Source organism: Methanosarcina sp. UBA289 (assembly GCA_002496565.1).
Classification (GTDB): Archaea; Halobacteriota; Methanosarcinia; order Methanosarcinales; family Methanosarcinaceae; genus Methanosarcina.
Genome location: DAKJ01000015.1, coordinates 106624 through 208203 on the forward strand (window position 1 = coordinate 106624; position 101580 = coordinate 208203).

Genomic DNA, 101580 nt, shown 5'->3' on the forward strand with positions numbered 1-101580 from the left:
TGTTCTAAATGTGGTAATTGTACCCGTGGTGATCGGGCTTACAATCAATTATTTCTTTGAAAAACGGATAAGTGCAATTCGGGAAATCTTTCCGGCAATCTCAGCCGCAGCCATAGTAATTATTGTCGCCGTGATTATAGGGACAAATAGCGCAAACCTTGGAAAGAGCGGCCCGCTGGTACTGCTTGCAGTGATACTGCACAACGGGCTTGGCCTTGCAGGAGGCTACGGGATTTCAAAGTTCCTGCGGCTCAGCGAAACCGAAGCAAGGACTATTGCAATCGAGGTTGGAATGCAGAATTCCGGCCTGAGCGTGGCTCTTGCTGTAAAACATTTCACGGCCACAGCCGCGCTTCCAGGTGCGATTTTCAGTATCTGGCACAACCTGTCCGGAGCTTTCCTTGCAGGTCACTGGTCAAAACAAAGTGTATCTGATCCCGATATAAGTAAGAGACCCACAAAAAGTGGGTTATATAGTAAGAAATTGGGGTGAAATCCTTTAGATTTCACAAAAAGAGGTTGGGAAGCAGGAAAACCCGGTTTATCGCACAAGTTTCCCGGATTTTTCTTGTATTCATCTAACTTTCGCTTTTTCAGAGTTTTATAAAATTTAAAATAGTTCTCTGAAGCTTGAAGCAAAAGTATAGACTTTGACTATAATACAAAAAAAATCAGAAACGTTAAATGATTTAGTAAACCAACACTCGTATTTTATAGGAAAAATGCCCTGCTCAGGGCACTCCTTAATCCCACTTGAATCGAATATGAGTAGGACTAATATTAGTCCAGTAACTTCATGTTCAGTCAAGGTTACTTTTTTTACCTTTCAAATGAGTCCATTGTACAGATCCGACTGAATTACTTCTTTGTTCAGTCTATATTTCTTTGAAACTGATTTCACTAAATTTAAGAACCATTTGGGAGACTTAGGAGAAACATATACCTTTTCAATTAATGTATCTAGAGACACCGGAACATAAATTCCACTTGTTTTTTCTTTTTTTTCTCCGCTAGGAACGAAAACTATAGCTCTAATTTCATGCTCGTACTCAAAACTTCTTCTTTTATACACGAAAGGCTTGTATATTTTTAGTTCATTTCCCCAAGGTATCGAATCCTCATTATAATCTAGATACTCTACTTTTCCGATTACAACTTTGGGTTTAGCTTCAAAAAAGCATTCTTTTAAGTTCTTATAAGTTGTTTGAATTGCAATTCCTTTTTCAAGATCTGAATATAATTTCCACATAGCTGCAGATTCATAGTCATTCTCATGCCAGCCGCATATACAGAAGCTTCCTGAACCATGTAGACCCTTCGTTGATCTGTCAATTGGATTTTCTTTTCGGAGAAACTCCAACATAGACGAGTTTCCTGCAAAAGCCTTCGTAAGTGTTTCCATAGTCTGAATTCTGTTCGCATTTGGAAACTGTCCTTCGATTGGATCTTCAAATGTCCTAAAATCAGCAAAAAAAAGCGAGTTTGTATCCAGTATTGATACATATTTTGTAAAATCCATATATCTCCAAATTTTAGTTAATTCATTTTCTGGAGATTCAATAGTTTCAACTTTTTCGTACATCTGCATTCACATTGTCTTTTTAAGTTAAAAATACGAAACTTTTTCCATACTATGGCAGTCAAAATTAACTCTAATATATAAAAAATACTCGATTTTGTCTGAATATATGAGAAGTTACTCGATGAAGATTACCGGGAAGAAAAGTCAGGGAACTGGGATGTTGGTGGGATTGAAGAAAACAATTCGCTTAGTTTTCAGAGGAAACTATTAATTGATTTTCTGTATCATTTGTTAAACCTAAGAGTAAAGGTACTTTTGCTTATTTGTACTTATTATCAAAGAGTTTATTATTCATTTTCGAACTGAATTTATTTTTCATATAATTAGTTTAAAATAATTATGGAAATAATTGTACTTTATAGGGGAGTACTAGATCTTGTGGACTTGTTGCTGTATAACAAATTTACAGTTAAAAGGCTGATATTACCTAAACAGGGTTTTACGCAGTTAAACTGAAAAATCAATTGCATTAAAAGTCTAACTACAATGTGCAAATATGATCATAACGCCTGATCTGTATGATTTTGTACTCCAAACATATATTTCCTATTACAAGATCAAGGATTTCTATAGAGTTATAATGACCGTTTTTGTAACTGTACTTTAAAGATTGGAATCATAGGAGTTGAGGGGGCATGAATAAGAAGGGAGTAATAAGTCTGTTCGCTTTTGGTATCGTACTGGTTAACGCTCTAATCCTTGTAGCTTTTGGTTCTTCCGAAACCTCGGGGAGTAACGTGAGCACTTCGGAAAAGGAAAAAGATTTCGATCCCGGAAGCATGAATCTCTCAGTAAAACCCGGAGACGATTTCTACGAGTACGCTGAGGGAGCCTGGATAAAAAGCCACCCTGCGCCCCCGGATAAGTCCCGATACGGAGAGTTTGCAATAGTAGAGGACAGGACCTACGAGCATATCAAAGGAATAGTAGAGAATGCAGCCGGCAACACTTCTGCTCCTGAGGGAAACCTCGAGCAAAAAATCGGCATGTTCTACAGCACGGGAATGGATAATGCCACTCTGGAAAAGCAGCGTTTGGCCCCTATAGAGAACGAACTGAAACTGATAGACAGTATTTCCAATGTCTCTGATCTCCAGATCGTTTCGACGCAAATGATGGAGCATGGCATAGATCCTTTCTTTTCAATGTATGCTGCACCCGACAAGAAAAACAGCAAGATTATGATCGCTACCCTTACTCAGGGGGGTCTAGGTCTCCCAGATAGGGATTTCTATTTCAGGCAGGACAATGAATCTATCAAGATTAGAGAGCAGTACCTGACTCACGTTACCAGGATGTTCGTCTTACTCGGCGATAGCCCAGAAATCGCTGAGAATAATGCCAGGATCGTAATGAGGATAGAGACCAGGCTGGCCAATGCATCCTTTACCAATGTTGATAACCACGATGAAGTCAAAACGTATAATAAGATGAGCCTTGAGGAGTTTCAGGCCTTTGCCCCAGGCATCAACTGGTCTTGTCTCTTTTACTCTCTAGGTCATCCGGATGTAGCTGAGGTCAACGTCAGAAATTCTTCTTTTTTTAAAGAGCTAAGCATTGCCCTTCAGGACGAGAGCATAGCTGATTGGAAGACCTTTCTTCGCTGGAAGCTAATTTTAGGCACGTCTCCTTACCTCAGCTCTGACGTAGAGGAGGAACACTTTGATTTTTATGGGAGAATACTCAATGGCCAGCAGGAGATGAAGCCCCGCTGGAAGAGAGTTATTGAAGCGGAAAATGAGGCTTTAGGCGAGGCTGTAGGCCGTGTCTATGTGGACAGATATTTTGATTCCGATTCCAGGGCCAGGATGCAGGATATGGTATTCAACCTCAAAAAGGCTTTCAGGGAGAATATTCAAAACCTGACATGGATGGAACCTGAAACCAAAAAAGAAGCTCTCAAGAAGCTTGACGTTCTGGATGTACAGGTAGGCTATCCAGATGAATGGCTGAACTACTCAGAGCTTGAAGTTAAGAACGATTCATATGTCATGAATGCTCTCAGGGCTTCTAAATTCAAATTCCATCACGGTCCCAGCGGTCTGGACAGAGTCGGCCAACCTGTAAATCGTAAGCTCTGGGAAATGAACCCCCAGGAGACTAACGCCTATGCAGAATATAATAAGGTCATTGTAGTATTCCCGGCAGGTATTCTTCAGCCGCCTTTCTTTAACAAGGATGCCGATGATGCAGTTAACTATGGTGCCATAGGCGCTATTATAGGCCACGAGATGACTCATCATTTCGATAGCCAGGGAAGGAAATTCGATGCCAGTGGAAATTTGACGGACTGGTGGACGTCAAAAGATACTGATAACTTCAACAAAAGCACGGAGGTTCTGGTGGACGAGTACAACGGGTTCCAGGTCCTTCCAGGTCTGTACGTCAACGGCAACTTGACTCTGCCTGAGAACGTAGCAGATTTCGGCGGATTGACCACGGCCTACCACGCCTATAAGCTCTCATTGAAAGAGGAGCCGGAAGTGATTGATGGATTCACCGGAGATCAGAGATTCTTTTTAAGCTTCACCCAGGTATGGAGGGAATCGGATACAAACGAATCTTTGAGGACGCTAGCACTGACCGATACTCACGCGCCCTCCAAGTTCAGGGTCAATGGCGTAGTCTTCAACGTGCCTGAGTTTTACAAGGCGTTCCCGAGCGTAAAACCTTCGGATAAACTCTACAGATCAGAAATTAAGAGGCCGGTGATCTGGTAAATTGGCCCCAAAAAGCCTTTTTTGTTCCTGATGTCAAAATACAGCATTCGTGAAAAGTCATGAACCCTTAACGACAATACTTGCTGGCAGCTCTACTCTGCTTTGAGGTTACGCAATGAACCTGATGATCCGGAAAAAAATCGCCTACTCAGTCTATCTATAGAGGAAAATGGTTGCCAACTAAGAAATATCCCGGCAGGGGATACTGCCGGATGGGTAGCTCACTCTCCGTATCTTATTTTTCCAGAACTATACGGTTTTCAGATCCGGGAGTTAGAGGAGAGAAAGCAGCAAGGTAATTGACAAAGGTATCCAAATCTGAAGATCCTACCTTTCTATCGGTCCCTGTCTTCATTACAGAGAAATTATCGCCTCCATCGGCCAGGAAGCCATTCACTGTTACACGGTAAGAGCTGCTCGGGTCTATAGAGGTTCCATTGATTTTTATACTGGAGATATTGACCTTTTCGCCCGTGGGGGCGCTTTCGTTCCAGGTATAACTGAAGCCCTTTGAGACCTGCAATATTCGCTTACTTCCAGGGGACGGATTGTCGAACTGCTGTTCCAGCAAAGCGTCGATCTGAGTGCCATTTAAGGTCATTGTGACCAGGTTGTTTCCAAAAGGCTGGACACTGAAGGCCTCGCCATAAGTGACCTGACCGGGCAGTTCCCCACCGCTGAGTTGATCATATACCAAGTCTGCGCGAATGCCTCCCGGATTCATAAAAGCTACCACAGCACCGCCATCTTCTGGGTTAGAGGTAGCATAGAGTTGAGCATCGGCTATAACATCGCCAAGAGCAGATTCACCGGAATTAATGGCTGCCCTTGTGATATTGCCCGCGATGTTACCAATCACCTTGTTCGCACGGGGCGCAACCAGAGATTTGTATTTCTCGATCAGCTCGCTTACTTCGGAATCTTCAGGAACGTCTCTCGACACTATGACATTTCTCGACCTTCCCTCGATCACATCACAGGTCTTGTTGCTTATCACCAGATCAATATCTGTGAGTACATTACCTGCTGAACCTGCTTCTGTCACCGGGCGGCCATCAATAACTGCATTGTAGGCCTGATGGGTGTGGCCAGTGACGAAAACATCTACTTCATCGTCGGTGGCTTTGATGACATCCACAATCGGGCCGCTCATATTCAGGCTCTCGTTATATAATCCTTCCTGGGAGCCGCCATCGTGGATGATCACCACTATGGTTTCTACGCCCTTATCTTTCAGTTTTTCGACCTGTTCATTAATGGTCTCGGCCTCATCCAGGAACCTGAGCCCTTCCACTCCTGAGGGAGTCACTTTAGACGGCGTGTCTTTCAGGGAAATTCCGATGAACCCTATGGGTACTCCTTGGACGTAGGTAATGTTGTAGGCAGGGAATATTGTGTCGTTAGTGCTTTCATCGACCATATTCGCAGCCAGAAATTGAAATTGTGCTCCTTCAAAGGAAGAGTTTCTCAGGTTTCCGCCCGTCGGGTCAGAGTCGCCATTTTGAATGCGTATGAGCTCGTCTATCCCCTTGTCCAGCTCGTGGTTGCCCACAGCTGAGAAATCTAATTCCATCATATTGAGAGCCTTTATTGTTGGCTCATCGTGGAATAGGGATGAAAGAAGCGGGCTAGCACCCATAGAGTCTCCAGCCGAGACCACAAACGTATTGGGGTTCTCAGAACTGAGTTCCTTTATGTGGGTAGCCAGATACTGCATGCCTCCGGCATCGACGCGAATGGGATCTCCGGTCTCGTTATAGCCTTTAACCACCTTGCCGGCTGATGGCTCAAGCTGGCCGTGAAGATCATTAACGGCCAGGATCTGGACTTCTAATGTATCTTCTTGCGTATCTTCTAATGCACCCTTCTCAGGTTCTGAAGCCTCCAAGCAGCCAAGTGAAGCCAGAGAAACAAGTATCATCAGGCATAACTGAAGGGCAAGGTGCCTATTGAATTTATTTATCAAATAATTGTACTTTTTTAACAATACCCATCCCTCTTTAAGCGCTAAAATTTGAGTGATCTCAAAACAGTCTTTTAAATTTCCTTGATGCCGTTTTTATATAATCAGGATTTGAGCGATTGAGCCGCTTAATTACAATTGTATTATCTTTAACTTGTACCTCAAATGTGTAAATCCTGACAATATAAATTTTTGGATATCTTTGTATTTTAAAATATTTATATGTGAAACTATTTAAATGTGATATTGTTTTAATGTGATATTGTTTATCTGTGAATGATTGTAAGCCTTCATAGTTAGCTACCTTTTTCTGAGAACCTTTGAAAAAAAGAGTATTTGCTGATAGGAAATCCTATATTCAAATTTCTTAAAAATGTTGACAATGACTCTGTATACTAACAAATTATGCATATAAAAACGGAAAACAGTATAATCTTACTTCATATCTTGCTTCAGAATTTAGTTTTTAGAATTATATCGAATTATTTTACGGGTATCAGGAAATAAAAAAAGAATTATAAGTTTTGACCTCGTTAGAGTAGATATTAACGTCTTCCACTCCGCTTGATTCTTGTAGTGGTTGTTTTTACTTTCGGTTTTGTTTTGTCTCTGGCATCTGGACTTACTGACTTTTTATTTGTCGTATCGGTTGGGTCTTTTGCGTCAACCTTTTTAGAGAGGTCGGAAGCATCCGTTTTTTTTGTAGTGTCAGGGGTCATGTAAGTTTTTGCAGTCTGGATACCTGGTGTTATGTACCTGTTTATGAGATTTGACCAGAATAACATTGACCAGAAACTAGGATGTCCGCTCTGGCTACTATTATATGAAGGTGTTGTTGTATTGTTATTGTCTTGTGCGGTTTGCTCCTGTCCTATACAACCGCTAAATCCGCTGGTAATCAGCATTACAACTAATAAAAAACTTATTTTTTTCATTAAAAAGCCTCTGTTAAAACGCATCTTATTATTGATAAGAGTGTTGTCGGAGTGTTGAATTTCATTGATCTATAACGGGTTAATCTCTGGGGCATCTGTTTCCAAATTGGCAATTGATATTTCTGAGAGTTTTGGGAGTTTCAGGCACTTTATTCTTTTGTATTGATTCGTTCATTTGAACTATTTTGTTCATTATAAAGTTATCAGCTTGAAGTTCTGTATTTTCTCTTTAAGCTTTATATTTACGCTTTTTTGAAAATATATTGTAAATATTACTTATTTTTGATCCGGATATTAAAAAGATGCTACTGGATGTTTTGTAAAAGGATATCCAGAAAGGTTGCTATAACTCGATTTTCAGATCTTAAAGTGCAAAAAAACAAGCTTAATAATTAGAAAATCAGCAACACCTTATTCATCCTTATACTTATTTTGCCCAAATCCTTTTATTAACCAGTATAAAGTCAAAATAACTATTACCCCTATCCCCAAGATTTCAGGAACGGAAGAGCGTGAGAGATGAAATGTAAAAGATTTTTCTAACATTTTTATTAAATATTCTATTCCAGTGGAATCAATGTGGGTTCTGGGAAACTCCAGTCCGAGGAGTGGCCAGAGTAAAGTCTTGGGACTTGCCCACATATGATCTTCCAGAAGGTGGAAGAAGGAGCCTGAAGCAAGGGAGAGAACCTTGATATCACTCTTATTTATATCGCTTTTCTTTTTGTATATGTATAAACCAGCTAAAAATAATGATAAAGAGAACAACAGGGTATGAGCTATAATGCGTCCACTTGAAAAGGTAGAAGCAAAGATAATCATTCCTATAGGTTTGTCTATTAAGTCGGGCAAGAGAGCTCCAACGGCTAAGTATTTTGGATCTATAATAGTTCTCAGCCGAGGTATGAAAATCCCAAGTCCGAAGAATATTCCCAGTGTAACCCCTATGTGCCCAAAAAGAAGCATCGTAAAATAAGAACACTGTAGTTATATATAAATATAGTCCACCTCTTTTTAAAATTTTAAAATGTCATTGTGCTTATTTAAAGACATTCTTTTATTGTATAGATTGATAGTTTAGTGGACTCATAATATAAAAAATAAAAAAAGGTTAAATTTTATAGTCGTAATTTATTATTTTTTTTCTGTACATTAGATATTTTGTAAGTTAAATGATTTATACAAAACTTCTCAATATCAGCTCCAAGAGGCTGAAATAACCCAAATAAAACTATCAGATTATTTATCTCAGGTTAATAATTCATTGGTGCTCCCTTGTTAATTAGTTGATATTTTAATACACCTGTAATTTAGCAATTTTGTTAAAGTCCATTTACTCCTAGTTATTCCATATTTTTTTGCAGGTGTGTTTTTCTCAATACTTCCATTTTCCTTTTCTTTCTTTAATCCCATGTGATCTCTACAAAAGTTAAAATGAGTGCAGTAAAGTCTCATTTGATTGTAGAGAAACCTGATTTTCTTTGAGAATCCTATCGTTTTTCTTGAAACTCTGTTATTATCTTGTCTAAAAGTTAGATTTTGTCTCTCAAGTAAACTCGTTGATATTTCACTTTGATCTATATTTTCACCAAAAATAACTCTTTTTTCTACTTTTTGGAGCTTCTTTCCCTTCTTGTTTTTGACAACCTGAGCATATTTCAAATTTTCATCAGGTATTATTGCTGGTTTCTTAGGTCTTCCTTTCTTTCCTGTTCTAGGAAACTCCATCCATTCTCCGTATTTTTTCAGAAAAGCTTCTGCATAGAATTTTAATCCATCTGTAACGAAAAGAGGTTTTGAATCTGAAAGATGTTTATCTGTAGTTTTTATCAATTCATCTGCTACATACTGTTTTCTTGGTCCCAATATAAAATCAATAATTAACCTGAACTCAGGAGCAAAGCTTACCCACATCCAGGTCCCCTCATCTTCATTTTCTGTTCTTGGCGCAACTTTTTTTCGACTATTACCCACAATTCATCCATTTCAACTTTTGAAATGTTGAGGTCTTTCATCAAATCTTCATTTACCTTCTCACATTGTTTCGCTGCGCGAAACAACCAGTTACTAACTGTAGCTGGCTGAACTTCCAGTACATCAGCAATGGCTTGTATTGACATTCCTTTGATAGCCATCTTTAAGGCTAATATGATAACAGATTCGTCTTTTCGAACATTATCAAAGAAGGTATTAGTTCGATCATTGAATACTCTGCCGCATTCGCGGCAGATATATTTCCGAACTCTCTTGTTCTTGATTTGATAGGTACCGTTGCCTATGATATTTCCTTTTCCAGAAATACGTAGAATTTACATTCTTTATTAGGACAAAAAACGTCAGTAAACTTTGGTTTTGCTCCTCGTTTCCCCATTGTAATAATATATACCAAATCTAATATATAAAATCAACTAAATATAATAGGAGCACCAATTCATTATTTTTGAAGATTTTTATAGCCCCGTTTTATCGATTTTAAAATAAAAAACATTTCTGAAGCTAGTGTGTGTTTGAAAATAAAAGATTCAAAGAAGCAATTTTAAGTTTTGATGTATTGTCATAAAGTATACTTTATGAAAAGCGGAAATATCGACACGCGTTAATTCCTTACAATATTTACATAAATCTACTAAAATATTCTAATGTAGATAATTTTTTATATAATGGCATGATTTAGCCATTTGTTGTATGATTACAAGTTCAAAAACCGCTCTTCTTGTAGTCTACGATTTTTTTTCCTCCTTTTTTTTTGGGAATTAGTTCCTGGCTTAACAGGGTTATTCACGCTGGTTTGTAGAGATAATAATTTTCTGGACTGAAAGTATTGAAGGCAAACAGATATGAAATTTCAAGTAATAAAGTTATACAATTCACTATCAATAAACATAATCTACTGAATCTGAATTCAAAGAACCACTTATTTATTGCTTAATACTTTCACTCCGCTATATCACTCTATTAATAAAAAGTCTGCATTCTGCTGTGTGTATTGAAAAACTGGGTAGTATGAATCCGAAAATCGTCATCTGTGGCAAAAGTGAAATCAACCTTCGGTAATTATCACTACTTATTTATAATAATGCATAGAATTATCTGGCTAAAATAATAGCCTGGTAATTGAATATAAATTTTAAACTTTTTCAAAAAAGTTTCGTAAATTCAGAAATTTCTATTAATTCTGGAGCTCTTAGATCTCAAACTTTAAAATTCAGACTTGATTCAAACTTTAAATTCTCATTTAACTGATTCAACTGGATAAAAACCCGAGAGAAGGAAAATGAAAAATATTATTATCAAAGGGGCACGGGAACACAACCTGAAAAACATCACGGTGGAACTCCCGCGGGACAAATTAATTGTTATTACAGGGGTATCAGGCTCAGGGAAATCTACCCTGGCTTTTGACACGATTTATGCCGAAGGGCAGCGGCGCTATGTGGAGTCTCTCTCGGCTTATGCGCGGCAGTTCCTCGGGATTATGAACAAGCCGGATGTTGACAGCATCGAAGGGTTATCTCCGGCAATTTCCATTGAGCAGAAAACAACCTCAAAAAATCCACGAAGTACGGTAGGGACAGTTACTGAAATTTATGATTACCTGAGACTGCTTTTTGCAAGAGTCGGTACGCCTTACTGTCCGACCCACAACATAAAGATCGAGTCTCAATCCCCTGAAAAGATTGCCGACAGCCTTAGCAGGGTATGTGAGGGTATGGTTACCATCCTCGCACCTGTAGTCCGCCAGAAGAAAGGAACATACCAGCACCTTTTCAGGGAACTAAATAGCGAAGGCTTCGCCCGGATGAGGGTAAACGGCGAGATCCACAGGACTGACGATGAGATTAACCTTGACCGTTACAAAAAACACGATATCGAAGTCGTTATTGACCGATTGGACCCCTCCGAAGACCGTTCCAGGCTCGTCGAAGCCTGTGAAAATGCCCTCCAGAAAGCAGACGGGCTCTTAATTGCGGTTGATTCGGACGGAAAAGATCACCTTTATTCCTCAAATATGGCCTGTCCGGTATGCGGCATGGCCTTCGAAGAACTCCAGCCCAGAATGTTTTCCTTCAACAGTCCTTTCGGGGCTTGTGAAGCCTGCAATGGGCTAGGGTTTAAGATGGAGTTTGACCCTGACCTGATTATTCCGAATAAAACCCTCTGTATTGCAGACGGCGCGGTCACCTTGTATAGAAATTATCTGGACAGTTATAGGAGCCAGCATCTAGCAGCTGTGGCAAAACACTTCGGTTTTGATATTTTTACCCCGATTGAAGCTCTCACAGCTGAGCAGTATAACGCTCTTATGTACGGTTCGGACGAAAGCATGCAGTTCAACATGAGCATGAAAAACGGGGACGTCTCCTGGTCTCACAAAGGCTCCTGGGAAGGGCTGATCCCGCAGTCCGAGAGGCTGTATGGTCAGACAAAATCCGACTACAGGCGGAAGGAGCTTGAAAAATTCATGCAGGTTAAGCCCTGCCCTAAATGCGAAGGCAAGCGCCTGAAGGAAAAAGTTCTTGCAGTAAAATTTGGCGGGAAATCCATTGTGGATATAGCCGATCTCTCAATTCTGGAATGCGTCCAGTTTTTCGAAAACGTAGAGCTCTCGGAAAAGGAAAGGGAGATCGCAAAGCAGGTCTTAAAGGAGATCCGATCCAGGCTCGTCTTCCTTGAGCATGTGGGGCTCGGTTATCTCACCCTTTCTCGCAGCTCAGGTACTCTCTCGGGCGGGGAAGCCCAGAGAATCCGGCTGGCTACCCAGATTGGCTCAAACCTCATGGGTGTGCTCTATGTGCTCGACGAACCCTCAATAGGGCTGCACCAAAGAGACAATGAGCGGCTTATCCAGACCCTCCAGACCCTGCGGGATCTTGGAAATACCCTGATAGTCGTGGAACACGATGAGGATACTATCCGAGCTGCAGACTATGTACTCGATGTAGGTCCAGGCGCAGGCGTGCATGGGGGTTATGTGGTAGCCGAAGGGACGCCTGAAGAAATAGAAAAGAACCCAGAGTCCTTGACAGGTCAATACCTCTCAGGAGTAAAGCAGATAAAACCGCCTGCCCTCCGCCGGCATAGTGATGCTTTTATCAGGCTTAAAGGGTGCAGGGCGAACAACCTGAAGAACATAGACGCGAATATTCCTATAGGGGTCATGACCGTGGTTACAGGCGTGTCTGGTTCCGGAAAGTCCACGCTAATTTATGATACTCTGTACAAAGCCTTGACGAAGAAGATAAATAAATCAAATGTAACACCAGGAGACTATGACGAGCTAGTTTTCGATTCCGAGATCGATAAGGTAATAGTTATTGACCAGAGCCCTATCGGCAGAACGCCTCGCTCGAACCCTGCCACCTACACCAAGGTCTTTGATGCCATAAGACAGGCTTTTGCCGAAACAAAGGAAGCAAAAATCCGGGGCTATAAAAACGGGCGTTTCTCTTTCAATGTAAAAGGAGGACGCTGTGAAGCCTGCCAGGGAGACGGGTTGATAAAAATCGAAATGAACTTCCTGTCTGATGTTTACATCGAATGTGAGGAATGCAAGGGCACACGCTACAACCGGGAAACCCTCGAAGTAAAATACAGGGGCAAGTCGATAGCTGAAGTCCTGGACATGACCATCGAAGAAGCTGCTGAACATTTCGAGAACATCCCTTCAATCAAAAGAAAACTCGATACTCTAATAAGAGTTGGGCTGGGCTATATCAAACTCGGCCAAAGCTCAACAACGCTTTCAGGTGGGGAAGCCCAGAGGATCAAGCTGACAAGGGAACTCTCCAAAAAGTGCACCGGAAAGACGATTTATCTCCTTGATGAACCCACAACCGGGCTTCACTTCCATGATGTCAAAAAACTCATATCAGTTCTCAACAGGCTTGTGGCAAAAGGAAACACTGTAGTTGTAATAGAGCACAACCTGGACGTAATAAAATCCGCAGACTATATCATCGACCTTGGTCCTGAAGGTGGAAACGCAGGCGGAGAAATTATTGCCGAAGGAACTCCAGAGGAAGTGTCCACGATTCAGGGAAGCTATACTGCCCGCTTCCTTGCTCCCAAACTTTCACAGTCATATCTCGATATGTCGGGAGAAGAGCCTATAGAAGCCGTTTTCGAAGAAGGGGAAGAATTTGAGGCTGATTATGAAGGTCTTGATGGCGATCTAAATGAGGATTCCGAAGACTTTGAAGAAGACTCGGAAGAAGCTTCCAGAGATTTCAAGCATAGCAAACACAGAACCGATAAAACTTTTGAAGAACAGTTGATCTAAGTTTATTTAAGCTACCTGAAAAACTTGAATATGAGGTTTAAAAATGATTGATCTGGAGGCTCTTCCTCACCTGCCTGGTTGTTACCTTTTCAAGAACGAAGAAGGAACCGTAATTTATGTAGGCAAGGCAAAAGACCTTAAAAAGCGGGTAAGCAGCTACTTCCAGAAACGAGATCATGACCCAAAAACCGCGAGTCTTGTACAAGTTGTTAGAAGCCTTGATTTTATTGTCACAAACACGGAAGTAGAGGCTTTCCTTCTGGAAAATACCCTCATCAAGAAACACTGGCCAAGGTACAATATTGTTTTAAAAGACTCAAAGCGGTATGCCTGCATTCATTTAACCGATGAAAAGTTTCCAAGGATCAGGATTACCCGGAAGAAAGTAGATAACGGAAGCTTTTTTGGGCCCTTTGTGTCGGCAAAGGAAAGAGATTACATTTTTGAGGTTGTAAGAAAGACTTTCCAGCTTCGGACCTGTAAACAGATGCCGAAACGGGCCTGCCTCAGATACCATATTGCTGCATGCAGTGGGCCCTGCATAGGTGCAATTTCCACGGAAGATTATGCCGATAAAGTGAAAAAAGCTGCCTCTGTCCTGAAAGGAAATAGCAAAGAACTCATCGAATCCATGGAAAAAGAAATGAGAGAGCTTGCATCGAGGCAGCAATTCGAGCAAGCCATGGCTCTGCGGGATGAGATTGCTGCCCTTGAGTATCTCCAGGAAAAGCAGAATATGGAGAGGCAGAAAAAGAATAACGAGGATATCCTGAACTATATTGTCAGGGATGACACCGTTTATCTCATGCTCTTCAAAGTCTACAAAGGTACGCTTGAGGACAAACAGGACTATGTCTTTCCCTTCGGGGAAAATTTCCTGGAAGAATTCCTGGTACAGTATTATTCCGAGAACGAGCCACCTGAAGAACTGATCCTGCCCGAGCCTCTTGAAGAGTCGCTTACTGATTTTCTTTCACATTTGAAGGGGGTAAAAGTCAAAGTTACGGTTCCGAAACAGGGAGAGAAAAAGGAACTCCTCGACCTTGCCCTGAAAAACGTTGAGATCGGTTTCTTCGGAGACCGGAAAAAGCTCGAAGTTCTTCAGAGTAAGCTTTCACTTCCGAAACTTCCGAATGTTATTGAATGTTTTGATATCTCCCATCTTTCTGGAACGTCAACGGTCGGCTCAATGGTGCAGTTCCGGGGGGGCAGGCCCGATAAGCACAATTACCGCCGCTTCAAGATCGAGAGCGTTGAGGGAATTGACGATTTCGCTTCCATTGCCGAGGTTGTACGCAGGCGTTATTCCCGCCTGCTTGAGGATAAACACGACCTGCCTGACCTTATTATTATAGATGGGGGTAAAGGGCAGCTTTCTTCAGCTTTCCAGGAACTTAGGAATCTCAAAATCAGGGTTCCTCTTATCTCTATAGCCAAACGGGAAGAAGAAATCTATGTTCCAGGAATTAAGTCTCCTCTCCCCATCAAAAAAGACGAGAAAGCCTCGCTTTTTGTCCAGGAGATCCGGGACGAAGCCCACAGATTTGCAATTTCTTATAACCGCCTGCTGAGGCAAAAGTCACTGATTCCTAAAATTCCTGATACCTAAAAATTGCTGATTCCTCAAATGATTGGTTCTTGAACTCCCTTTCTTAAAAATAATTAATCTCTAAAAACCACTGATCTCTTAAATGCCACTACTGCCGATTGTATCCACGATTTAAATTACCAAGGTTTAGGTCTTGATTCTATGAATTCTTCCGATCAAACATCACAGCCATCATCTCAAAAAATCTCCGAAACAATGCGAGATGCCCGATATTGGGATAGCCCACAGTTCAAGCTGGTTTCCGATTTTGAGCCAAAAGGTTCTCAGCCACAGGCAATTGGAGAGCTTGTAGACGGGTTGAAAAAAGGGGAGCAGTATCAGACCCTTCTTGGGGTAACAGGGTCAGGGAAGACCTATACTGTTGCAAATGTCATAAACCAGATCAAGAAACCGACCCTTGTTATTGCCCATAATAAAACCCTTGCAGCCCAGCTCTATAATGAGTTCAGGGAATTTTTCCCTGAAAATAGGGTGGAGTATTTTGTTTCCTATTATGATTACTATCAGCCTGAATCCTATCTTCCTGCCAAGGACCAGTATATCGAAAAAGATGCCCAGATTAACCCAAAGATCGAGCAAATGAGGCTTGCTGCTACTGCTTCCCTGATGTCACGCCAGGACGTTATTGTCGTGGCATCCGTATCCTGTATCTACGGGCTTGGCAATCCTGAGAATTTCCAGAAACTGGGGTTTGAATTAAAGGTTGGAGATAGGGTTCAGAGAAAAGAAATCCTGCAAAAGCTTGTTGAAATCCAGTTCGAGAGGAATGACCTTGAGCTTATGCCAGGGCGCTTTCGGGTAAAAGGAGATACTATTGATATTATTCCCGGGTACTTTGACGATATTATCCGGATTGAGCTCTTCGGAGACGAGATCGACCGGATTGCCGAAGTAGATAAACAGACAGGGCAGCGGACGGAAGATATGGATTATTTCTTTGTCTACCCTGCCAGGCATTATGTAATTCCTGAAGAGGAGCAGAAAAGTGCAATTCAGTCCATCCTCGAAGAGCTTGAGGAACGCCTTCCTGAGCTCGGGCTGCTCGAATCTCACAGGTTGAAACAGCGCACGATTTATGACATGGAAATGATCCAGGAAACCGGCAGTTGTAAGGGTATTGAAAATTATTCGCGGCATTTTGACCACAGGCAGCCAGGAGAACAGCCTTTCTGCCTGCTTGACTATTTCCCTGAGGATTTCCTGATGGTAATCGATGAGAGCCACCAGACTATCCCACAGCTTCACGGGATGTATAATGGAGACCGCTCAAGAAAGAAGAGCCTTATCGATTACGGGTTCAGGCTTCCCAGTGCCTACGATAACAGGCCTCTGAAGTTCGATGAATTCGAGAAGTATATGAAAAATGTAATTTTTGTCTCAGCAACCCCTGCTGATTACGAAAGGGAACACTCCGCTCAGATCGTGGAACAGATTATCCGCCCGACAGGGCTTGTTGATCCAGAAGTAGAAATTCGTCCTCTTGAAGGGCAGGTCAGGGATGTTATGCAGGAGGTCCGGAAAATTATAGAAAGAGGAGACCGTGCCCTTGTGACCACCCTGACAAAGAAGCTTGCGGAAGAACTTACTGAGTACCTTGCCAGGAACGAAATCAAAGCCCGCTACCTGCACTCGGACATCAAAACGATGGAACGGACTGAAATTATCCGCGAGCTCCGCCTTGGCAAGTTCGATGTCCTTGTAGGGATAAACCTGCTCAGGGAAGGGCTCGACATCCCGGAAGTGGGTTTCATTGGAATCCTGGATGCGGATAAAGAAGGTTTCCTTAGAAACTCAAAAAGCCTGATCCAGATCATAGGCCGCGCAGCCCGGAACGCCAGCTCGAAGGTTGTCCTGTATGCCGACAATATGACCGATTCCATCAAAACTGCCGTTACTGAGACCGAACGTCGCCGCTCCATGCAGATTGCCTATAATAAGGAACATGGCATCGTTCCGACAACTATCAGGAAACCCATCAGGGAAAAGGTCGTGGATATTACCGACACAAAACACATCCCGAAAACTGATATTCCCAATATGATTATAGAACTGGAGACCGAAATGAGAGAAGCTGCTGACAGACTGGACTTCGAGCGGGCAATCCAGGTAAGGGAAATGATAAAGAAGCTGGAGAAAGAGATCAAAGTAGCTTGAGAGAAAAGTGACTTAAGGGAAAAATATCCTGAGAGGAAATTAGCTTGAGGGGATTTACTAAATGTTACATCGAAAGTAAAAACGGATTTTAAACGGATTTTGCACAAAAATTGCTCAAGTTATTAGCGTTTAGTTAAGTCATCCAAAGCACCTTTATGAGAGAGGACATGATGTACTAGTGAGGCCGCAGCTGCAGCTACAAGCGGTTGGTGCTTTTTATGTTTATTCCCATCTCCCCAGTCACATATGCTCTTTACTAATATCCATGGCAATCCTACTTGTATAGAAGCCGTGGTAAGACCAGCTCCTTCCATTTCTCCTCCAACAGCTTGAGGATATTGCTTGAATAGGGAAGCTTTGAATTCAGGTTCGTCTATTAACTTTTCACCTGACAGGATAAGACCAATTTCTCGTCTTGCAGGAGTTCCATCAGGGAGAAGAAATTTCCATGTATCAACATTATTGAAACGATTAAGTAAAGTCAGATTGCTAGGAGTACTAGGTCCCCGGAATTGAATATTATTTTTACCAATTCGAGCAGGTTCATATGATATTATTTGAGAGGAAACGAGTACATCGCCAATCTTTTGCTTTGAGGAATTTTTACATTCTTATACAATGTACAACATAAAATAAAACCGAAAATAGAGAGCTAACCTACAACAAAGCGTCGCTTAGTGGGACTATAGGCGGCATTTTGAGTGGGACTATAGGCGGCATTTTGAAATCCCTGTACTTACCTCCAAACAAAATATAAACTATCTAAGCGTCGTGCTTCCATCACCGTCCACAAGCCGTGTCATTTCTTCAATGCGTTCCAACGGAAATGGCGGCGAAGCAGTTTCTGGTCTGGTATACGAAGTAGCGGCGTAAACCAATTATTATTTTACATCTTCTTCCCAATATAAAATACATATCCATAATACTGTTTGTATTTTGAATACAAGTCTGCCTCACGCTTCATAAATTCAATCATATCCTCAACGGTTTTATTTCCCGCATGTTTTTTCAAGAATTCCTCTTGCCTTGCTTTTTGCGGAATAAAATAATTGTCTATCCAACAATTTTCAGGCAGCGTAAATGCGGCAACAGGAATATAACCTGTTTTTTGCATGATGGAAATATTATGCCCTATTGTGCCAATTTCAGGAACTGCGTCCAACCACCACTTCTCAATTTCAGCGGGGCGTTCATCGGTAAACCATGACTCATATGTTACGGCAATATAACCATCTTTTTTGAGGAAGCTTTTCCAGTGATTCAAGCCTTTTTCAAAACCTATATTGGCAATAGCCCCCTCAGACCATATAAGATCAAATTCGTCATTCTGAAACGGCAAATTATCCATTGAACCGACAATACCTTTTACCCTGTTCTGCAGACCAAGTTTTCTGGCTGTTGCGTTAAGTTTATCAATCGAGCCGGCGTAAAGGTCAAGGGCGGTGATGGTTGCTTCTGTATTTTGTGCCAGAACCATTGTTTGAAAGCCTGTGCCGCAGCCTAAATCGGCAATTTTTGTTTTGTTTGAAAGATTTCCAATAAAACCTAATGCCCTGATGGTTTCTTCGGGACTGCCGGGTCCCTGCCGTTCAAGCTCTGTGAAAAATTCATTGATGAGGGCAAAATCAAATTCGTGGATTGTTATATCTTCCATTGTCATACTCCTTATCTTCTAATCATACCTTTGGCTTTTTCTGCCTTAACTATTTTTGCTATGTTTTTACGCTTACCATATGCAATACCTACCATAATAATTCCCCTAGGAGACCATTTTTTATACCCATCGTAGGTTGCAAGTATTGTGGATCCACTCCCCAAAGAACCCATCTCGCGTTTTGTTACAACAGTTTTGAATTTTCCAAACATTCCAATATAATAAGTTTCAATGCCAATATGATTCATGAGTACTTTTTTCTTTTTTGGTAGCTGTTTTAAAAGCTTCATTACCGATCCTTGCTTAGAGAGAGGCTGGACCCATAAAACTTCTCTAATTCCTATGAGTCTTCAAGGGGTACAGGTTCCTGCCTGGACTTTGAATCTACTGCCTGCGAAGATAATATATCTTCCTTTTTTACGGTAAACCTGAAGTAGCCAAGCCCTATCAGAAAGAGCGGATATATGACCTTCCAGGTAAATCCTAAGGCCAGAAAGCTCAAAGACAGAAGCGAAAGAACCGAAAAGATCCACTTCTGCCAGCCTATTTCTGTTTTCCAGTAAGCAATTATGATGAAGCCGCAAAGGAAAATAAAGTTCTGGTTTACAAGTAGCATCATAGACGTAATAGGAACCTTGAAAAAATAGCACCCTGTAATCAGGGAAACTGATAGGACATATAGAGTCACAAGGCTGGATAGTGGAATATTCCTTTTTGAGAGCTTTCCGAACACTTCAGGAAAAACACCTGTCCTGCCACCTGCATATATTAGACGGCTAGCAGTAAAGTTCCAGGAACATGCGTTTGCTGCAAGTACTACTATTATAATCCATATCAGAAAACTTCCGCCTGGAGTAAAAAGAACCAGACTGGAGAGACCGGCAGCTCCCTTAAGGGAAACTCCTGTAGCACTGGCTCCTACGCTTATCAGGGCAAGTAAAACATAGATGGCAGCGACCAGAACAAAGCTTAACCAGTATAGGCGGGGAACGTTTTTTTCGGGGTCTTTCATCTCTCCAAGGGAAAATGAAAGATTCTCCCAGCCCAGAAAAGCCCAGAAAAGCAAGGCCGTAACATTCCACACTATTTTTGGATCTACGTTTCCGTGGCCACTCAGAGCTTCTCCAGCAATACTCAGCCCGGAACCGAGAAAATCGAGGTTAAAGACAATAATCAGTCCTATAAGCAAAAAAAGTACAGCCAGGGCTAAGTAGTTGATCAGAGTGATAGCCCTTATCCCAAATAGGTTTGAAATTAACATCAGGCTTAAAAGAAGGATTGCACAAAAGGTTCCTCCCAATTCGGAAAGATTAAAAAACTGCCGCATATATTCACTGCCAATAAAAGCAATAGCAGGAAGTCCAAAAAGATAAGAACCGCTTACAAGATATGAGACCGAATACCTGCCCCAGTGACCAACTGCTTTTTCTGCGTAGCCGGCAAGCCCGGCTGCCGAAGGAAATTTAAGGCCAAGCCTGGAGCAGATCTGAATTCTCGGGATGGTAACGAAGGTTATAAGGAGCCATCCAAGGATTGCTTCATAGACATTCCCCACGCTGAGAGCCAGGCCGGGAAGTGCAAGGATTCCTGTGCCTATGAGCATGCAGATTGCAAGTCCTATACCTCTCTTTAAGGTAATTGTTTTTTCGAGATCGGTCATTTTATCTTTAAGCTCATTTTTATCTTTAGGGTGACTTTTAGATTGTATGATTACTTACATATAAGTAAGTGATAGTTTGGGAAAAATCAATCTTTCCAACCAAGATCGGATTTAATTAGATAAATCGATGTGACAAGCGTTTTTCTCCCCTTTATACTGGATAATTGCCTAGTACCTATTAAAATTCCGACTACTAATTCTGCCCGTTCATCTACAGAACCAGAGAAGTTAAACTCCCCTTGTTCCAGACCGGTTTTAAGAACTGTGGAAATCCAAACTAATATTTCATCCAGTAGTAATAGACCTTGTTTTTGAACCTTCTCTGGAAGTTCCTCAAAATCGAGGATTATCGAGCCTGGAGGGCAGATACATTTGCCTTCATCAAACTCCTTCAATGTGTAATCAAAATAGGATTGAAGCTGCTCACGGGCTGTGCCTCCAGACTCCACTACTTGAGCAAAATTTGCAGTTATTTTCTTTCTGCTGTCTTCGAGCAAAGCTGCAACGAGATCTTCTTTTTTGGGATAGTAATTATGAATTGCGGCATTTTTTATTCCCAGCTTCTGAGAAATATCCTTGTAACTAAATCCGTTATAACCCCTAGATTGTAGAAAAATACTTGCATAGTGAAGTATCTGTTGATTAGTCTGGTTCATACATTTCATAACCACATATGTGTCCGTTAAATAATTTAGTTGAATAGTGCTTACTATATAATAAATGGTTCATCGATTTATCGGATGAGAGAGCCTATTCGGGTTCCAAAAAGAAATTGGATGGATAGATAATTACAGAGTTACAGAAATCCTTGTCCCTGAATATCTCTAATTTATTTTTAGGCGATAAACTATAATAAAAAATTATAAAGTAAATGAAACAAAGATAGAGAGACAATAAGAGATAAGTAGTAAAAAATAATTAAATCATCTCTTATTGCATGTACAGTTTTTTTCTATATACTTCACATTATGATGCGCTGTTTTTTCAATGCCGAGTTCAGTGTCGGCTATAATAAGTTCAATAAAAGTTGTTTAAGGGGTAAGACTAATGATTAAACACATTTTTAGACTTCGTTGAATTCGATACTGAGACCACCTGCTTTTTTTACCAAAGATTTTGCAAGGAAACCGCTCTCCATTCTGCAGAGATTGAGTACTGCACAGGGTACAAGGCAATTTGCAGAACAATCTGCTTCATGCGCCCTATCAATGACATAATTGTTTTTAATATCCATAATTTCCATCATGGGAACTTCCATGTGGGAAATTTTCTTTACCTTTGCACATGGGGTTTCTATGTCAACAATAATTTTATTTCCTTTTTTGCTTCCACGTATCTTGTGAACAAAACCACAGAGATTAGAATTTACAGTAAATTCAGTCAACGTATCACCTTCAATTTTACTCATTAAGTTTCTAATTATTTAAATTTTCGAAATTTATCTGTTATTATACTAACGCTTACTTGCATATAAGTAAGTCTCGCTTATAACATGAAATAATCAGAAATTCCAAATTCAAAGAAGTATTCAAAATGCTTTGAAAATAGATAAAAGTAGAATTAAAAGCCCAAAGTCAATAAATTATCACGTAAGCAATCATAAAACGTTAACTTTTATGTTTCTTAAAAAAAGCATTTTGTCAAGCTAAAAAAAGTGTAATCATGCCCCATATAATGGAATTAGTGGAAAAACAAGAGTAATTGTGAAGGATGGGAAAGTCGTTGAAGTCGGTGAGCCTGAAGTTAAATGGTGCTCTATCTTTGCCAAGTTGCGTGGAATTCAGAAGATAAATTCGGAAGAAGTCAAGATGAACATGGAGTTTAGAATAAGCGATTTCGGGATGTTCACTGATAAACGCAAGCTGGAACTCAAGGATTTTGTATGGTTTGACGCTAGCGAAATTATGATGACGGGCCTGAAAAGAGGATTGCTTGACACAACAGTAACAGCCTGTGAAGGCGCAGGAACAGTAATTTCCAGTAATTCTATCCTTGTTCAGGGTATGTGAGGCAGGATGTCTGGCCTTATCGAAACCGAGCCGATTGGTGGAATCATCAACGGTATTTAGGAACACGGTGGAATTTGTTTTCCTGAACTTTGTTTACAAACTTCTTGATTTCCAGCAAGTTTTGTTTTAACTCTTCCCTTTCAGACCTCTTATGCCAGGCTGAGAAACAGATCTAGCCTTGATTGAGATTGATGAGCTGGAAAAAAGTTTCCATCTTTTCTCTAGGCTTTTAACTTCTTCTAGCTTCAGATATGCTCGCACACTGACACCTAATTAGTTCACATGCATGAATTCAGGATTTTCTTCAGGCCTTTCTCCACGAATAAAGATTCCCATATGAACGTATTTTCTAATTTCTTCGTTTGTAGAAGATCCGGACTGGTCGTGCCAGCGCTTTATGAACTCATCACGTGGAATATACCCTCTGCTGCCAAGTATTGAAGGGTCTTCCAGGTATACATTTTTATTATCAACGCCTATGACCACCATATAGTGACCGCTGTCATCTGTTTCCCAGGATTGGTTCTCCTCTTTCCAGGCCTGAGCTCCAACTATTACTGGAACGCCTTCCTCAATGGACTTTTTCAGATCATCCAGTGTTAAGTTTTCTCTAATCTCGACCCTGAACCCTTTTTTCTCTGCTCCCTGCACAAGGTCTTCGGGGTCAGCACCCTCATACGTAGTATTGAGGAACTCAATTAACTGGTCCTCTCTCAGATCTTCGCCACCCCAATAACTCATCACAGCTTGAAAGCATGCAACTCCACACGAATAGTTTGTGCTCTGACGCACATCAGGCACCTGTAACAAAATAGTCGTGCCGTTTTCAGGAATAACATCTTGAACTTTTTTCTCGCAGATGCCTGTAGACATTCCTGCAGAGATTAATACTACCAAACCAGCAAGACTTAGAAAAAATGCTGTTTTTCTTATATCCAACCTCTTAATATTGATTGTCATAAACTGTATCCCACCAAATTCAAGCTAAGAGGAAGAGCCCAGGTTTTTACTGAAGAATATAAAGCAGGTCTCTTCAAGTAAATATATAACTATTAATATATATTATGTGAAAAACTAAGTATTGAATATGTGAGAAAAAAGAATTAGAAACAGAATAGCTGATTAGATGTCCTGAATGATGATAGAAAGAAGGCTAAAAAGCCTTTCCAAGAAGCATAAACCGTATTTTGACAATATAAATAAACTTATCCCGGCATACTCCACTGCGAGCAATGAGAAATGTTTGCGCCAAAGCCTTCTTCGTTTATCTAATTCATACAGTGCCTCATACTTAGTTAAAAGCAGATCCTTACCTACTTTATCCTAAGAATCAGATAGCCCTTTAAAGTGTACCTTATAACAGTTTGAAACGATTATAATCCAACTTCTTAGTATCAAGTTCCTCCATTTGAATAGCAAGTTCATGAAATAGTTTCCAATATGGATTATCTTTTTCTAGGTCATAAGACAAGTTACTACTTCTCCAGCACTTAATTATATAGTATCCAAACATATAATGTATAACTTATTTTTTAATTAATTTAAAATTCATAGCAAATGAAAGTTCTTCGTAATAATTAAGAAGATCCATTCTGTCACAGCTTATAATTTTCCGCCATAAGATCTTACATGCTTCCAGGCTTTGTGATAATTGTCAAAAAGATCCTTATCTTCATATATCGCAGCATTGTCTCTTTTATATACCGCTCTATCATTTCCGATTGGACAGACCTTGATACATATACCACACGGCGAAATGTGACGCTTGTTTAATTCAGCGCTATAAGAGGAACAGGCTTTCTTATCTGTCAGTCCGCTGGGGTAATCTTCCTTATCAAGAGCATTCGATGGGCACATTTTTACACAACGCATACAGCGGGTGCAAAGTTCAGTCTCCAACATTGGATCTTGAGGAAGCTCAGCTGTGGACAGAATTGAGCCGAAACGGATCCTGGGACCGTACTCTGGTGTAAGGATCGTATTATTTACCCCAAAGGTTCCTAGTCCAGCGAGAAAAGCAGCATGCCTGTGAGAAAAGAAGGCAATGGGATTTTCGAGGAGTACCTGAATGCTTCCATATCCGTCTCTAGGTACGAAAATAGATGGATATCCTCTATCGGTCAGGAAGTTGGCAAGTCGATATGTGTATTGGTCTAATAAGGTGTTTACAGTCTTGTATAGTTCGCGGTAATATATTGAGGGAGATGTCTCCAACACCGGTAGAGGAACCGGCAAGCCGATAACTATCACTGATTTTGCTTCCGGATATATAGATTGAGGATAGAATTCTTCAGGTATCCACGGCAAAAAAGGAGGGTTATTCCATCTCTCAACACCGGCGATCCCAACCATGGGTATATCCATACTTTCGCATTTCTGCAGGAGGGCTTTTTTCAGATCTTTAGTCGTAGATTTATCCCTTCTTGGAAAAAACTCAATCTCTCATATTTGGAAAAAACTCAAATTCATATGTTTTATATTTAATTATATTATATATTTAACAATTATATATAATATTCAACGTAGAAGCGGTAAGCAACCTGAAGTTCTTCAAGCTCCCTAGATTCCAGTTCAAAATCAGGCTGACCGGTTTTGTAAACTACTTCACCTAAATTTTTGAAGGTAACCTCGCATTTTATATTTTCGGGAAGTTGAGCCTCAAAGCTACCACATTTGCTGCAAATCTCCAGGACAAGTTTTTCGATTTCTGCGGGACTGAAAAACTTTTCATTTTCAGGGCTGTAATTTACCTCAACTATCAATTCTTCTTTGCTCGTTAAATCCGCCCAGAACCCGGAAAGTTCAGTTCCTTCTATTCTGTAGTCCTGAAGTTCAAAACTTCTAGTGATCGTATTCTTGATTTTACCCTCGTCCATATGCTTAATTTTGGAAGTGGATATATATAAACTATCTTAAAAACAAAGCAGATTCTTTAGATATAACTGTTCTTTATTTCTGATTCGTAGGAATCTATAATTCTTTCATCTCAACAAATAAAGACAAGATCTACGACTTAAGGTACAAGTTGCCAGCACCTTCGATTATTCAAGTCTTAAGTTACTTCTTCCTGAGTTTCCATCCACCATACAGGCAGGCCAAACCGCCTAATAATCCAAAGCCTGGGGTAGAGTTATTTTTGCTCGATTCATTTCCACTTGAGTTACTACCATTATCAGATTTGGAATTATTAATATCATTATTACTGTTATTGTTTGAATTATTTAGCTCGATAACATTTTTTCCTCATATGATGGCAAGTTAGTCTCTTCAACGCTTATATTTTCAGTTGTATTTAAAGTCACCATTGTACTCGGATAAGTTTCATTAGAGGTTGCCTTTGTGCTTTGATCAGTTATGTTAGATTTTATAAAAGGTTCATTAGGTTTTATAATAGGCCCAATGACAACTCCAACAGGATAGTTCATAGTATATTTTCCTGTATTCACAGTCGCTGTAACTTTGTTTGTGGCTGTGTCAATTACAGAGACATTATCTTTGTAGTCACTGGAGTAACCGTTAGAGATCGCTACATATGCCTTTTTTCCATCTGGAGTGACTGCAACTCCCTTAGGAGCTGTTCCTACATACACTGTAGCTATAACTTTGTTTGTAACCGCATCAATTACAGAAACAGTGTTACCCTGTTCATCGTAGGAACCAGAGTTTGTCACATATATTTTGGTTCCATCAGGACTGACTGCAATATCACCAGGACCGTTTCCTACAGGTACACTTCCTGTAACATTGTTTGTAGCTGTGTCAATTACAGAAACATTGTTACTGCCTGAATTAATCACATAAACCTTATTTCCATCAGGGCTAACTGCAATATCAGTCGGATAGTCTCCTACAGATACAGCGGCTATAATTTTGTTTGTAGTTGCGTCAATTACAGAAGTAGTGTTATTGCGACTGTTCGTAGCATAGATTTTTTTCCCATCAGGGGAGAATGCAATGTCATAAGTGCTCAGCCCCATATTAATTGGGTCCATTACAGTGTTTGTGGATGTGCCAATTACTGTGTTAACTACAGAGACATTGTTGCTATTATCATCCACTCTACTGTAACGATTCGTCACATAAACCCTTGATCCTTTCGGGTTAACTGTAATTTTCCGAGGATAACTTCCTACGTCTACTACTGCATCAACCGTATTTGTCGCTGTGTCAATTATAGAGATAGTGGTGCTGATTCCTGATATATCCGTCACATATACCTTTGTTCCTGCAGGGCTGATTGCGGCTTCTCCAGCCCAGCCTTCTATAGGCACTACGGCTGTAAGATTGTCAGTTGCTGTGTCAATCACAAAAACAGTACCGGTGTCGATTCCTATACTCGTTACATATGCAAACGGAGCTGCACCTGCTACACTCACCAGTGTTAAAATCGCAAATGCCGTTATTCTCAGAGCTCTTATGAGAATATGTTGTCTACGCACTTTATTAGGCGTTGTCATAGATGAAAGTGGAATCGAAAAAGTGGCAATCTCTATTGTTGATGTAATTTTCCTTTTCATCTTTTATCCCTGAGTAATGATTGTCTTTAATGCTAGGGGTATTATCTGAAAATCTAAACTTAGGGCATTTTTAAAAACATTCCTTAAGTTAACTTAGCTTCAGGATAATAAAACATTCTAAAGAGGAATAATTTCAAGATAAAAGATAAAAATGGAAAAATCACATTATCCTTACATTAAGAACCTATGTGAAAAGTCATAATAGCATATCGAAAATGATATCAGTAAACAGTTATTTTCACTGCTACTGATAGACGCTTTAGTTCTTTCTTGTAGTTTAGATACCTATAGATTTATTAGTGGATGTGTGATTCTGAGTGATTTTCTGTTCGAGGGATGGATCGCCAATTTGAGTCGTGTTTCCCTGAGTTGTATTTTCTTGAGTCGTGTTTGTTCCACTCGATATAATCTTCAGAGTACCCTGCTTATTTGAAACAACCGGGGTATTGTTTTTACTGTTGTATGAAGTATAAGTTATTTGATTTGCTTCCGAACTGGGTTGATGCGGAGCTACATAAGTTGATTTCCTGATTTGAAGCTTTGTTGTAGTTTCAGATGTTGTTATATTTTCAATGTAATCACTTTCTATTACAGTATCGTTAGCTGTTTCAGTAACGTTTGATGTTTTAACAGGTGAAGACGTTGTAACTACTGTTGGAGCGGTTTGGTTTGAAACACTTGGAGTTTCATTTTCTGGATTTGTTGTCTTTTCAGCACAGCCGGCTGCAAAAACAATAGTAGCAATGAAAAGAAGCATTGCTATGATTTTCAAATTGTTTTTCATTAATAACACCGCTAAAATTCTTCTTTATTTTGAAAGCATAATTAATTCAGAAGTTTCGTACATAAGCTTGTTTATAATTTTGTTTCAAACTTGTTTCTAAGCTTGTTTCAGAGTTTCTTAAGCATGAGGGACATTATTCCGGGTTTTGAAGGTCTCATACTGCCGGGCGAGAACATATCATCCATACCTGAGCCCCCGAACATTTCCTCGTTGACACGCTTGTTTATTTCATCAAAAATCATCTTATAGGCAGCACAGTGCGGGTCAACGCCTTTTATTTCCCCGCCTGTGGGAACTATTGCATTGTACGGGCATCCGCCTCTGCAGTATTTGATATGGGCGCATTTGCCACATGCAGTATCCACATATTCTTTATACTGGTGCATTTTCTTCCAGGCTTCGGATTGAGCAAGGTCTGCCATGGTCGGGCGATCATAAACATTCCCCATCACATATTCGGGCATTCCAATAAAGCGATAGCAAGGATAGATGTTTCCTTCAGGGCCGACAGCAAAGGTATCTCCCATACAGTCAACATAAGTACAGACCGTGCCCCTGCCTGTAAATACGCATTTGCACAGGTGATCAATGTTCATAACGTCAATTTGGCCCAAGTTTTCCAGATATTTATCAAGAAGATAGATTAAGAGTTCCCCGTATTCCTCGGGAGAAAGCGTCCATTTCTCAGGGTTGTCACCTTTTAAAGAAGGCAGGCAGGGGTGCAGCTTGAGAGTTAAACCTTTTTCAAGGTAAAAATTGAAAATATCTTCCTTATATTTTACGGAATGAGATGTGAAAGTGGTAATGAACCTCACATCAAGCCCATGTTCCCTGGCAATTTCATAGCCTTTCATGGTTTTGTCGTAGTATCCTTTTCCCCTCTGAAGGTCATTAAGTTCTTTTGGACCGTCCAGGCTAGAGCCTATAGGAACTCCATATTCTGCAAAAATTTCAGCTATCTCTGGAGTCATTTTCCATAGGTTTGTCTGTATCGCAAAAGCTATTCTCCTGGGGCTCAAACCATCAACCAGGAGTGGCAGTGCTTCCCTATAAAATTCCGCCCCTGCCAGAAGCGGTTCTCCGCCGTGGAAGGTAAAAGTAACCGAATCTCCCCTGAATATTTTAAGCCATTCAACCACTTCTTTTATCGTTTCAATGCTCATTATCGGGGACTTTTCTTCGGAACTCCAGCAATAGCTGCAGTTAGCAGGACAACCAAGGGTCGGGATAAGCATCACATGAAAAGGCATATTTAAAGCACCCTTTTTTTAAGCTTCTTTAAATTATTAGTACTTTTCTAAGTTTTCCTGAGATAAATTAAGATCGAGGAACTCTCTAATTTATTATACACACTGTTTATATAATTCTTTAGACCTAGCATCCAGGGAATTTGTCTTTACTCTCCTTTGTAAATCAGGATTAATTATTGAGTTCCATTAACTCTGACATATAATACTATTTTAAAGCGTATGCTCAAATATCTTATAGAAAGTGAAGCTTAATTCAGTTAAGATTCGCCAGGGAAAATGGACCTGAAGTGGATTTAAATTATGAGTTTAAAAGTAAAATGCATGAGTCTAAAAGTAAGGTGTAAGCCTAAAGATAGACGAAAGAGTTGAAAATTAAAGGTGGATCTCTAAAAATCTCAGCGCAATTTTCGGAATTCGATTCCTTCAAACCTGCATGTTGAAATTCTTCTCTCGCGAAAAGCATACAGGAAGATTTTAAAAAGAGCGTAAAGCCTGAAGTAATAAGCAAGCAGGAAAGCAAGCAGGACAGGAGAACGAAGCCCGCTGATGTATATTATTTTCTTATCGTCCCTGACCGAATCGTCCAGGAACTTGACTATACCGTCAAAAGCTTCCCTTTCAAGTGTGCTTCCTCTAGGCAAGCGGGGTCCCAGCACCACCACATCTTCTTCCATACCATCTGCGCTTTCAGTTCCTTCTACAAAGCCGTAATTGAAAATTGTGGGCAGGGGGGAAAAGAAAGCTCTTTCATAGCCTTTTTCTGTCTTATTGTATTTCCAGAAACTATACTTTGGGGTCTCTATAATAATTTTCATGGGGAAATAAGCCTACCTGAAATAGGAAATAACCGTTTAAGGTTTCTTCCGGGTTTTATCTTTTTCCATACTTTTCTACACTTTCCCAAACAAAAAGCATATATTGAAATTCTTCTTAAAAGCGGAACTAAAATCTGGAACTATTATCTTAATGTTAAAATTTAATATTTAAAATCTGATATGCAGAGGTATTCTGAATGAGTTTTAGAAAGAGAGTGAGTTTGCGAGATGAGATGAAAGGAATAGTTGAAGAGCCCCTGCTTCAGATAGTTCCAAAACGTTTTGATTACATAGGGAATGTAGCCGTAATCTCGATTCCTCCGGAACTTTCAGCTTATAAAGAAGCTATTGCTTCGAAGCTGTTTTCCATGCGAGGCAACACGCGAGCTGTGCTTAATAAGGTGAGCAAACTTGAAGGTGAGCACAGGGTTGCGGATTTTGAGCTTCTTCTTGGGGAAACTACTGAGACCATTCACAGGGAAAATGGCTATATCTACAAGCTGGATGTCAAAAAAGTCTTTTTTAATCCCCGTCTGTACTCTGAGAGAAGGCGGATAGCCTCAAAAATTACCTCTGGTGAACACATTATAATTCCTTTCGCCGGAGTCGGCCCTTTTGTGCTTCCTGCCGCAGGAAAAGGAGCAAAGGTATACGCTATTGAAATAAATCCCGACGCCTGCGCTTGTCTGCGGGAAAATATTCGGATTAACAGGCTTGAAGGTCAAATAGCCGTTATCCAGGATGATTTTGAAAAAGTTTCCCATATGTTTAATTCTACAAAAGCCGGTGAAGTGCCAGCAAATAAGGCTTTTTCTGATCTGCCCGTATACCTGAGTCTTGAGGAAAATGAAAATGAAAGTTTTCAGTTTCCTGAAAATGGCTTTGACAGAGCTATTGTCCCAACTCCTTACGGTATGGATCACTTTCTTGGCGAAATCTCGAAACTTGTCAGGAAAGGAGGGTACATTCACTTCTACACTTTCAAAGCCGAGTCCCAGATACCGGAACTAATTAAGGATTATGAAAAAATGGGGCTTGGAGTGGAACTCTACAGGAGAGCCGGAAGCGTTGCCCCAGGCATCAGCAGGTGGGTTTTTGACCTTATTAAAAAATAGGTGTGAATAAAAAGTTGCAGAAATTTTGAGTTCCCAAATAGATAGAGATTTCAGTTATCAGCAAGCAGGGATTTTAATTCGTCAAGCAGGTAGAGATTTTTCAGTCCTCAAGCCCGATATGTTTTAGGAAATGATGATAGTGTTCAGGCGGCAGCCGCGAATAAAAGGCCCTGGTTACGACTTCACTCAGGGACGGGTGAATATCCATACCCCGCATTATTGGCTCAGGACTTCCTGATTCTGTATACATGAGAGGAATTATCTGGTGGATCAGGACTGAGGCTTGTGGGCCTATTATATGAGCTCCCAGAATTTTTCCTTCCTCCGCATCAAGGATCACCTTTACGAAATAATCCCTGATCTCCATGGCTGATCCTTTCGCAGTATCCTCAAAAAACTTGAGGCCTATGAGTATTCTCTCTTCCCCATACTTTTCAATGGCTCTCCGTTCTTTCATACCTACTCCGGCGATTTCAGGGTGGGAAAAAACGGCATGAGGTATGGCATGATAGTCCACCTTTACTTTTTCTTTCAGGATCGCATTGAGATACACTATCCCTGATTCGTAGTTTGCTACGTGCTTTAGCAGGTACTTTCCGTTTGCGTCCCCAAATGCCCAGATATTCGGCTGGGAGGTCTCAAGATACTCGTTCACCAGAATCCAGCCGTGGATGTTTGTTTTGATCCCGGCTCTTTCGGGGTGGAGAATATCGGTATTCGGAACTCGGCCTGTTGCCACGAGAATCTCGTCTACAGTGATTTTCACTTCCTGTTCCGAATTTCTTTCCTTTGCGGTAACCGTTTTCTGCCCGTTGCCTTCTTTTTGAATTTCTATGGCTTCATGGTTTGTAAGGATCTGCATGTATTCCGACATTTTCATACTAGCAAGTCTGGAGATCTCGGGTTCCTCCTGCGGAAGAAACCGGGAATTTCTCCCGATAACCGTGACCTCGGCTCCCATTGCTGAAAAAAAATGCCCGTATTCGGCTGCAATATAACCCCCTCCCAGGATAGCGAGCTTTTTTGGGCATTTTGTGAGTTTAAGTACAGTGTCGCTTGTAAGGTATCCTGCTTCTTCAAGGCCTTTTACAGGTGGAATCGCAGGTTTTGAGCCGGTACAGAGGAAGATTATTTCGGAGTGAAGGGTTTTTTCGTCGACTTTCAGGGTATAAGGCGCGATAAACTCTGCACTTTCATGATAGTAGTCAAGATAGGGGTTGTCGGCCAAACTCTCCTTTATCGCCTCTATATCTTCTCCTATTTTTCTGCGCATCCTTTCCATAATCGCAAGGAAATCGATGTTCTTTATTTCAAGTTTAATTCCAAAAGTAGATGCGGTTTCCAGTTCCCTTATAAGTTCTGCAGGATATAGCAGGATTTTTGAAGGAATACACCCTCTGGTAAGACAGATCCCGCCTGGTTCGTCTTTGTCGATGACAGCAATTCTAATTTTCGGGTTCGAGTCAATAATAGGATTTATATAGTTCATTGCAGAACCTGTACCTATTATAATAAGGTCGTAGTTTTCCATACTTTCTCCTCACCACCAATTATAGCACGCAGTTTGCCGGTTATTATACTAATCTATTCCTGGTTATATTTATGGATCCGGATTTTGTTAAGTATATTTTGAGAAAGTTTTGAAAAATAAACGTGAGGCAAAAGTTTTTACTCATTGGATAATTTCTAAAGGACTTAAAGGGTTTGTTTAAATTCTTCCCGGCTTCGATTGCTAAAACAAATATTTTTAAATTTTGATATGTATCTTTTAAATTGTCTCTGAAAGAAGAACAGCTATCTTTTTATAAAGACAATCCTATTCTATGTAGTTTCCCAGAATGAGTAAAAACAAAAGATGTTTACAATGAACAGAGCTGCCCGATCTTTAAAGAGGGGGGATTCCTACTCGAGAATTCCTGTAATGCATATCCTATATCTCTTGCTCATTCTTATAGCTCCCTTTGCAGGGGTGAATCTTCTTTTTCTCCTATCTATCATTCTTTTCTTGGGAATCAGGTTTTCAGGAAACTTCATTTCCTACAGCAGAGATGTTACCAGCCTTGCTTTTTCCCTAGTTCTAATGCTCTTTGTTTCCGTGATCTCGGGAGGCTCTTCTTACACCTATCCTTTCTACATAGTACTTGCCGCGTTTGCGATTGCGGCAGTAGGAAACCATAAAACCTCTTTTTCGGAAACAGATACCGCACCTGATTATAATTTGAGGCGGAGCAGAATCAAAAAGAGGAGTTTTTCAATATTCTGGAGTTCGGCTTTCCTGGCACTTCGGATTGCTGCCGCATTCTTTGCTGCAAGCTGGATTGTCTACTGGCAGGATCTTCCGGTCTCATATAATCTTATCTTCTTCATAGCTGTGATCGGGGCAGTTACAGGTTCTCTATTCGAGTCAATCCCCTCCAAAATAGATAAGAATATTTCCGTGCCGCTAGGCGCAGGCATGACGATGTGGATTTTTGAGGAGTTTAGATATTGGGTACCCCCTGAAAAAATGCTCGTAGCACTTTTATTTTCGTTTCTCTTGGGTGTGCTGGCTTACAGGGCGAAGATTGCAGATGTCTCTGCCCTCCTGAGTGCCGCTCTTCTGGGAGTCCTAATAATCGTTTTCAGCGGACTTTCTTGGTTCCTGCTTTTGCTCACGTTTTTTATCCTAGGAGGTGGGTTTACAAGATACAAGTACACGTACAAAGAATCCATAGGGATTGCACAGGCTAAAGACGGTATCAGGAGTTACGAAAATGTATTCTCAAACAGTACGGCAGCCCTTGCCCTTGCAGTAGCATATGGAGTTTTCCCGGAGTACGGCCTTCCGATCGTCTATGCTTATATGGGCACGGTTGCAACAGCTACTGGAGATACTCTGGCAAGTGAAATAGGAACAACGGCAAAAGGAAGGCCAAGAATGATAACAACTCTTAAACTTTCGGAACCTGGAGTCGACGGGGCTGTCTCGTTGCTTGGCGAACTCGCTGCAATCTTCGGTTCTGCAGTAATAGGAATCCTTGCATATTTATTAGGAGTATCGGACAATTTTATACTAACAGTCCTCATTACAACGGCAGGAGGATTTTTCGGGACAAATGTGGACAGCCTCCTTGGGGCTACACTTCAGAAAAGGGGAGTGCTTTCAAACAGCGGAGTCAATTTCGCGGCAACATTTACAGGGGCAGGAGTCTCAGCAGTTCTGTATTTAATTTTAACTTAATTGGATGTGTAACATGTTTTATAACTGATTTTTTCCTTAAATCTATTCAGAAGTTCTTAGACTCCTTCCATTGTTTTTCAGGCATTCTCAGCTTTTTATTTCTTTTTTCAAGTTTCTTAAATACTTTCTTAAGCTCTTACTCCATTTTTCGGTTCCTTTCACTTTTCCTCCGGTTCCTTATCCTTATAAGAAGCATCCATTTATATTTTCATGAACATATCCTTTAGGAACAGGGTTACTGCACCATTTCACTTCTTATTTATTCGATTCTTAATTTTCAAGCTTACAGGAAGATTCCCACATGACAGAAACCGAATACGAAGGCAAGAAGATCCTAATTGTAATCGCCCAAGAACAGTTCAGAGACGAGGAATGTTTTGTTCCAAAACAGATTTTTGAGGCTGCAGGAGTAAAAGTTACTGTTGCAGCCGAAGCTACGAAAACTGCAAAAGGGATGCTCGGAGGCACAACCAAGCCTGATATCAAGATCTCGGACGCCAGAGTTGACGACTACGATGCAATAGTAATCACAGGAGGCTCAGGTTCAAGAAAATACCTGTGGGATAACAAAGCTCTGCAGAAACTCTTAAAGGAAGCGGATGCCCAGAAAAAAGTAATCTCAGCAATCTGTATTTCCCCTGTGGTACTGGCAAGAACGGGTATCTTGAAGGGCAAAGAGAGCACAGTCTTCAAAAGCCCGGATACGGTCAGCGAACTTAAGGAACATGGAGCTGTCTATCTGGACAGGGAGGTGGTGATTTCGGGTAGGGTGGTCACAGGGCGAGATCCTGCAAGTGCTGAGGCTTTTGGAAAAGCCATACTTGAGGCCCTGAAAAAAGCTTAATTCTCATCAAAGATCCAAAATACAGATCTCCTTCATCGAAAAAGCAGATCTTCTTTACCGAAAAAGTTGTCTGAGAATTCGATCTCTCCGGTTATCGGGTGTGCTTATTATGACAGTGGAACTTGAAACCATACTGGCTTATCACCAGGAAAGTAAACACAACTTTAAAGCTTATGCTCCGGGTCCTCACCACTTGGATCTGCCTCTCAAGCCAGATCCCTTCCTTAATTATCATGGAACTCGACTTTTAAATCTGGAAATCTGGAGCGATGAGCAAATAAAAGCTGAGCTTTTTCCTGCCTATGAACAGGCTTTCTCACCGGAAAAACTAAAGCCGTTTGAGTTGAATGCGGAATCGATTTCCAGGCTCTTTTTTGACAGTTTTGCCATCTCTGCCTGGAAAATGGCAGGAGGTACAAAATGGCCTCTTCGTGTCAATCCCTCAAGCGGAAACCTTCATCCTGCCGAGGTTTACCTTCTCTCCGGCCCTGTTAAAGGGTTTCTGAAAAATCCGTCTGTCTTCCATTATGCTCCTTTGCTTCATGCCCTTGAACTAAGAGCCGAATTTCCTAGGAAAACCTGGGAGCTGCTAAGTTCGGGTTTTCCTGAAGGCACTTTTTTCGTAGGCCTTAGTTCAATTTTCTGGCGAGTTTCTTGGAAATACGGACTTAGAGCCTTTCGATATGCACAGCATGATCTGGGGCATGCAATTGCTGCGCTCACTTTTGCTGCTGCCGGGCTCGGCTGGAAAACAAGCCTTCTTGCTGACATGGGTTCAGAAGAAATTGCAGTGCTTCTTGGCATCTCCGAAGAGAAAGGCCCTGAAAAACAGGAGCCTGCCTGTCTGCTTGCGGTCTATCCGGCAGGAGAAACCTGTAACAGAGGCAGGATTCCTTCCAGCGCTATTCCTACTTTTAGGAATCTTTCCTGGGAAGGCGTTCCTAACAGTTTAAGCCCAGAGCATGTTGAATGGGTTGGTATCGAAAAGGCAGCCTCAGCAGCTCAAAAGAAGGGAACAGATTACTTTGAGAATAAAGAAGAAGCAGAAGAAAAAATGAAATCCGGAATGCAAGCCATCTCATCCCTGAAATCCAGCAGTTTTAAGAACCGGCCCGAACTCGAAACCGTGCCCCTACGCAGCGTTATCCGCGGAAGGAGAAGCGCTATTGAAATGGATAATAGCGCATACATGGAAAAAGAAATTTTCTATGCAATGCTGCAAAGAACCCTTCCGGAAAATAATCCGATTTTCAATACCCTTGCTTTTGGTTCCTTTACTCACCTGCTTCTGTTCGTAAACCGCGTAAAGGATCTTCTTCCTGGACTTTATATTTTCCTTCGCAAACCCGAGGAAAAAGAGAGATTTAAAGCTGCTATCAGGCCTGACTTTTTATGGGAAAAACCGAAAAATTGCCCTTCAGACCTTGAGTTTTACCTGCTGATGGAAGAAACCCTGCACTCTTTTGCAGCCCAGCTTTCCTGTGCCCAGCGAAAAGCTGCCGATGCCTGTTTTACTGCCTGCATGCTCTCGGAATTCAAAGAGCCTTTGAACAGATTCGGAGCCTGGATATATCCTTACCTTTTCTGGGAATGCGGAATTCTAGGACAACTTCTTTACCTTGAAGCCGAAGCAAATGGCCTCAGAGGCTGCGGGATTGGGTGTTTCTTCGATGATCCTTTGCATGACGCCATAGGGCTCAAAGGACTTGAGTTCCAGGACCTTTACCACTTCGCTGTGGGTTACCCACTTCCGGAGATAGGCGTTATAACGCTTCCTGCATACGAAGATTAATAAACGGATAAAAAGAGTAGAGACAAGAAATAAAATAAGTAAAAAGGGTATAAAGAACTAAAAAAGGAGTAAAAAGATTCTTTTGCAATTTTTACTCCTTTTTACTCCCTTTTCTATTTTTACTCCTTTTTACTCCCTTTTCTATTTTTATTCTTTTTTCTGTTTTTCGCTTTCTTTTTTCTTTCCTCTTCTCAGAGTTCTCCCTCGGACAACTCCGGGTTTGGAAGGCGGAACAGGCAGTTCACATCCTGATGGCAGTTCACATTCCACTACAATTCCCCGCAGCAACCTGCCAAGAATATCCGAGCCCGTAATAATTCTTTTCTCCTGGTCCCAGTAAAGGATAAGGTCCTGGTCAATTACATCGTCTTCAGGATATTGCGGATACACTTTGAATTGCCTAATTACTTTTTCAAGCCTGGTCTTAGGAGATCTCACAACGACCGGGAAATGGCAATAAGAAAGCGGAATGAATGGGCCCTTCTTGTAGACTGCATCTCTCAAGAAACCATCCGCATCAAGCACCATGACAGGCTCATCCTGAGGGTTGGTAATGACTACCCATTTTTTCCCGGAGGCTTCTATCTTTTGCAGAAAAGGATCGGTTGGTTCCCTTTTGAAAGAAGGAAATACCGGACGGTTATTTTCCACCGGGAGAGAGATTATGCTTCTCTGGTCTATTAGCGAGCCTTCGTCGGAAATGTTGACATCGTCTATGGAAAGAAAGTTCAGGGCTCCTATCCCTTCAAAAGCGCCGATATCGGACTTCCCAGACTCTATGTGCTTTTCAAGCATAATCCGCATAGACTGCTCCTTGAAGAGTTCGAGTTTTTCCCTGCCTAACCACCAGTCAAGAATAAGAGCTGTGGGCTTGGCTACTGGATAAAGCAGCATCTGGTAGAAGCGAACCAGAGGAGTTAGCTTTGCTCCGAGTGACAGGGCGTTTCGGGAAAAATATGCCTGGGGGACAATCTCTCCAAAACTGGTTATTACGAAAGTAGAGAAGAGGAAAGCTGCGGCCCCTGTCAGCACGGAACCTGTAAGCTGAGCAATTAGAACGTTTACAGCTATATTTCCCCAGAGTAGTGTCGTCAGCAGGAAGTTGGAATCCCGCCGGATTTGCAGAATCTTGAGAGCCTCTTTATTGTCTGCTTCTGCCTCAATCTCAAGCCTGAGTCTTCCAAGGCTGAAAAGCCCGATTGTCATACCTGAGAAAATAGCGGACTGCGTCAGGCAGAGTACAATTAATATCCAGATAATTATTTCATTCATTGTAAGTCTATAACCTCTATAATCTTCATACAGCCATAACTTAATGGCTTAGAGTTTAACAACTCATAATTTAATAATGGCTTAGAGTTTAACAACTCATAATTAAATGGCTTAATCCATCCTAGTTTTCATATAAACATAGAGTTACGACTTAATCCGTCAATTTATATATTTAACTTGATCGCCTTCATCTTCTAAGTTTGTTCTTATGATTTTCATTCTTTTAATTTTTGAAAGCTTAACCTTAAGCTGTAAATTTAATCTTAAATTACTTCTTCTGAACCATTAATTTCTTTTGAGCGCTATGCGATTTTAAACAGTACTGAAGGTAAAATTTGCGGGTAATCTTAATTCCGAAGCGTCCCTTTTTAATAATTATTCATTCTCATAGTTTAATTTATGTTCTCAAGTTTATTGTAAATATTTTCACAAAAGGCTTACTCGCAACCTTTCCGGGGGAGGCTTGACCACAAATTTTTTAGAAAAATTTGATCAAAACCAGAAACAAGTTGCACTAATGGCCGGCTAGTCAATCATAATTAGGAAAAGTATTATGAAGGAAATTGCCTCTGAAGTAATCTATCCTTCAAAGAAATCGATACGATTTTTCTGACACTGTGCAGACTACAGATAATGACCCTTCTAATTAGTGATATACATGGAAATAGAAAAAATTAACTCCGGACTCTCTACCAAAACCCCGGAAATCTGCCATACTCCTAATGCTCCTGTTGGTGGTATAGAGAAACAGATTGTGCTCTTCATTGCGATACTTTCGGGATTTCTTACTCCTTTTGATGGTTCGGCAGTAAATATTGCCTTGCCCGCAATTGGGAATGAATTTCATATGAACTCAATTTCCCTCTCGTGGGTTGCTACTGCATATCTCCTTTCATCAGCACTATTTCTTGTTCCTTTCGGAAAAATCGCTGACATTTATGGAAGGAAGAAGGTTTTTCTCTGTGGTATTGCGATCTTCAGCATTTCGTCTTTAATTATGACTATGGTTACTTCAACAGAACTGCTAATTGGACTACGAGTCGTCCAGGGTATCGGGAGTGCCATGATCTTTGGGACAAGTGTTGCTATCGTTACCTCTGTCTTCCCACCTGGTGAGCGTGGGAAAGCTCTTGGTATTTATATTACTGCAGTTTACATTGGGCTTTCTGTTGGTCCCCTACTTGGAGGTGCGATGACACAATATCTTGGCTGGAGGAGCATTTTCTTCGTAAATGTCCCTATAGGTATTACAGCAATTCTCCTAACCTTATGGAAGATTAAAGGTGAATGGGCTGAATGCAGAGGACAGAAGTTCGACCTGACAGGTTCAATCATATATAGTGTAGCGGTAGTTGCAGTCATGTACGGTTTTTCAGTTCTGCCGGACTTTAAAGGGGCTGCCTTATTAGCCGTGGGAATTATCGGGGTTATTGTTTTTGCTCTGTATGAGATGAGAATACCTTCTCCAGTTCTTGATATTTCGCTCCTGACAAACAATCGAATTTTTGCCTTTTCTAACTTATCTGCACTCATCAATTACAGTGCTACTTATGCAGTGACATTTCTTTTAAGCCTCGATCTCCAGTACACAAAAGGCTTCACGCCCGAAAATGCAGGGCTTATCCTAGTAGCACAGCCAGTTATTATGGCTATGGTTTCACCAATTGCCGGCCGGCTTTCTGACAAGATTGAACCACGGATTGTCGCATCTGCCGGAATGACATTTACTGCGCTTGGGCTCTTCCTTCTTATTTTCCTTACAGAAACAACTCCTATCTGGCACCTTATTATTACCCTGGTTATTCTTGGTATAGGCTTCGGACTTTTTTCGCCTCCTAACACGAATGCAATCATGAGCTCGGTCGATAAGAGATTCTACGGCGTCGCATCGGGAATGAACGGGACTATGCGGCTCCTTGGCCAGATGCTTTCGATGGGTATAGCAATGATGATCTTTGCGATAGTTATCGGCCCTGTGGAGATTACGCCTGAATATTATCCCCAGTTCGTTTTAAGCCTGCATTATGCTTTCATTCTGTTTACAGTGTTCTGCATTATTGGAATATTCGCATCCCTGGTAAGAGGGAAAAGGAGTCCTATAGTTCACGCCAATATATCTGAGAAAGGCAAAAAATAATACGTTAATCCTGTGTAATTCATTTAACCATTGCGTAACTAATTTAATCAAGGTGATAATCGTGAAAGTTCTTGGAATTAACGCAAGTCCGAGAGGAAATGAAAGTAATACCCTTCAACTGGTAAAGTCCGTGATCAAAGGCGCTGAGTCCGAAGGCGCGGATGTCGAGTTGATAGATCTCTATAAACTGCAAATAGAGTACTGCACAGGGTGCGGAGCCTGTTATGCTACAGGGGAGTGTCCCCAGATCGATGACTTTGAGGAACTTTTTGACAGAATCGTGAATTCCGATGGAATCGTTTTTGGTGCTCCTAATTATATTAACTCGGTTCCTGCGCCTATGAAAGCCTTCTTTGACCGGCTTTCAGATGTCGTTCACTGTCAGATGCTAGCCGGAAAGTTCGGATGCTCCGTATCCACGGCAGGAGGAAACAAAGCAGATGTTGTAGTAGACTACATGAACAGTGTGCTCACAAATATGGGCGTTACTGTTGTCGGAGGTCTTGGCGTCGTGATGGGGGGAGACCCGGCAGCACCTCAGCAGGCTGCGGGAACTGCCGAAGAACTTGGTAAGAATCTGGTAAAGTCGATTCGTGGCGAAATCACATATCCGGATCAGGAGGAACTCCACCGCCAGAACACAGAATATTTCTGTCAGCTTGTAAAATCTAATAAAGAAAAGTTTGCCCATGATTACGACTGGTATGTCCGGATGGGCTTGATAAAGTAAAATATAAGGCAGGAAATCTTCCTGCATCTCATTTTGTCTATATTTTCTTATAAGTAATTTACGGAACGTACAGTCTGCACTAGCTTCAATTTGCCGGCGAGATCAGGAAAAAATGTGATTTTGAGGTAAAGTACTCATAGGCGTACTGCCATAACTTTATTGTGATCGGGGGTTAACCGAATGGATGTATCTACTCTGGATAAGGAGAAAGGAGCTCACATCTCTGGAATTGACAGGGGTAAAGTTGTAATGTATGGCCTTAGCACCTGTGTATGGTGCAAAAAGACAAAGAAACTACTTACCGATCTTGGCGTAGATTTCGACTTTATATACGTGGATAAGCTTGAAGAAGATGAAGAGGGCCAGGTTGTTGAGGAAATCAGACGCTTCAATCCTTCAACTTCTTTCCCGACAACTGTTATAAACGGAGAGAAGGCAATTGTGGGTTTTAAGGAAAAAGAAATCCGCGAAGCTCTGGGGTTTTAAACATAAATTTAGACTAAATGAAATAGTCTTTGATAAAACTTTTTTGGAAAAGTTTTGTTTAAGGGGGAGTTGGGTTGAAAGAAGATGAAGCCGCCGAAGAAGACATAAGTGACGAATTGGTGGACAAAGTCTACAGGCGTTTGAATGACCAGGTTGAGAAATCAGGGTATCACCTCAACCCTGACGTTGAGTTCACAAAGGAACTTGTACGAGGGCTGCTCGCCAATGAACGGCGGTACGGCTACTGGTCCTGTCCTTGCAGGCTTTCGGCCAATAATCTTGAAGAGGACCTGGACATTGTATGTCCCTGCTACTATAGAGATCCCGACCTTAACGATTACGGAGCTTGTTACTGTGCACTTTATGTTTCGGACGAGGTTATCCGGGGAGAAAGAATAGTCGAATCGATTCCTGAAAGGCGCCCTCCAAAAGCCCAGAGGGACGCCGAAAGAGAAGAAGAAAAGAAAAGAACCGAGATGATGGAGAGTATGGAGTTTACAGGGAAACTTTCAAAACCGGTATGGAGATGTAAAGTTTGTGGATATCTCTGTGCTATGGACGAACCACCTGGAGTTTGTCCTATATGTAAAGCGAGAAAGGAAAGATTTGAGCGGTTTATGTAATTTTCAGTAAATGAAATTTCAGTAAATTTTCCTTTACTATTCCAATTTTATATTTCTTTTCATTTTTGCTTTTTAATTTTTATCCTTTTCTTTAGCATATACTTTCATTCTACTGTTATTTCATACGGTTGTTCAGTGTTTATCATGAAGTAATAGTTTCCAGACCATTTATTATAGGAACTCTCATCAATAACATTTTGCAACTACATTTTTGAGTGATCCATCTGAATTGTAGACATAAATTTGAAAATTCATAGCGCTCCATATTGACCAAGTTGAGTATTCCAAGATATCTTCCATTCTTTGGACGGAAATTATTCTTCATATATCTTTTTTAATTGAAGCCTGATATTTGAGATTTTGTTACTACATGATATTATATTTGCTTCCATGTCTTGCTGTTTAATCGTACATATCATTTGTTTGCCTGAATCACGGTTCATATTGTTATTTTGTATATAATGACGATTCATTTCTGCTTTAAATAGATCAGTATAAAACTGGTATATGTTAGATGACAAATTATAATCAAACTTACTGATATCGTGTTTAAATGTGAAATAAATGTCAGTTGGTAGATATAAGGGATCTATTGGAACGTATAACTGCTCCTCTGAAATGAATGAATTTGGCTGTCTCTTGGACCGTTGCTTAACGTATAATTCAGCATATTTTACAAGTTCTGAATTACTGAAGCTTTCAAAATTTATGTCCATTGCTTTTGCGATATTCTTTAATTCATTTAATTGTTGCTCTTTATTTAATTGATCTGTGGAACGATAAGTAAGATAGCTTCCTAATATTGAACCAAAAATCGCTCCAAAAAATCCTAATGTAGCATCGTTCATGAATGTGATAAATCATGTCTAAAGACTTAACTCTCGTTTTTTGTTCCATGAAGCAGGCAGGCTTCAAGGATATGCTTGGAGCAAATTATGCCAGCGCGAGAATATGCAGAAGTATCCATGAAAATAGGCTGCGACTCTGCCGGAAACAGGAGACAATCGATAACAGACAGACTCTAATTACAGATTTTCTCCATAACTATCGGCACTGAAACGACGCATAATTCGCCAACGGAGCGAATAAGTAGTTTGATGCTAGTATTTGATATGGTGATGGTATGCAGGAACTGACTATTGATAAAGCCAAAACAGCTCTTGTGGTCATAGACTTGCAAAAGGGGATAGTCGCACAGCCAACAAAGCCTTATCTTGCACAAGACGTTATAAAAAATGCCTCAAAGCTTGTAAACATATTTCGGAAACACGATATGCCCATATTTCTTGTGCATGTTATAATTACAAAAGAAACGATGCTCAATGTCTTAAGTGATGAGTCATTATTGAGTTCCTCAGCCCCGTCTCCTGACTGGTCTGAATTTGTGCCTGAAATGTCTCCTACTTCAAAGGATATTGTTATAGCCAAAAGGCAGTGGGGAGCCTTTTATGGGACAGATCTGGAACTCCAACTGCGGCGGCGTGGAATGAACACAATCGTACTCTGCGGAATTGCGACCGACTTTGGTGTTGAGAGTACAGCACGTTTTGCCTATGAGTATGGATTTCAACAGATCTTTGCCGAAGATGCCATTACTTCCAGCTCCGAGGAACAACACAAAGCAGCTGTAAACTTCATATTCAAAAGAATCGGCAGGGTACGAAAAACGGATGAAATCCTCAAAGCTCTCCAATAAGGTTAAAAAATATTTAATCTTGTTATCACAATATGGAACTAGCAAAGCAAATGCTACTTAAGAGATGGTTAGAAACTATGTACATCTCCTATGTAAGGTTGTACTACATCTTCTTGGAACATTAAGAGGAAACAACAACAAGGCCCCTTTCAAAATTTGGTTGCAGCCATTATGGTGAGGTTGCGAGATTTTCATAAACAGTCAACATATCTAAATCCTGCTGCCTTCATTTGTGAGTAAGCACTAAAGAATTATAGAGCTCATTATTTCCTGATTCACTGCTTCTTTTTGGATATTTTGCCTTTGATTCATCATCCATAGATTTACATTCTTATTCTGAAATTTTTGCAACGGAACCAAAGTTTCTTTTTGATTTATATAATATATTTATATAATAATATCTGTATCTTTTAGTAAGGATAACTATAGTTGGGAAATATGTGGTTGGTATATAAATGAATGCAGAAAAACTGAAAACTCAATTTTTGAATGTGAACGTTATATTATCTGAGAAACAGTAACTAGTCGTGGGTGTATGAGTAGATGGAAATAACAAACGACATAAAAAAGATAATTGTTATCTTAATAGTTATCTTGGTAATAGTCATGATGGCTGCAATGTTGGGACCGGTGTGGATGAGGTAATTGTGGCTGTCTTTCGTATTCTCTAATCAATAGCAATAAGATATGCGTTTAAATCTAAAGTCCAATGGTAACCTTTCACCACGTTAATAGCAAATCAAGACTGAAATAAATTACTCAATCCATTTGAGTCGCTTTTTACTTAACTCCCAACTGACTGATAGAATTCCACACTTGCAAAGCCCTTTCTTATTCCATAGGACTTACACACTCGATATAAAATCAAACACAAGAACCATCATTGGTTAAAATAACACTTTGGACATTTGATGGCTTAACGCTGATGTTTTTCGGTTCAAGTGTGTAAGTCTTATCCCAATAACTTCATTTTGGATTCCGTACCAGCTGACTGCTCTAAATATTCAATCTCCCTTTATCCTAGTTTTTCATGTTGATAATACGCTTACTAGAATAAGGTAGATGCAAAGCAATTTTACTCATCATGATTTCCTGGTTATCAACTTATATTAATTACAGAAACAGTATTGCTATCTGAATTCGTTACATATACCTTTGTTCCGTTTGGATTTACTGCAACTCCATAAGGATGGAGACCTACACCCACTGCAGTTGTAACATTGTTTGTTGCTGTGTCAATTACAGAAACAGTGTTGCTGCCGTAGTTTGCTACATATAAGTTTGTTCCCGAAGGGTTGACTGCAACTCCAATGGGATAGTATCCTACTTTCACTGTGGCTGCGATATTATTACTAGCTGTATCAATTACCGAGACATTATCGCTGCCGTAGTTCGTTACATATGCCTTTTTTCCATCAGGGCTTATTGCAACTCCATAAGGATTGTTTAATCCTGTTATTGCAGTTGTAACCGTGCTGTTTGCTGTGTCATATACTGAGATACTGTTGCTCCAATAGTTTGCCACATATAACTTTTTCCCATCAGGGCTTGCTGCCACTCCATATGGACTATTTCCTACAGGTATTCTGACTATAACAGTGTTATTTGCTGTGTCAATTACAGAAATATTGTTGCTTCCCCAATTAGTCACATATGCCTGTTTTCCATCAGGGCTTACTGCAATTGTATAAGGACTAGTTTCTACATTTACCGTAGCTGTAACATTATTTGTTGCTGTGTCAATCACGGATACGTTGTTGCTGCCCCCATTTGTCACGTATACCCTGGTTCCATTTGGATTAACTGCAATTCCTTCAGGACCAATTCCTGTATTTATATTGGCTGTAACATTGTTTGTGGCAGTATCAATCACAGAAACAGTGTTGTCATTGGAATTTGTCACATATACGTTTGTTCCGTTTGGGTTTACTGCAACTCCGTAAGGATGATTTCCTACAGGAACAGTAGCTATAACCATATTATTAAAATTTCTCAAATTAGAGACATTGGTTTCATTTATACCCATATGTGCAGGTGGTACAGTAGGTGAAACATCTTGCTCATCAGATGCCAATGTCACAGATGAAATTAGACTTAAAATCAGAACAGTGCCTACTAAAGTTAAAACCGTAGAGAGTAACATCTTTTTATTCATTTATTTTCCCCCTTATCCTTTATTTACACTTTAAATGTAGCGTAATCTACTAGTTACTGAAAATTTTATGGACAAATGACCTAATTTCTCTATATATAGAAAATATCGTTTTTATTTATCATTTCCCCTATTGATTATGATATAATCTTAGATTTTATAAGCTGAAAGGAATAATTATTTCTTATCATTCAGCGTATTAAAATATGCGATTAAATAACTGTTTTTTAATGCATAGGTTTTATTACAAAATCTATACATTACTCAACAGTTCCCTGTTATTTGCCGTTGAAGTTGGCTTAAAATAAGCTAAAATGTAATAGATCTTATGATAATCGCCATATCAAGTAGTTTTATGGAAATAAGAGGGAGCCCCTATAGCTGTGCTTGGGCAATGCCTGTAATAAGATTGGTGACTGGAGCCAAGCGTCGAAAAGCAAACCCCTTGCTTCCCTGTCAGCTTCCCACACGTTGCGGCCATGAACGCCGCAGCCTGTTCATATCTTGTTACAATCAGTTTAATTCTGGAAGTCCTCAGTGGATTCGAGCAGGTCAAGGTTTTCTTCGCCTGGAAGTCCGAAAATATATTCAAAGCCTTCTTCTTCAAGCTGGGCAACAAAAAGGATCCGAAGCTTTCATGAAAGCAGACTCTCAAGTGTAAATAAATTTCTGAGATTCTTCTTAATGAATTTTGGGTTCTTTTTCAATATAAAGCTTCAATCAGCCTCAGCTCTTGTAAGCCTCACTTATTGACCACAACCGTCTTTATGTTCACAAACTCTTTAAGCCCGTAATGTGAAAGTTCTCGTCCTATTCCGGATTTTTTTATTCCGCCAAAAGGTAGTCTCGGATCCGATTTAACCATTCCATTAATGGCTACAATTCCTGATTTTATCTTTTTTGCCAGCCTCTGAGCCCTTTCCAGATCTCCAGACCATATCTCGGCTCCTAACCCGAATTCTGTGGAGTTTGCGACTTTAATGGCTTCATCCTCATCTTTTACTGTAATCACCGGGGCAATAGGCCCGAAGACCTCTACATTGCAAACCCTCATGTCTGTGCTGGCTGCAGGGATGATGGTCGGCCTGAAAAAAAAGCCCTTATTGTGCTCTTCTCCATAAACTTGAGGTTCTGCACCTTTCTTTTTTGCGTCTTTCAAGACTTTTTCAAGACTTTCTATAAACTCTTTCTTTGCAAGAGGTCCGATATCGGTTTCCTCATTCATAGGGTCACCGATTTTCAGTTCCTGCATTTCAATTTCAAATGCCTCGATAAAGTCCACAACAACATCCTCTAGGACAATAAATCGCTTAGCAGCACAACTCTGTCCGGTATTGAGAAAACGAGCCTTTACGGCAGTCTGCGCAGCCCTCTCTATATCAGCATCCTCAAGCACTATAAAAGGATCCGAACCCCCAAGTTCAAGTACGAAAGGCTTGATCAATCCCCCTGCAAGCTCCCCTATTTCCGAGCCAGCGACTATACTGCCGGTAAGCGAAACCCCATCTATCATTTCTTCTTCAATAGTTTCCATGGCAGTTTTTGAGTCAATTAACAGGGTATTAAATACGTTTTCTGGAAATCCAGCCTCAATAAATACTTTTTCGATCTCCAACGCTGATCTTGGAACATTTGAAGCGTGTTTAAGTACACAGACATTTCCTGCACATATTGTCGGCACTGCAAACCTGAAGACCTGCCAGAAGGGGAAATTCCAGGGCATAATCCCAAGAATTACTCCAAGAGGCTCAAAAGTTATGTAACTTTTCTCTGCCTCTGTATCCACAATCTCGTCTTTCAGGAATTCGGCTGCGTTTTCCGCGTAATAATCACAGATCCAGGCGCATTTTTCAATCTCGCCTCTTGACTGCCTGATAGGTTTTCCAATTTCCTTCGTAATAATTTCGGCATAAATCTCAGAATTCTGACGAAGGACTTTACCAGCCCTTGAAAAGTATTTTGTTCTTTCCTCAATAGACAATGAACTCCACCCGGAAAAAGCGGCTCTAGAGTTTTCAATTCTAGACTCACATTCCTCGAAAGAAAACGAGTCATATGTCCAGTTTACCTCCTCAGTATAAGGATTAATGGATTTTATTTTCACGACTTCCCCCCAAAAAGTCATAAAAGTCATTTAATAATATTGGAATTCCCTGTATTATAATTTAAGGAAACTAGGCAGAAGACAAAGACTCTCAATTTCAAATTAATTAAAAGATCCAGTATAAAACGAAAATCATAAAATTATATATTATGTTTCGTGGGTTTAAGAGAATACTTTCTGAACTATCAATGGAAATGAGATAAAACGATGCAGAATTTTTGATTTAAGGAGAATTATGTTCAGAATCTAGCAGCAATTATTATAAAATCTCAATATCAATTATAAAGCATCTATTATAAAACACATTATTTGAGTGGAGGAAAAATATGAGAAAAGCACTTATTATATTGATAGTTTTGTTCGGCGTATTCCTTGCAATAGGGTGTGCTGGTCAGAAAGGTGGGGCTCCAAATAAAACAGGAACTCCTGTAGAGGCTGTAACTGAGGTTAAGGTAGTAACTGGCGTTGAAGCTGTAACTCCGGTTCAGGAAGTCGTAGCTGTAACTGAAGTTATAAAAGAAACTCCTGTTACAGAAGTAACTCCAGCTATGGGAGTAAATAGGACTACTATACAAGGAAATAATACTACTGTAAATAGAACCACCATAAAAGGTAATAATACTACTGCAACTAGGACCACTGTAACCAAAGTAACTCCTTGAGACAATTACTATATTATTTAATGGTAAATCGGTACTAAATTGTCTCAAGGTAATTCAGTGTTCTATCTTTAATCCAAGTACTTTATTGTGTAATTTGCCTTCTATATGCTAATTTTTAGAAGCATAAGGTGGCAGCTGTGAATTTGTTTGGCAACTCGAATAAGAAACATATGAGTTAATCTTTGCCGGGAAGGTATTTCTATCAGTATTCTCTCGTATAATGTAGTGATAGAAATATTACAGCAAAGAAAATAGATATAAAAGTAAATGATATCAGATGCTTGAAAAATCAGTTATCTAAAATTCTTACTTTAACGAAAAAAGTCTTTAAAAACGATTTTATTTTTTCGATCATTCTATATCCTTTTTTCCTATCAGTGAGCTTAATTGTTTTTCTGGTTATCAAAACATTTGGTATATTTTTCAATCTCGTTTTTTGAAATTCTTCTTTTGTAGTTCTAATGAAGGTAAAACCGGAAGATTGAGAAGTGTATTGACTTAACTGAAGATCCCTGTTTTCAGAGATACTAGGGGTGTTATACGGCAGATCATAAGAAGAATTATGTTCAGAATCTAGCAGTAATTGTTATAAAACCTCAATATCAATTATAAAGCAACTATTATAAAACACATTATTTGAGTGGAGGGAAAATATGAGAAAAGCACTTGTCATATTGATAGTATTGTTCGGTGTATTCCTCGCAATAGGATGCGCCGGTCAGAAAGCTCCAAATGAGACCGCAACTCCAGTTAAAGGGGTAACTCCAGTTAAAGAGGTAACTCCAGTTGAAGAGGTAACTCCAGTTAAAGAAGTAACTCCAGTTACGGGAGTAGAAAATGTAACTGGGAAGAATGTAACAAATGTAACTGGAAAGGAGAATGTAACAAATGTATCTGGACAGAATATAACTATAAAGAAGAAACATGAACAAAAGACTCCAATCGAATTAGGAACTCCAACTGGGACACAAACTCCAGCTAGAAATGTTACAGGTACTACTGGTGAAGGTGGCGGAGTAGTCCATGTAACTCCTGGCAAAGGTAAATGAAGAAACTTTATCTAAAAACAATATGGGCAGAGTAATCCGGTAATTCTAATTGAGCCTGAATTATCCTTGGTAATAGGCAATGATCAGAATTCTGCCCATAGTATAAAACTTTTACAGTAAAGTTATGTATAATCTTTAAATGTAACGAAGCTAGCTGTGACGTTTTAGTTCTGTAGCAGAAAGACGAAAACACTAACAGAAAGGCAAAAGTATCTGACTCTAGTACAAAAATCCGTATTTGCTGAGAAGGCATATAGGAATTACCTGGAAATTTAGTTTCAAGGAGAGTATCTTTTAAAAATTATCTCTAATTTTTGAGAAAATTATCCTTTTCTTAGCCAGTTAAACTGTTAGGCTCTTCGCTATTTTGGGTGGGTTTAATATAATTGCCAAGTTGAAAAATGATCACTCCAAATGGATACAGATCCCTCAAAAAATTAGTTTTTAAGGATTATTAAACCTTATTTTCTCAATTAAATATATTATCAGTCCTTCCACAATTAAGGTACATTAGTTAAATGATCTATTTGCTATTTAGATGGTTTAGGTTCTTTAATTAATTGATTAAATATCATTTTTTCCTCGCTTTTATCATTGAATTTTGTATAAATGAAAATGATATCAGGCGCCTCAGACATAAATCAAAGAAATTGTGAGCAAATAATGGTTTTATATTGGTTATTTATCAATTTTAAAGAGTATTATCGGTTATTTTACTAAAAAATTAATTTTCAAAGTGTAACTTTGTTGGGAAAATTCTAAACGCATATCTATTACCCAAAATAAGCATTCTATATCCCTAGTTTTAACAATGATTTGGAAGGACCCTAAAATAGATAAGTATCGACTTTGAATCTGATTTTCCAAACAAATTCTTTTCTATGTGTAAAACGTTTTACAATTTTCTTAATCTTTTATTTTAAAAATAAATTTTTGGCGATATAATATCATAGTTTATCTAAAGAGGTGAATTATATAAATATAATTCTAAACTTATCTTTAAAAATCTGTGATTCTAGATTAAATCATAAAGGAACTATGTTTAGAACCTGGTGGGAACTATTATAATCTCAAGATATTAATTATAATGCACTTATTTTTGTGGGGGAAGACGAGTGAAAAGAGGACTTGTAATTTTCATAGTTTTACTTAGCATATTCCTGGCAATAGGATGTGCAGGAAATAAACCGGCAACTCCGGTTGAAACGCCTGCAGTAACTCCGGTTGAAACGCCTGTGGTTCCGGTTTCTAACACAACGCCTCAACCTGCAGCAGGTGAAGGAAAGATCGTCGAAGTTGATATCCAGAATTCTGCCTTTAACCCGGAGTCAGTAGAAATCCTGACAGGTGATACCGTAAGATGGGCGAACAAGGATTCAATTGCTCATACCGTGAGAGGGCCTACCTTTGATTCCAAGGTACTTGAGAATGGAGACACATACGAATTTCTGTTTACGGATGCCGGAACATATAATTATAACTGCTCAATCCATCCTTCTATGAAAGGAACTGTGGTAGTAATTGAGAGGAAGTGATAACGGTTTTGCTTAGGCAAAAAGCACTGAAGTTTGATATCTTAGAACCTATCGATATTGACACCGAAATTAGCCTTTAAATAACCTTTTTTATTTTTAAACTGATTCATATACAGTTTTTATAAACTTATTCATTGTTTTTTAACTTTTGCGAGTTTAATTTAATAAAGCAACTCCATAGAATTTTCCAAGAAAAAAGTAATATCATTGCTTTTGGGGTAATATAGTCACTTTTTACTTCAAAATCACTACTGGATGATCTCTTTTCTACTTAACAAAGCAAAACCTAAAAGAAAGATGAACTTAAAAGATTCAGGAAAGAATCTTTTGATATCGGTGACCTGGCTTCTGTAGCTTGCGAATTGAAGTATACCCGCGAGATAAAGCAAATCCTTGCAAGAGAATTTAATGCTCCATCAGAGGATTTTGTAAAATATTTCGGAAAACAGGTACATTCCGGGCCTTTTACTCAGAATGTCCGTGAAAAGTTCACAGGCATTACAAAGAATGCCCTATCCCAGTATATAAATGAAAAAATCAACGAGAGATTGAAATTTGCAATGTCTGAAGAACCTGCAGAAGTAATTGTAGATAAAAATGATGGGCAGGAAAATACCGAGATTGCAAAAGAAGCCAATGATATCACAACAACAGAAGAGGAGATAGAAGGATATTACATTGTAAAATCAATCCTTCACTCGACTGTTGATCCAAAAAGGATAGTTATGAGAGATAAAAAGAATTACTGTGGCATATTGCTGGATAATAACAATAGAAAGCCCATTTGCAGATTGCATTTTAATACAAGGCAGAAGTATCTTGAGCTGTTTGCCGATGAGGATAGAAAAGCTGAAAAAACTCCAATAAATGAGTTAAACGACATATATAACTATTCAGAAAATTTAATCGCTACAGTAAACAGTTATGAGAAAGAATTGATTAAATAAATAGCAAAAACATAGATTTGATTTAAATTTTTTACATTGAAATTACTCTTTCTTCCACTAAATTCTACTTTTTAATTTTGGCTCCTCAGATTTTTCAGGGATGGTAAGAAAAGAAAAAATGAGAATAGGAAGAGACAAAGATAGAAACGAAATTAAAGCCAGGAACGGGAATTCAGGTTTTTTCTAAATCCTGTTCGGACTTTCTAGCTTCGTACAGGTTCCAGGGACTCTGTCCCATATCCATAAATTCTTCAAGCTGCGACTCCACGAATTCTATCTTCTCAAAACACGCAATATGGAAAAATGCATCTCCTTCATTGACTAGTGGAAGGTTATTTTTTCCTATAATGATGCCGTTCTTCTCGGTTTTCACGGGAATTTCTCCTGCTTCGCTAAACGGATCAACAACAAATCCGATAATTTCTCCTTCCCTTACCCTGTCCCCAAGCTTTTTGTGCGGGTGGATAATCCCGCTTTTCGGAGCCCGGACCCAGACGCTTGAGCGCGAGATAACCGGTAAAATGCTTCTCCTTTTTCGTGAAGGAGGAACATGTAGCATTCCTAAGGATTCATAACTCGCCTGATCCCGCGCGCGCCCATTCTTGCCGCAAGAGCATCAAATCGAAGAGCTTTCCCGCCTTAGTAAACAAGCACAGGAATACCAAGGTTGCTTGCAGCTTCTCGTAGCGATCCATCCCGAAGTTTCGAATCCAGGACAACAGGCATCTAAAAAATAAATATCAAAATAAAAATGTAAGAATTTTGAAGAAAAAAGTAGAATTGTACAATAATAAGCTATTGGACAATAAATAGGCCGATTTATTTGAAAATTGATTACTGGATATCTCCCCCTACTTCGGCATATCTGGGATCGATTTCTACAGCTTTCCTATATGCTTCTTCAGCCTCTTCTTCCCGCCCTAGGAAACTCAGACAGACAGCTTTCCCAAACCATGAATCGGCAGCGTCAGGACTAAGCTTTAGTGCCTGCTCATAAACACCCAGAGCTTCTTCGAAGCGCTTAAGTTGTGCAAGCACGAAACCCAGACTGGAAAAAGCTTCCAAATACTCAGGGTCAAGCTGTGTAGCTTTCCTGTATGCTTCTGCGGCTTCCTCAAATCTCTGCATCTGGCTGAGGGTAAAGCCCTTATTATACCAGACATCGGCACTTTCTGCGTTGATTTCGATTGCTTTGTCAAAAGCTTTAATTGCCTCGTCGTATTTTTCGAGATTCTCGAGGTCTATCCCCATGTTGTTCCAGGCGTCATCGTTCTCAGGATCCAACTCCACAGCTTTTTGATATGCTTTCAGAGCCTGCCTGTAACTGCCAAGGCTGTCCAGATCCACGCCTTTATATTGCCAGGCTTCTACAAAATTAGGATCAATTTCGAGTGCCTTGTCGTACGCGATGATTGCTTCATCATAGTTGCCCATTTGCCCAAGAGCTATGCCTTTTCCTACCCAGGCCTCTTTATAGTCGGGATTCTCATCAAGGACTTTTTCATAGGCTTCGACAGCCGCTTCATAATTTCCCGCTTGGCTCAGGTTTAGGGCCTTTCCATACCATGCATTAGGATAATCTGGCCTGAGTTTAAGGGCTTTTTCATAGGCTTTAACAGCTTCGTCATACTTTCCAACCTGGGAAAAAGAAAAAGCCATATTATTCCATATATCTGGATCATCTGAATTGATTTTGACAGCTTTATTATAAAGCTCAAGAGCCTCCTCATATTTTCCAAGAGTTTCAAGGACTTGAGCTTTATTATTTAATAAATTTATATTCTCTGGATCTTTCTCAATTGCCTTATCAAAAGCTACAATTGCCTCATTAAGCTTGCCACTCCTGAGAAGGTCAAGTCCGTATTCATTAAGCCCGTATGCAAGGACTTCATCACTGATTTCGTTCTTTCCTACATCCCCCGAATCATTCAGAACATACATATCTTCGGAAACCGTCTCTTCTTCAGATTTTTCTTTCCCGCCTTCTTTTCTGAAGGATTTATCGTTTGCTTCGTCCGAATTCATATCAATATTTCCTGCTCTGGCTTTTATGGTAGACCCTGCGGATTCTTAAGTGTCCGCGTTCGGTATTTACTTAAATCCATTGTTCGTTTATAATCTATACATCTGTCCTTTATGGCTTTTATAGCCTCTCCCCGGAAAACCCTGAGAAAAGTTCCAGACTGGATAACAGGGAAGGAAGATGCAAAATTCACAAAGTTCAGAAAACCGGCAGGCTCGAAGAAATGGAAGAATTCGATAAAAACAGGAGCATAATTCAGACAGATCAAGAAAGAATTTATCCCGGAACCTTAAAGGCCATACTTTTTGATATGGATAACACTCTTTTTGATTTCATAGCCGCAAAAATGGAAGCTTTCAGGAAGATTTTATCGTTTATTGGGAGAGAAAAAGGAGATATTGCTGAAGAACCTTCGGAGCTTTTCAGGTATTTCCTGAGAGGGACCTATGGTTTTGAAGATTACGAAAATATTCGAGACTATATGCAGGATAGGAATCTTTTTACAGCTCAGGGATACAGGAAATGCTGTGAAATATATGAACAGGAAAAGCTGGAAAATCTCGAACTCTATCCAGCTGTAACGAATACGCTTGATAAGCTGAAAGGTCTGGGCTTAAAGCTTGCGATTATAACGGACGCTGATAAGCATCATGCTTTAGCAAGGCTTACAAAAGTCGGACTTCTTAATTACTTTGATCTTCTTGTAGCGGCGGATACAACAGGCACAAAGAAACCGGATCCAACACATTTCCTTTTTGCGCTTGAAGTTCTTGAAATAACTCCCGAGGAAACCCTGGTAGTGGGAGACAGTATCAAAAGGGATATAGTCCCTGCCCGAAAACTTGGATTGAAAACCGCTTATGCTTCCTACGGAGACTGGAGACCTGGAGAAGAAGCAGATCAGTGCTTTGATTTCAGGCTCAATAGTTTTTCTGACATGCTTGATATACCTGGTCTTCTCTGAGCAGCAAGCCTTTTCAAAAAATGCTTGATCGCAAACCTTTTCAAAAAAGGTTTGATCGAAAACTCCAACTAGTGGCGTGATTAACCGGCGCGACGGTTGCGTTTGAGTTTGAGACCCTTATCTCTAGCCCTATCCGGCATGATAAACCGGCACAATGGTTGTGCTTGACATATTGGACTCTGAAAAGGTATGCAGGTAAACCTGTAAGCTGTAAATCTATAAACCAGATAGATCAGGAAAAAAGAAGACTTTTGGATAAATGAAAAACTTTTGGCCGTCAGTACTGATAATTCCTATAAGAATTTTCGGCTAACGGCTTTTTCTGGCTCTGGATCTTTGACAGCAATGGAAAAACCTGAAATCTGGCTACTTAAAGGAGATCGGAATATATCGGGTTTATATCGACCGCTCTTTCGTAGGCCTCCATTGCCTTTTGGTGTTTCTTAATCCTGTCGTATACAATGCCTTTACCGATCCAGGCTTTTGTAAAACTTGGATTGATATCGATAGCTCTCTCAAAAGCTTGAAGTGCCTCTTTGTATTTTTCCAGATCTCTTAGGGCAATTCCCTTATTGTACCAGAATCGGGCATTGTCGGGGTTTGCTTTTATCTTTGTGTCAAAGACCTCCACGGCTTTTTCGGTATAAAGCTTTGCTTCATCGTGTTTTCCAAGCCAGCGGAGAGCTACACCCTTGTTATACAGGGCTTTACCATTCGCAGGGTTTAATTCAAGAGCTCTATTAAAAGCGCTAATGGCCTCTTCATAACTCTTTATCTTGCAGAGCCCCATACCTTTCTTGCACCATTCGCTTGCACTCATAGAGCTCATGTCGTAGTTCTTCTCATAAAGGCGGATAGCCTTCTCGAAATCATCCATAGCATCTTCGTATGCTTTCATTTCCCTCAGAGCCATTCCCCGCCTGTACCATACTTCAGGATCCTCAGGAGCAAGATATATAGCCCGATAGTATGCATCCAGAGCTTCCCTATACTGCATAAGGCCTATAAGCAGGTCACCTTTGGAGTACCACGTCTTCGCATCCGCAGGATTGATCTCAAGAGACCTGTTAAGGACATCAAGAGCTTCATCATATCTGTAAAGGCTTTTCAGAACCATCCCTTTGCTAAACAGGATTTTTGCATTGTCAGGGCTTATTTCCAGAGCTTTGTTATATGCATCCAGAGCTTCGGCAAATCGTCTAAGTTCATGGAGTGCAACACCTGTATTGTACCACTCGTTAGAAGTCATCACTCAACCACACCTTTTTTCGATCACGTTTTTCCACTGTTAATCACATCTACTCTAGCAATAATATATGCCTTCAGAGCGTTAAATCAATTTTGTACTTTAGCTCTGTATCAAAAATAAGGACATATCTACAGTTTCACGTCGTAGTTTACGTTTTGAAGACATATTTACAGTTACACACAATAAATTATGTATTTGCTCTTTTTTAAGGATTTTGAAAAATTCCTATACTTTGTTATTTTAAAAATAAAGTTTTCATAATTGATTTAAGGATTAGATAAAGTAAAACAAATTTATACCATATTTTTCAATTTCTCATTAATATTAATGAAATATATTTATCTTAGCCCCAAATTCTTCAGTCTTTCCTCTATTTATTCTGAATTTTTGCCCTGACATGGAGGAAATCAGTCTTTTAAATAAAATCTGAAAAATCCGATAAGTTCGACTTCGGTAAAAGTCTAGACTTCTTTCTTCTCGCGGCATGTCAAAAGTCTGATTATTATCTCTTCATATTGAAGAATTGAGGATCTCTCTTATCTAAAGAGACTTAAATCAGGGTCAGAGACTTAAATTAATACCGGATTTATCTCTTCATAGCTTCTCGTCTTCTTAAAGCCTATTCTAAAGATCTTTTTAAAATAATCTATACGGGTGTCCCGGGGATATAGGCAGACATATTTAATTAATTATTATATTTTAACAAAGATCGTGAAATAACGACAGGAATATTTAATAAGAAATTAAATAAATGATAGGCATCTGAGAATACTTCTGACCGCTTTCTAATATGCTGTAATGATAAAAAATTTCAAAGTGGTGCCCTAAACTTTTTAGGGCTATATTTCCATTTTGTAAAGCTTTAGAGTGGAAAAAAATTTTTCTGTTCTGAACCAACTTTGAAGTCAAATCTGAGTACGCTTTAGAATCATTCTCACTCTGGCTCGTATTTCCACTGGGTTAAAAGGCGTAGTAACATAATCATCGACTCCCGATTCAAAAGCCTTAACCCTGTTTTCCACTTCTCCTCTTTCACTTAGCACCATCACTGGGATCCACCAGTACCTTGAACTGGTTCTAAGCTGCTTGCATATTTTAAAATCTTCAAGATCTGCAAGTCCGGTATCCAGCAAGACAAGGTCGGGTTTTTCAGTTTTTACGGCTTCAAGTGCGGAAAAGCCACCAGGGATTTTAACAACGTTATAATTTTCAGCTTCAAGCGTCGCCTTAATATTGCAGGTAATGTTTCCATCACCCATAATCAAGATTTTCTGACGTGTATCATTTAGATTTGCAATTCGGATCTTTATCAATTCTTCCGGAACTGAAAGACTGGAAGCAATATCCCTTTCACTTATTTCAGGCTGTTCCTCAATTAATCTCAAAATTTCACAATCAAGATTTTTATTATTAACCACCCTCCATCACCATACAGTATAACATTTTCTTAGATCTTAAACATTTCTTATATTTTTTATAATATGCCATATTTTAAATTTAATACAGTTTATAGAGCATAGAGTTCTCTAAATATTCAGAAGATTTTTTATCAATCGCCGGATTGCCCAATCAGGAGATAAGTTTATAACCGTAAATAACAAGTTAATATTGGAAATATGAATCACTTACAGAGAACAGCCACCTCTGAGATGATATCAATGGATCCAATGGAAAAAATCTTCGGTAAAACCGCACAAATGACAGTACTTAAGAATCTGATCGAACACCAGAACGAATCAACTTACCTTTCGGGAATAGCTGAAGAAACTGGCCTGTCTCACTCTAGCGTATCAAGGGTTATTACTCCTTTGATTGCGTCGGGAATCGTCATAGAAAAACCCCTGGGAAAGCAAATCCGAACTTTCCAGTTGAACATGGATAATGAGGCAACAAGATTGATCATAGATTTCTACAATAAAATTAACCAGATGCTGGAATAAGCCTGAAAAAATAGAAGCGCGAAAAATGGAAAATAGGGACAGAATAATTTTACTGTTCCTTCTCTTAAATTTATGAACAATTAAACTTTAAGGCGATCTCAGTCAACTGGTCCAGGTTCGGATAATTTTTCAGGAGCCTGCTTCAGTCAACTTCAGTCAGAAGATGATGATTCTAATATTCTCATCTAATTAATATTTCACATCTAACTAATATTTCTCATCTAACCTCTTTTTTGAGGCTCTCTATGTATAGACTTGCAGTAGTAGCTGCGAGTGCGCCATCTCTAACGGCTGCCACAAGCTGCCAGATAGGTGTATCACGACAGTCTCCAGCAGCATAAATTCCTTTCTTTGAGGTTTCAAGGAAGTTATCCGTTTTGATAAAACCTTCTTTATTCTTTTCCACATCAATGATCTCAGTATTCGGACGAATACCTACGTAAATAAAAACACCGTCTGTAGCCAGTTCATGCTGCTCTTCATTTTTTAGATCCTTATAAATTACTTTTTCGACTCTTCTAATTCTTCCGCTGCTTCCTAGGATTTCCAGGATAGAGGCATTGAAAATGAACTCAATATTCGGAATTGCAAAAGCCCTATCCTGGAGGATTTTTGCAGCTCTCAATCGGTCTCTTCTGTGAATAAGATAGACCTTCCGGGCAATCTTAGAAAGGAGAATAGCATCATTAATAGCTGTATTTCCTCCTCCGGCTACTATAACGGTTTTGTTTCTAAAAAAAGGCCCGTCACATGTGGCACAATAGGAGACCCCTTTACTGAGGAACTCTTTTTCCCCTGGTATGTTCAAATGCTTCGGATTTGCGCCTGTAGCAATTATGACAGCTTTTGATTCAAGGTCTCCGTTATCCGTGGAAATTACCTTCTTTTCCCCCTCGTCGCGAATAGAGAGTACTTCGGTTATCTGTGTCTTTACCCCGGCTTCCTGAGCATGGAATCTATATTTTTCCATTAATTCAAGCCCTGAAATTGCTGGAAAGCCAGGATAATTTTCCACTACATCTGCAAGAGCAATCTGGCCGCTAATTTCACTTCTTTCAAGAACCAAAGTGTTAATTCCGAAACGTACGGCATAGATCCCGGCTGTGAGCCCTGCAGGCCCTCCTCCTATAATAATCAGGTCGTACATACTTACCTCCTGAATTCAGAAAAACAGTTAAAAACTAGATATTTTGGAATTAACTCAGCTAATAAGGGATATAGCATCGGCTTTTTTCGGAAGGCCTGTGAAAGCTACCTCCCCATCAATAATAGTTGTAGGAACTCCAACTATACCGTACTTATCTATCAGTGCCTGGCCCTCTGGAGTTTCCGCATCTACTTCTTCATATTCGAAGTCATACTCAGATTTCAAATCTTTCCAAAGTCGACGGGTTGCCGGACAGGCAGTACACCAGCTTGCGTGAATAAGCGTAACTTTAACCATGATAAAACCCCACTAAAAAATACAGTTGTAAGCTCATTCTATTATTAATTCCATAATATAAATAAGTTAAGCGTACCCGTAAATTCGGAAAATAAAGAGTTTTTATTGCTTGTATCTATCCAAGCAAAAAGCTTTAAACCCGCAGAGATCTTAAAGCGGGCTATGCTTACATTTATAGGTCTGGGTCTTTTTGATGAATATGACATTTCTTTAAAGGGACTTGAGGCTGTCAGGGAAGCTGACATGGTTTATGCTGAGTTCTATACATCCTGTCTCATGGGTACGAACCTTGAAAAAATGGAGAAGCTCTACGGAAAAAAAATTATTTTGCTTTCAAGAAAAGATGTGGAGCAGCATCCTGACTGGCTCAACGAGGCAAAAGACAGGAACCTTTGCTTCCTAACTGGTGGAGATACAATGGTCTCCACGACCCATGTAGATCTGCGCTTGAGGGCTCAAAAACTGGGAATTGAAACACGTCTGGTTCATGGAGCTTCTATTGCCTCAGCTGTTTCAGGACTCACAGGACTGCAGAACTACCGCTTTGGGAAATCCGCAAGTATTCCTCACCCCTATGAAAGCAGGAGAGGCACAAAAGTAATCTCAGAAACTCCTTATGACATTATAAAGCAAAACCTGGAACTGGGCCTGCATACTCTGGTGTTCTTGGATATAGATAAGGAAAAAGGCTACATGACTGTAAATACTGCACTTGAGCTTCTCCTCGAAGTCGAAGAAAAGAGGAAAGAAGGGGTTATGCATGGAGCTGCTGCAGTGGGAATAGCAAGGGCAGGCTCGGAAAACCCAGTTGTAAAAGCAGATTATGCAGAAAACCTGAAGGACTTCGATTTTGGAAAGCCTCTCCACATCCTTGTAATTCCCGGAAAACTGCATTTTCTTGAGGCTGAAGCGCTTGTGAAACTTGCTGGAGGCCCAATAGGGTTTATGAAAGAAGTGGATTAAAGAGAGAATAATATTTCTAAATCCCTTTTGGTGATCACGATGCCTGCCGATCTTAATGAAAAAGTCAAAAGATACGAGGATATGTTAAAGAGAGCACTCCAGAAAGCCAAATATTCCCCAATTGAGGGATCCCATATGTATACCGTTGCAAAGGATTATTATACAATGGCAGAAGCCTATTATAAAGATGGGGTGTATTTTCTGGAGAATAAAGACCCTGTAAATGCCCTTGCCTCCTTCAGTTATGGCCATGCCTGGCTCGATGCGGGAGCGAAGCTCGGTGTTTTTGCAGTAGATGACGAAACTCTTTTTACTATATAAAACAAGAATAAAAGAGAACAAATAAGAGAAAATCAAAAATGCCTGAACCCTGATACTAGGGTGAAAGCATAAATACCTCAATTGGAAGGATTAAATTTCAGAACTATAAATTAAAATCTTAACTGAAAATATAAAAGTGAATGTAGTACTATTCTATTGAAGCAGAAACAATTTATATACTTTATTCTATTCTTTAGATTCTGTAAAAACTTTCCCTATCGGGAAATCTCCTTGAAAAAGGAGTAGAACTAAATAATTATGGTGGACGATAATGAAAAACTTCCATGTAGTACTTGAAGCAGCTTGGTTGGTTAGAGATGTAAAGACGGCTGATGATGCTATAGGCGTCGCGATTTCAGAAGCTGGAAAACGCCTGAACCCTAAATTGGATTTTGTAGAGGTTGACGTGGGAACTACGTCTTGCCCGATATGTGGTGAACCTTTTAGCAGTGTTTTCATAGCAGCAAACACCGCTCTTGTAGGTCTTGTTTTTGAGATGAAGGTTTTTGATGCCGAGTCTGCCGAACATGCGGAAAGGATCGCAAAATCCGTTATAGGAAAATCCCTCAGGGACATTCCGTTGACAGTCGTTGAAGTGACCGAATTCGAAAGGTCAGCCGAGAAGAGCGAACAGCAGCAGAAAAGCAAAACAGGCAAATAACAGGTTTTTCTCAAAGCCTGTTAGGAACTGAATAAGGCATAATGCTGCGGCTAGTTATGCCTCTGGTTTTCTTCAGACATGACCTGAAAAGGTACATGGCTGAAAAGAGGCCCTCGGTGAGAAAAGATCAATTTTGGTTAATATAAGTCAGCAAAAAAGCAAGTTTTATCTCTCCTCCAGGCTTTGTTTTTAAAGTTGGATCCGGCGTAAAGATCCGGGCTTTTTTACAATCCACGAAAAAAGAGGATACTACATGGACAGAATAATTTCTATAGTAGGACATACTGCCCTTGATTACATTGTAGATGTTGAAAAAATCGCAGGAAAAAATGAATCGTCCCCTGTCATTGATTATGAAGAATATCCTGGCGGAGGGGCCGCCAATATTGCGGTTGCCATTGCAAAGCTTGGGGGGAAAAGCCAGCTGATTTCCCCTGTAGGCACGGATTTTGTAAGTTCAGGATATGAAAAACTGCTTACAGAAATGAATGTTGACCTCTCCCGCCTTTATAGAATTGAGGACCGGAAAATTTCCAAAGCATTTATTTTTACTGACAGAGACGATAACCAGGCAACCTATTTTTACTGGGGAGCCTCTTCAAAATTCAAAGAATTGGAGCCCGAACCTGCAGATTTTGTCCATCTTGCAACCGCTGATTCGGTGTATAACGCGAAGATAGCGCAAATTGCCAATTTCGTATCCTTTGACCCCGGTCAGGATCTTGTTACGTATTCAAAAGAAAACCTTGAACTCATACTCGCTCATACTGATATCCTTTTTGCGAACCGACATGAGATAAGGCGAGTTTCAGAGATGACCGGAAAGAGTTTCTCCGAGCTTAAGGCGATGATTAACACTATCGTGGTTACATACGATTCAGAAGGCAGCAGGATCTATACAGGTAATGAAGAATTCTTAATTCCTGTAATTCCTGTCAAAGCTGCAGATCCCACAGGAGCAGGAGATGCTTACAGGGCAGGTTTCCTCCTGGCTCTTACCAGAGGATACTCACTTTCCACATGCGGGAAAATAGGGTCTACAGTAGCTTCTTTTGCTGTACAGACACGGGGCTGCCAGACAGACCTTCCCACCTGGGAGGAAATGAAAGCCCGTTATGAAGCCAATTTTGGAAGGCTTGAGGAAGAGTGCTGAAATAGCTAATTACTAAGAAATCATGATCAAAAGTCAAAAAGTATATAAAATATTATAATGATCCACGCATTATAACCCGCTACGTACGAAAAAGATAGTAAAACAAAAAAGGGATGCAGATGAAACTCGCAGCACTGGTTTCCGGTGGCAAGGACTCGATTTTTGCCATATATAAAGCCCTCCAGGAAGGACATGAGGTTACCCACCTGATTAATATTATTCCTGCAAGGGACGATTCCTACATGTACCATTCCGTCAACCTCCACATGGTAGAATTAATCTCTGCCGCCTGTGAAATTCCATTGGTTCAGCAAGAGTCCAGCGGAATAAAAGAACTTGAACTGGATGACCTGACCCTTGCCCTCAAGAAAGTAGATGTAGACGGAGTAGCTGTAGGTGCAATTGAATCTCAGTACCAGGCAGGTAGAGTGAAGAAAATCTGCGATTCCCTGGGGCTTAAGGTCTATACCCCACTCTGGCACAGGGACCCTGAAGAATTGCTCAATGAGATGTCAAAAGTGCTCGATATCCGGATTGTCAGAGTCGCAGCCGACGGTCTTGACAAGTCCTGGTTGGGCCGCCCTATAAATGTAAATTCTATTGAACATCTTAAAGCCCTGAACAAGCGGTACATGGTCCACATGGCCGGAGAAGGCGGAGAATATGAAACTGTTGTGCTTGACGCTCCATTCTTTAAAAAACGAATTGAGATTGTGAAAAGTGAAACCGAGTGGCAGGGTGACACTGGTTCCTTAAAGATCCTGGAAGCAAAACTTGTCGACAAAAATTGATTCTCAAAAAATTTCCTGAGAAGTAGGTGAATTCCAGAGATTGGATTTCATTTATTTCATAATTTGAAGCTATATAATTCTTCAAATCAAATCTTTTTACTTTTTATTCTTTATTTTTTACTTTTGTCATTTATGCGTTTTCTCAAGTCTATTTTTTGCATTTTTTTAGCTTGAATCTGGATTTACCAATGTGAACCTGACTTAAAAGATCTTTTGTCAAAAATATAAGTGCTGCGAAAAATCCACATAAAATAGCAGTATATCTTCATTTTTATATATTATGCCGTATATTTATAAGTAGAGCATCTGAGAAAAATCTTATTCTGTTGTAAACCTCAGCCAATACTTTTTCCCCCAACTCCCCCCAACTCCCTTAACCTCCAAATACTCAGATGCTCTATCCCCAACGTTATTGTTTTTATTATCCAAGTGCTTTCAAGTACTTTCATTTGTTTGTCCTGTTATTCAAAGAATTTCGCTTCTATTTTTCCTATATACTGTGTTTAACAATACTTTTTGCAACTCAGCCTGATTCTGTTTGTTTCTTAACAGATCTTTCCAGCTGAAATAAAATGAATAACTAGAATAACTCTAGATCAAGTGGGTTAAACAGAGCTGAGCAAGGGTAAAAAAGGATTTTAATAATGTTGAGCAAAGATGAACAGGGTTAACTGGTTAAAGCTGGTTAAAATTGGTTAAAGCTGGTTAAAAAAGGTTAAAATGGGTTGAGCAAAACTGAACAGAGGTAAATATAGCCTTAATAATTGAAATAGTTTAAAAAAAGATTTTCGGAGTGAGCCGACTGAATTTCGTAAATCTATTATCACTATTTCAAGCCTGAAATGAAGGCCTTTAACTTTTAATAGGCTTCTCAAGGCTTAGTTGGTGTCAATTAAATCCAGTATTCTCAAAGCAAGATATGCACCGTTTGCTCCATTATCGATTCCAACACTTCCAACAGGCACTCCTGGAGGCATCTGGGCAATGGAGAGCAGAGCATCGAGTCCACCAAGCTTCGCGCTAACAGGAACTCCTACAACAGGTCTTTTTGTCCTTGAGGCTACAACCCCAGGAAGGGCTGCGGATAAACCTGCAATTGTAATAAAGACCTTTGCATCAGTGCTTGAGATGTAGCTTTCAAGTTCGTCAGGGTTCCTGTGAGCAGAGATAACCATCACTTCATAAGTGTATTTGCTCTTTTCAAGTACGGATATCGCACGGTTGGCGATAGGCCTATCGGATTCGGAACCCATAATTACTGAGATATCAACCATTTTTTAACTTCTCCTGAGCAGTCAGGGCAGGTTTCCCTTGCCACTCAACTCGTTTTGACGTTCAATACTCATCCTGATAAGAATCTCAAAAATAGCTTTTATAGATCCTAAATCAAGATTGAGCTCGGTTGCGGCATTTAAAGCTCTGTTAACTACAACCTCATTTTGTTTCTGGTCATTTATCAAAGTTCCATTTATTCTTTTTGATTCAAGTACTCTTTCAGCCAGATTTACTCTTCTATCAATGAGGGCAAGAATTTCCCTATCAATTTCTTCGATTTCTTTGCGGACAGACTCAAGCTCGCTCAATTGAACTCCTCGCTTTATAAAGATATTGCATCTCTGTTATTTATAGAGGTTTCTATAACCCTGCCTTCGATCCCACAGCTTTCCCAGGCCGATCTAAGCTCTTCAATCTGGTTTTCTTTGACAAGAGCAACATATGCTGGTCCCGACCCGGATAGGCTTACTCCTTTTACTCCACATTCCAGGGCTCGAAGAATGCATTCAGTATCAAAGCCAAGAGCGGCACAGTAGAGGAAACCATTTAAAGTCATCGCTTTTTCATATTCTCCTGCAAGTGCAAGTTCATATGCCATATCCACATAAGGAGCAATGAGCTTTGAACGTTTTACATTTGTCTGTGAGCTGAATACTCTCCTATTCGGCGCAAAAATTAGTACTTTTGAATTGTATTCTTCTCTTTTGAGCAATTTCAATTCCCGGTTATCAGTAATCACGACTCCGCCGAAAAAAGATGCACAAGCGTCATCAAAAGACCCTGTTATCGTTACTTTTGCTTCCTTTGCAGCTCTTACCCCAAGTTTTACAGCATCAAGAGGAGGCATAGATTCTTCAATAGCGTTTAAGGTTGCGAGTACAGTTGCATTGGCAGCTGCACTGCTACTCTTGAGTCCACCTGCAAGTGGGATATTGCTGCTTGTTTTTACTGTGCCTCCAAGTTCAATCCCGAAGTGTTCAAGCACAAGTTCAACACACCTTTCAATAAGAAAAGTATCTCCTTCAGGCATTCCCTCAATAGATCCGTGGATTTTTCTTTCGCGATCCGAGAGTTTTACCTCTGAATATGTTTTTAATCCAGTCCCAAATGCTGCACCTTTCCAGGTCGCAAATGCTGCGATAATGGTTCCTGCCCCAGACGCGCAGGCGTGCCCTTCGAGTATCATCAAGCTCAGAATGCGTTATTCTTTAATATTTTTTACTGCGTTTCTTCATATGAATAAAGTATCCTGAAACGCAGAGTTCTGTGGCAGATTCATAAAAAAGCAAGAATCCACAAATATAAATAGTAAAGTTGAATCAAGTATATAGAAAATGTACTTCTAAGTATAATTAAAAGTATTATCAAATTAGGAATAAATATTTCTAATTTTCAAATTTAGCAACCAAAAACGGGGAATCAATTATCGAGACCAGGAAAGTACAGCAAACAGGCGGATCTACTTACATTATTTCCCTTCCTAAGCAATGGGCTGAAAAAGTCGGAATCGAAACAGGCATGAGGGTTTCTATCCAAGCACAGCCTGACGGAAAACTACTGATAAACCCAATTCTCGAAGGAAGGATAATCAAAACTAAAAAAATTGATGTTACAGGCTGTAAAGTAAGAGAACTGGAGCGAGACATCGTTGCTGCATATCTTCACGGATATGATAGGATTGAACTCTCCTCAGAAAGAATACTTGCAGAACAAAAACAAACAATCCGGAGAGTTTGTTACAAACTCATAGGCTCAGAAATTACTGAAGAAAGCTCAAGCTGTGTGGTTATCCAGGATCTTCTTAATCCGAATGAACTTCCTATCAAAAAAGGCGTACAGAGGATGTTCCTCATTGCGAGATCAATGCAAAAGGATGCGGTAAGAGCCTGTAAAACTGTTGATCACGATCTTGCGCTTGACGTAAGTCAGAGAGATGACGAGGTTGATAGACTATATCTCCTGATTTCCAAGCAGTTTCGCTCTATTCTCTGCGGAGGTGGGATGCCTGACTCTTCAGAAACAAACATAGAGGAATACCATGAGTTTAGAATGGCGGCAAGTCCTCTGGAAAGGATAGCCGATCACGCACAGAAAATAGCAAATGTAGCCCCAAAGCTGCAATATCCTGTTAATGATAAAATGATGGAAGAGATCGAGGAACTCAACGATGCTTACATGGAACTGGTGAAGCAGTCAGTTGAAGCCCTCTTTGAAGCCGATACTTCTCTTGCCAATCAGGTAATAGATAGCGTTGACAACATGCGCACATGGGTAGAGGAACTGCATGCATCTATTTTAAAATTGGAGTCACATGAGACTATGATTTCACTCGGGAGTGTTGTAGAAAGTTTATCTAGAATAGGAGATCTTAGCTCTAATATAGCCGAAGTTGCTATAAACGCGGCAATCCGGGACAGATAGACAAAGCTTTACCGAAAAAATCAGAAACACTCCTCTGCCTGAAAGTATTATATTACTTTCAAGCAAAGTATCCTAAAAGTAATAAAAAAGTTAGATATATAGTTAGAATCTTAAATCCAAAATAAAAAGTTTACCTTTTAATGCTTTGAAATACCCAAAAGATATCTTCAAATTTATATAAGATATCCTGAAGCTTATATAAGATATTTTGAATATCTGAATGAAAATTAAGGTATAAGTATAAATGAGAATTGAGTGAGAAGATACCAGAAGATATCTTCACAAAAATCATTTATATTTTTAAGGTCGAATAAATAAAAATAGGAAAAGATATAAAGGAAAGTGCAGAACATCAGTGCACATATAAAAAATTAATACGAATAAAATCAGTTCGGGAGAGTTTAAAGTCTTCTGGATAGAAAGCTTTTTATTTTTAGATAAAAAGCCCTTTTATTAATGTGGTGAGGGAATCAGGCGATAAAAAGCAATTTATTTATATTCTGGTGTTATTTCCACGGAGGCGCTTTCTATTCTACCATAGAAAGGACTTGAAAACTTCATATTTATTCCGAGGTATACTGGAAAGGAAAAAGAACATCTACAATTTCCCCCAATCCACTCAGTGCGGTAAATAGAAGTTACTTATATTCATGGATCAAAAGATTAAAAAAATTTAAGTACCAACCCGTAAAGGAAAGCAATCCGAGAAATCCTTAGGTGCTATGCTTTTCCCAAAGGAGGGAAGCTATGAATATGATAAAACGATTTAAGGTAAGCTTTTCAAAAATATTTAACAAGCTCTTTAAGAAAAAAGGAGCATGTATAGGAATCTACGGTCCCCCCAATGCCGGTAAGACGACACTTAGCAATCGGATCCTTAAGGATTGGGTCGGAGCCGAAGAAACGATGGGTTCTGTTTCTCATATAGCTCATGAAACCCGGCATGCCAAAAGAAGGAACGCAATAAGTATTGAGACCAACGGGCATACAATCAGCCTTGATATCGTAGACACGCCCGGGCTTGCCACAAAGATCGATTTCCATGATTTCATGGAGCAGGGAATGAGTGATTCCGAATCCAAAAAACGATCCAAAGAAGCGACAGAAGGAGTAATTGAAGCTGTCAAATGGCTGGATGACCTTGATGGTGTCATACTTGTTATGGATTCCACCGAAAATCCCTATACTCAAGTCAACGTAACAGTAATAGGGAATATGGAAGCCAGAAACCTTCCGCTTCTTATCGTAGCAAACAAGGTGGATCTCCCTGAAGCTGACCCGGCCGTGATAAAGGAAGCCTTTCCCCAGCATCCCATGGTGCCAGTTTCGGCCCTTGAAGGGGTGGGAATGGATTCATTTTATGAAGCTCTGGCAAAGCAGTTCGGGTGATCTACATGCAGGGAATTCAGCTTGATTTGATATCCGAAGCCAGAATTTCTCAGATGGCTTCGATGGAAAAAGTCCGATACATAATCGATGAGGTACGAAAAGGTAAAATCCTGGTGCTTGAAAAGGGCTTGAACCCGATGGAGGAAGCAAAACTTATAGAAATGACAATGTCAGCGATCCAGCCTGATGTGTTTTCAGGCATCGAGATGCAAAGTTATCCTGCAAACACAGATGGTTCATTGTTGGGAAAAATTTTCAAAAAACAGAGCAGTAAGAGACTTACGGTAATAGGGCCTGCAAATCAGCTCAAAACCCTTAAGAAAGATCGGAATCTCATCAGTGCACTTGTCTCTGCAAGTAAGTAAACGAAGTGGAAGCAATGTGTGCCCAAAAGACCCAAGACGTGGAAGCTATAATTTACCCTCCCCAGTCCCTCGGCTCCTTTGAGATGGGCAGGAATGACGTCACTGTAATCTGCACTTACGGGAAAATCGCCGTGTGGTTTGGACGGAAAGTTCCTGATTATATTATAGCACAGATACTCATAGGAATTTCAAAAGTCGACCAATCTACGGTTCATGAGTTTGAAATAATTTGCAAGTTTGATGAGATCACGGAGTATGAGAGTAAAGGGTACACACTCGTGTCCTATGGAAAAACAGCCAGTGGTTATCGCGTAAATTATAGTATTCCCTTTTCCAATAAAAAAGCCCTTTTCCACTTATCAAAGTTTATACTTGAAGAGCTCCAAAAAGGAGAAACACGTAAGGACTTTTATTGGAACGGTAGTGACTGTGATATCCAGAGGCTCTATCATGAATTTAAGAGTAATATTGAGAACTGGGAATTGAAAGCTATTAATTATAAAACTGAATCGCAAACAAGCAGGTAAAAGCCTGGACTGCTGGCATTGCGGCAAGGTGAAAAGAAGGCTTCCGAAATTTGCCCTGAGATTCCGCAATGTAATTTTTAAGGAAAGAAGGCTTTGGTAAAGTATTTCAGGAGCATTTTCTATCATTGACATAATAGGTGAATAAATTTAATTAATTGATTATTATAATATCAAATATTACCAGGCACTTATTCAATATTTTTCGGAGAACTCATATGGAAAAAGTTCAGGTAAACGACTGCGAAGATGTATTATTATCAATGAAAATGATTGCAGCAAACCTCAATGAGATAATTGACAGACTTGACAGAGAGGCAATAAAGTCAATGATCCAAAAGATTCTGGAAGGAGAAAGAATCTTTGTGATGGGAGCCGGAAGGTCCGGGCTTGTTGCCAAAGCTTTTGCAATGAGGCTTATGCACCTCGGATTCAGCGTGTATGTAGTCGGCGAAACTACAACCCCTGCTGTTCGACCCCAAGATGTGGTGATTGCCATTTCCGGATCAGGAGAAACCCATTCTATAGCCGATCTCGGAAAAATCGTAAAGGATATTGGCTCAACCCTCATAACGGTCACCTCTAAAAAAGAATCCACACTCGGTAGAGTCTCGGATATTGCTATGATCCTTCCGAGCAAGACTAAAAACGATCCTGATGCAGACGGTTACCTTGAAAGAAATATGCGGGGAGGTTACAAAAATCTGCCTCCTCTGGGCACATCTTTCGAAATTACATCGCTTATTTTCCTTGACTCGATAATCTCTCAGCTTATTACGCTTACAGGCGCCTCGGAAGCCGAACTGAAATCGAGACACACGAACATCGAATAAAAGTCTTAATTGCTAGCAGGTATATTTAAAAACATTAATTTATAGGGATACAGGAGGGCTCAATTTGAAGGGAATAAAGTTTTCAGAGAATGTAGCCAGGATAGACACCTCAGGGATTAGGAAAATTTTCGAAGCCGCAGGCTCGGACGCTATTAACCTTGGGCTTGGACAGCCTGACTTTGACACCCCAGAGCATATCAAGGCCGCGGCAATAAAAGCTATAAACGAGGGCTTTACGGGTTATACGGTTGGTTCGGGTATTCCGGAGTTAAGAGAAGCCCTGAGTTCCAAGTTCAAGGAAGATAACGGGTTCTCTGTTTCCCCTGAGGAGATAATTGTCACCTCGGGAGCCTCGGAAGCTCTTGCCATTGCCCTTGCAGCTCTTCTAAACCACGGGGATGAAGTCCTTATTTCAAACCCTGGCTTCGTGTCTTACAATGCACTGACCGAAATTATGAGTGGCAAAGCCGTAGGTGTTCCACTCGCCGAAGACCTTACTATGAAGCCTGAGACCGTGCTTGAGAAAATTACTCCAAAGACCAGAGCCATAATCCTTAATTCCCCTTCAAATCCCACAGGTACAGTCGCAAGTAGGGCAGATATAAAAGCCCTGACCGAGATTGCAGACGACCACAATATAACTATTATTTCCGACGAAGTCTATGAATACTTCGTCTACGAAGGAGAACATGTCAGCCCTGCCAGCTATTCGGACAATGTGATTACTGTAAACGCTACCTCTAAGAGTTATGCCATGACCGGCTGGAGACTCGGGTACGTGGCAGCTAGAAAAGATTACATAGGCCAGATGCTTAAGGTGCACCAGTACTTCCAGGCCTGCTCCAACTCAATTGCTCAGAAAGCTGCTTATGCTGCAGTGACAGGGCCCAAAGATTCGGTCAACGCCATGCGAGAGGAGTTCAGAAAGCGCAGGGATGTGCTCGTAAAAGGTCTGAACGACCTAGGGATGGAATGTGCCCTTCCGAAAGGAGCTTTCTATGCTTTCCCTAAAGTCTCAAATTCTGCTGAGGCCGCCTCGAAATTGATCTCAAACGGCGTTATTGTCACTCCTGGCACAGCCTTCGGAAGCGAAGGGGACGGCTATATCAGAATTTCCTATGCGGCTTCAATGAAGGATATTGAAAAGGCCTTGGGCATCATGGAAAAAGTACTCTGAAAACGTATTCTGAGGCAATGCTGTAACAAAAATATTCTCATAGAATAGTTTAAAATCCCGGAAAAAATCTGGAGGATTTTCAGAGATTCCTATAAAAGGAATATTTTTCTTGGGGTTTTCTTTCTGACTTTTCTTTCTCTCGGGTTTCCTTCTGCAACTTTATAGAAATCTTTAATTCAATCTTTTTTACTGCTGGAACTACTGTTTTGACGATATCTCTTTCAATAATGTCTCTCTCGACAATATACCTCTTGACAATAATCTCTCAGGTTATAGGTTTTTGTCAAAAATTTATTTCAACCGCTGTTTACATTTTTCAATAGTTTCTCAGCACATCATTTCATTAGTTTCTATAGAAATAGGAATTATCTCAGTGGATTCATAGTCCACATGAGGAATATCACCGTAGCTTTTGTAGTATAAACGTATGTCTACAAGAGTACAACGATTTGGAATTTCAACTTTAATCGTATTTGTTATTTTTTATCCGTAGTCACTTAAATGTATACTCCCTTTTTTCCCAGGAAAGCTTTAAACTTAAAGGACGAGGCTGTAACAAATCACTTTTAGGTTCAAGGCTGTATGTTTCGTTTATTACTGATTTGTTATGTTGATCAAACACTTCAATTGTCGTTTCATGACCTTTTATATCATGGTTATGTATTACGAAAAATGGCGCTGTTGATCCTGTGAATATAAAAGGAATGATTATGGGAAGAAATTTGTAAATAAGTAAAACCATCATTAAAAAAATCCTATAATGATAAATTCTTTCCTTGCATTAATAGTCAATTAAACCATCTCTGCAAATTTATATTTCTACTAAATGCTAGAAATGTTTCCAAAAATTAATAAACTTATATTATAAAAAAATGCTTACACAAGTATCAATATGCTTAACGAATCCTTTTACAAAATTGAATATTGCCTTCACTTTATATACAATTTTGCACCATATAAAAATCTTAAATCGAAAGTTTTATAAAAACAATTTTAAATTAAATTCTTCTTCCACTTTCTGTCACAAAAAAGTAAAAGCATTAAAGTAAATGAAAGATAAATAAAAAGCTCAATTAGCTAATAAAGCAAATTAGGGAGAAAGAAAAAACAGTTTTTTGTATTATTGACGGAAAATATGACTCAGAAAGACTTTATTCATTTATCAGATATAAAATAATTGCTAATTCAGTAATTACAGTAAAAAAGAGAAGAACTTTAATTATTTAGAAAATGAGCAAGTTTCAGAATTATTTTTCCTGACCTCGAGTTTAATTGATTATTCAAAGTATGGAATTCTGAAAATTAATTTTTAGTTTTTGGAATTAGTTCCACAATAAAACTAATATAGGTGTGTAAATTAAGGCCAAAAGTATCACATTAATTAGTAAAATCGAAAGAGATAATTGTTATTAGTACATAATTTTTCTTTATAAAAAGAGAAAATTAAAGAATAAAATTCCATCTGGACATAGGCTCTTTCCTTCTATAAGAAAAGACCTGACACCGTGTAAGAATCTAAATTTCACCAGATATTATGTATCCGTCGGTCCTGAAAATTTAAGATCTCTTTATAAATATAGTCTCGGAAAAGATATGAACAAGAGAAATGTGCATAAGCTGTTTGTAAACAAAGGAATTTTTGCGCTAGCCTGCATTTTTTTGTTGCTGAGCCCTGCATCCGTTGCTTCAGCCGCGGTATCTGGAGGTCGGGTGACAGGCTTTTCCTACGGAACATATATAAGTACGGCCAGGATTTTTCTGACGGAAACCCAGATGCCTTCTCATTTTCTTGCCGAGAATCTCTCGCTTTCGCTGACAGGAACCCGAGACGGGAAAAACAAACACCTTGAGAAAATCAGCCCCTTCTTACTCCTGGCAGCAGGTATTCTTGCGGGTTTTAATCCCTGCCTTCTTGCGGTAATGGCTTTTCTTGCTTCAGTCACCCTTGTGAAGCACGGAAGAAGAAAGGAAATGCTCAAAATCACGCTCGGGTTTTCGGCAGGAATCTTTACTATGTACATGCTTGCCGGAATGAGCATCCTTAGTATTGTTAATCTTCTACCTGAAATACAGGAAAGTTTTATAGAAGCTTCAATCCTGATTATTGCCCTTCTCGGCTTCTGGCATATTTTTGATGCCTACTGGCTAAAAAAGCATGCTAGATCTACTTTCAGGACTCCCGAACCCTTAAAAAACTTTATGGGCAAAATGGACCAAAGCAATCTTCTATTACTGTCTTTCCTTTCTGGAAGCATGTTTTCCCTGGTCAAAGCGCCCTGCGTAGGAGCGATCTACCTCTCACTCCTGAGCATTCTGGCAACAAAAACCGATATTTTAAGGGGAACAACATATATGGGCGTTTATAACCTTGGATTATTGCTTCCCGTAATAGCTCTTGGTCTTCTCCTTGCCTTCGGACTCAGTCCGAATAGAGTAACTGAATTCAGGGAAAGATGGAGAGTGGAAATAAGGTTGACAACAGGATTTATACTGATTTCTGTTGCTCTGCTCATGCAGCTTGGAATTCTCTAACCTCAAAAGTTGATTATTAAACACAATATTTATATTTTTGAAATATTTTTTATAAATTCTTCTTCTTCTTCTTCTTATTATTATTATTATTCAATCTTTTCAAGTAAAAAGAAAACAATGTTTTGCTAACTCATAAAGTATTTTTTTAACCTCAAAAATCATCCTGCTCAGGAAACTGATCGTTAGTCATTTGAACCATCTATAATGGAGAGAAACTGGCTCTCCATTATAGATGGTTATATTAATGTCGGAATCATAATCACACATCTTGGGCAGACTTGCATCAGATTCTCATATTTTGTGTCAAAGTCTACCTAAAACTCATGCTTAAAACCAAATAATAGATAAATTGACTGGTTGCGCTTTAAACCCTTACTCCATTATCGGTTATCGTAATATCGCAGGTTCCGACAAAAATGGTATCGTGCATATCCACACCGTTTATGCTTTTTCTGGGCATATCGTTTATTTCCACGGTACGATCAGTTATATGGATTTTCTTGTTTCCTACGTAAAAAGTTCCTGTCACTGCAATATACTGGTCTTCTGTAATTCTAGCATTGAATATAACAGTACCGTCCTCTTTTCTTATCAGTGTGAGGCCGTTTCCTTTCTCGATTTCTCCCTGTGCATCAAAGTTTTCATTGATCTGGATAAACTCGTTTTTATCTATTTTTGCTATGAGTTCGGAGTTCTCACCCCGGATCTCGGTTGACAGAATCAAGCTTTCATCGCAGTTTTCAAGAGTGAATAAAGGCGTTCTGTCTCCATTATTCCTATCAGGCTGATATGACAACCTATATACCGGATCTGCATACACATTCGATCCCAGAATTAACATATAATCATCACGAGTCATACGGTTTTCTCCTGTATATTTTTTAATGTGTGAGAATGTCTACAAATTGTTCTTTGTAACTATATAAAATCTACTTTATATATACAAACAATTATTTTTCAGTTAATAAATCCTTCTTAATGATACAAAAGCTTCCTAATATTTATACAAGACAGTTTTTTATATTTTCCTTTCTATAAAGAAGATTAAACTAACAGTGAAAAAGAAAGTATATTGCTAGATTACAGACTTGATCTTCCCTGCAAGATGTTCGTCATTAAGTTTCAAAGAGCTGACATTTTTGATTTCTCTATTCCTATCGGAAAATTTGGGGAGATTTTGTAGGTTGATGCAGGCAAAATAGGTACAAATAAAATTAAAAAGAGATTCGAAATCTAAGAGAAAGCTAAAAAGCCAGTTCTTAATAAGTGAACAGTATCTCTTATCTGGTTTCTATATAACCCTTGAATAATCAGGTTTTGCCTGTTCCATCACAGTTGATGCAGTTATTAGCTCCATTTCCCAAGCAAAATAAACATTCTTCCCACTCCATTTCTCCTTCAACTTCTTTCCATTTCCCACCTTCGCCGTCACAATTCAAACACCTGTCTCTGCCACTACCGCCACAATTACGGCATATATCATTCATAATTGCACCCCCAAACTTTTTGCGTAAGTATTAGTGTATGATAAAATACACCTTAATTTGACTGGCAAGCCAGACACGTTAATAAACAGTTAAACTTTATCTCTACGGATTCTAATTTCTGCGTAAGCGTTGAAAAACTGTGATTATTTTTATAATAGATGCTCTATACTAAAACAGTTTTGAAACAATGTTTCTAATACCAGATTTCAAGTTCACACGATACTATTAAGTAAATCTATTACTTCATGAAAATCTATTGTTCCAGATTTCTTTGGAGACAAAAAATTACATTACTTTTAGAAAATGGTCCTTTCTATAGGAATTTACTATAACATTAAGTGCAAATCCATAACTTACGTAGCTTAATTAAAATTAAATCGAGTCAGGCGTGTAGAGCTAATAGACATACAGTCCGACAGGTCAGGAGAATCAAAGGTTCCAGCAGGATTAATTGAACTATCGGTACTTTAAGTTTAATTCAGCAAAACTGTGCCCAGTATCTGTGTGCTTTGACGTAACCTCCCCAGAGTACGAAATCATTCAATTCTTCAAAATCTACTTCTACTGAGTTTAAATATATCTTATTCTGAAAAGCTGAAAAATCCATCTCGTACTTTTTCTTCATCTCGGTTATTTTTTTGTCGTAATAATAGGTTTTTTGTTCAGCTTTGTTGTGCACAAACCCATGTAAAGCTTTTTGTTCTTCCTTGTATAATGCGATTTTAGCCCTACTATCTATAGACTCAAGGAGTTTTCCAGGCACTTTTACATGCTGATTGTATTCAACTATGTCTCCCACATTACCACCCATTCTTATTCTGTCCCTTCGGCTTTAAATTTATTTGTATACTTTCCAACTTTTTTAAGTGAAGCTTTCAGAAATTTAACAAATATAAATATAGATATCTGGAAATATCCCTTATTTTTACCAAACATCCACATATTTCATATACTGTTACATATTAAATTTATGTCTTTAAAAATTTATAAAGTTTATGGAGTAAATTGGAGGTAATTGGAAATCTGACACTTGGTTTAAATCAAGTAACGATATATTAATGACTAGAAACATCTCGTGATTCAGTATAAGAGAATGAATAATGTTAGCTCACGAGTAAAATCTACCAAAACAGGAATTGAAATTAATCTCTAAGATAAAATGTAGTCGGTAAGTATTCTTTTTATCTCAAATAAAGTCTAATTGGAAAGCTAAAATCCTTAATGAGAGATTACAATGCTAAATTTGAATTTTTATTTCAGTAACTTTAATAATAATCAAAATTTAAAGAGATAAAACTTATATCATTGTGGCTTATTGCTGTTATAGATGCTGTTGTAAATCCTATTATTATTAATAAAAACAATTATTATATACTTGAAATGGAGCAGTATCAAAAGCGAAACCCTATTCATGAAGTTGAAAAATTAAATCCTATAACTAAATTTATTAAAAAATGTGATCCCTATGCCTAGAAAATATGCTAACAAAACAACCCACTTTATTCTCCATGACGATGGTACATTCGATGTTTATATGAATAAAAAGTTCAAAGAATGTGGACTTTATGAGGAAACCCTAGATACTGTAATATTAAACTACTTCAAACACTCCTCGATATTCCAAAAGGAGGAAGGATGCTTAATTTCTGAAAATTGCAGAATTTGGATAGAGGACAGAATAATTAATGTGCCAGGTGGCATCCTAAATAACGGAGTGTTCATAGCTAATTGTGATGACGAGGTACTATCCTAAAAGATTGAAGTTTGTGCCATTGAGTGAAAACTGACGGAAATTATTTGGATTCGAAGGAATCCATTTCTCGGAATTTTTTGTCTAACTAGAACAAGAGAAACTTTCTATATAATCTCATATTTTTCTATTTTATATATCGCACATTTCAATTAGTAAACTCTAATTTGGAATTAAGTAATGAAACTCAGTATATACATTAAATATTATTCTCAGTCCTCATTCTGATTCAAAATCCAGATCCATTAAATCAAGAATTGGAACAAATGGAAAGACTTATTTTATCTGTAGCTATCATTATCTTTCGATGGATTCTGCGACTGCGATGGTAGATCTTTTGTGATTAAGCTGGAGTTGAACCTTATTTATTACACGTGGCCTTATTATGGGAGTATTATAAAGACTGTTTAAATAAATCCTCTTTGAGCAATAAGTATGACCGACAAGATCAACTATCTTGATGGACTACGCGGTATAGCTGCGATTAATGTTATGATAATGCACTTCTTCATCTTATTAGTCCCGGCAATAATCTATAGTGATCGGATGCCCTCACATTTTGGGGGCCTTGAACAGCTTTTTTCGAGTACACCCCTGGGATTAATTGGAGCCGGGAACTTTTCGGTCTGCATCTTCTTTGTTCTCAGTGGCTACGTATTAACCTATAAATATTTTAGAACGAAGGACAAAAAAATAATTATAAGCGGTGCTGTACGTCGATATATAAGATTGTTTGTTCCTGTATTCGCAGCGATTATTTTAGCATTCTTATTAGCATCAACCGGAGTATTTCATTATTATATTGAAACTGTAATGATTTCCGGAAATAATAATTATGCCAACTACTGGACCTTTACACCAGACATTGTCGACGCGGTTAAGCAGGCGATTTGGGGATCGTTTTTTGCAGGTGAAGATACCTATAATCCGGTTTTGTGGACAATGACAATAGAATTTTATGGGTCGATGCTTGTTTTCGCAATGGCCTTACTGTTCGGAGTACAACGTACCCGCTGGACATTCTACCTTGCAGCAGCCGTGCTTTTCTTCAATTCCTACTATTTTGCCTTTGTAATTGGAATGGTACTCGCCGACACTTTCAACAGTAAGACGTCGGTGTTTAAAACAGATAATAAAATAATATTGTCTATTCTACTGATTTCAGGGTTGTTTCTCGGATCATATCCTGTAGGCACTGTGACAAACGATTCGCTATATGGTTTCCTCAATAACGGCCTCTTCCAAACACCAAAGCTGACCTATCATATTCTGGGCGCCGGCATGATAATGTATGTTTTATTGAACAGCCGATGGCTACAAAACATTTTTTCTTCCTCAGTGCCGGTATTTCTCGGAAAAATATCTTACTCTCTGTATCTGATACATTTTCTAGTAATAAGCAGCTTCACCTGCGCACTGTTCCTCTTCCTTCATTCAGTATTTCAATATGGGACAGCTGTTTTAATTTCATGTTTCTTGTCTGTATTATTAATCATACCCTTGAGCTACCTGTTTTACAAGTATGTTGACATGGTGGGTGTAAGAATATCTAAGATCTTTTACAATCGGATGGTCGATCCGTTCATATCCAGCGGTACAAGGTATATAAAGCAAAAAACTATATCAAGCGCGATTTTTACAATATATGATAAATTACTCAAATAATTATTTTATTTTTCTTATATAATTACCTTAAATTATTTTTATTCAAATTAAATTGCTGATATTTCAAAATCATATATTGCTTTTTGATGGAATACCACGTGCTTATTAGCATGAGATTTACAAGGTTAATTTAAATCAGTAGTGAAGCAATAAACTATCTGTGCATACTAATTTTAGTAAGTTTTACTGTACTTGCCCTTAACATTTGACATTATGTATAATAAAAATATTAAATAAAAATTCTGTCAAAAGTATCATATATAAGGACTTTGATATCACATTTAGTAAGTATAGCAAATACTTGACATATTTCTCGGGGTTTATTTTTTGAAATCTTCCTTCTAACACGTGCAAATTTCTCGAGAAAAATTAGAAATTAGAAAGCATGGTGAGTATGAAAATATAATAGGGAAAAGAATTTGAGGTGTAAAATATGTTAAAAAATCGGCTTATAATAGCAGGTTTAATGATATGTTTAATCCTGGCAGCGGTTCCATCGGTCTTGAGTGCTGCATCTTCTCAAGATAAGGGAGTGGCTCTGGGCTCAGGCGGTCAGCAGTCAACAGCTCCAGCCACATTGGGAAAATCAATGTCCACAACAGCTGTGACCAGCAACGTAGCAACAGAGTACTGGCTTGAACTGAAGGCATATCCTGCCTCCAACGCGAGAGCTCTTTGGCTCTATGTAGGTAATGACTGGAGATATTTATCCAACCCATCCAGCAATATTGAAACTTCTGTACAAAATGCATTTGCTAACCCTGACGAATTCCAGGTTAAGGTCTGGTACTCTGGACAGAAGATTGTCGGATTAGTAGTCATGACTAAATAATTGTAAGCAAGGATAGATTTTTAAGTTGCATTAAAAACAGATGCGTAAAATCCGTTTGCAGATTATAGCCTTTCTAATTTTAGGGCTTAAGTAGTTGCTGGCTTTGCAGGCAACTTTTAATTTTTTTAAATTTTAACACGGAGGATTTTTGGGTTTTTATAAATAGAGTAAGAGGGTTTCTTGTAATTTTTTCAGCAGATAACTTGTTTTTCTTGATATTTTCCTGAATGCGATTTTGCTGTCTTATTCCTCTTATTCCACATATCAAGGGGTAATCGTTTTTTATTTAAAGGAGTTTCACTTAAACTCCCTTAAAATAATGCCCTGTAGTATACTCAACCCCTCTTGCAGGCTTCAGCCTGGTTTCTTTTCCTGCAAGAGCTTCTTTGTATGCCTTTATGATCTCTTTTATCTCGATCTGATTATTGAAGGAAAGATCAAGTCGAAGCACATCCACACCGTAATCTTTCAGGTTTTTAACATATTTCAGCATATCAAGCACTTTTGAATTGTAAATAAGGGTCCGGGTCCCCAGACGCTCTACCGGAAACTCGGAATCTTCCTGGTCAATGAGAAGTACCTCGCTGTCCTTTCTTACAATTCTTCTGTCAATAAGGGGCTTTAAAAGATCATTTTCCGTAATGAGCATAAGTTCTCTACCGTAAACGAAAATTTCGGTCTGTCCTGAGCTCTTGCAGGTTTGGATTGCCTCACAGATGTTTTTTATCTCACTTAGGTTCAGTTCACTTGAAAGGGTTGCTCGATACGCTCCTGCCTGATAGAGAGTACTGGCTGTAAAAGCGTTGAAAATATTGAACTCCTTTCCTGCGGCAAAAGGTATGGAAAGCTCTTTTGCAAGCTGTACGACCCCAAAATCGGAACAGGCTATCCCGAAGCCTGCGGTTTTTACTTTTTCCAGCAGGGGTTTGAGTTTATCCAGTTCATGATCATGATTTATCAGGGGAACCCTGAAAACGAGTTCAACCTTTTCGGCTTTCAAATCTTCAAGTTTTTCCGTATTTTCAGGCGCGGTCAGCTCTTCAAACTTTGAAACCGGAACATAAATTATATCTGCGCCGGCAAATGCAGCCTCAAAGAGAGAGGAACTTTCATTTACTTCAACGCTAAGAAGTAGCCGTTTTGAAGATGAGTTTCTGCCCCTGGTCTCAATGGGAGCCTCACTGAGGGTCTTATTGAATGTCTCACTGACGGCCGGAGCATGCTCAATTTCATCAATCGCTTTGCTGCTGCGGCTTTCAGAATTGCACAGGCAATTGAAATCTGCAAGATCCGGGTGTTTTTGCTCTTTCTTATCTCCAATGAGGATTTTTTCCAGCAGGAGGTCTGCAGCCTTTCTCCTTGCGTTCTTCAGCACACCGACCGGAATGAAAATGTTTTCATCCGCTTCAATTTCGACAGAACTAGCCTCAAAAGAGGTGTCTCCAAGGCTTTCCATTGCTTTTCTTATCTGCCCAACCGTGGTAGGGTTTTTCTCGGCTTCCTGGACAATGTAATCATCCGTGAATTCCGCAGTAGCCTTCTCCCTACTTTTCCCGGAGTCTCTGAGCTTTTTACTTTCTTCTTCAATTATAACCGAAAACTGCTCTCCTTTTCTGGCTCTTACTTTCAGGCTTACAGGAAGCGTTTTCAGTTTTGTTTTTTGAAGAGTATCGAGGAGCCTCGTGTCTGTTGTGAGATAAAGCTCGTCGCCTCTCTGGACTGCTCTTCCGGTCTTCGAGCTGATTTCAAGCCCTACTTTTTCACCTTTTTTTGCATTTTTTATATGATCGCCTGAAATCGTGATTATGCCTGTAACTGCTGAGCCAAGCATTCTCTCTCGCGTGAAAATACTTATACCGTCTTTTACCTGGATGTCTTCATTCAGCCGAACTGTAAGTTTCGTATTCCCTTTTGAGCGAGAGATGTCAAGGACTTTTCCAAGGAATGCCCCGTAGTTTGAGCTGTATTTGGGATGGGATACGCCTTTTTCTCCGAGTATGAAACCTCTTGTAAAACCCCTGTAAAATAGTTTTGCAAGCTCGGCTTCCCTTGCTTTAAGTTCCTCTTTTGTCGTGTTCTCTCCCAGGCCGCAGATGCCTTCTACTGCAGCTTTATAGGCAGCGGCACTTGCAGTAATGTACTCGGGCTTTTTCATCCGGCCTTCAATTTTAAGGCTTACAACCCCGGTTTTTATGATTTCCTCAAGCCCTGTGAGAGTGGAAAGTTCGGCACAGCTTATGGGATAACTGCCACCGATATGCCTATCGTCAACCTCCCTGCCATTTACCACGAATCTGTACCGGCGTCGACAGGGTTGGGCACAGGCTCCCCGGTTTGCGCTTCTGCCATGCAGGAAACTGCTGAAAAGACATTTGCCAGAATAGGAGTAGCAAAGGGCCCCATGGACGAAAACCTCAATTTCCGCGTTTGAGTGATCCACGATATCTTTTACCTCAGCCGCGGTAAGTTCCCTTGAGACTATAACTCTTTTTGCTCCCAGGCCTGATAAAAAATCGACTCCTCCTTTATTATGGATAGTCATCTGGGTGCTTGCGTGAAGCTCCAGGTCCGGATAGATCTCCTTTAAAAGCTTGAGGAGCCCCAAATCCTGAAAAATAACCGCATCAATTCCGGCTGCATATGAACAATCTACTATCTCAAGCGCGTGCTGCAGCTCTTTTTGCTTGATCGGAATATTGAGAGCCAAGTAAACTAAAACTCCATGCGAGTGGGCCAGTTTCACGGCTGCATCAAGGTTATCAAGAGTGAAATTCTTTGCACCCTGGCGGGCATTAAATTCGCCGACTCCAAGATATACAGCATCAGCTCCCCCTCGAATTGCAGCAAGCAGGGCCTCTTCGTCACCTACGGGAGCCAGGACTTCAGGTGAAGTACAGGTAATATTTTTAGTAGACATTTTAGATCAGTTTCTTCTTTCCGGTGGCCGGAAGGTTTTTACAAGTTTCAAGATAAGGCTATGGAAATAATTTACATGAAAAGCTTAGCGGCTTGCTATGAAAATATAAGTATTGGTAATAATTATTAATTTAATAATTATAAAATTAATTATTAAGGTAGTCATTATCGGAAATAAGTTCAGTTCAATTTAAAACGGAAAGGTGTTTCTCACATAAAAAATGGATGGGTAAGCCCTTGATCTTTTTATTGTATAGAATACTTGTTGTAAATCCAAAAATTTTAAACTTGCTATTATAGTAAGATGATTTTTTTTTAATCGATAGATGTTCAATTTCAGGCTTATTTCTGAGTATTTGTAAATTTAATAGCCCGTGAGCAAATTTAATGTTTTTCCAGAGTTTTTACCTGAAGCTGAACCATTTTATTCACGTTTTTAGCTTTAGATCTATCAATTAATGTTTTTGCATAAAATAGGGCTAGTTTATCTACTTAGGTGTTTTTAAGACCCTCAATAATATAACCTGTTAAATTAAGAAAGAGTGAAAATCTATATATGCACATAAATATTCTTCCATTACATAATATTAGCTGTAATAATTAGCTGTAATCAGATAACTATCTGAATCTGGTTTTACTTGCTTTGTTGCTGGTTGGACAGGATTCTTGGTTCGTTTGAATCCTCTTTTTCCCTTAGTAAACGGTGAAGCTTCGTAAAACGAATGAATGCTGCAGGAATGCACGCAAATTAACCCACAGATTATATGCAGTTACCAGTTCGGCATAGACAGACTAATTAATTTTGCAACAAGGCAACTATAATTAAATCTGCGTATTTTCAGAAGCTTCATCCAGGATGAGTTATGACCCCACTTAAACTATTTGAGAGGATCAAATCTTACTACCTCGATCCCTCAAGAATAGGTGAAATCTTAAGAAGATACAGATATTTACAGAAACACAATACAACTTACCTCTCTTTGAATAGGTTCTTCCACCTGGCAAGAGCAAAAATAGTCCCGGAGTTTCAAAATCAGGCCTCTAAAAAGCTGGTCTCTGAAAAGCTGGTCTCTGAAAAGCTGGCTTTAATACGTAAGGAGGGCCTGGAATGGTAAGTAACGAAGAGATGAGGTCCGGGAATATAGTGAATCTATTCTTGAAATTTGTATTCCCGACTGTCGTTGGAGTTGTTATTGCCGGAATTCAGGGAATCATTGACGGCTTCTTTATAGGAAATGCTATAGGAAGCCAGGGGCTTGCAGCAGTCACTCTTGCCTATCCTGTTTATATGGTCATTATTGCCATGGGAGTAATTATCGGGATCGGTGCATCAAGTCTTGCGGCCCTGCAACTTGGAGAGGGGAATTTCAGGAGAGCCCTGGATATAGTACACAATGCTTTTTACCTCTGTCTTCTTACAGGAGCAGTTCTTACCGTAGCCGGGCTGGTTTTTTGTGAGACTTCGATCAGCATCCTTGGAGCCAGTGGGCCTGCTCTCGATTTTGCCCATGATTATCTGAGGATTATCTTAATTGGCTCAGTCTTTATGATCCTTTCAGTTGCTCTTGAACCTCTGGTCAGGAACGACGGGAAACCCAGGCTTTGTATGAACATCATGATTGCAGGGGTAATTGTAAATCTTGTGCTTGATTACCTTTTCGTCATGCATATGGACATGGGAATGATGGGTGCCGCTCTTGCCACAATAATTGCCTTTGCTCTCCCGGCAGTGCTGTTTATGCGTTATCTTTTCGGCAGCGAGGCAAAATTGAAACTCCGGATTAAAGCTATGAAATTCAAACTCGAGGCCCAGATCCAGATCCTCAGAGCCGGCTTTCCGTCTTTCGTGATGCAGTTATCATTGGCTCTCGTGCTCTTTGCACACAATTACATGCTACTTGGGTATGGTTCCGAACTTGCGGTCTCAGCCTATGGCATTATAGGATATGTCGTTTCAATATTCTCAATGCTTTTCGAGGGAATGGCTCTGGGAGTGCAGCCGATTATAAGTTTCAATTACGGAGCTGGCTATTATAAAAGAGTTTCAAAAACCCTGAAACTGACACTACTTTCGTGCATCCTTACCGGAGCTTTCGGATTTGTGCTAATCAACCTCTTTCCGGAAAAAGTGGTGCAGATCTTCAGCCAGGGAGACTCCGAACTTATGGCGATTACCCTACGAGGAATGAAGATAATTATGTTCTCTTTGCTCGTTGAAGGAATCGTACTCCTTACTGCTATCTATTACCAGTCAATAAATAGGGTCAGAGAATCACTCTTTATCTCCCTCGGGAAGATTTTTGTCGTTCTCTTTCCTCTGCTCTTTATCCTGCCTGCTTTCTTCGGGCTGGATGGAGTCTGGGCTGCATCTCCGGCTACGGAATATATCATGGCGATAGTAGCTCTAGCAATGCTTTCGAAGGAATTCAAATTCCTCAGGCATGGTGTAAAGGCGAAATCTAAGCACTCAGCTGGTACAAAAAGGGCATTGCCTGTAGTTATAAACAGTGGAAAAGCCAAAGTTGGAGAAAGCCTTAGATTTGTTACTTTTAGGCTTCCAGAAAAAGATATCTCATGAGAGAACAATCCCTGAAATACAGTTTTTAAGGCTTTAAACAGGAGCAAGAAAGCTCCTCCATTCTACCGTAAAAACTGTATTTCAGATGAACATGTGAGTTCATATTATTATCTCATTTTTTGGTATTTCTGGGTTTGAGCATGAATATTTACAACGGTTTAATCCATACTATTTTAACCTGTTATCATTCTCCTGTTACTATTCTCAAAATAATATAAAATAATATCTTAGACTGGAGATAGCTTGAGGTTATTAAACAAATTTGAATCTTCTATTTAGTCTGATTTCACGGTAGCCGCAGTTTCTGCATTTAAAATACCTTATTTTCTTTCTGAAAACGTAATTTAAAACGTCAACACTTCTGTATTCTTCGATTGCATGCTCTTTCCCACATTCTTCGCAGGTATCTTCATTTAAATTGTCCTGTTTTTTCTCGCGATGGTGATCTATGGGTTGAGGTTCGACTTTTACATCTTCATGCCCGCAGTTTATGCAATGCCAATAGTTTGTTAGGGTTTTTGTATATGTGTCGATTTTGCTTTCTTCTTTTACGAGAGGAGCCTGAAATTCCTCAAAAACGAAATGCTTCCTGCATTTTTCGCAGTATGAGTCCGTACAATAATTCACAATGGCCCTGTAATAACCAAACATATATAGGAAAGCAACCTCTGACACAATCGTTAAAAATTTTCCGGCTGATAGAAAGCCTTCGGATTTTATGGAGAAAAAAGTAGGAGAAAGCATCAAAAGTAGGAATAGTAATATTGAAAGGAGAAGTAGTTTTGAGAATAATCTGGCCCTTTTTTGAATTTTTTCTACTCCAAGTTTATTTGCCAGATTAACAGCCTCTTCCCTGCTTTCAGGACTATATCTGGGATTTAGTCTCTGGGTCATTTCCACGATGTCATTTTCAGGGTCTATTTTGTAATTGATGCCTTTATAGAAAGCCTGATATGAACCTGATGGAAACCTTATGCGTTTGTCTTTTGTCAATAGATCAGCGGCCCGTATCTGGTTGGATTAGCTGTTATTCATGACTATTTTTTATATATCTCAGGGCATAATAAATGTTTTTCCCGCAGAGTTGTGACTCTGCCGCCCGACTCTTATTTCGGGATGACGGTCCGAATTCTGCTTCGACAACATGCTGTCCGCTTTGCTACTTCATTCGTTCAAGCGGACTACAATATAAAAAATAAAATGTAGAAAATAAAAAGATATCAATGAAGACGTAAAAAGTTAACGATACCAAAAAACAAAAGTCATTCACAGGAATGAAAATGTTATTTTTAAAAATTAGAGAAGCCAAGGTCCGGATTTGAACCAGGACTGAATCGCTCTGCTGGCGATTGCGTGACCGCTCCGCCACCTTGGCAGTCTGCACAACCTAATACAGTATACGAATATATATATTTTTTGACTGATAGTATATCGTTACTCACACAGTGCCACTTACAAAATCGTTTTTTCTATGAACTTTCAACTTTATTCTTGAAGTAATCCCCTGAGAGAAAGGGTATAATGGCTTTAAATCCCGAGAAAACCCATTTAATTTTTAATTTCTATTTTGAGTGTAATGGAAATATAAGAAAAATAATAAAAATTCTTTTAAATTTATTTCACAAGTATTTTATATTCAGATATGTGTTTTTATAATTTATTTGCCGTTGGAGGTACTTGGAGGTCTGAAGGGGTTAGTTACAAGGATTGTGCTTCCTGACTATGATAGTAAACGTGAGTAGCTCCAGGGTAAAAATAACAAAGACCTGTTTAAGAGACTTGAGACACTGGAGAAGGATCAAGTATGAATAGAGTCAGCATCAACGGTTTTTTGAAACCCACTGATAACGGACCCATCACTGACGAGTATCTGGGCCATTTTTTGAAGGTCAGCTACATTCAGGAAATTAGCGGTAATTCGATTTACAGTAGGGATCGCATTGATGTCGAACGAAACGGAGCCTTCCGTTTTTTCTTACCCAATCAGGATCTACTAGGCGGGAAATCAATCACGATCGCGGCGTTTGCACCGGATGGTGAGCAATTGGGCACTCAGAACTACAGTTTTGGAAGTCTGAATGCAGCTATTTTATCAGAAAATGTAGAAGATGACACACAACCCCTGATCCTGCACGTGGACCCCAAGGTTATTCAATTCAATGAATCAAGCCCGGTTCTGAATGCCTATCGAAAGGTTGCGGGCAAAGTCATTGATATTTCTGGGGAGAAGAAAGTTGCCGGCATTCAGATCGTCATCATGGCAAGTGATGATCCGAATGCTGCCGTGGATAGCCAAAGCTATCGCCCGATCTTCTCTGCACAGACAGATCGTGGGGGCTATTTCTTCGGGCGGGTGGATAATAAGAAGACTCATGAAGGAGCCTACGGACTTATTGCCGGACTCGAGGGTACACCCATCCCGATAACCCTCGACAACAAGAAAATCCCCAAAGATATCATCCTGGTCGCTGATCTGTCTGGCTTACCCAGTGAGGTACTGTCCAGCAGCGGAACTCCTAATCTACCGGATGCGGAAGATCTGGTTAGCAGCCCCTCATTTTCCCAGGATCTGGGAGGGAGATGTGTCGATTTTACGATCCCGAACCGCACCCTGGAAGAATTCAGCTTTTACCATACTGTTAGGACCACGGAACCTGAGATCAAAGGCCTTACTATTACGGCTAAAGAAAGCAAATACATAAAAGATGAACTGCTGGCCATCTCCGACGAGCTCTTCACAATTTTCGGCAGACTCAACAATTCATTCAATACTTTATCCGTCATTCCTTACACAGTGGATGAAGAAAAAACGACAGCTGAAATGGATAATGCGGTGCGGATAAAAAGCACGCAAACCTCTGCTCCGGCCTCGCCGGTTTACTACCTGAAAGTGCCTTCAGGAACCACGCAGCTCAAATTAAGCACACAAGATCTGCTGCAGGTGAGTCCAGGAACCAACTTCAGCCTTTTGGTCAAAATACTGTCCGAGCAGGCGCGCCGAAAGGCGAAGTTGCAGGAATTACATCAACAACTTGCCGCGGCCTACTGTGGTAAATACGGGGTTCAGGAAGCTAAGACCTACTGCGAGGCCTTGACATCCAAGAATGCTTTGAATTACGCTACCCTGGAATCTATCCTTGGACACATCCAGAAGTATGCAAAGTTTGTTGAACCTAATAGCAAACTGGCCATACAGTTTGAAGAATTCGTTTCTGATATTAGTGAACTAATGCAGCAACCCTTTGCGGATTCCGGGCTCATTGCCGTCATGAAAACCCGTGGGGTAAAGCTGATCCAGGATGTAGACACGACCACAAATGAATCTCAGGATCAAGAAGAACTGCTTGGATATCTGCGACGTTTGGTGACCGAACTGGCACAGGTGAGCGAAAAAGGTGCATACAATTTCGAACCCTGCCCATCCACTGTGAAAAAGAAAACAATGGGTATTCGATGCTTGATACATCAGTTTGAAGACACGAAGGAAGTGCTGCGCAATAAAGCCATCTTCTCGCTCGGTGAGATCCTGATGATTCGCGCCAACTACGATGTATTTATTACTAGCATCGCGGCATTTCTCAATCTGCTGGAGCAGTTCCACAGTTTCTATACCTCAAGCACGGCCTTCATGATCTCTTTAGAAGATAATTACTTTATCGAGAACTACAACCCCATCAAAAGTTCGTTGAACAGACTGAAAAGGCAGATCTACACCGCCATCAATAAAATCGAGGATATTGAGCGCGCCTACATCTCCAACCATCCCGGTCGTAAGGAACTGACAGTCGAGAATAGTATAGACTGGGATGAAACTCCCACGATTTATGAAAATACCACGATTGCGCACGGCCATATCCTGCACTTCAAGCAAAAATGGAAGGCTGATGGGTATTCGCTCGGGGATTTACTCTATAGCTTGCCGCTGGCGCCCTGCCAGGAAAAGCAGATAGCGATTATCGACTGGGATCGTGAAGAACGCTCCGCCCGAAGCGAGAGCCAAACAATCACAGAGGCCTTAGTGGCCGATATTTCACACGACCGGGATATCAGTGAAATAATCAGTTCATCTTTCCGGGAGAGTATCAATGCCAGTTCAACCAATAAGACAGGTTCCACCAGCGGCGGTATCGGTGGCGCCTTTGGGTTCATAGGCAACTCATTAGGCCTCGGCATTGCTGGAGGTGTTTCCCATTCAGGTGCCTCATCCAGTTCTACTGCTACGCAAAACTCATCTCGGGATCTGGCAGGCAGTACATTGAACCGGCTGCAGGATAGTATCGCTCAGTCGGCCTCATCGCTCAGGAACCAGCGGAGTACGGTTATACAGACCGTCGGGCAAACCGAGAACATGACGGTACAGACCGAGGTGATTAAAAACAATAACCATTGTCATGCCATGACTGTGGAGTATTTCGAGGTGCTGAAGCATTATGCGATCGAAACGGAACTTGTGGACGTCCAGGAGTGCCTGTTTGTCCCACTGCCGATGAGCCTCTTCGATCATCAAAAGATACTTCGCTGGCGGAACACTCTACGCCGGGCTGTTTATGGCCAAAAACTGATCAGAGGCTTTGATGCTATAGGACGGATCGCCAATAATTACGCCGATTCTGACCTACCTATCGGCAGCTACGCGGATGAAGTGATTGAGGATTTTAGCGGCAATTTCTCAATCTCGTTCGAACTCAAACGCCCTTATAAAAGTGCAATCGACGAAATGAAAAAAACCGAAACATACGACCTTAACGTGCCGTTCCCGTGGTTTTTCGGCTCGATGGAATTTACGCTGGAGCGTGAAGTCCCGCTGACTGAAGCCGAAAAGGATGCCGTTTTCGAAACACAATACGCCCCGGAAATCGTCCGCACTTTTATCGATAATATCGAGATTGATGCCATCGCAGAGGATGGTACTGAAAGACCATTGAAGCTGGACTTTACCTTACTCTCGAATTACAATCGTGGAGTTCCTCTGGAAGTGAAACTCGCTAGTCAAGTGACACAGAATATCACCCGGCGCCAAATAAAGCATCTGCGTTTTCGCGCCAATACAACCGTAGACGCTTCTTCCAAGATCATATTACGGTCGGTCTATCTCTATTACCGAACCAAACATTTGAACGAATCCATTGTCAGGAACAGTCGGGTTAACAATGATATAATCAATAAGGTAGAGGTGCGAATCGGACTCAGTACGCCACCCTTTTTTGAGACTCAGAGAAAGACCGATGCGGCATTGATGTATACGCCACTTTCCGACAAAGAGCTGAGGGATCCGAGAAAGGAGGACCGCGAAGCTGCCGCCGCTTTGGTCAGTTTTTTGAACGAGCACTTGGAAATGGCCCATAAGGTGATCTGGTACAGCATGGATGCCAGCCGGTTGTTCGGTCTGCTGGATGGCTACATTGCACCAAATTCGGGTGGCAAGAGCGTCGCTAGTGTTGTCGAGAACAAAATATTGGGTATTGTCGGGAATAATCTTGTGCTTAAGGTCGTGCCTGGCGAGCGTCTTGATCCCGTATTCAAGGGCGTCGAAGACCTGTTGGCCTACTATCAACCAACCACGAAGCCGGACCCGTTCCGGATCAGTGTCCCGACTAAAGGCGTCTATGCGGAATCCGTAATGGGTAAATGCAACAGCTGCGAAGAAATCGATGATTCCCGACACTGGCGCTTTTCCGAAGTCCCTTGTGATGCCAAAGCCACAATCATCGACCCGATTTCCACCAGTACCCGACGCTCTGATGTGGGCAATCTGCAGGTCAAGGATCTACCATCAAGTATCATCGCTATGCAGACGGCACCTGCTTCACCCGATCCTACCGGCCTAGGTGCAGCACTTAATCTCCTTGGCAAGAGCGATGTCTTTAAGGATATGACCGGCTTGACTGGCACCCAGGCCAATGCACTGAAAGCTCTAGAGACCACGTCCCAAAGCGTGACCGATCTTGTAGGTATGGCTGCCGATCTCAAGAAGCAGGATGCTATGAAGAAAGATATCGGTAAGACACTGAAAACCATTCAGGAAGCTGAAAGCAGCAAGCAGATTTCCAGAGACCAGGCCAACAAGCTTGCTTACAGTGCCTTGAGCTCTATGGTGGGTGAACCGACTGCGAAACCGACAACCCTGACCCAGGAGAAGGAAGTTCAGGATCTGATCAAGTCCCAGTCGCAGCAAAAAGCACCGAATATCAAGATCAGCCGTGGGACGGAATTGGTCGAGGTTAACGAGCCCAAAACCGGCGGTACCGGAACCTATTTTAATTACACTGTTCCTGGGATCGTGCCGATCATTGCGCAGCCCTCGAGTATGACCTGCTGGGCCACGGTTGCGACCATGATGATTTCCTGGAAGGATAAAAAGTCATATACTATTGAGGCTGCAATGGATAAAGCAGGTGCGAAATACCGGGCCATGTTCGATGCTAACCAGGGACTACCCGCAGAGGAGCATGGAGACTTTGCTAAAGCATGTAAAATGACTGGTGAGCCGCCCATGTGCTACACTGTAAACGGCATGCGGGAATTGCTTGAGCTTCATGGACCTCTTATCGTGATCGCCGATGAAGCTCCAGGTGACCTCTGGGCCATTCACGCACGTGTAGTTCGTGGCATATATGGAGACGGCACAGTCGATGGCACCTCCCTGCGGATTAACGATCCTGCGGGCGGTCGTCAGTATACTGAGTCCTTCCGTGCCTTCTCCCAGAAGTATGAAGAAGTGGCAGATGCCCCGCGTTTGCAAGTTATGCACTTCTAATCCACCTTGACATTTGCCCTTGACATCTGCCTTTGACATGGTGGCTGTAAAGTCATTATACCAAGGGCATTCATTTTTCTTAGAAATCTCCATAATCTTTTTTTCACGCTGTCTAAAAGAGATTGTAGGACAGCCTGTTTAGGAAAGAGTGACCGCACACAATTGATTTTTTTTGGTGGCAATCCCTTAGATTAGCGAATTTAGCTAAGCTGAAGCAACGCCATTAGCCATCTTAAATGGAGCTTGTCACGCTCGGCGCAGGAGAGTTGCCTTTCAGAAAAGAAAGTCAGCAACAAATCAGAAGAATACATGAACCTTCTTCTTTTTGAACCAAGTCCTGTCAGAAAATCACAAGTTTTGGTAAGATATTTCTCTAGTAAGAACCCAATAAAATAACATTAAATGCTAAAAATATTATACATGATAGATACATGATACAACTTGCGTTCCTATCAAAAAACTCTACTATAAATGTTCTATCCTACAAAGATCTGCAGCATAAGGGTTAAGGATTGAAAATTAAGATTCAGTCCTAAATTCTATTCCAGGCCTTTTTTCAGATTGAGAAAAAGCATTTTGAGTGTCTTTCAGTGAATCCAGGCTTTTGTGTGGGAACGTATCCTTCCTTTGAAAAAAGTTCCCTATCTACTTTTTCTTCACTTCTTGCCACTTCTTTCTATCTTTTTCTGTTTTTTCTGTTCACCCATTTTTTCTCAATGTTTTTTCGTTTTTCCTCAATGTTCTTTTTATTTACTTTCTCCTCACTGTCTTTTTTGTTAATCTTTTACCTCTGCTTTTGCTCCTTCTTCCTCTTTTGCTCCTTTTTCCCCTTTGACCATTTTCATTATTCCTTCGGCTGCCATAATCCCTGTGGCAGCAGCATTAACTATATCTCTTGAAAGTCCTGCTCCGTCTCCGGCTGCAAAGAGGTTTTTGATGCTGGTTTCCATCTGCCTATCGACTATCAGGTGCATTGCATAGAACTTGACTTCAGGAGCGTACAGTAGGGTTGAATCTGAAGCGACGCCTGGAATTATCTCGTTTAAGGTCTCAAGACCTTCGATTATATCCATGACTATCCTGTGGGGAAGAGCCATTGAGATATCGCCTGGGGTGACGTCTTTAAGCGTATTTACAACAAGATTCTTTGCAAGGCGTTCTTTTGTGGAGCGCCGGCCCCTTCTCAGATCTCCCATGCGCTGCAGGACCGGTTTTCCTCCCCCTATCGTGGTTGCGAGTTTTGCGATTGAGCGGGCGTATTTTGTGGTATTCTCGATGGGCTCGGTAAGCTCTATTCGGACAAGGAAAGCGAAATTGGTATTTTCGGATTCAGTGTTTGCCAGGGAATGGCCGTTGGTTGCGATAAAACCTTCATATTCTTCCTTTACGACAAACCCGCGCATATTCGTGCAGAAGGTCCGGACAAAATCGTCGTAGCGGCGGCTTTGAATATGGAACTTGGGGTCGCGGTTGATTTTTGTAACAGGATCCATAACGATCGCAGGGACTTCTACCCTCACCCCAATGTCGATTCCGCCGTATCGCGCTTCAATCCCGTGCCTCTCAATCATATCAGAAACCCAGTTGCAGCCCCGCCTCCCGGGCGATAGGAGCACATAGCTGGCTCGAAGTTCTCGCCCGTCAGAAAGTATAATACCCCTGCAGGTCTCTTCCTCAACCAGCAGGTCCTTTACCTCGGTCTCAAGCAGGAAATTCACTCCTTTGTAAACAAGGTCCTGTTTGAAGCGCCCTATAACTGCAGGGGCATTATCTGAACCTATATGCCGCTGCTTTATTTCAATAAAACGAGCTCCTACTGAGGCAGCCCTGCGTTTAAGCTCCTCTATTTCAGGACCTTCGGTCAGCAGAGCTCCCTGAGGGGCCCCAAACTTCAGAAAAACCTTATCTACTCTTTCCACAAACTGCCAGGCCTCAGTCTGATCACCTGTCAGGGCTGCTAGGTCTCCTCCTACATCAGGTCGCAGGTTTAAGGTTCCATCCGAAAAAGTTCCGCAGCCTCCTACCCCGCACATAATGTCACATGGTGTGCAGTGCATGCAGTAAGTCTGGGTTTTCATGGGGCAGAAGCGTTCATTTATATCCCTGCCCATGTCCACAATAAGGATTTTTAACGATTTTAACTCTGCAAGCTCGTAAGCTGCAAACATTCCGGCAGGTCCTGCCCCTATGATTATCACATCATAGTCCGAATTTCTCTCCCCTCTCTCCGAAAGCTTATCTTTATTATCCATGCGTACCACCCTTTGGGATTTATTTAATCACTTGAATAACCCGAGGTTTTCGGTCTAAAGAGTTTCCATTTTTCAGAAATCCCCAGTTTCACGAATTGAAGTCTCTGAAAGTTGTGGACAACTTAAAATAAAATCTGCTCAAAATCCCCTCTTTAAAACCCCAAATCTCAAATAAAAGTCATATACGGTTTTTAAACCATCTTTCATGCTATTCCTGTATTGCAAGTGCACTCTCACATACATTCAACTTCACTTTAAATTTTTTTCTTATATATGTATAGACACGCCTAATCAAAAGAAATCGGAAAATTCAAGTCATGAAAGATAAACAAAAGCCTGCAACAGAGGTAGTCTTTGCAAACAATTTTCCCCTTAAACAAATCTTTCTGTCAAGTAATTTTTCCCCAATATTATAATCAGGTATGAAACTATCCGTATAAAAAACTTCCATCTCACTCAAAATATAGTTTAAAATGTATTTGTCTCCGAACCATATACCAGATTAAAGAATTTAAGGAATAAAATGGATTAAGAAACAAATACAGGACTTTCCAATCTTTTAAATTACAGATAACTTCACAACCTGCTACATTTTCACTGAAGAAGTAATCAAGGATATATAATAAAGAAAATAAATTCTGTTGTCTCTTAAATTTCACATCCTTTTTTGAGGGCATGAAATTTCATTGGTCTATATTTATGGTTTAATGGGGGAAGTACAAATGTGGGTAGATAAATTAACCGTCTTATTAGCGGTTTCTATCTTTATTATTACTGCGGTTTATAGCCCTGCATCCGCCAGGGAAATTATAGTGGATAATAATGGTTCAGATGCAGATTTCAAATCGGTTCAGGAAGCTGTAAACAATTCATCATCAGGAGATGTAATTCTTGTTTATCCAGGTTTCTATAACGAAAGTGTTGATCTAGGGATACAGAACATAAGCATCCTTTCTGAGTCTGAAAATCCTAAGGATACTATTGTCCGGGCTTTTATACTGAGTGTAAATAATATTACCCTAAGTGGCTTTAGCATACAAGAAAAATTAGTTTTAAAAGGTCGTCCTACGGATGAGGTCTGGTATGGTAAAATTGAAAACTGTACTGTTAAAAATAACATTTTGGAATCAGGTATTTATGCTGATCAATGTTATAATTCCACTATTGAGAAAAATGTAATCTTAAATTCAGGTATCATTGTAGATGGTCCTTGGGCAGATTCTAATTTTACAATTTCTGATAATCTAATTGTTAACAAAGGAATTAGCATTTCACATGGATCCTATAATTGTGTTCTGCTTAATAATACACTTTTAAACGGGGGTATAGGGGTAGCTCAAGGTCCTGGCTGCAAAATTCTCGGCAATTATATTTCAAGTGATGGAGGGGGCGGAATTGCTTTTTCCGAGTCCAGTAGTAATATTATAGATAATAATTTCATTACCAATGCCAGCTATGGTATTTCAATGCCTTTTTTTTCTGATAGTGACATAACAAATAACACAATAATCTCAAACACAGTGGGAATCTTTATTGCTCATTACTCCTCAGGCAGTTTAATTAAAAATAATACAATTTCAAACAACGGCATTGGGATCTCACTTGATGATTCTGCTCTAGTAACTGACAACAGGATTGAACTGAATAAAGAATGTGGAATCTATTTTGACCACTCCGAGGAACATGAAGGTTCTTCTAGTGACAGCCGGATCCATAATAACCTCTTCAATAATACGGTTAACTTTTTCAATAGCAGTAGAACTGAGAATCTAGAAAGCGAGAATCCAAGATATACCCCAGGTAGTGCTGTCTGGAACATTACTAAGACGCCGGGGACAAGTATTACAGGCGGGCCCTACCTGGGTGGGAATTTCTGGGCAAAACCTGACGGAACCGGATTTTCCCAAAGGTGCAATGATTGGGATGGAGATGGAATTGGTGACTCAATCTACACAATCAATACATATGATGTTGATTACCTTCCTCTTGTCTCTATGTCCAAAACTCGGCAGCAAGTATTTCCTGTAGCAAACTTCAGTACTAATGTGAGCAATGGCTACGTACCTCTTTCTGTCCTGTTTACAGACTTTCCGCAAAATGAAACATCCAGAGTATGGGATTTCGATAATGACGGAGTTACGGACTCCATAGATAAAAACCCGGTTCATGTGTACCCGGTACCTGGAATCTATACTGTCAATCTGACAGTAAGCAATGAAAACGGCACCTCCTCGAGATTATATCCAGTAACAGCATCCAATCGGCCTCAATATACTCTTACGGAGTATCAAATCACTACAAATAATTCTAATCAAACGATGCCTTCTATTTATGGGGATAAAATAGTATTTTTAGATGACCGCAGTGGATGGAACAATATCTACATGTACGATCTTTCTACTTCCAAGGAAGCCCAAATTACCACAAGTGAATCAAAAAAGGAATACCCTGCTATCTTTGAAGATAGAATAGTTTGGCAGGAATATAGCAATAATACCAATACCCGGGATAAATCGGATATACATATGTATAATCTTTCCACTTCAAAAGAAATTCAGGTCACCAATAGTGGAGGAGCGCGCAATCCTGTTATCTACGGGGACAAAATAGCATATATATACACACTCAACGGAATCACAAACATCTGCTTTTACGATCTTTCTACTTCCAGCGAAATTCAGATTACAAATAATGGGAGTGCAAAAAATCCTGCTATTTACAAGGATAGAATAGTGTGGCAGGATTCTCGCAATAGGTGGGAAACTTACGATATCTACATGTACGATCTTTTCACTAAAAAGGAAACTCAAATTACAACTAACCAGTCAATCAAGGACCTTGCTATATATGGAGACAAGATAGTATGGACAGATTACCGCAATGGATATTCTGATATTTACATGTACAATCTCTCTACCTCTAAGGAAACTCGGATAACCATCAATGGATCAGCATATGACCCTACAATCTATGAGGATAGGATTGTATGGCAGGATCGTAACGATAGAGAATATTTAAACGCCGATATTTATATGTACAATATCTCTACTCATACGGAAACCCAGATTACCTCAAATAAATCAAGACAGTCGAGTCCTGCAATCTACGGTGACAGGATAGTTTGGGTGGATTCGCATAATGAATATACAAATATTTTTCCCTACGCAAATGCAGATATTTACATGTGTACTGTCTCGGGAATAGAGCCATCACTAAAAACACCTGTTGCTGACTTCTTTGTTAATATAACATCAGGAAATGCACCCTTAAAAGTATTATTTACTGATAACAGTACAGGTTCACCGAACTTCTGGCACTGGGATTTTGGAGACGGCATTAAGTCAAAACGCGCTTTAAACGCCACGCATACATTCACTGAACCAGGAGAGTACGATGTAAGTCTTACAGTAACGAATGAAAATGGTAGCAACACCAGAATCATTCCAAAGTATATTACAGTCTCCAAAAGGAAATGAACATTTTAAATTGAAAAGCCAGTTTACTCTCTTATTAATTAGTGACATTTTAATAAGCTTGTAGCTTGGCAAGCTGTTTAATGTCCACTTCTTTTTCTTAATTTTCAGCTTCTTGTGCAGGTGTTTTTTCTGGCTTTCTATGTTCTTTATCTCTTGTTAACCCTCTACTACCCCTGTAAAGTTAAAATAGGTTTATAAATCCTCATTTGATTGTATAGCCACTTCAATTTCCTTGGGAATTTTATTATTTTCCTTGAGATTCAAAACTTCCATCTTGCTTGAAATCTTAATGTATTTTATCTGCATTAAGTTCACTATTAAAGCATTTAATAAATTAAACGGATTAAAACATGAATCTAAGGAGCTATAGTCTTTTTAATCGAAGATAGTTTTCTAACATACCACATTTTTGTTTAGAAGGTAAAAAGGATTATATAATGCCAAAAATAAGTTCTGTTAGTTCTTAAATTAGGTATCTTGAGGGCCTCAGATCTTGTTAGTGTAGTATTTCTGGTTTAAAGGGGGGAGTTACAGGTGTGGGTGAATAAATTAACCGTCTTATTAGCGGTTTCTATCTTTATTATTACTGCGGTTTATAGCCCTGCATCCGCCAGGGAGATTATAGTAGATAATAGTGGTTCAGATGCAGATTTTAAATCGGTTCAGGAAGCTGTAAACAATTCGTCATCAGGAGATACCGTTATCGTCATGCCTGGAACATATAACGAAAGTATAATTGTTAACGTTACCTCGCTGACTATCAGGTCGGAGTCGAAAAACCCTAAGGTACTGGTAAAATCTCCAGAGGAAAACAAAAGTGTTTTTCTTATAACAGCAAATAACGTGACTCTTAGCGGATTCAATATAACAGGGTCTAAGGGAAATTATACTTACTATCCATCTGGGATTTGCCTTAAGAATACTAGAAACTGCAAAATTACAGATAATACTCTATTTGAAAACTATATGGGAGTGTGCCTTGTTAATGCCGATTATAATACAGTTTCGGAAAACTTTCTCTTCAACAATTCTATTTCTCTGAATGAAGACAGTAATATCAATAATCTGAAAAACAATATCCTTGAAGAAGGTTCTATTTCTCTATTATATTCCAGTTATAACACAATCTCAGAAAACTCTCTCTTCAATGGTTCTATTTCTATGGGTGAAAGCGGAATGAATACCCTGACAAACAACACTATTGAAAAAGGTTCCATTTCTCTGGGAATATGGTCATCGGGTAATTTAATTTCTAAAAATAAGATCTCAAAAGGAGGGGGTATAAGTATTGCCTGTTGCGGGGGAGGTGACATAATATCTGATAATACGATTTCAAATTGCTCTCAGGGGGTCGATACATATGATCATGGTATAGATGTCATTAACAATAGCATTATAGATTGTTACTATGGGATAGAAATTTCTCAGTCGCCTTCTACAATTGACAATAATACAATCTTGAATTGCAGTACTGGAATTCATATAGATACCACTGATGGCGTTGAAATCTCAAATAACACAATAACATCCAGTGTAGAATGTGGGATCTCTATTCCAGATCAGAATAGTAGTGAACGAATTTATAATAATTATTTGAATAACACTATAAATGTAAGGCTGGGAATTTATGAAAAAAACACATGGAACAGTTCACTTATCTCTGGTACTAATGTTGTAGGCGGGCCATACCTTGGCGGCAATTACTGGGCAAACCCGAATGGAACCGGCTTTTCCCAAACCTGCACGGATTCAGATGGAGATTGGATTTGCGACTCTCCCTATAATGTCAACGAAAGTGGTTTTGATTTTCTTCCTCTAGCTTCTATATCCAGAACGCAGAAACAACCTGTTGCAAACTTCAGCGCCAATACCACACAGGGACTTGCCCCACTAGCTGTACAGTTTACAGATTTTTCACGACATGCAATTGCATGGAAGTGGGATTTTGACAATGATGGGATCTCAGACTCTACGGAAAAAGATCCGGTTTATGAATACATAATCCCAGGAAATTATACTGTTAATCTGACAGTAAGCAACCCAAATGGTAAGGCCTCAAAAACTCAGAAAATTATTGTGCATGAGGCTGAAGCTCTCCCTGTAGTCAATTTCAGTGCCAATACTACTAGCGGCCAGGCTCCTCTTTCTGTCCTTTTTACCGATCTTTCACAAAACGCAGCAAAAAGATTATGGGACTTTAACAATGATGGAATTACTGATTCTACAAACAAAACTGAGGTTTATATCTATACTTTTCCGAGAACTTATATTGTTAACCTGACTGTAGTTAATTCAAAAGGAACTTTCTCAAAGTTATTTCCGATAACAGCATCTCCTTTACAGCGTGTAGATGGGCAATTTATCCTCACTGAATATCAGATCACTACCAATGGATTAAACTCGGGTCAACCTGCTATTTATAAGGATAAAATTGTGTGGTCGAATAATCGTAATGGAAATCCTGATATCTATATGTATGATCTTTCCACTTACAGGGAAACTCAAATAACCACCAGCGAATCCGATGACTTTTCTCCTGACATCTATGGTGATAGAATTGTATGGATTGATCTTCGTAATGGAAACGGAGATATTTATATGTACAATCTTTCTACTAAGAAGGAAACTCAGATTACCACTAATGGATCAGCCTTGAGTCCTAAAATCTACGAGGATAAGATAATCTGGGTAGACTACCGCAATGGTGATTTTAAAAACTTCTCAAACTCCGATATCTATATGTACGATCTCTCTACTCATAATGAGACTCAAATCACTAGCAGCATATCAGATGATTTAGATCCTGATATATATGGAAACAAGATCGTTTGGTGTGCTAATCACCATGAGTCTGAAAACTCAGATATCTACATGCACGATCTTTCCACTTTAAAGGATACAAAGATAACCGCCAATGAATCACGACATATGCATCCTGTAATCTATGGTGATAGGATTATCTGGGAAGATTACCTTAACGGAAAAAGCAGTATATACATGTATAATCTCTCCACTTCTACAGAAACCCAGATTGCCACTAATCAATCAGACCATGTTTGGCCTGCTATTTATGAGAATAGATTCGTGTGGGCAGACTATCGTAATGGTCATACAGCTATCTATATGTATGATCTCTCCACTCAGAAGGAAACCAGGATAACTACTAGCGGATTATCGTCTGCAGAGTCTGCTATTTATGGAGACAAAGTTGTATGGATTAATTATCTTGATGGTTCCCATATCTATATGTCTATTGTTTTGGAAGAGGGACAGAGCCCAAAACAACCCATTGCAGACTTTTCTGCATCGCCTACTTCTGGGGTATCCCCGTTAAAAGTATTGTTTTCCGGCAATAGCACAGGTGGCCCGACTTCCTGGCTCTGGGATTTTGGAGATGGGATTAATTCAAAACATGCTTTGAATGCAACTCATACATTTACTGAACCAGGAAAATATAATGTAAGCCTTATAGTGATGAATGAAAATGGCAGTAGCACTAAACTCATACCTGAGTACATCACAGTCTTCAAAAAAGAATGAATATCT

At 39.8% G+C, this 101580-nt stretch carries 78 protein-coding genes, 1 tRNA gene and 4 pseudogenes (1 of these 83 only partly in view); 43 read left to right on the forward strand and 40 right to left on the reverse strand.

Annotated features, from left to right (window positions below):
- Nucleotides 1-493, forward strand: partial view of a bile acid:sodium symporter family protein gene (locus BP549_RS04815; protein ID WP_292378599.1) — the 3' portion only. Its footprint begins 488 nt before the window's first position; 493 of the gene's 981 nt are visible here — the last part of the coding sequence; the start codon falls outside the window, past its left edge; the stop codon is at nucleotides 491-493.
- A 333-nt stretch (nucleotides 494-826) separates the two neighbouring features.
- On the opposite strand, the gene BP549_RS04820 is transcribed toward BP549_RS04815, so the two are convergent.
- Nucleotides 827-1588, reverse strand: coding sequence for a DUF2971 domain-containing protein (locus BP549_RS04820; RefSeq protein ID WP_292378601.1), 762 nt, complete (start codon nucleotides 1586-1588; stop codon nucleotides 827-829).
- Between the two features lie 629 nt (nucleotides 1589-2217).
- Here BP549_RS04820 and BP549_RS04825 point away from each other — a divergent pair.
- On the forward strand, nucleotides 2218-4302 hold the full coding sequence (locus tag BP549_RS04825; RefSeq protein ID WP_292378603.1) for a M13 family metallopeptidase: 2085 nt from the start codon (nucleotides 2218-2220) through the stop codon (nucleotides 4300-4302).
- A 235-nt stretch (nucleotides 4303-4537) separates the two neighbouring features.
- Here the strand turns inward: BP549_RS04825 and BP549_RS04830 are convergent, their stop codons facing one another.
- The 4 genes and pseudogenes from BP549_RS04830 to BP549_RS04845 all read right to left on the reverse strand — a co-directional run bounded on the left by BP549_RS04830 (nucleotide 4538) and on the right by BP549_RS04845 (nucleotide 9571).
- Nucleotides 4538-6223: a bifunctional metallophosphatase/5'-nucleotidase gene (locus tag BP549_RS04830; protein ID WP_292378606.1), complete on the reverse strand. Its 1686-nt coding sequence runs from the start codon at nucleotides 6221-6223 to the stop codon at nucleotides 4538-4540.
- A gap of 587 nt (nucleotides 6224-6810) precedes the next feature.
- A complete protein-coding gene (locus tag BP549_RS04835; protein ID WP_292378608.1) occupies nucleotides 6811-7200 on the reverse strand; it encodes a hypothetical protein in 390 nt (129 codons plus the stop codon).
- A 411-nt stretch (nucleotides 7201-7611) separates the two neighbouring features.
- Nucleotides 7612-8166 (reverse strand): metal-dependent hydrolase, encoded by a 555-nt coding sequence (locus BP549_RS04840; protein ID WP_292378610.1) that lies wholly within the window; start codon nucleotides 8164-8166, stop codon nucleotides 7612-7614.
- Nucleotides 8167-8478: 312 nt separating this feature from the next.
- Nucleotides 8479-9571 (reverse strand): annotated as a pseudogene (locus tag BP549_RS04845) (IS1 family transposase).
- Between the two features lie 903 nt (nucleotides 9572-10474).
- Between BP549_RS04845 and uvrA the strand changes: the two are divergent.
- The 3 genes from uvrA to uvrB all read left to right on the forward strand — a co-directional run bounded on the left by uvrA (nucleotide 10475) and on the right by uvrB (nucleotide 17243).
- A complete protein-coding gene (gene uvrA, locus BP549_RS04850; RefSeq protein WP_292378612.1) occupies nucleotides 10475-13480 on the forward strand; it encodes an excinuclease ABC subunit UvrA in 3006 nt (1001 codons plus the stop codon).
- Nucleotides 13481-13523: 43 nt separating this feature from the next.
- Nucleotides 13524-15089 carry an excinuclease ABC subunit UvrC gene (gene uvrC, locus BP549_RS04855; protein WP_292378614.1) on the forward strand — a complete coding sequence of 522 codons (1566 nt, stop codon included), beginning with the start codon at nucleotides 13524-13526 and terminating at the stop codon, nucleotides 15087-15089.
- A gap of 141 nt (nucleotides 15090-15230) precedes the next feature.
- Entirely contained in the window at nucleotides 15231-17243 is a 2013-nt protein-coding gene (gene uvrB, locus BP549_RS04860; protein ID WP_292378615.1) for an excinuclease ABC subunit UvrB, read from the forward strand.
- Nucleotides 17244-17365: 122 nt separating this feature from the next.
- On the opposite strand, the gene BP549_RS15845 is transcribed toward uvrB, so the two are convergent.
- The 6 genes from BP549_RS15845 to BP549_RS04885 all read right to left on the reverse strand — a co-directional run bounded on the left by BP549_RS15845 (nucleotide 17366) and on the right by BP549_RS04885 (nucleotide 21941).
- Nucleotides 17366-17827, reverse strand: coding sequence for a hypothetical protein (locus BP549_RS15845; RefSeq protein ID WP_394339062.1), 462 nt, complete (start codon nucleotides 17825-17827; stop codon nucleotides 17366-17368).
- A 302-nt stretch (nucleotides 17828-18129) separates the two neighbouring features.
- Nucleotides 18130-18897 carry a class I SAM-dependent methyltransferase gene (locus BP549_RS04865; protein WP_292378616.1) on the reverse strand — a complete coding sequence of 256 codons (768 nt, stop codon included), beginning with the start codon at nucleotides 18895-18897 and terminating at the stop codon, nucleotides 18130-18132.
- 11 nt (nucleotides 18898-18908) lie between these two features.
- A complete protein-coding gene (locus BP549_RS04870) occupies nucleotides 18909-19187 on the reverse strand; it encodes a hypothetical protein (RefSeq protein ID WP_292378618.1) in 279 nt (92 codons plus the stop codon).
- Between the two features lie 50 nt (nucleotides 19188-19237).
- A complete protein-coding gene (locus BP549_RS04875; RefSeq protein ID WP_292378621.1) occupies nucleotides 19238-20557 on the reverse strand; it encodes an APC family permease in 1320 nt (439 codons plus the stop codon).
- A gap of 86 nt (nucleotides 20558-20643) precedes the next feature.
- The gene (locus tag BP549_RS04880; RefSeq protein ID WP_292378622.1) at nucleotides 20644-21213 is read right to left on the reverse strand and encodes a TetR/AcrR family transcriptional regulator; all 570 of its coding nucleotides are present in this window, start codon (nucleotides 21211-21213) and stop codon (nucleotides 20644-20646) included.
- Nucleotides 21214-21620: 407 nt separating this feature from the next.
- Nucleotides 21621-21941: a DUF6951 family protein gene (locus BP549_RS04885; RefSeq protein WP_292374700.1), complete on the reverse strand. Its 321-nt coding sequence runs from the start codon at nucleotides 21939-21941 to the stop codon at nucleotides 21621-21623.
- Nucleotides 21942-22219: 278 nt separating this feature from the next.
- Between BP549_RS04885 and BP549_RS04890 the strand changes: the two are divergent.
- Nucleotides 22220-22563, forward strand: a pseudogene (locus tag BP549_RS04890) (DUF2099 family protein); the annotation flags it as partial.
- 276 nt (nucleotides 22564-22839) lie between these two features.
- Here the strand turns inward: BP549_RS04890 and BP549_RS04895 are convergent.
- The 7 genes and pseudogenes from BP549_RS04895 to BP549_RS04925 all read right to left on the reverse strand — a co-directional run bounded on the left by BP549_RS04895 (nucleotide 22840) and on the right by BP549_RS04925 (nucleotide 29932).
- A complete protein-coding gene (locus BP549_RS04895) occupies nucleotides 22840-23526 on the reverse strand; it encodes a C39 family peptidase (protein WP_292374544.1) in 687 nt (228 codons plus the stop codon).
- A gap of 642 nt (nucleotides 23527-24168) precedes the next feature.
- Nucleotides 24169-24930, reverse strand: coding sequence for an epoxyqueuosine reductase (locus tag BP549_RS04900; RefSeq protein WP_292378624.1), 762 nt, complete (start codon nucleotides 24928-24930; stop codon nucleotides 24169-24171).
- A 140-nt stretch (nucleotides 24931-25070) separates the two neighbouring features.
- Nucleotides 25071-25442 carry a hypothetical protein gene (locus BP549_RS04905; RefSeq protein WP_292378627.1) on the reverse strand — a complete coding sequence of 124 codons (372 nt, stop codon included), beginning with the start codon at nucleotides 25440-25442 and terminating at the stop codon, nucleotides 25071-25073.
- A 181-nt stretch (nucleotides 25443-25623) separates the two neighbouring features.
- Nucleotides 25624-27023, reverse strand: a pseudogene (locus BP549_RS04910) (YncE family protein).
- A gap of 337 nt (nucleotides 27024-27360) precedes the next feature.
- Complete coding sequence (locus BP549_RS04915; protein ID WP_292374539.1) at nucleotides 27361-27867, reverse strand: hypothetical protein; 507 nt, start codon at nucleotides 27865-27867, stop codon at nucleotides 27361-27363.
- A 107-nt stretch (nucleotides 27868-27974) separates the two neighbouring features.
- On the reverse strand, nucleotides 27975-29117 hold the full coding sequence (locus BP549_RS04920; protein WP_292374537.1) for a TIGR04083 family peptide-modifying radical SAM enzyme: 1143 nt from the start codon (nucleotides 29115-29117) through the stop codon (nucleotides 27975-27977).
- 395 nt (nucleotides 29118-29512) lie between these two features.
- The gene (locus BP549_RS04925) at nucleotides 29513-29932 is read right to left on the reverse strand and encodes an inorganic diphosphatase (RefSeq protein ID WP_292374536.1); all 420 of its coding nucleotides are present in this window, start codon (nucleotides 29930-29932) and stop codon (nucleotides 29513-29515) included.
- 197 nt (nucleotides 29933-30129) lie between these two features.
- On the opposite strand from BP549_RS04925, the gene BP549_RS04930 reads away from it, so the two are divergent.
- Nucleotides 30130-31047: a class I SAM-dependent methyltransferase gene (locus BP549_RS04930; protein ID WP_292378629.1), complete on the forward strand. Its 918-nt coding sequence runs from the start codon at nucleotides 30130-30132 to the stop codon at nucleotides 31045-31047.
- Nucleotides 31048-31147: 100 nt separating this feature from the next.
- On the opposite strand, the gene BP549_RS04935 is transcribed toward BP549_RS04930, so the two are convergent.
- Nucleotides 31148-32578 (reverse strand): dihydrolipoyl dehydrogenase, encoded by a 1431-nt coding sequence (locus tag BP549_RS04935; protein ID WP_292378632.1) that lies wholly within the window; start codon nucleotides 32576-32578, stop codon nucleotides 31148-31150.
- 333 nt (nucleotides 32579-32911) lie between these two features.
- On the opposite strand from BP549_RS04935, the gene BP549_RS04940 reads away from it, so the two are divergent.
- The 3 genes from BP549_RS04940 to BP549_RS04950 all read left to right on the forward strand — a co-directional run bounded on the left by BP549_RS04940 (nucleotide 32912) and on the right by BP549_RS04950 (nucleotide 36903).
- Complete coding sequence (locus tag BP549_RS04940; RefSeq protein ID WP_292378634.1) at nucleotides 32912-34267, forward strand: TIGR00297 family protein; 1356 nt, start codon at nucleotides 32912-32914, stop codon at nucleotides 34265-34267.
- A 301-nt stretch (nucleotides 34268-34568) separates the two neighbouring features.
- A complete protein-coding gene (locus tag BP549_RS04945; protein WP_292378637.1) occupies nucleotides 34569-35111 on the forward strand; it encodes a DJ-1/PfpI family protein in 543 nt (180 codons plus the stop codon).
- A gap of 109 nt (nucleotides 35112-35220) precedes the next feature.
- On the forward strand, nucleotides 35221-36903 hold the full coding sequence (locus BP549_RS04950; protein WP_292378639.1) for a nitroreductase family protein: 1683 nt from the start codon (nucleotides 35221-35223) through the stop codon (nucleotides 36901-36903).
- A 147-nt stretch (nucleotides 36904-37050) separates the two neighbouring features.
- Here BP549_RS04950 and BP549_RS04955 read toward each other — a convergent pair whose 3' ends face one another.
- On the reverse strand, nucleotides 37051-38175 hold the full coding sequence (locus tag BP549_RS04955; protein WP_292378642.1) for a DUF21 domain-containing protein: 1125 nt from the start codon (nucleotides 38173-38175) through the stop codon (nucleotides 37051-37053).
- 658 nt (nucleotides 38176-38833) lie between these two features.
- Here BP549_RS04955 and BP549_RS04960 point away from each other — a divergent pair.
- The 4 genes from BP549_RS04960 to BP549_RS04975 all read left to right on the forward strand — a co-directional run bounded on the left by BP549_RS04960 (nucleotide 38834) and on the right by BP549_RS04975 (nucleotide 42151).
- The gene (locus tag BP549_RS04960; protein WP_292374522.1) at nucleotides 38834-40312 is read left to right on the forward strand and encodes an MFS transporter; all 1479 of its coding nucleotides are present in this window, start codon (nucleotides 38834-38836) and stop codon (nucleotides 40310-40312) included.
- 61 nt (nucleotides 40313-40373) lie between these two features.
- Complete coding sequence (locus BP549_RS04965) at nucleotides 40374-41042, forward strand: flavodoxin family protein (protein ID WP_292378644.1); 669 nt, start codon at nucleotides 40374-40376, stop codon at nucleotides 41040-41042.
- A 180-nt stretch (nucleotides 41043-41222) separates the two neighbouring features.
- Nucleotides 41223-41528: a glutaredoxin family protein gene (locus BP549_RS04970; RefSeq protein ID WP_292374518.1), complete on the forward strand. Its 306-nt coding sequence runs from the start codon at nucleotides 41223-41225 to the stop codon at nucleotides 41526-41528.
- A 74-nt stretch (nucleotides 41529-41602) separates the two neighbouring features.
- Nucleotides 41603-42151 carry a ferredoxin-thioredoxin reductase catalytic domain-containing protein gene (locus BP549_RS04975; RefSeq protein ID WP_292378646.1) on the forward strand — a complete coding sequence of 183 codons (549 nt, stop codon included), beginning with the start codon at nucleotides 41603-41605 and terminating at the stop codon, nucleotides 42149-42151.
- Between the two features lie 314 nt (nucleotides 42152-42465).
- On the opposite strand, the gene BP549_RS04980 is transcribed toward BP549_RS04975, so the two are convergent.
- Nucleotides 42466-42999: a hypothetical protein gene (locus tag BP549_RS04980; protein WP_292378648.1), complete on the reverse strand. Its 534-nt coding sequence runs from the start codon at nucleotides 42997-42999 to the stop codon at nucleotides 42466-42468.
- 14 nt (nucleotides 43000-43013) lie between these two features.
- On the opposite strand from BP549_RS04980, the gene BP549_RS04985 reads away from it, so the two are divergent.
- Together BP549_RS04985 and BP549_RS04990 are read left to right on the forward strand one after the other, a co-directional pair.
- Nucleotides 43014-43208: a hypothetical protein gene (locus BP549_RS04985; RefSeq protein ID WP_292374513.1), complete on the forward strand. Its 195-nt coding sequence runs from the start codon at nucleotides 43014-43016 to the stop codon at nucleotides 43206-43208.
- Nucleotides 43209-43274: 66 nt separating this feature from the next.
- Nucleotides 43275-43847 carry a hydrolase gene (locus tag BP549_RS04990; RefSeq protein ID WP_292378650.1) on the forward strand — a complete coding sequence of 191 codons (573 nt, stop codon included), beginning with the start codon at nucleotides 43275-43277 and terminating at the stop codon, nucleotides 43845-43847.
- A gap of 1099 nt (nucleotides 43848-44946) precedes the next feature.
- Here the strand turns inward: BP549_RS04990 and BP549_RS04995 are convergent.
- The 3 genes and pseudogenes from BP549_RS04995 to BP549_RS05005 form a co-directional block, all read right to left on the reverse strand.
- Complete coding sequence (locus BP549_RS04995) at nucleotides 44947-46002, reverse strand: beta-propeller fold lactonase family protein (protein WP_292378655.1); 1056 nt, start codon at nucleotides 46000-46002, stop codon at nucleotides 44947-44949.
- Between the two features lie 375 nt (nucleotides 46003-46377).
- Nucleotides 46378-46638: pseudogene (locus BP549_RS05000) on the reverse strand (thiamine pyrophosphate-binding protein); the annotation flags it as partial.
- A gap of 103 nt (nucleotides 46639-46741) precedes the next feature.
- Entirely contained in the window at nucleotides 46742-48103 is a 1362-nt protein-coding gene (locus BP549_RS05005; RefSeq protein WP_292378656.1) for an NAD-dependent succinate-semialdehyde dehydrogenase, read from the reverse strand.
- A 326-nt stretch (nucleotides 48104-48429) separates the two neighbouring features.
- Here BP549_RS05005 and BP549_RS05010 point away from each other — a divergent pair, with 326 nt between their 5' ends.
- The 4 genes from BP549_RS05010 (at nucleotide 48430) to BP549_RS05025 (ending at nucleotide 52296) form a co-directional block, all read left to right on the forward strand.
- Nucleotides 48430-48765, forward strand: coding sequence for a hypothetical protein (locus BP549_RS05010; protein ID WP_292374502.1), 336 nt, complete (start codon nucleotides 48430-48432; stop codon nucleotides 48763-48765).
- A gap of 653 nt (nucleotides 48766-49418) precedes the next feature.
- Nucleotides 49419-49814 (forward strand): hypothetical protein, encoded by a 396-nt coding sequence (locus BP549_RS05015; RefSeq protein ID WP_292378658.1) that lies wholly within the window; start codon nucleotides 49419-49421, stop codon nucleotides 49812-49814.
- A 1115-nt stretch (nucleotides 49815-50929) separates the two neighbouring features.
- Complete coding sequence (locus tag BP549_RS05020; protein ID WP_292378660.1) at nucleotides 50930-51349, forward strand: cupredoxin domain-containing protein; 420 nt, start codon at nucleotides 50930-50932, stop codon at nucleotides 51347-51349.
- A gap of 560 nt (nucleotides 51350-51909) precedes the next feature.
- Nucleotides 51910-52296, forward strand: a complete 387-nt coding sequence (locus tag BP549_RS05025) for a hypothetical protein (protein WP_292374499.1) — start codon at nucleotides 51910-51912, stop codon at nucleotides 52294-52296.
- 172 nt (nucleotides 52297-52468) lie between these two features.
- Here BP549_RS05025 and BP549_RS05030 read toward each other — a convergent pair whose 3' ends face one another.
- Together BP549_RS05030 and BP549_RS05035 are read right to left on the reverse strand one after the other, a co-directional pair.
- Nucleotides 52469-52855 (reverse strand): succinylglutamate desuccinylase/aspartoacylase family protein, encoded by a 387-nt coding sequence (locus tag BP549_RS05030; RefSeq protein WP_292378663.1) that lies wholly within the window; start codon nucleotides 52853-52855, stop codon nucleotides 52469-52471.
- A gap of 275 nt (nucleotides 52856-53130) precedes the next feature.
- Complete coding sequence (locus BP549_RS05035) at nucleotides 53131-54321, reverse strand: tetratricopeptide repeat protein (protein WP_292378666.1); 1191 nt, start codon at nucleotides 54319-54321, stop codon at nucleotides 53131-53133.
- Nucleotides 54322-54432: 111 nt separating this feature from the next.
- On the opposite strand from BP549_RS05035, the gene BP549_RS05040 reads away from it, so the two are divergent.
- Both BP549_RS05040 and BP549_RS05045 read left to right on the forward strand, forming a co-directional pair.
- Nucleotides 54433-54573, forward strand: a complete 141-nt coding sequence (locus BP549_RS05040; RefSeq protein ID WP_292378668.1) for a hypothetical protein — start codon at nucleotides 54433-54435, stop codon at nucleotides 54571-54573.
- Complete coding sequence (locus BP549_RS05045) at nucleotides 54543-55283, forward strand: HAD family hydrolase (protein WP_292378671.1); 741 nt, start codon at nucleotides 54543-54545, stop codon at nucleotides 55281-55283. The genes BP549_RS05040 and BP549_RS05045 overlap by 31 nt, the downstream gene beginning before the upstream one ends.
- 370 nt (nucleotides 55284-55653) lie before the next feature.
- Here BP549_RS05045 and BP549_RS05050 read toward each other — a convergent pair whose 3' ends face one another.
- Together BP549_RS05050 and BP549_RS05055 are read right to left on the reverse strand one after the other, a co-directional pair.
- Entirely contained in the window at nucleotides 55654-56532 is an 879-nt protein-coding gene (locus BP549_RS05050; RefSeq protein ID WP_292374492.1) for a tetratricopeptide repeat protein, read from the reverse strand.
- A 905-nt stretch (nucleotides 56533-57437) separates the two neighbouring features.
- Nucleotides 57438-57950 carry a response regulator transcription factor gene (locus BP549_RS05055; protein ID WP_292374490.1) on the reverse strand — a complete coding sequence of 171 codons (513 nt, stop codon included), beginning with the start codon at nucleotides 57948-57950 and terminating at the stop codon, nucleotides 57438-57440.
- Between the two features lie 240 nt (nucleotides 57951-58190).
- Here BP549_RS05055 and BP549_RS05060 point away from each other — a divergent pair, with 240 nt between their 5' ends.
- Nucleotides 58191-58472: a MarR family transcriptional regulator gene (locus BP549_RS05060; protein ID WP_048105965.1), complete on the forward strand. Its 282-nt coding sequence runs from the start codon at nucleotides 58191-58193 to the stop codon at nucleotides 58470-58472.
- Between the two features lie 217 nt (nucleotides 58473-58689).
- Here the strand turns inward: BP549_RS05060 and trxB are convergent, their stop codons facing one another.
- Entirely contained in the window at nucleotides 58690-59619 is a 930-nt protein-coding gene (trxB, locus tag BP549_RS05065) for a thioredoxin-disulfide reductase (protein WP_292378673.1), read from the reverse strand.
- Nucleotides 59620-59673: 54 nt separating this feature from the next.
- Complete coding sequence (locus BP549_RS05070; RefSeq protein WP_292374486.1) at nucleotides 59674-59916, reverse strand: glutaredoxin family protein; 243 nt, start codon at nucleotides 59914-59916, stop codon at nucleotides 59674-59676.
- Between the two features lie 162 nt (nucleotides 59917-60078).
- Here BP549_RS05070 and dph5 point away from each other — a divergent pair, with 162 nt between their 5' ends.
- The 5 genes from dph5 (at nucleotide 60079) to BP549_RS05095 (ending at nucleotide 63805) form a co-directional block, all read left to right on the forward strand.
- A complete protein-coding gene (gene dph5 / locus BP549_RS05075; protein ID WP_292378675.1) occupies nucleotides 60079-60879 on the forward strand; it encodes a diphthine synthase in 801 nt (266 codons plus the stop codon).
- 39 nt (nucleotides 60880-60918) lie between these two features.
- Nucleotides 60919-61200 (forward strand): DUF357 domain-containing protein, encoded by a 282-nt coding sequence (locus tag BP549_RS05080; protein ID WP_292374482.1) that lies wholly within the window; start codon nucleotides 60919-60921, stop codon nucleotides 61198-61200.
- Nucleotides 61201-61471: 271 nt separating this feature from the next.
- The gene (locus BP549_RS05085; RefSeq protein ID WP_292374698.1) at nucleotides 61472-61861 is read left to right on the forward strand and encodes a DUF555 domain-containing protein; all 390 of its coding nucleotides are present in this window, start codon (nucleotides 61472-61474) and stop codon (nucleotides 61859-61861) included.
- 253 nt (nucleotides 61862-62114) lie between these two features.
- On the forward strand, nucleotides 62115-63014 hold the full coding sequence (locus tag BP549_RS05090; RefSeq protein ID WP_292378677.1) for a carbohydrate kinase family protein: 900 nt from the start codon (nucleotides 62115-62117) through the stop codon (nucleotides 63012-63014).
- Nucleotides 63015-63133: 119 nt separating this feature from the next.
- Nucleotides 63134-63805 (forward strand): diphthine--ammonia ligase, encoded by a 672-nt coding sequence (locus BP549_RS05095; protein ID WP_292374478.1) that lies wholly within the window; start codon nucleotides 63134-63136, stop codon nucleotides 63803-63805.
- An 878-nt stretch (nucleotides 63806-64683) separates the two neighbouring features.
- On the opposite strand, the gene BP549_RS05100 is transcribed toward BP549_RS05095, so the two are convergent.
- Genes BP549_RS05100 through BP549_RS05110 form a run of 3 tightly spaced genes read right to left on the reverse strand, consistent with a single transcriptional unit; the run spans nucleotide 64684 to nucleotide 66266 of the window.
- Nucleotides 64684-65079, reverse strand: coding sequence for a 5-(carboxyamino)imidazole ribonucleotide mutase (locus BP549_RS05100; protein ID WP_292378679.1), 396 nt, complete (start codon nucleotides 65077-65079; stop codon nucleotides 64684-64686).
- 21 nt (nucleotides 65080-65100) lie between these two features.
- Nucleotides 65101-65388 carry a chorismate mutase gene (locus tag BP549_RS05105; RefSeq protein WP_292378682.1) on the reverse strand — a complete coding sequence of 96 codons (288 nt, stop codon included), beginning with the start codon at nucleotides 65386-65388 and terminating at the stop codon, nucleotides 65101-65103.
- 14 nt (nucleotides 65389-65402) lie between these two features.
- A complete protein-coding gene (locus BP549_RS05110; protein ID WP_292378842.1) occupies nucleotides 65403-66266 on the reverse strand; it encodes a shikimate kinase in 864 nt (287 codons plus the stop codon).
- Nucleotides 66267-66505: 239 nt separating this feature from the next.
- On the opposite strand from BP549_RS05110, the gene BP549_RS05115 reads away from it, so the two are divergent.
- The 7 genes from BP549_RS05115 (at nucleotide 66506) to BP549_RS05145 (ending at nucleotide 74321) form a co-directional block, all read left to right on the forward strand.
- The gene (locus BP549_RS05115; RefSeq protein WP_292378844.1) at nucleotides 66506-67501 is read left to right on the forward strand and encodes a phosphate uptake regulator PhoU; all 996 of its coding nucleotides are present in this window, start codon (nucleotides 66506-66508) and stop codon (nucleotides 67499-67501) included.
- 747 nt (nucleotides 67502-68248) lie between these two features.
- Nucleotides 68249-68890: an Era-like GTP-binding protein gene (locus tag BP549_RS05120; protein WP_292378684.1), complete on the forward strand. Its 642-nt coding sequence runs from the start codon at nucleotides 68249-68251 to the stop codon at nucleotides 68888-68890.
- A 5-nt stretch (nucleotides 68891-68895) separates the two neighbouring features.
- Nucleotides 68896-69255 (forward strand): DUF2073 domain-containing protein, encoded by a 360-nt coding sequence (locus tag BP549_RS05125; RefSeq protein WP_292374469.1) that lies wholly within the window; start codon nucleotides 68896-68898, stop codon nucleotides 69253-69255.
- Between the two features lie 14 nt (nucleotides 69256-69269).
- Complete coding sequence (locus BP549_RS05130) at nucleotides 69270-69782, forward strand: hypothetical protein (protein ID WP_292378685.1); 513 nt, start codon at nucleotides 69270-69272, stop codon at nucleotides 69780-69782.
- Nucleotides 69783-69997: 215 nt separating this feature from the next.
- Nucleotides 69998-70612, forward strand: a complete 615-nt coding sequence (gene hxlB / locus BP549_RS05135) for a 6-phospho-3-hexuloisomerase (protein ID WP_292378688.1) — start codon at nucleotides 69998-70000, stop codon at nucleotides 70610-70612.
- Nucleotides 70613-70676: 64 nt separating this feature from the next.
- Nucleotides 70677-71789 carry a pyridoxal phosphate-dependent aminotransferase gene (locus tag BP549_RS05140; protein WP_292378691.1) on the forward strand — a complete coding sequence of 371 codons (1113 nt, stop codon included), beginning with the start codon at nucleotides 70677-70679 and terminating at the stop codon, nucleotides 71787-71789.
- A gap of 1593 nt (nucleotides 71790-73382) precedes the next feature.
- Nucleotides 73383-74321, forward strand: a complete 939-nt coding sequence (locus tag BP549_RS05145; protein ID WP_292378692.1) for a cytochrome c biogenesis CcdA family protein — start codon at nucleotides 73383-73385, stop codon at nucleotides 74319-74321.
- A 364-nt stretch (nucleotides 74322-74685) separates the two neighbouring features.
- On the opposite strand, the gene BP549_RS05150 is transcribed toward BP549_RS05145, so the two are convergent.
- From BP549_RS05150 to BP549_RS05160, 3 genes are all read right to left on the reverse strand, one after another.
- The gene (locus tag BP549_RS05150) at nucleotides 74686-75180 is read right to left on the reverse strand and encodes a hypothetical protein (protein ID WP_292378695.1); all 495 of its coding nucleotides are present in this window, start codon (nucleotides 75178-75180) and stop codon (nucleotides 74686-74688) included.
- 451 nt (nucleotides 75181-75631) lie between these two features.
- On the reverse strand, nucleotides 75632-75808 hold the full coding sequence (locus BP549_RS05155) for a hypothetical protein (RefSeq protein ID WP_292374458.1): 177 nt from the start codon (nucleotides 75806-75808) through the stop codon (nucleotides 75632-75634).
- A 478-nt stretch (nucleotides 75809-76286) separates the two neighbouring features.
- Nucleotides 76287-76619 carry a hypothetical protein gene (locus BP549_RS05160; RefSeq protein WP_292378696.1) on the reverse strand — a complete coding sequence of 111 codons (333 nt, stop codon included), beginning with the start codon at nucleotides 76617-76619 and terminating at the stop codon, nucleotides 76287-76289.
- A gap of 654 nt (nucleotides 76620-77273) precedes the next feature.
- Here BP549_RS05160 and BP549_RS05165 point away from each other — a divergent pair.
- The 3 genes from BP549_RS05165 to BP549_RS05175 all read left to right on the forward strand — a co-directional run bounded on the left by BP549_RS05165 (nucleotide 77274) and on the right by BP549_RS05175 (nucleotide 80055).
- On the forward strand, nucleotides 77274-77561 hold the full coding sequence (locus BP549_RS05165) for a hypothetical protein (RefSeq protein WP_292374694.1): 288 nt from the start codon (nucleotides 77274-77276) through the stop codon (nucleotides 77559-77561).
- 432 nt (nucleotides 77562-77993) lie between these two features.
- Nucleotides 77994-79223, forward strand: a complete 1230-nt coding sequence (locus BP549_RS05170) for an acyltransferase family protein (protein WP_292378698.1) — start codon at nucleotides 77994-77996, stop codon at nucleotides 79221-79223.
- 433 nt (nucleotides 79224-79656) lie between these two features.
- Nucleotides 79657-80055: a hypothetical protein gene (locus BP549_RS05175; protein WP_292378699.1), complete on the forward strand. Its 399-nt coding sequence runs from the start codon at nucleotides 79657-79659 to the stop codon at nucleotides 80053-80055.
- Between the two features lie 301 nt (nucleotides 80056-80356).
- On the opposite strand, the gene BP549_RS05180 is transcribed toward BP549_RS05175, so the two are convergent.
- Nucleotides 80357-82972, reverse strand: a complete 2616-nt coding sequence (locus BP549_RS05180; protein ID WP_292378700.1) for a DUF3656 domain-containing U32 family peptidase — start codon at nucleotides 82970-82972, stop codon at nucleotides 80357-80359.
- A gap of 862 nt (nucleotides 82973-83834) precedes the next feature.
- Here BP549_RS05180 and BP549_RS05185 point away from each other — a divergent pair.
- Both BP549_RS05185 and BP549_RS05190 read left to right on the forward strand, forming a co-directional pair.
- Entirely contained in the window at nucleotides 83835-84086 is a 252-nt protein-coding gene (locus BP549_RS05185; RefSeq protein ID WP_292378701.1) for a hypothetical protein, read from the forward strand.
- The gene (locus BP549_RS05190) at nucleotides 84080-85549 is read left to right on the forward strand and encodes an MATE family efflux transporter (protein WP_292378702.1); all 1470 of its coding nucleotides are present in this window, start codon (nucleotides 84080-84082) and stop codon (nucleotides 85547-85549) included. Before BP549_RS05185 ends, BP549_RS05190 begins: the two co-directional genes overlap by 7 nt.
- A 252-nt stretch (nucleotides 85550-85801) precedes the next feature.
- Here BP549_RS05190 and BP549_RS05195 read toward each other — a convergent pair whose 3' ends face one another.
- Together BP549_RS05195 and BP549_RS05200 are read right to left on the reverse strand one after the other, a co-directional pair.
- Nucleotides 85802-86542 (reverse strand): hypothetical protein, encoded by a 741-nt coding sequence (locus tag BP549_RS05195; protein WP_292374445.1) that lies wholly within the window; start codon nucleotides 86540-86542, stop codon nucleotides 85802-85804.
- 310 nt (nucleotides 86543-86852) lie between these two features.
- Nucleotides 86853-86924: transfer RNA gene (locus tag BP549_RS05200), tRNA-Cys, on the reverse strand.
- Nucleotides 86925-87353: 429 nt separating this feature from the next.
- Between BP549_RS05200 and BP549_RS05205 the strand changes: the two genes are divergently transcribed.
- A complete protein-coding gene (locus tag BP549_RS05205) occupies nucleotides 87354-92306 on the forward strand; it encodes a papain-like cysteine protease family protein (protein ID WP_292378705.1) in 4953 nt (1650 codons plus the stop codon).
- A gap of 776 nt (nucleotides 92307-93082) precedes the next feature.
- On the opposite strand, the gene BP549_RS05210 is transcribed toward BP549_RS05205, so the two are convergent.
- Nucleotides 93083-94558, reverse strand: coding sequence for an NAD(P)/FAD-dependent oxidoreductase (locus BP549_RS05210; RefSeq protein WP_292378708.1), 1476 nt, complete (start codon nucleotides 94556-94558; stop codon nucleotides 93083-93085).
- A gap of 707 nt (nucleotides 94559-95265) precedes the next feature.
- Here BP549_RS05210 and BP549_RS05215 point away from each other — a divergent pair.
- On the forward strand, nucleotides 95266-98034 hold the full coding sequence (locus BP549_RS05215) for a NosD domain-containing protein (protein ID WP_292378710.1): 2769 nt from the start codon (nucleotides 95266-95268) through the stop codon (nucleotides 98032-98034).
- 540 nt (nucleotides 98035-98574) lie between these two features.
- Complete coding sequence (locus BP549_RS05220) at nucleotides 98575-101574, forward strand: NosD domain-containing protein (RefSeq protein WP_292378711.1); 3000 nt, start codon at nucleotides 98575-98577, stop codon at nucleotides 101572-101574.
- The last annotated feature ends 6 nt before the right edge of the window (nucleotides 101575-101580 follow it).

Coding starts and splice junctions, on each gene's coding strand:
- BP549_RS05035 (WP_292378666.1), bottom strand. CDS start 54,321: ATGAATTCGGACGAAGCAAACGATAAATCCTTCAGAAAAGAAGGCGGG.
- BP549_RS05045 (WP_292378671.1), top strand. CDS start 54,543: ATGGAAGAATTCGATAAAAACAGGAGCATAATTCAGACAGATCAAGAA.
- BP549_RS05010 (WP_292374502.1), top strand. CDS start 48,430: ATGAGAAAAGCACTTATTATATTGATAGTTTTGTTCGGCGTATTCCTT.
- BP549_RS04930 (WP_292378629.1), top strand. CDS start 30,130: ATGAGTTTTAGAAAGAGAGTGAGTTTGCGAGATGAGATGAAAGGAATA.
- BP549_RS05085 (WP_292374698.1), top strand. CDS start 61,472: ATGAAAAACTTCCATGTAGTACTTGAAGCAGCTTGGTTGGTTAGAGAT.
- dph5 (WP_292378675.1), top strand. CDS start 60,079: ATGCTTACATTTATAGGTCTGGGTCTTTTTGATGAATATGACATTTCT.
- BP549_RS04875 (WP_292378621.1), bottom strand. CDS start 20,557: ATGACCGATCTCGAAAAAACAATTACCTTAAAGAGAGGTATAGGACTT.
- BP549_RS04960 (WP_292374522.1), top strand. CDS start 38,834: ATGGAAATAGAAAAAATTAACTCCGGACTCTCTACCAAAACCCCGGAA.
- BP549_RS05155 (WP_292374458.1), bottom strand. CDS start 75,808: ATGAATGATATATGCCGTAATTGTGGCGGTAGTGGCAGAGACAGGTGT.
- BP549_RS04995 (WP_292378655.1), bottom strand. CDS start 46,002: ATGAATAAAAAGATGTTACTCTCTACGGTTTTAACTTTAGTAGGCACT.
- BP549_RS05130 (WP_292378685.1), top strand. CDS start 69,270: ATGTGTGCCCAAAAGACCCAAGACGTGGAAGCTATAATTTACCCTCCC.
- BP549_RS04835 (WP_292378608.1), bottom strand. CDS start 7,200: ATGAAAAAAATAAGTTTTTTATTAGTTGTAATGCTGATTACCAGCGGA.
- BP549_RS05040 (WP_292378668.1), top strand. CDS start 54,433: ATGGCTTTTATAGCCTCTCCCCGGAAAACCCTGAGAAAAGTTCCAGAC.
- BP549_RS05080 (WP_292374482.1), top strand. CDS start 60,919: ATGCCTGCCGATCTTAATGAAAAAGTCAAAAGATACGAGGATATGTTA.
- BP549_RS04925 (WP_292374536.1), bottom strand. CDS start 29,932: ATGAAAATTATTATAGAGACCCCAAAGTATAGTTTCTGGAAATACAAT.
- BP549_RS05110 (WP_292378842.1), bottom strand. CDS start 66,266: ATGATACTCGAAGGGCACGCCTGCGCGTCTGGGGCAGGAACCATTATC.
- BP549_RS04870 (WP_292378618.1), bottom strand. CDS start 19,187: ATGAAGCTTTTAAAACAGCTACCAAAAAAGAAAAAAGTACTCATGAAT.
- BP549_RS04920 (WP_292374537.1), bottom strand. CDS start 29,117: ATGCCTTTTCATGTGATGCTTATCCCGACCCTTGGTTGTCCTGCTAAC.
- BP549_RS04895 (WP_292374544.1), bottom strand. CDS start 23,526: ATGACAATCAATATTAAGAGGTTGGATATAAGAAAAACAGCATTTTTT.
- BP549_RS04825 (WP_292378603.1), top strand. CDS start 2,218: ATGAATAAGAAGGGAGTAATAAGTCTGTTCGCTTTTGGTATCGTACTG.
- BP549_RS05215 (WP_292378710.1), top strand. CDS start 95,266: ATGGGGGAAGTACAAATGTGGGTAGATAAATTAACCGTCTTATTAGCG.
- BP549_RS04820 (WP_292378601.1), bottom strand. CDS start 1,588: ATGCAGATGTACGAAAAAGTTGAAACTATTGAATCTCCAGAAAATGAA.
- BP549_RS05145 (WP_292378692.1), top strand. CDS start 73,383: ATGAACAAGAGAAATGTGCATAAGCTGTTTGTAAACAAAGGAATTTTT.
- hxlB (WP_292378688.1), top strand. CDS start 69,998: ATGGAAAAAGTTCAGGTAAACGACTGCGAAGATGTATTATTATCAATG.
- BP549_RS04905 (WP_292378627.1), bottom strand. CDS start 25,442: ATGGACGAGGGTAAAATCAAGAATACGATCACTAGAAGTTTTGAACTT.
- BP549_RS05090 (WP_292378677.1), top strand. CDS start 62,115: ATGGACAGAATAATTTCTATAGTAGGACATACTGCCCTTGATTACATT.
- BP549_RS04940 (WP_292378634.1), top strand. CDS start 32,912: ATGAACAGAGCTGCCCGATCTTTAAAGAGGGGGGATTCCTACTCGAGA.
- BP549_RS04990 (WP_292378650.1), top strand. CDS start 43,275: ATGCAGGAACTGACTATTGATAAAGCCAAAACAGCTCTTGTGGTCATA.
- BP549_RS05150 (WP_292378695.1), bottom strand. CDS start 75,180: ATGACTCGTGATGATTATATGTTAATTCTGGGATCGAATGTGTATGCA.
- BP549_RS04935 (WP_292378632.1), bottom strand. CDS start 32,578: ATGGAAAACTACGACCTTATTATAATAGGTACAGGTTCTGCAATGAAC.
- uvrB (WP_292378615.1), top strand. CDS start 15,231: ATGAATTCTTCCGATCAAACATCACAGCCATCATCTCAAAAAATCTCC.
- BP549_RS05170 (WP_292378698.1), top strand. CDS start 77,994: ATGACCGACAAGATCAACTATCTTGATGGACTACGCGGTATAGCTGCG.
- BP549_RS05160 (WP_292378696.1), bottom strand. CDS start 76,619: ATGGGTGGTAATGTGGGAGACATAGTTGAATACAATCAGCATGTAAAA.
- BP549_RS05210 (WP_292378708.1), bottom strand. CDS start 94,558: ATGGATAATAAAGATAAGCTTTCGGAGAGAGGGGAGAGAAATTCGGAC.
- BP549_RS05175 (WP_292378699.1), top strand. CDS start 79,657: ATGTTAAAAAATCGGCTTATAATAGCAGGTTTAATGATATGTTTAATC.
- BP549_RS04830 (WP_292378606.1), bottom strand. CDS start 6,223: ATGATACTTGTTTCTCTGGCTTCACTTGGCTGCTTGGAGGCTTCAGAA.
- BP549_RS05070 (WP_292374486.1), bottom strand. CDS start 59,916: ATGGTTAAAGTTACGCTTATTCACGCAAGCTGGTGTACTGCCTGTCCG.
- BP549_RS05165 (WP_292374694.1), top strand. CDS start 77,274: ATGCCTAGAAAATATGCTAACAAAACAACCCACTTTATTCTCCATGAC.
- BP549_RS05185 (WP_292378701.1), top strand. CDS start 83,835: ATGACCCCACTTAAACTATTTGAGAGGATCAAATCTTACTACCTCGAT.
- BP549_RS05180 (WP_292378700.1), bottom strand. CDS start 82,972: ATGTCTACTAAAAATATTACCTGTACTTCACCTGAAGTCCTGGCTCCC.
- BP549_RS05025 (WP_292374499.1), top strand. CDS start 51,910: ATGTCTGAAGAACCTGCAGAAGTAATTGTAGATAAAAATGATGGGCAG.
- BP549_RS04880 (WP_292378622.1), bottom strand. CDS start 21,213: ATGAACCAGACTAATCAACAGATACTTCACTATGCAAGTATTTTTCTA.
- BP549_RS05100 (WP_292378679.1), bottom strand. CDS start 65,079: ATGGTTGATATCTCAGTAATTATGGGTTCCGAATCCGATAGGCCTATC.
- BP549_RS05120 (WP_292378684.1), top strand. CDS start 68,249: ATGAATATGATAAAACGATTTAAGGTAAGCTTTTCAAAAATATTTAAC.
- BP549_RS04970 (WP_292374518.1), top strand. CDS start 41,223: ATGGATGTATCTACTCTGGATAAGGAGAAAGGAGCTCACATCTCTGGA.
- BP549_RS04980 (WP_292378648.1), bottom strand. CDS start 42,999: ATGAACGATGCTACATTAGGATTTTTTGGAGCGATTTTTGGTTCAATA.
- BP549_RS05205 (WP_292378705.1), top strand. CDS start 87,354: ATGAATAGAGTCAGCATCAACGGTTTTTTGAAACCCACTGATAACGGA.
- BP549_RS05190 (WP_292378702.1), top strand. CDS start 84,080: ATGGTAAGTAACGAAGAGATGAGGTCCGGGAATATAGTGAATCTATTC.
- BP549_RS05095 (WP_292374478.1), top strand. CDS start 63,134: ATGAAACTCGCAGCACTGGTTTCCGGTGGCAAGGACTCGATTTTTGCC.
- uvrC (WP_292378614.1), top strand. CDS start 13,524: ATGATTGATCTGGAGGCTCTTCCTCACCTGCCTGGTTGTTACCTTTTC.
- trxB (WP_292378673.1), bottom strand. CDS start 59,619: ATGTACGACCTGATTATTATAGGAGGAGGGCCTGCAGGGCTCACAGCC.
- BP549_RS04865 (WP_292378616.1), bottom strand. CDS start 18,897: ATGGAAGATATAACAATCCACGAATTTGATTTTGCCCTCATCAATGAA.
- BP549_RS04915 (WP_292374539.1), bottom strand. CDS start 27,867: ATGAAAAACAATTTGAAAATCATAGCAATGCTTCTTTTCATTGCTACT.
- uvrA (WP_292378612.1), top strand. CDS start 10,475: ATGAAAAATATTATTATCAAAGGGGCACGGGAACACAACCTGAAAAAC.
- BP549_RS04950 (WP_292378639.1), top strand. CDS start 35,221: ATGACAGTGGAACTTGAAACCATACTGGCTTATCACCAGGAAAGTAAA.
- BP549_RS04945 (WP_292378637.1), top strand. CDS start 34,569: ATGACAGAAACCGAATACGAAGGCAAGAAGATCCTAATTGTAATCGCC.
- BP549_RS05030 (WP_292378663.1), bottom strand. CDS start 52,855: ATGCTACATGTTCCTCCTTCACGAAAAAGGAGAAGCATTTTACCGGTT.
- BP549_RS04985 (WP_292374513.1), top strand. CDS start 43,014: ATGTCTAAAGACTTAACTCTCGTTTTTTGTTCCATGAAGCAGGCAGGC.
- BP549_RS04840 (WP_292378610.1), bottom strand. CDS start 8,166: ATGCTTCTTTTTGGGCACATAGGGGTTACACTGGGAATATTCTTCGGA.
- BP549_RS05015 (WP_292378658.1), top strand. CDS start 49,419: ATGAGAAAAGCACTTGTCATATTGATAGTATTGTTCGGTGTATTCCTC.
- BP549_RS05050 (WP_292374492.1), bottom strand. CDS start 56,532: ATGACTTCTAACGAGTGGTACAATACAGGTGTTGCACTCCATGAACTT.
- BP549_RS05125 (WP_292374469.1), top strand. CDS start 68,896: ATGCAGGGAATTCAGCTTGATTTGATATCCGAAGCCAGAATTTCTCAG.
- BP549_RS04955 (WP_292378642.1), bottom strand. CDS start 38,175: ATGAATGAAATAATTATCTGGATATTAATTGTACTCTGCCTGACGCAG.
- BP549_RS04900 (WP_292378624.1), bottom strand. CDS start 24,930: ATGGATATACCCATGGTTGGGATCGCCGGTGTTGAGAGATGGAATAAC.
- BP549_RS05060 (WP_048105965.1), top strand. CDS start 58,191: ATGGATCCAATGGAAAAAATCTTCGGTAAAACCGCACAAATGACAGTA.